The sequence below is a fragment of the Microcoleus sp. BR0-C5 genome, assembly GCF_036705045.1.
GTDB lineage: Bacteria > Cyanobacteriota > Cyanobacteriia > Cyanobacteriales > Microcoleaceae > Microcoleus.
This window is the reverse complement of record NZ_JAUBTR010000020.1, coordinates 1-106,382: the sequence shown is the minus strand read 5'-3', so window position 1 is coordinate 106,382 and position 106,382 is coordinate 1. Positions and strand designations below refer to the sequence as shown.

Here is a 106,382-nt window from a genome sequence, read left to right as displayed (position 1 = left end):
ATAACTAGCGTAAGTATACCACAGTTAAAGAAAGCCGTCCTAGAAGGACGGGGCTTTAAACCCATTATTTTTGGTAAATTTATGTTGCGATCTGAGGCAAAATTGACAAATTCTCTGCTTTGGCACCAACGGGTGGGAACTCAACGAGACTGGATGTGGCGGGGCTGGCAAACTCGCTACACTTATTTGCGGCCCGATAGGGTACGAAATCAAGGCGCGCTGGAATTTCAAGATTCTGGGGCCAAACCAATGGCCCCGCGCGCATCGGGAACGCCGATTATTTTACTGCACGGGTTTGGAGCTTCGATCGGACACTGGCGACAAAATCTCGCCCAACTCGCCGAAAACCAAACCGTTTACGCCTTGGATTTGTTAGGGTTTGGCGCTTCCCAAAAAGCTCCGATCGACTACTCTGTGTCTTTGTGGGTCGATCAAGTTTATGATTTTTGGCTAACTTTTATCAGAGAGCCAGTAATATTGGCAGGAAACTCGATCGGCTCACTAATTTGTCTGGCCGTAGCGGCGGCTCACCCGGACATGGTGGCCGGCACGGTAATGATTAGCCTCCCAGACCCCTCTGTGCGAGCCGAGGCGGTGCCTGGATGGCTGCTTCCGGCGATCGAAGCGGTTGAAAGTTTGTTTGTTTCTCCGATCGTACTCCGGCCTCTGTTTTATTTTGCCCGCAAGCCTTCCTTTGTCCGTCGCTGGGTTGGCTTTGCCTACTCCAACCCCGAAGCTGTTACCGACGAATTAGTTGAAATTCTAGCAGGGCCAGCGGGCGATCGGGGAGCAGCCCGCGCCTTCTGCGCTTTATTTAAAGCTGTAGGTAGTTCAAAATTTTGCCCCAGTGTCAAGATTGTGATGCGACATTTAACAATCCCCATGCTGTTAATTTGGGGTAAACAAGACCGGATGATTCCCCCTCGGTTCGCCCGACCCCACCAATTTGTCGAATGCAATCCCAATTATGTAGAGCTAGTTGAATTAGACAATGCGGGCCACTGTCCCCAGGATGAATGCCCGGAACAAGTAAATCAAGCAATTTTGAACTGGATGAGCCGGAATTTTCCACCTATGGGCGAGAGCGAATTGCAGCACTGTTGATTAGACATGGGGCCGTGGATTTCTAAGGGAAAAAAATAACTTGCAGGTATCGATCCCGCTTAAAAATAAATTTGCTAGAACTCGATCGCATCGGTGGTATGGTATAGCAGATGTTGAAGGCTGTAGCGACGAAGCGGAGCGGGTAAAAAGAAGTCCTGCAAGAAGGCGTAATCGACCGCTTAGGTTTCCAAAATTAAGAACGTCCTCACCGTCAGGGCGGTTGCGATATTACAAAACTTCCCTATCTAGAGAGTCAGTCGATTTGAGGTTCGAGATTGACCACGAATTTCAAAGGTGGTACCCGCCACGTGATTTATCCGTGGAATCAATCCAAAATCTCAAATCTAAAATCCTCAAGAAAGAGCATTTATCCGTGGGGTCGCCTCTAAAATCTAAAATCTAAAATCTAAAATCGATTGACTCCCCAGCCGCTATCTAGAGGCTTGAACTAACCTAAACCACTTGTTTGCTGTGGACGACTCCTGCGGGAAAGTAAGTCTCCGTCTTTCTGTGATGTCCTGTATCTACTGTTATTGATGGCCCGTTTTTTTAGAAAGTCAGAGATTGACACAATCACCAAGATAGTGTATCTTCTCTAACTGGTAGTACACATCTAAGTTATGCAGTTAGTCGAAAGGCAAGTCATTAAACCAAATCACAGGTTTTACCCAGAAGCCGATCGCTTGTCTTTGCTGTCCCACAAACTTTACAACTGCGATAACTACTATATCTACGGTCAAAACTTTTTCTCTGGCCAACCAACCAATGCTCTGGCTGTCGATCGTGCACTCAAAAAGAGCCTAAAACACAAAGCATTGCCGGCCCAAGTAACACACAAAACTCTCCCGTTACTGCTGAAAACATGGACTAGCTATCATAATGTTAAATTGGCGGGCGCAATCACGATCGCCCCACTAAGTGTCAAGCAGCACCGAAAACCACTGATTAAAAAAATCCAGAAAAAAAGAGAGCAGGGGCGATATGTAGTTGTATTTAACTGTCAATCTCTTAGCAAAAAAGTAGCAAAAAAGCTTTTCCAAAAGAATATGTCAGTTGGTCAGGGACTAACATTTGGTGACCTTGAAAAGTTACCTAAATCTTGGAAATCCGGATTGTTGTCGAGGTAAGTTGTTAAGTTATTGAGGTAGTTTAGGAAAAGTTAGAACAAAACGCAAGTGTAAAGCGGATTATAACCCTGGCCGTAACGAGCTTCGCCAAAATTAAAGAGCTATGAAAGCCCTCCCTGGAAGAACGGTAAAATTCTACCTTCTAACTTGTACCTTCTAACTTGTACCTTCTAACTTCAAGAAACACCTTGTTTCTTGCTCCTAAAAATAAATACCTTCCCCTGTGTCCACAATCTTTCAGTCTGCTTATAACCGATCGCCCCCAAGTATACGGGAAAGTTCAAAAATGCCGGGATCTGGCATTTTGGAGCCTATTAACGCATAAAAAAGTCAATTTAGCCAACAACTGACGGCTCCAAGCCCCCGGTATGCTGGCGGCTAACTGCTGAAAGCCTCTGAGGGCAAGCAGCGCCCTTCCAGCTTTTGGCAGTAACGCAAACGAGGAAAAAACTGTCGTGAAATTCCACTGGCTACTACCGAGTTTCTTAAGTGTATTTTTGCTCGCCGGAGCCGCCGAAGCAGCTAGACTGCAATCTTGGCGCTTTGATGCTTCAGAGAACCGGCTTTACATTACAACAGACGGGGGAGTACAACCCAAGGCTCAACTGATTTTCAACCCGATGCGGTTGGTAATCGACTTGCCGGGGACGAGTCTGGGGCGTCCCTCGGTCAGCAAACCGCTCTCAGGGGCGATCGAATCGGTGCGGGTAGGGCAGTTTGACAACGATACGACCAGAATTGTGGTCGAGATCAGAGACGGGTTTACTATAGACCCCGATCAAGTAAAATTCCGGGGTATTTCTCCGAGCGAGTGGACAGTGGATTTGCCAACGCCGGTGCGGGGAGAAACTCAAAATCCGATTTCAGAGCCAGGGGGAGAAAGGTTATCGGTTGAACCTTCAGCATCCCAAGCCCAGTCGGCCGAGGCGACTGTAGTTCAGAACGTTCAGGTGACGGCGGACGGTTTTTTAGTCCGCACTGCGGGCGGTCGCCCCCAAATTAATTTTCAACAAAGTCGGGCCGGGGACATCGCCACCCTCGATATTGAAGGAGCTAGTTTAGCTCCGAGCCTAAGCAGCCAACAGCCTCAAACGAACGGTAAGCACGGGGTTGACAAGATTGAAGTCCGGCAACTGCCAACAGACCCGCCCGTTACCCGCGTGACTTTGCGGATGAAGAGTCCTAATACTCAGTGGCGAGCGTCTGTGAGCAATTTGGGCGGGGTTGTGCTATTGCCTGGAAGTGTAAGACAGCCCTCGGTTCCCCGCAGCCTGACTGTAGCTCCTCCGGCGAGACAATCTCAAGGAAATTTAGCGAGAGTTCAGTCAATTGATTTAGCCAGTAACGGCACGCAACTGGTGGTCAGAACTGACCGCCAAGTCTCCTATACCAGCGGGTGGGATCAGGGGTCGAGAGCTTACTGGATTAGGATCGCCTCTAGTGTCCTGACGGGCGAAATTCCTCAGCTCGATGCCAACAGTCCTGTATCATTTAGTGCCAGCCAAGAAGATGCGGAGACTGTGGTGGTTTGGGTGCAGCCACGATCGGGGGTAGAGGTAGGCAGGGTGACGAGACCCAACCCGCAGTTGCTGTCTTTGCAGTTGCGATCAAATGCTAGCGCGCAGCCTTTGACTCGCACTCCCAATTTGCAGCCTTTGCCGAGAAGGACTTTCGGAACCGATGAGTTGCCCCAAGCTTCAAACCGCCGCGCGGTAGTAGCCATCGATCCTGGTCACGGTGGCCGCGATCCGGGGGCAGTCGGGATTCAGGGCATTCAGGAAAAGGAGATTGTTTTGGATATCTCGCTTCAGGTGGCGAGGCTGCTGGAACAGCAAGGGGTGCAGGCGGTGATGACTCGGACTGACGACAGGGAAATCGACCTGGAACCCCGAGTTTCTTTGGCAGAACGGGTGAATGCTAATTTGTTTGTGAGCATTCACGCTAATGCGATTAATATGAGTCGGCCGGATATTAGCGGGATTGAGACTTATTATTTCGAGAACGGGCAAGATTTGGCCCGGGTGATTCACGGCAGTATTTTGCAGGGGACAGGGGCGACTGACCGCCGGGTGCGGCAGGCGAGATTTTATGTTTTGAGGAAGACTTCTATGCCTTCTGTTTTGCTGGAGGTGGGTTTTGTCACGGGTGCTGAGGATGCTGCTAGGCTGTCTGACCCAGCTTACCGCAGTCAAATGGCGGCTTCGATCGCTCGCGGCATTTTACTTTATCTTCAACAAAGATAATGGTAATTGGGCATCGGCCAAACAGGGCATCGGCCAAACAGGGCATCGGCCAAACAGGACAACTGCCAACTGCCAACTGCCAACAGACAACAGACAACTAACTATTAACAAATGACAACAGACTCTGGACAACAAAGAATCGGTATTTTTGACAGCGGCGTGGGCGGTTTGACTGTTTTGACCCAGTTGTACCAACAATTGCCCAACGAATCGATACTTTATTTTGGAGATACGGCGAGGCTGCCTTACGGCACTCGCACCCCGTCAGAAATTGTGGAGTTTGTCCGCGAAATTATGGCCTGGTTGGTGGAACAGGATGTGAAAATGGTCATTATGGCCTGCAACACCAGTTCTGCTTTGGCGATGGAGATGGTGCAGGCTGAATTTGATATCCCGGTGCTGGGAGTAATTCTGCCGGGGGCGCAGGCTGCTGTGCAGCAAGGCAAGCGGATCGGGGTCATCGCGACTCCTGCTACGGCTGCTAGCAATGCTTATCGAAATGCGATTTTGGAGATGGACGATTCTTGCCTGGTGTGGCAGGTTAGCTGTCCGGCTTTTGTGCCGCTGGTGGAGCAAAACCGAATTCACGATCCTTATACTTGTGAGGTGGCTAGGGAATATTTGGCTCCTTTGATTCAGCAGCGCATCGATACGCTGATTTACGGCTGCACTCATTATCCGCTGTTGGCTCCTGTGGTTCGATCGCTTTTGCCTGCTGGGGTGACATTGATCGATCCTGCGGTACGGGTGGTGGCGGCTGCAGCCAGAGAATTGGAGCTTTTGGGGCTGCGGAATCCTGGTACTGCGCTGCCGACTCGTTTTTGCGTGAGCGGCCCCCCGCAGCAGTTTGCCCAGTTGTCGGTGCAGTGGCTCGGTTGTACTCCTGCTGTTGAGAAAATATCCCTGCCGACAGTTGTACGTAGCGAACCGGGGCGTAAGCCATCGCCCGTATCGCTGGAATCTGCCGAATAAGCCGGAAAATTTATAGGTTAATCAAACCCCCCAAAACTCAGGTAAAGCTGGTTCTGGGGGGTTTAATTATTGCGATGTAACCTAGCAATTACACATCAATAGGTAATATTATTGAACAAAAGCTTTGATGAACAATGCAAATAATGTCCTATACGTGCTGGAGCTCTTCAGCCTTGAACCATGTCACCCTATGTATCACAAGCAGTTTTACTTGTAGACGGCTATAACATAATTGGACTTTGGCCTCGACTCCGAGAGAAGCGCGATCGCGACGAACTCGAAACAGCTCGCCGCGAGTTGATTGAGGTTTTAGTTAACTACAGCGCCGTTCAAGATTTTGAGGCCAGGCTGGTGTTTGACGCGCACTATCGAGATACTCCCGGCGTTAAAGAAATTATTACTAAAAATTTATCGGTGCACTACACTGACTTCGGTCAGACAGCAGATACTTATATTGAAAAATCTTGTGCTAATTTGCGGTATGAGTTGCGATCGGTCAAAGGCAAAGGCCGCATGATTGTCGCCACCTCAGACCGAGCGCAGCAATTGACCGTAGTTGGCTACGGTGCCGAATGGATGTCCGCCGAACAACTAGCGGCTGACGTAGAATCCACTGCCCGCCGCAGCGAGCGCCAGCACAAATCCCGCAAACACAACTCCAGTCGTTTTCTCGCCAATTCCCTCGATCCCGAATCCCAGCAGCGTCTCGCCAAGTTGAGAATGGGGCTGCATTAGCTGCTGAAACCCGCTCGCTGTCTGACAAAAAAAAAGTTTATCAAAGGCCTTGCCAAATCGAGTAAGTTCAGCTATTGTTAGTAAATGTGGGTAACAAAAACCCCCAATCCTCGGTAGCTCAGTGGCAGAGCGGTCGGCTGTAATGAATGCAAGCCTTTGGCATCAACCAAAAGCCCTAGTGACATAGCAGCTCTATCCGGTAACGGATACTGAAAAATCGGGTGAATTCAAGGAAACCGCAGCACTTCGGGTGGCGGCAATCTTGAGCCAAGTCTGGCGAAAGGCAGCGGTTACGATCGCAAGTAGCCGGAAAGGTGCAGAGACTAGAGATGAGGAGCCTAACCAATAAATCTCATAGCGCCCGACATCCGACGACAAATCACAAACATGATTTGTAGGGATGATGAAATAGTCCGCCCCCTTCGGAAACGTTGGGATAAGTGTAACCGATTGGTCGTAGGTTCAAATCCTACCCGGGGAGTTAGTAAAAGTCTGAAGTTGGAATTTTCCAGCTTCAGACTTTTTGTTTTTATTTTCCGATATGTTTTTCTATAATGTAGATGCAAACACTTTACCTGTATCATGAGCTATCGCGACATCATCACCATAGAGCCGGATAAGCGTGGTGGCAAGCCCTGCATTCGTCGGATGCGAATTACGGTTTACGACGTTCTTGGCTGGCTGGCTTCTGGAATGTCTATTACTGAGATTATTGACGACTTCCCAGAACTAACAGAAACAGACATTAGAGCCTGTCTAGAGTTTGTAGCCGATCGCGATCATCGTTTAGTTGCTTCGGTGAGTGCGGCTTGAAACTACTATTCGATCAAAATCTGAGCCGAAAATTAGTTACTTGCTTGGCTGATATTTTCCCTAATCCTAGCCATGTTCAGTTTCATCAGCTAGCAGAGAAAACAGATACAGAAGTCTGGGATTTCGCGAAGTTGAACGATTTCTGTATTGTGACTCAAGATGCAGACTTTACGGAAAGAAGTCGGCTGTATAGTTCTCCACCGAAAGTAGTGTGGTTAAGATGTGGAAACGCACCCACCAATCAAGTCGAAACTCTGATCCGCTCTGGACAAGAAGCGATTCAAGAGCTTTTAAGTAATTCTAGCATTCACTGCTTAGAGCTTCATTGATTCAAGAGTAGTCCTGCTTACGCTGTAACTATCTCAGGCTTGATATCAGGTGATGCGGGCTCGAAGTGCAACACCATGATTTTCTCTCTTGGCAGTCCGAGAGATTCATAAGTGCGTCCGTTGCGATCGCTAAATTCAATCTCAAACGCTGCACCATCAGCCAACAGTTCAACCATTGTCCCAACTTGTCCGCACCGCAGGTTGTATTCAGGAATGTCAACAGTTAAGGCAACAACATCTAGTAATTTGACTGTATTCTTTGCCACTCTTATCACCTCCAGGCACTATACAGCGGGTGCGGAATGTGGATTATATAACAAGTCAATGATAATCTACCACTGTTTGCCCAGCATCTTCTAGCGATACCAATTGTTAATTAGCTAGCCCAACGATCTCTTCAATTAAATCGAATACAACTTTAAACTGAACAAAATCTTCGATAGTGCCGTTTGTACATAACCATTCACACACATTTCGCTTCTCAGACTTATTTATTTCACAAATCTCTGGCTGGATCTCTGGTAGTCCACGAACAGTTTTTTCCACTTTGGGTGTTATATCAAAAAACTGAGGATGTGATTCTCGAAGCTCCTTAATTCTCTTTGCTGGGATTAAGTTTTCAATCCCTTTTGAGATCGGACTATTAGAAACTGTGGGTATAACACGTTTCTTAACCATATCCTTGTCAGAGGGTTGCTTCTTTGTATCACAATCGTATATTAGACCAATGATTTTTGGCAAAGCTATCGCTAGCCTATTATTATTGAAGGATTTCCAAATATTGTCTAGATTGCCATAGCCGTCACCATCACACAAAATAATCTGGTCTAAAATCGATTGTTTACCAAGAAGCAAAGCAGCTTTATTTAAATATTTAATATCATAGTCGCCCTCAACAAAAATAACGGGTTTTAGGGCTTGGTCTACCTCAGATTCAATTTGTCGAAATATATCTGATTTCTTATAATAATCAAAAGCAGATTGAAATTCCTCAAATTCCTCAATACCAATCTTCAACCCTGCTGGAACAGACAAAATTTCAAATCCACTCTCGCCAAATTTTGTTTTCATTCCTAACAAAAACAATGGTGAGTGAGTAGTGAGAATAAACTGAACTTTTGGAAACATATTAATGACTGTTGGTAACAGATTGCACTGTAAGTCAGCGTGCAAATGTGCATCAACTTCGTCAATAATAACTACTCCACTCACATCTTCTAATTTTTCAAATGGTGTACCAGACATATCAAAGTCTCGTAAAATCGATAAGACAATGTTGAGAATTGATGTTTGACCTGTCGAGAGCTGAAAAATATTGTGGATGAATTCCGTCTCATTATCCTTCATTATAGATATAGTGCGATTCTGCCGTGGCCCGATTCCAAAGCGAATATTATCCTCTGTTCTAAAAATTAGTTTAATAAGCTGTGTGGTGGCCTCCCAAATATTGGTAGAACTTCCTCTATACGACAATATTTGAGGCATTATGGGAAATATTTGGCTAGGATCGTACTGGACGGGGAACGGTGATATTTTTCGATCGTAAATCTCTCTATCTAAAAGAATATCCATAAGCCAATTTTTAGATACAGTGAGCGGCGATTGCTGAATTATCCAGCGATTTGAGACTCTGTTTATCATTTTACGCTCGACAAACTCCGCTGTCGCATTAAGATTTTGCTCATTTAACCATGCCGGTTGCTCAAAGCGATTTGCTGGAAAGTATAATACGCAATTACTTCTGAATTGTTTGGATACTTCTACTGGATTATTAATAAAATTTGTGTTAAAAATTGATGCTTCCTGCAAAGGAATATCCCAAAATGAACTATCGATTTCGGGAGCGCCAAAGTTTTTCACATAATCTTCTCGTGAGCAAGCAAGCTGCCACTCATAGCAACTAAAATCAGGCCCTAAGTTCACCCTTGCATAACAGTACGTCGATCCATTTCTTATGTACTGAGTGCTGCGAAGCTTATAGACTTTACCTTCTTGTACCTCTGCATCATCAAAAGCAACCTGCTGTGCAGCCATTAGAGCATTCAACAAGTAGGAAAGAATAATACTCTTACCAGAGCCGTTTGTGCCAACTAAAATAAGCGGTTTAGGATTTTCATCATTGGTAAATGCAAAATCATAGTTAATTTTTTCAATGGGACCCACGTTTCTCAGACTAATGTGCTTAAAGTACATGAGATTAGATTCACTAGAGACAAAAGATTCGTTTGCTGAATTTGCAGTTGATACTAACTAAATATCGAGTTTTGTCCGCACCCGTTTATTCTTCGTAAGGTGCGTCATAAACGAGATTTTCTAGTTGCGTCAAGTATCTGGCTAACGCACCCTACCGAATACTACCGAATACTAAACATCGCGTTCTGTCCGCACCCATTTAGTTTGCCGCTTCAGGAGAAAACCTAGATACAAAGGGATTTTCCAGAGGATGTAAAAAGGTACAGATAAAAGAGTTGAGCCAGAAATATCGGCACGCCCGAATTTTGCCCAAGCGCTGACAATTGAAACTAAAATCAGCAATCCTTGTACTGCTAACAAGACGGCGGGAATTGAGGATGTTCCCAAAATTGCTCCTAGTAAAGAGGCGGCAAAAGCAGCTAGCCAGATAGCAACTAAAAGCGACAGGGGAGGGACGGATAAGTCGAGGGCGATCGCCAATAAGTCAAAACGTTTTTGCTCGACTGAAGCTGCTGTCAGCCGGGGAGTTTGAGTTAACAATGTCTGTATGTGACCGTGTTCCCATCGGGTTCTTTGAGTTTTAGCTACTGCTTGCTGCTGTGGCAAACACCCGGTGACGTTTGCTTCGGGGCAGAATACTGTGGGATGTCCGGCGATCGCCAAATCCAAACTCATCTGCATATCTTCAACAATATTGCTGCTAGCTAGGGAAACCGATCGAATTATCGACCAGGGAAAAGCCATGCCAGTACCGGTTAGTAATGATGGGAATCCTAACTGTTTTAAGCCGCTGGGACGGACTAAGTTTTTCACAAGAAATGCTAAAGCAGAAATGGAATCTTTGGGAGTAGGATTTGGTGGCTGTTCCATTAAATAAGTCGCTTGTACGGGTCTTTGTTCAGCAACTGCAACCCTGGCTAATTTTTCTATAGAGTCTGGCTGACAGATGCAGTCTGCGTCAACCATGATGACTACTTCGGGGGGGTCTGATTCGATCGACTGCAAGCCAAAATCCAGTGCGTATCCTTTGCCCTTGCGTTGTGTGTCTTGGCGCTCGATCGCACTTGCACCGCAGTTACGGGCGATTTCTGCCGTAGCGTCCGTGCAGTTGTCAGCAATCACTAAGAGGCGGTCTTGAGGTGTTAGCTGTGGCAATATGGTGGAGATGGTGGCGGCAATTCCTGCAGCTTCGTTGTAAGCGGGAATTAAAACTGCTACTTTGGGGCGGGGCGCTTTAGTTTCCGCTGTCTCGCCCTCGCCGGACAAGAAAGCTGCACTGCATTCTAGAAATAGAACTGCAACGGGAATTAGAAGGATCAGGGCGATCGCCAATAGCACAACATCAATCAATAGGAACATTAGCTGATTAATTTCCACAATTCTAGTACCTTAATTTAATTTTATTTGTTGCGTTCATTGAGTGTATTTAATCTTATTGCATCTTTGTTAACTCACTGCGCCACGCTATCTAAAGTATGATTATATCATGCCCGCCAACAATCACCCTTCTCACATTTGTTGTGAGAACTTAAGTCCTCCTAAAAATATTAGGACTAGCCTCCTCACTAAAAATTAATTTGATTGCGGTTGTGCGGTTTCCAGTAAGATCATATCATGTCAATTCTGACAATGTTAAGTCACTCAATTTAATTAAACGTCAAACAAGCCCAGACTGGAGAAACCCGGTTTCAAAAAGAAACCAGGTTTCTGGGTGTTCTATTTTTAATCAGCTAAACACTTAGTCGATGTTTAACATCAAATCCGGTTGCATCGGAATCATAAAATCGAGTCAACAATCAACACTCAATCCTTCAGTTTTTTAACACCGAGTCAACAGTCAACAGTCAACAGTCAACAGTCAATAGTCAACAATCATTTCGCTCCTGCAACCGGAATTGATATAACTCATTCATCCCCTGTGGGTGGGCACTCAGGAAGTAATCTCCCAACTCAAAACTATGTTCAAGCTACGCTGCATCGCGGATAGCAACAGGTTCAGATTTTTTGGTGGTGAACTGTGCGGGGGGTGCAAATTCTCTGAGATATCTCGATATCGATCGCAAATATCCCACTTCTGCTTGAATCAAATCCAGGGTAGAAAGACTCTCAACTAAGTCATCAAACTCATCTGCCGTAACTTCAGCACTGTGCAAGACTTCTTGGTTAAGCCGCCCGCAAATTCCTTGCAGGAGGAGTTCGATAATCTCGCTATAGTCAGCGATTTCCGTTCCGTAACCTTGCAATTTCTTCGGATTGATTCCCCACTGCAAAATCTTCAACAAGTCTTCAGGCGCACTCCACGCAAAAGAGGAAGCAATGACTTCTTTTTCCGCTGCGACAAGAGCGTGCTTGATTTGCACTTCGGGGAAATCTGGATCGATGATTAAGCTTTCCAGCTTTGAAACTTGTTTATCTAAGACGGGCAAAGAAAAAGGAGCTAATTCTACACTCACCATGTCGCCAGCATCGTTAACACTTCTAAAAGGATCTTCCAAGACATTAATTAGGAGGTGAATGTCTGTAGGCTTTTTCCAGTCAAATTGTCCCAGGAAAAACGGTTCTTCGTATCCCGGCAAAAGTCCTTGAAAATAAATCGGCAGATTTTTGCCTGATTCAAGAATTTTATAAAGAGCTACTTCCAAGGTTTCTGTCGGCCAACCGAGATTACTTACTGCGACAAACTTCAGTTTGCCGGGAACGGACACAACCAAAGAATTCAGCAATAAATGTACGGCTTCGACCAGATTTTGAGCAGTTACGTAACGGTGGGGAGCGTGAACGTTGACAGTTTTACCTTGCTCTACTTTTTTGGACATTTGCTCGCAGAACAAGCTATTTTCCAACATATGGGTAAAGCGAACCATCCCGTAAGTGACATCTCCTTCTTGAGCTGCTTTAGCAAATTGCCATTCGGCAAACTTTTTCGAGGCGGCGTAAACTTCGGTTGTAAAATATCGAGATGTTTTGCCTGTAGAAGAGAAGATGCAATGTTCTACGCCGTATTCTTCGCAGAGTTGGATGATGTGTTTACATCCTAACAGGCTGGTTGTAACTGTTTCTCGGATTTTGATTTCAGCTAGTCCGGGTTGGCGTTGGGCTGCTAGGTGAAAAACAATTGCTGGTTTTTCTACCTCAAATATGTGTTTGAGCGCGTCGAGGTTGCGAATGTCGGCGGCATAGAAAGTTACAGCACCTTCTCTGGTAAAAAGCGGGAGATTTTCTTCGGGGTTGTGACATCGGGCGTTGTCTGCGGAAATGATTTTAGTTGCGCCTAATTCGAGGAGTTTTTGGATTAAGAAACGACCGACACATCCTTCCCCACCGGTGATGAGGATGGTTTTTCCTTTGATTTGGCTGCTGACTGTGGATGCGTATAGGTGAATAGTGCGATCGCGCACGTCGCTAAAAGGTTCGCTTTCTAATTGTCCGTCGGCTTGATAGGCTCTGATTAGCTGCGCGGTGAGAATTTGTAAGGCCGCGAGGATTTCAGAATCTTGGGGCTCCGGGGAACCGGGGGGAACTAGCTGCTGGATGCGCTCAATTATTTCCGCTTTGCTGGCACCTTCAAACACTTCTTTTTGGTTAAATGCACTCTTCACTTTTTTGCTCCTTTAAATTCTAGAAATACCGTTGCTGATAAGCGCGTTGTTAAACAAATTTTCGAGGGACAGAATCTTTAAAAGTCTGCTTGGTTTTAGGATTGTTTCGACGGAAAGCTACTTAATTGGAAAAACACGCGATCGGCTCTGCGTGTAGTTTTATTAAGCGCTTTTTTAACCTGCTTACTTCTGCGAGCGGCAAATATCGGCAAAGTCCGAATGTTCTCTGTCCAAAATTGGTCACTACAACTATATACTTAAATTGCTGAGTGTTGGCAATACTCCGAACCTATCTTTACTATTTCTTTGCAATAACCTGCGAGTTTTCACGTAATTTTAAAGTTTATGTAAAGTAGGATCTACGTTTAAAAAACTTAACAATACACTCTACCTTGATTATAGCATTTTACTTTGTAAGTAAAATGTATTTTGGGTTACTAAACATAGTTGAAGTTTAAGTAAAAATACGCACAAACGCCTTAAGCAAATATTTCTATCTGCTGAAAATCTTGTTACTTGAGGGGTGGGGTAGTCCTGCTGTGCCTACCCCTGTATGTGTGCTGCTACTACGCGCGAACGGTGCGTTCTTTTTTGCTGCCTTCAAAGCCGCGAGCGTCGGCAACATCGTAGCCTCCTGTCCGCAAGCGACGGTCTAAATCGCTGGCCTCGGGAGAAATTTTTGCTGCTTCTTCGATCGTCACTCTGCCTTCAAGCACCAGTTTGTAAAGACCCTGGTTGATAATCTGCATTCCTTCGTAAGTATCATGTTCCATTAATCGGAAAGCTTCATCATCAGCACCTTTCATCAAGTAATCGTGCATTGCAGGTGTATTCACCAAAATATCGTGAACTGCTACCCGACGGTTGTCAACTGTTGGCAGCAAAAGTTGGGCAATTACCGCTACTAAAGAATCGCAAATTTGAATCCGCATCGCCTGTTGTTCCTCGGGCGGGTAGAGGTTCAACAACCGATTAAGAGCGTTAATGGCGCTGCGAGTGTGGAGAGTTCCCAATACTAAGTGACCAGTTTGAGCTGCTTGCAACGCTGTATTGATTGTAACGCGATCGCGCATTTCCCCGATCAGAATTACATCTGGATCTTCCCGCAAAACAGCCCGCAAAGCCTGCTGAAACTCGTGGGTATGCAAGCCGACTTCCCGCTGGCTGACCAAGCATTTTTTAGAGGGGTGAATGAATTCGATCGGGTCTTCAATTGTAACTACGTGCTTTTGCTCCATCTGGTTGAGGTGGTCGATCATCGCAGCTACGGTTGTCGATTTCCCCGAACCGGTAGGCCCTGTAACCAATATTAATCCCTGCGATCGCAAAATGATGTTTTTGAAAACTTCTGGCAACCTCAAGGAATCGATAGTAGGTATTTCCAAACTAATCAACCGCAATACTAGGGCACCGCCGCTGAGGGAATCAAAACAGTTTAGCCGACACCGCACGAAGCCAGGGTAAAAAATTGCTGAGTCTAATTCCTTGGTAGTTGCAAACTGTTTTCGCTGTTCGGGGGTGAGAATTTCGGCTAGGTAATTTTCAAAAATTTCTGGGGTTACTTTGGGGTGGTTAGTTGCTACTTGCATCACGCCCCGAATCCGAAATCGAGGTACTTGGCCGACTCGAATGTGAATGTCGGAAGCGCTCGCTGCATGGGCATCTCTGACCATTTGTTCGATCGTACTGACGGGTGTCTCGACAGGCCGCTGCTGGGCTGCAGGGGGCGCACTCGGCGCAGGTGCAGGAGGTGGCGGGGGAGTTGCAGCCAAGGGCGGCGGCGGCGGCGGTGTTCGTCGGCGGGCTTGAGCCTCTGGTTGAAGGGGTGTAGGATTGTTTAATGGGTTCATTTTTTGGTCTCCAGTCAATCGATTTTAGATTTTAGATTTTAGATTTTAGATTTACTCGACAGATTAATCTGGGAGCTTGAACTAAGCTCTAAAATTGGGGTATCTCCACAAAGCGAGTGTTGGGGCTTGTATCCGTTGTTGGGCGCGGTCAATGTATTAATTGCGAAAAAGTACCCGATTTCTAATCTTATCGCTCGCAGCTAATTCGGTGTTAAATGCTGAGAATAATTTACAATTAGGCTTGATGGGGCGATCGAGTAATTAACAATTTCAACTCCTATGAACATCGGTCACAAAATCGCCGACTGGCTCGAAAATCGCGCTGTTACCCCTGCCTACGCGGGTTGGCTGCTGTCGGGGATGACGGTTTTCTTTTTTGGGTCAGCGACTAATACAATGTCTGGGTGGCTGTACGTGCTCAGCGGTGGGGGTTTGGCGCTGTTGGGAGTAGCCGCGGTTTTGCCGGGAAAATCGCTCCGTTCCTTGGAAGTCCGTCGCCGCCCGATCGAACCGGTGAGTGCGGGGGATCAAATCACCGTCGAACTAGAAATCGAAAATCGCGCCCGCCAACCTAAGACTCTGTTGCAAGTGATAGACATCTTGCCGTTTGTATTGGGAGAACCGGTTGTCCGCCCGATCGAAGTCATAGAGCCTAACAGTATATACAGGGATACATATTATCTAGAAGTCCGGCAGCGCGGCGTCTATCGGTGGCAAGAGGTAAACTTGAGGACGGCGGCACCTTTAGGGTTGTTTTGGTGCCGACGCAGCCGCCCAGTCAAAGCGGTGGCGGTTGTGTATCCACAAGTTTTGCCGTTGAGCACTTGTCCTTTGATCGATCGCATCGGTCAGGAAGACAGCCCGCAATTTTACAATCGCAGTCGATCGCAAACTGCTACCGAAGGCCTCACCCGCAACCTGAGACCTTACCGCCACGGAGACCCCACCCGCCTGATTCACTGGCGCACCAGCGCCCGCTACGGAGAACTGCGGGTAAGAGAGTTAGAAGTTGCAGCCGGCGGTCAAGAAATTATTATTGCTCTCGACAGCGCTGCGGCGTGGCAGCCAGAAGAATTTGAACGAGCCGTGACAGTAGCTGCGTCTCTTTACTTCTATGCTAGCAAGCGCCTGTTAAACGTCAAACTTTGGACTGCCGGGACTGGACTCGTATCGGGGAACCGGGTAGTTTTGGAAACTTTAGCGGCGGTTAATGCTGGGGAAGATGCGATCGATAATCGGTCGAAACTGCCGATAATTTGGTTGACTCAAAACTCTGCAAGTTTAAGCACTCTTTCCCCTGGCAGCCGCTGGGTGCTCTGGCCGTTGGCAACTGCTGAAACCGGCGACAAAACGTTAGTCAAACAGGATTTACCTGGTTTGAAAATTCGCTCTGACCGACCGTTAGAACTTCAGTTACAAGATACTCTGGAAAGAGCGATTAATTATTAAGTAAGATAGACCACGAAAAAAACTGTGAAAGAGCGATTAGTTATGAAGATTGACTTGATTAATCTAAAATATCAAGAAACATGATAAACTACAGGAGTGTAATTGATAAAGTTAAGGGTCTTACATGGTCGGGCAATTGCTTGGCAAGTCAAGAGCAGCTTAGATTACTGTGACTCCGGTCATAAACATCATATCTCAGTCACCAAACAGGAGAAAAAATGACTTTCTGGGAGAAATTAAAGCAGAACGTATCACAAATCAATGATTCTCTGCAAACCAATATTTCCAAGTTTAAAAATAATGATTTTGCTGATGCCTCAATGGCAATATGTGCATTGATTGCTGCTGCTGATGGCACTATCAATACCGAGGAAAGACAAAAAACGGCGGCTCTAATAATTTCCAATGAAACACTCCAAATTTTTCCGGCGTCGGAGTTGAAGCAAAAATTTGATTTTTATTGTGAGAAGCTCTCACAGGACTTCGATTTTGGTAAAATTGAGGCTATCCAAGCGATAGGGAAACTTAATAAAAAACTAGACCAAGGTCGTGCCGTCATCCAAATTGGCATTATTATCGGTGGTGCGGATGGTAATTTTGACAAAGATGAAAAGAAGGTTGTCAAAGAAGCTTGCCATGCTGTAGGCATTAATCCAGGGGAATTCGATCTCTAAATTCAGCTATTTTATGGTTGGTTCTAGCCAATCAATTATTCAAGGCTTTATATCTGCGAATAGCATTGTTCATTGAGTTTATTTGCTCTGCGTGAAATGAGGGAGGCATTAAGCTATGAACAGTATGAACGAGTCCATTGTGCATGACATCGGTCGGAAGTGCAGAATGATCGAGTCCTAGTGTATGTCCTATTTCATGGGCAATGGTATTTGCAATTAAGTTAGATAGTTGATTGAGACTAAGGCTGGCATTGTAAGAAGCATAGAATACTTGATCAATCCGAATAATCGCCCGATCTGTAACCATTCCCGATTTGAAGCTAGCCACGCCGAGATAGTCAACCGGCTGGCTATCCACGAATATATAAACATGGGTAAAATCTTCCCCCCACTCTTGGCGATCGGGGGGATCGGAGGTCAAAAATACCTTGACGCTTCTAAATGCGCCGTAGAGTTTGGAGAAAGCGTCCATCAGTAAGGAAAATATCGCTTCTTTATTTTCGGGTGCGACATCCATTCCTGATACATCTACCCAAATACAACGGCGAAAATCGCTATCATTATCAATTAGAACTCTTCCACAGGAAGGGCAAAACTCCCACTGAGGCTGGATACGGGAACGACAGCCGTGACAGCGGAGTTTGGGGGTTCTAGTCAGGTTTAGCCGTTGAGAGAGGGGGAGTTTTAGCTTGCGATTGTGTTTGGTTAGGTCTAGGCGATCGTACAGAGACATTGACTGATTGTAGGAATTTTTTATCGTAATATTCTTGTTAATTTGAGCTAATTTCAGCTAGGGCTATGGGTAGAGTTGATAGTTGCCACAGTCTGCAACAAAATGCTCCGATTTCCCTATTTTAATATTCCTTTCAATCTTGCCTGCTTAATCCAAGCGGGAAATTCATTGAGCAGTCTTTCATACAATTGTTCATCAGTGATTTTTCGCAAATCGTCTAAATGAAAAAAGTTAGCGTTATCAACCAGCCTGCCACCCATACTGTCTAGTCTTTCCAGAATTCCATAGTTAAAACCAGCCAATCCAACAAATTGCCAAAATATCGGATATTTTGCAGCTTCAACTATAGATTTTTTAATTTCTTGCTCATTAGTAACACCTCCATCACTGAGGAAAACAATAAATGTAGGCAGTTTACTAGCCTTTTCCTGAGTATACTTCTTTATGACATCTTGTATTGCCAAACTTTCATTGTTTCCCCCACCTAATTCCAGCATCAGAGAAGGCATTTTAAAAACAAGTAAAGCTCTCTTCATTTCGCCGGCTTCTTTTGTGATATAGCCATCAACATTTGTCTCCGTCACCGAGCTTGTTCTTTTGAATGTTGAACCAAAAAACCAAACATCTAATGTAGCATCATCATCTAGTCTGCTAGCTACTGGAACTATTCTTTCAAGGAACGCTTGCACTGCACCAGAACTATATTGATGGCTCATAGAGCCAGAAATATCCAAAACCAAAGCGACTCTTGCTAGGATACCCTCAATCCCTTTCTTTTTAAGACAAATATCTACTTTTGCTTTTAAAAGGATTATATCTGCTTTTTTTGTAATATCAATAGGTTGCTGTTTGGTCTCTTTTTCAGGTTCAGGAGTTAAGACAGGCTTGTCTACTTTCTTCTCTTCCTGTTTAGTATCAACAAAATACCGATCTACAAAACTTTGCAAGCCGGCATTATAGCCTTCTCCTACTGCTTGAAATCTCCATGCCAAATCTTTTCTATACAATCTGCCAAACTCCAAAGCTGTCTCTTGAGAAAAAGCTTCTTTTAAATCGTACCGAGCTAACTCTATTCCTGTCTCTTGGTTGTAAAGCCTGATAAACGCATTTTTAACTTGGCTGAAATTTTGATTTTTTTCCAGCCCTTCGTGAATAGTGACAACAAAAACTATTTGCTCAATAGCAATCTTGACTTTTGTCAAATCTACGTAGATCGTCTCATCATCATCTTCGCCTTGCCCAGTTCTGTTATCTCCTGAATGTCTTAAAGAACCATCCAGTGATTTCAGATTATTATAGAATACAAAGTATTTTTCATGAATTATTTTGCCGGCAGCGCCTAACATAAACACAGAAGCATCAATATCATAGCTCTGACCAACCTGGCTCACCTCCCAACCTAAGCCAATCGCCACCTGTTTTAAATCGGGAGCAGCTTTAGAAAGACTTAATCTTTCACCTTTGGTTAATTGGATTCCCATTCTATTGGTTTTCCTTCAATGTAAATTCGGCTGATTAGCTATTCTCAACAAAAAAAGGTTTCGATCGTTGTAGCCCACTTCGGATTCCAGGAAGTAAGGAGCATCTATGTACCGAAGGAGTTGTTAAGCATAGGTTTTCACAAGTTCCTGTAACCCATTAACCTTAACACCGTTACCGATAGCCGCCATTTTCCACTCATCATTATGCTTGTAGATTTCTGCCATGAGCATCCCCGTCATGCCTTTGTATTCAGAACCTGATAGGTTATATTTTGCGAGTTCTTGATTATTAGACGTATTAACCAAACGCACAAACGCATTTTGAACTTGTCCGAAGTCTTGTTTACGTGCCATGCAATCGTAAATGTTAACTGTGAAAACCAGTTTGACAATTTGCGAGGGAATTCGAGATAAATCGACGAGAATTTGCTCGTCATCTCCCTCTCCCGCTCCAGTCAGATTATCACCTAGATGCGTAATAGCTCCTGAACGGTGGGAGAGATTGCCAAAATAAACGATATTGGTCATATCATTCACTTTGTCATTTCGATCTAAACAAATCACTGAGGCATCCAAGTCATAATCTGGAGCACTGCTAAAAGCCCCAAACAAACCCCCACCTGAGCGTTTCGCCACATCCCAGCCTAATCCGCAGATCAGTTTTGTTAGCCCTGGCGCTTCTTTGGAAAGCGAGATGCGCTGTCCTTTTTGTAGGTTAATTCCCATGTGTTTTACCTTTTAGCTATAGCGATCGAGTAATGCTTGCAAACCACCTTGATAGCCGGCTCCCACTGCATTGAGACGCCACTCACCGTCTTTCCGGTAAAGTTCAGCCATGATCAGTGCTGTCTCTATGGAATAATCTTCTACAAGGTCATAGCGAACAGCTTCCTGTTGTGTTTGGGCATTAACGATCCGCACGAAGGCATTTTGCACCTGACCAAAATTTTGACGGCGTTGCTGTGCTTCATGGATGGTTACAGTTACAAGAATTTTTTGGACATCATTAGGCACTTTTTTGAGGTTGATTTTGATAACTTCATCATCCCCCTCGCCGGCCCCCGTGAGATTATCTCCCATGTGCTGCACGGATTTGTCTGGATCGGGACTTGTGAGATTGTTATAAAAAATGAAGTGATTGTCAGAAATTAATTTTTCATTCGCACCTAAGAGGAACAATGATGAGTCTAGGTCAAAGTCAGAACCCGTGTCTGTAGCTTTAACGTCCCATCCCAGTCCTATGAATACTTCTGAGAGACCGGGTGAAACTTTCTCAAGCGATACCCGTTGTCCTTTGGTCAGAGATACGGCCATGATTCAATCTTCCTCTTTATTAGAAGTGGTTATGGAGGGAGGCGCGGACTGGAAAACTTTATTAAGTTTTTGCTGGAAATAGTTGTAGAATTTTTAATCTTAAATAAAAGAATATTAGCTAACTGTGCCGATGTCAATAGGGATTACAACTCTTAATTATTTTTTGGGTGTGAGTACAAAGCAATCATGCCCTGCCTCCCACAGTTGTGTAATCTCAGCTTGGGTTATTGTGCTTGTGTATTTTGACAAACTCTCGGAACTTGACCGTGTTTTGTGATGCAAGTGACCATTACCCGGCCGTTTCCACAAGGCTCTCCGCTTGGAAGTCTCGTGTGTTGCAACACACGAGACTTGTGGCGTCGATGGTGTTGCGATGGATTCCGAACTCTTGAGCGGCTTCGATTTCTTCATGCCATTTAACTCGATCGCTGGGATGACCTGATGAAGGAGGTATAAATGTACAGTTTGGGCCCAAAAGTCGGCGCGATCGCTCTGCAAAACTTGCCACTAATTGTAGTCTATTTTCTAACCGACGAAAGCGGTTGCTATAGTTTAATTTAAATGCCGATCGGCTCGAATCGAACTCTTTGCCGGACAATAAAATCTCAATCCCTATCACTCTGTAGTGTCGGGGAGAATTTCGACTACATACTCCGGTACATATTCTGGTCGATTCTCTGGCCGATTCGGGGGCAAATTCTTGGGCAAATTCTCCGGTGGATGTTCGAGTCTGACTCGCCGGATCGGGAGATTTGCAATCAGTGCTGTGGCCCGCTGGTCGCTCTCCAGCGAGAACTCAGACCCGGTGGTATCGATTTCCACGTAGCGAGACACCACCTCTAGAATTTCTCGGCGCATCGACTCAACCATTTCTGGGCTGAGTTCTGAGCGATCGTGGGCTAGAACCAGTTTGAGGCGCCGTTTTACCTCGTCGCGGCTGTTGTCAGGGGTGCGCGGGAAAAGTCGTTCGAGAAGTGTGTGTATCATGGGTCAGGCTGATTTGTCAAGGGTTAGGCATAGAAAACGTTATACGATTTTCGATTTTCGATTGGGGAATCACTCATTCCCTAATGGTTTAAAGTTGACCTACAGTTTCATTCTTTTTGGGAACTGGTGTCACTGGGGGAAAATTTGGGCTAGTTTTTTTGATGAAGTCGCTGCTGTTAAAGATCGATCGCCCATATTGCAGCACATCACATAATTTTAGTATTTAAGAACTTGCGGAGGCGAGTAAAGAAGTTTTCTCGATGGGGATTGAGATCTAGAAAATCAACTTTTTCGCCTTCTAAGCGGCGGGCAATATTGTCGAAGGCAGTTCCAGCTAAAGAGGCCGTTTCCGACAATACTAATGGTTCGCCTCGGTTGGTGGAAACGATGACGCGCTCGTCGTCGGGAACCACGCCTAACAGCGGAATGGCAAGGATTTCCCGCACGTCTTGTACCGACATCATATCATTTGCCAGCACCATTGCGGGTCTGATCCGGTTAACGATCAGGTTGATTTTCTTGACATTGTTGGCTTCCAGCAGGCCGATGACTCGATCGGCATCCCGGACAGCAGCGATTTCGGGAGTGGTAACAATTATCCCTTCTTGAGCCGGGGCGATCGCATTTTGAAAGCCTTGTTCAATTCCAGCAGGAGAGTCGATCAAAATATAGTCGTATTTTGGTCCCAACATCCCCACAAGCTGCTTCATTTGCTCGGCGCTGATGGCATCTTTCATCCGAGTTTGGGCCGCCGGCAACAGCACCAAGCGCGGCTGCCGCTTATCTTTCACCAAAGCTTGCTCTAATCGGCACTCTCCAGCGAGAACTTCTAATGCCGTGTAAACAATGCGATTTTCTAAGCCCAGCAGCAAGTCTAAATTTCTGAGACCGAAATCGGCATCAATTACGGCAACGTTGCGTCCCCGCTTAGCTAAAGCCATGCCGAGATTGGCTGTGGAGGTGGTTTTTCCTACCCCGCCTTTCCCTGATGTAACAACAATAATGCGAGCCATAAGCGATTTTAGATTTATTGGGAATTGGTGATTGGGAATTAGTAATTGGTAATTGGTAATTGGCAATTGATAATTGGTTTTATTGTTGGTTTATATTTAGCAATTATTCTTTAGTAATTTGACAGCAATCTGTTATTCAGTGAATTAACTAAACACTCACAACTCTCCTTGTAATACTAATTATATATGAATTTGCACTTAATTTTGAAATTGTCCTTTAGTAGCTGATTTAGCCAAGGGAAAAATTATCAAGTGCAGACTTAAAGAGAAATAGTATTACCAATTACTCATTACTAATTCCTAATTACTCATTACCAATTACCCCTTACCCATTATCGATTACTCATTACCCCCGACTAACTGCGATTTGTCAAAATCAGAGGCTCTACCGATCCGAATCCCTTGGGGCGTCACATAGGCGACTTCCGGGAAAAACTGAGCCGGTGAGGTTTCTGGGCCTCTGGCAACATACTTAGCAATCCTAATCACCATCGGTTCCATCTGCAAGGTCATAATCACGCTTTTGGTATTGCCAGCGGCACCGGCGTGCACGACTCCCCGCAAACGGCCCCAAACTAGGATATCGCCTCCGGCGATGACTGAGCCGCCGGGATTTACGTCTCCCAAAAGTACGACGGTGCCCGGATGGCGAATTTCTACGCCCGATCGCACTGTCATCTGCAAATATAAAGGTTCCGCCAGCGATTGCGGTTTTTCGGCAGTGGCTTTATTCAGGGAAGAAACCGGAGGCTGCTGTTCTACACAATAGCCTGCTGTAGCTGCGGCAACGGCGGTTTGGCGGCGACTGGTGTGGACTCGTTTGAGTTGCAGTTCCACTTCCGAGAGGGCATCGGCGATTTCTTGTAGTTGGCGGATATCTAACAGTCGATCGTTCGCCATCAATTGTACTTCGGCATTTGCCTGCCAAAAGCGTTCTCCTGCGTTCAGTCTGACTTTTAGCTGCTGCCAAAGTTCAGTCCAAGTCGAGGCGGAGGCTGTTGCGGGTTCGCTGTTGGTTTCTGGGGGGAGTAGCAACAGTAGCTGTCCATCTTCGGTTTTGAGTCTGACTTGCAGCTCCAAGCTGACTTCGGGTGTTGATTGAGGGGCGGCAGCGGCTCCGGCGGTGGCATCGGGTGTCATGGACAGGTCTGAGTTCAGGTAGGGACAGGTTAACATCAATATTAGCCTGAGTCGTCTTTTGGCTCAGCATTTGGGGGGAAAGTCTTGTTTTTTTATTTTTAACGCTAGTTATGGCAATTCTATTTCGTTTGTGAACAAGATTTTGTTTTAATGAACCGCAGAGGGCGCAGAGGGCACAGAGAAAGAGAATTAAGAGAGGAGAGAAAGAGAGAATGAGAGAAGTTCACAAATTTGGTATCGATTGTGGACGAGATTTTGTTTTAATGAACCGCAGAGGGCGCAGAGAACACAGAGAAAGAGAATTAAGAGAGGAGAGAAAGAGAGAATTTGACAAGTTTGGCATCGATTGTTATACAGGCAGATAAGATGCAGAGAAAAATGGTTTTGAATTCACTAGCGCTTACTAATTATTAATTTTAAATTACGTTATGCAGCAAATAGAACGTTATCGCGGCAGTCTTCTCGGTTTAGCAGTGGGCGATGCTCTCGGCACAACTTTAGAGTTCCATCGCCCCGGAACCTTTGCGCCTATTAACGATATGGTTGGCGGCGGCCCGTTTCGACTGCAACCGGGCGAGTGGACGGACGATACTTCGATGGCACTTTGTTTGGCTGAAAGTTTGATTGAGAAACAAGGTTTCGATCCTGTCCATCAGTTAGAAATTTATGTGCGGTGGTGGCGAGAGGGACATTTGAGCAGCACTGGTGTATGTTTTGATATTGGCAATACGGTGCGACAAGCACTTTGGCAGTTTAAAAATACAGGAAAACCTTTCTGTGGTTCTACCGATGCTCAGACTGCTGGAAACGGTTCGATTATGCGCTTGGCTCCCGTGCCTTTGTTTTATGCTAAAAATCCTTTTGAAGTAATAGAAAAATCTGGAGAAAGTTCTCGAACTACTCACGGTGCTGCTACTTGTGTGGATGCTTGCCGTTATTTGGGCGCTTTAATTGCGGGGGCTGTGAATGGAGTTGCTAAAGATGTGTTGCTTTCGGAAAGATATTGTCAAATTTCTGGATATTGGGCAGCAAATCCGCTGGTAGCAGAGATTGATGAGATTGCGGCGGGTTCTTTTAAATTGCGACAACCTCCTGAAATTAAAGGTACGGGTTATGTTGTCAAGTCTTTGGAGGCGGCACTTTGGGCGTTTTACAACAGTTCTTCTTTTGCCGAAGGCTGTTTGTTGGCTGTGAATTTGGGCGACGACGCGGATACAACAGGTGCGGTTTACGGACAGTTGGCGGGGGCTTTTTACGGAGAATCTGGTATACCGGAAAAATGGATCTCGCAATTAGTCGATCACACTTTAATTGCATCTTTTGGCGATCGGCTTTTCTCTTTATCTAGTTAAAATCGATGTTTTAAATCAAGGGTGACAATTCCCAGGCATAACATAAATAATTGTAGGGGCGGGTTCACCGAAATATATGACACCCACCGACAAATCAGATAAACCCGCCCCCTCCCATTCAGAAACTAGCAACTTGAGTTAATATAGATAAATTTACATAAACATTTCTGGTTGAAGGTTAATACAATGGTACTCGAAGCCCCGTCTATCAAAGCCAAACTAACCGTCACCTGGGAACCCCTACCAGCTAACTTCGTATTACCCGACGATCCGGTGGAAAATATTCAACAACCTTCTCTCGCCGCTGGTCTCACCGATGCACTGGGAGCCGCAGGATGTATCCAGCCAGAAATGCTGATGGCCTCTAATTTGGGGTTAGTCGCCACAGTCAATAAAAAGATTGTTGTCAAAGCTCCAGACTGGTTTTATGTACCCCAAGTGCATCCTCTAGCAGAGGGGGTAATTCGCCGTAGTTATACTCCTCATACTGATGGTGCTAATGTGGCGATCGTGATGGAGTTTCTCTCGGAAGCAGAGGGAGGAGAACTATCGGTCAGAGCAACTCCGCCCTATGGTAAACTCCACTTTTACGAACAGATTCTTCAAATACCTACTTATGTCACTTATGACCCCTACGAAGGTATTTTAGAAGTGCGCTATTTGCAAGATGGGCGGTATGTTTTACATTCAGCCAATGAGCAGGGGCGGGTGTGGATTCCACAACTGGAACTATATCTGGGGATTTGGTCGGGGGAAAGGTTGGGACAAACCATGAACTGGCTGCGCTGGTGGGATGAGGGAGGTAATTTGTTGCTGTGGAGTTCAGAACAAGCTGACCAAGAAAGACAAAGGGCTGATCAAGAAAGGCAAAGGGCTGAGCAGGAAAGCCAAAGGGCTGACCAAGAAAGGCAAAGGGCTGAACGATTGGCGGCTAAGTTGCGCGAATTGGGAGTTGATCCAGATTGAACGCTGATTGAAAGCTAATTTGCGATCGCCCTGAATACACAGGACTTACCCAACTATCTACCAGAATAGGCGCAACCACAGGCAGATTGCCCCTACAAAACGCTATATTTTGTTGTTCGTAAGTCCTGAATCGAAAATCAAAAATCGAAGAACCCTTGACGTGTGTAGCAATTCGTGATTTTTTTATCCGCGTTTATCGGGATATAAAAAATATTTATGAATAAATCTTAAGTTTTAATTAAATTTAGTATTATAATTTTGGTAACTTCCAACTAAGTATTTATTCTCACTATGATAGCGGATCAATTTCCTTGGCTGACCGCAATTGTCATCCTACCCCTCGTAGCTTCCCTCGCCATCCCTTTTCTGCCCGATACAGACGGCAAAACCGTGCGCTGGTATGCCCTAGGCGTAGGTATTGCAGATTTTGTATTAATGTGCTGGGTGTTTTGGACTCATTACGATCCGAGCATCTCTACTTTCCAAATCGTCGAGCAATATCCCTGGATACCTTCTTTAGGCCTCAACTGGTCTGTTTCCGTTGACGGACTGTCTGTTCCGTTGGTACTGTTGGCGGGATTGGTGACGACGCTATCAATCTTTGCAGCCTGGGAAGTTGATCGCAAGCCACGACTCTTCTACTTCCTGATGCTGGTGATGTACTCCGCACAAATAGGAGTTTTCGTCGCCCAAGACATCATGCTGCTGTTCATTGTCTGGGAACTAGAACTAATTCCGGTGTACCTGTTAATCTCGATTTGGGGCGGACAAAACCGTCGCTATGCAGCTACCAAATTCTTGATTTACACCGCAGGCGCTTCCATCTTTATTTTGATAGCTGCCTTGGCAATGGCATTCTACGGCGGAGGCACTCCCACCTTCGACATGGTAGAACTAGGCTTGAAGGACTACCCACTGGGTTTAGAATTATTCCTTTATGCGGGATTGCTGATTGCCTTCGGTGTGAAACTGGCGATTTTCCCCTTCCACACTTGGCTACCTGATGCCCACGGTGAAGCATCTTCTCCAGTATCGATGATTCTGGCCGGTGTATTGCTGAAAATGGGCGGATACGGACTGATTCGCCTGAATTTGGAACTTCTTCCCCAAGCACACGTTTACTTTGCACCGATTATGGCGGTGCTCGGCGTGGTCAACATTATCTACGGCGCGCTGAATTCCTTCGGTCAATCGAACATGAAGCGCCGCTTAGCGAATTCGTCGATTTCTCACATGGGATTTGTATTGTTGGGTATTGCTTCCTTCACGGATTTGGGAATCAACGGGGCGCTGTTGCAAATGATTTCCCACGGTTTAATCGCCTCAGTATTGTTTTTCCTGGCTGGCGTTACTTACGATCGCACCCATACAATGATCATGGACGAGATGGGCGAGATTGGGAAAGTCATGCCGAAAGTGTTTGCTTTGTTTACCGCAGGCGCTATGGCATCTTTGGCACTCCCCGGAATGAGCGGTTTTGCTAGCGAATTGTCAGTGTTTGTGGGCGTCGCCACTAGCGATATGTACAGCGGTTCTTTCCGCGCGGTGACAGTGTTCCTGGCGGCAGTGGGACTGATTTTGACGCCGATTTATTTGCTCTCGATGCTGCGACAGTTATTTTACAACTGTGGGAGACTAGCTGCTTGCGACCTTGAGGATCTAAATTTGCAGAATCAGAGAAACAATCTGGATGAAGCGGTTTGTTTTGGTAATAGTTGCGTTTTGCCTGGTGATGCACCGTTTATTGATGCTAAACCTCGGGAAGTGGCGATCGCATTTTGCTTTTTGATACCGATTGTCGGCATTGGTTTTTATCCCAACATGGCGATGCAAGTCTACGATGCCAAGACTGTCGCAGTCAACGCAGAAGTCCGCCAATCTTACATCCAAATTGCTCAACAAAATCCTCGGATTTATGCGAATCAACTTTTGGTTCCCAAAATTGCCCAAGCTCAAAAATCGCCTGCTTTGGACAAAATTACAGGGTCTGAATCTGCATCGGTTTTTGGCATTGTCAAATAATTTTATCGAATTCTGTTTTTGTTGAAGATTGGGCGATCGCTTTTGTCAAAGGGCGATCGCTTTTTTGTTAGCCCTGAATTTCTGAAATAATCTGCGCCAGATTCTCCCTAGCATATCCCACCTCAAGAATGGATTTATCATCGAGATCAGAGGCTACTTTATTCAAGATATTTAGCGGTTCTTCCAAGCCTGTCGTCTTCACAAACAACACTTGCAACCGAGTTTTTACTAATGCTAAAATAGAGCGACTTAGCTCGCCTTTATCCCCTTTCCGTTTAGCAATATTCATGCTCAATTTGTGAGTTTTCAACAGCCCCATTCTTTCTATTCCTTGCGTCTTAACCGTCTCCAAAACCTCCGCTCGAATCTGATCGACTAATCGGTCGGTCACATATTGCACGATCAAAGGCTGAAGCATAAAAACAGTTTCCCCGCCCTCACTAATTTTGTCAATCAGCGAGCGACGACCCAGAGAATCGAGATTTTTTAGCAAATCCGAAAGCGATGAATTGACCAACATCTGCTCTCGCAAAGTCGCCAGGGAAATCGGGATTTGAGCAATAGCAATCCAGTAGGCAATCTCTTGTTCAGAACTCGACATTCGATCGAACTGCTGCGCGAGCAAATTGCTGATATGTTCTTCAATAAATAAAGCCGTAGCTTCCAAAAGCTTTAAAACATTCCCCTCAAAAAACTCGTTAATTGTTGTGGCTACAATCTTTAATGCTAACAGATTGCCTCCGTACCGGGATAACAAGATTTCCAACTCTCGATCTTGAGGCGACAAACCTTTTTCTTGGAAAATTTCCCGCGCTATTTCCTCGGAAATAGCAGGTTTTAAAGACCGCACTTTTTCTCCCGCCAGCAAAGCCAGTTCCGTAGGCTCTTCCGAACTAACTAGCAGTAAACAGCTATTGTGATTGACCTCACCGAGCCGCACGATTAAATCTCGATATCCTTCGTAGTCTTCCCGGTAGTGCCCCGCTAATTCTTCGGGTCTGAGAACCGCTTCAAAATCATCTAAAATTACCAGACAGCGGTGTTTCCGCAGATACTCGACCAAGCGGGAAATTTGGCCGCTGAGGTCGATCCTCTTCGTTGGCGTAGCCCCCGTAGGGGCGGGTTCCGCTAACGGCACATCGGGTTTTTGTTGGTTAGAAAAAAGTTGAATTAAGCTCCCTAGGAAGTCGGATGGTGCGGGTGCCGATCGCAGCGATCGCCAAATCACAAAATCAAACTCATTCTGTACCTGTTTTGCCAAATGCACCGACAGAGTTGTTTTGCCGCTACCAGCCAAACCCAGCAGCGCTACCAGGCGACAATTATCTGATACAATCCACTGCTTTAAAATAGTTAATTCTTCAGTCCGTCCGTAAAAAACCGAAACATCCGGTGCTTGGCCCCAATCTTCCTGTCGATGTCCAATCGCCATCTTCAATAGAGAGCCTTTACCTCCACTAAAATCGCTCGTTCCCTGATCGATGTGGTATGAAAACAGCAACTGATGCCTCAATTCCGAAAGCTTTCCAGGGCCGTTCCCCCCGATCTGAAACTTTTTGTAAACTTCGCCGAGTCTTTTGCGAACGGCGATGTCGCTAATGCCAAGCTTGGTGGCGATCGTCGCTGTAGATTGACCGTCGAGAGCCATAAACACAGTTTCTAACTCGGCATCTGTGACACCGCGCTGTTTGGCGATCGTTTGCACAAAGTTTTGAGGAATCGGAGTAGTCAAGGTAGGAATCTCGTCTATACTAAAAATCTATCTTCTATTATATTGTGTGAGTTCTCGCGGGCGAGCAATTGAATCGAATCTACCAACGTTCAGCTTGCTTTTTGTTGTTTGGGCAGTTTTAGATATTTATACCCAATTATCGATTGTGATACCAGTTTAAAAAATACACCTCTAGGCCCGTACTCCAAACCAATACACAATCAGTCATTCCCAATTCTTCAATTCTTCAATTCTTCAATTCTTTAATTATTTAATCAAAGATGGTATGAGGAACGGGGAGTTTATCGCCCTAAATTATTGCTGTCTCCTCACCCGTAAAACCTATTGTATAGTGGAGGCGCGGCGCTTAATTTATAGCACCAAACCATAAATCTCCAACCGCACCACAACCCACAGCCAATCAAAAACCGGGTCAACTTACAATTTTTGAAAGCAGCCCTATATCAGCCAAAACTTGTCGCACTAGCGCCGTATTCTTGGGCCGGAAGCAGTCGCCAACTCCCATCGCCCATAAGTTCCAAAACCTGCTGGTGATATTTCACTAAACTCAATCGGTGGCCCACACTCACAAACGTAGTTTTAGTGGCTTGCAACTGCTCATATAAATATTGCTCGTTCTTCAAATCCAAAGCACTTGTCGCCTCATCCACAATAGCGTATCTCGGTTCTGTCAATAACAATCTAGCAAAAGCTAAACGTTGCTGTTCTCCCAGCGACAAAATCTCCGCCCAATCTAAATTCGCATCAAAACCGCCCAATCTGTCCGGCAAATCTGCTAAGTTTACTGATGCCAAAACGCGGCGCAATTTTTCCTCATCAACCTCGCTGCTGCTGTTGGGATAGAGAAGTTGCGATCGCAAACTACCCAAAATCATATAAGGACGCTGTGGCAAAAACAGCATTTCCCCCAATTCCGGCCGCGCCAAACGACCTGTTCCCGATTCCCACAAACCCGCAATTGCCCGCAGCAAAGAACTCTTCCCAGCACCGCTTTGCCCGACAATTAACAGTCCTTCACCGGGCTGCACTGCTACCGACAAATCGCTAATTAAAGTCTTTTGATGGTGCGGAGTATCTAAAGTAACGTGTTCCAGTGTCAATTGCGAACTTATAACTGTATCGATTGTTCTGAGGTCGAGTTTAACAGCACTTTTTTCCTCTCTTAAAGACTCATTAAACGTGGCTAAACGATTAATCCCCGCTGCAAATAAACTCAAGTTTTCAATCCTATATACAACCAGAGAAAAAGCCTCAGAAACCTGACGAAAAGCAAATTCAGCTTGAGTAATATCGCCGTATCTGATCTCACCTGCAAAATATATAGAAGCCAGGAACAAAGAGGGAATAATATAAGTTGCATATCTATAGCCCACTCTAAAATATCCCAGATTTCGCTGCCAACCAATTAGGAAATTAAAGTTCCGAACTGCTTCTAAAAATCGGTGTTTCACCTGAACAGATTCCTGTGCTTCTCCCCGGTAAAAAGCAATTGATTCTGCATTGTCCCGAATGTGAACCAAGCCATAGCGAAAGTCAGCCTCTTTGGAGAGCTGATTGAAGTTCAGAAATATCAACCTTTTGCCAAAAAATACCATGACTGTCGTGCCAAAGACAGCATAAATAATTAGTCCGATCGAAAGACCTTTGGAAATAGACCACAGAATCCCTGTAAAAGAAATAATATCGATCACTGCCCCCAATATCAGCAGCAAAAACTCTAAACTTGTGCTAGTGAAAGATTTGATATCTTCAGCAATCCGCTGGTCGGGATTGTCGATTTCCTTCTGAAAATTGATTTCGTAATAAGCGCGGTTTTGAAAATAACTACCCAGGAAACTATCAGTCATCCACTCTCGCCAGTACAATCCCAGTTTATCTTGGGTATAGCCGTAAATAACAACTATCGGGGTACCGATAATAAAAACTCCAGCATAAACCCACATAAACCGCCAAAAAGTAATCTGATCTTTTTCAGCCAGGGCGGTCGTGAAAAAATTACTAATATAGCTAATGACTACGTTAATTCCGCTAACAGAAAGTGACAAAAATAGCAGCAGAGCTAACATTATCCACTGCTTCCAGCGCGGTATCAACTTGCTTCTGAAAAAGACAAAAGCAGCCAGCGGGAGGATTAGCATTAAACCAACGATCGCAATTGTCGGTGAGTAGATAATTCCTTTGATCAAAGTAGCTAAGCCAGCCGCAACCCCGTTAAAAGCCTCTGGAAATAAGACTTGAGTACCCAAACATACAGCGCTGACGAGCATAAACATCGCAGCGAAGAGAAATATCAACAACAGCGCTACTAATCCTAAAAATATTCTGCCACCCCCAGGCTCTAAAGGATAAAAGTAAGGTTGAGCGATCGCAATAAATCTCTGCCACAACTGACGGTCAAATCGATTCATCTTTGCTGTTTACAAAACTACTTTGACTGTTCTAACATATCAAGTCTTGTGACAAACTGCAGCAGTAATTTATGTCCGACTTTCGCGAAAAAATTTGTCTCACCCACAGACGGAAACTTGTTTTCCGACTTAACTGGTGGAGAGAAAAAAATTGGGAGCTTAGTTCAAGCTCTTAGATTCATCTGTTGAATCAATTCTTTAATCTCAAATCTCAAATCGCTCTAGCTGGAAGAAGTTGCGCTATCGCCGGCCAAGTCCGACTGCAATTCGCTCCTATAAAATCTTTGGCTAATCCCTAAAATTACTTGTTTCATTAGCCAATACAAAACAGCAATTACTACAAAAGTGACAGCCATTACTAAAACCGGACGCTTGCCAATCAAATCGTTCATTACGCTGTTAACCAGCGCATCGGGGTTAGTCAGAATGTCCCAAGTGTTGAAGCGGATAAATCGCCCTAAATAAATGCCGATCGCCGAAAGTGCGTGTATAGTTATCTCCGTTACCAGGATAAATCTACTCAAACCCTGTTGCTTCAAATAGTAACCCAAATTCATCACCGACAGCACGTAAGCCCCAAACCCGATCAGCATAAACGTCAGATACTGCGGGATCAAAGCTAGAGTCACAATCCACACCGAGTTCCCCTCTTTAATCTGCTCGATCAGGTGAATGATATCAGTTAAAACGTAGGGTGCATTGGGTAAAAATGCGATAAACCAGAAAAAACCGCCCCACCACCGGAGAGAGCGAACTCCGCGCTGCCGCAGTACCCAGATGTCTACAGCCATCAGTGCCAGTGTAATCGCGATCGCCCCCAAAACGTAAGTTTTGCCCACATCTTGCACAATATGCTTCAGATAGCCTAAAACATGGCGCGTACTGGGCAAAAAAGTAGCGCCCAGGAGAAAGGCCGTACCCCACAGCAGCCAGCGCGATCGGGGTTTGCGGAACAGCCAAAAACTCAGGCCCAGCGGTACTAAAGCCAAAAACAAATTCCAAGACATCCACCGGACATTGTGTCCCATTGCTTGCAGCGCTTCCAGGATTAATCCTATCATGTCAATTTTTATACAATTAAAGGTTTGATGCAGCACTGCTTCCTTAGAAGCTTCAATCTATTTTAGTCGTTAACTTGTAGGGTGCGTCAGCTTATGACTCCACGCCCGCGCCTGAAAATCAGGAACTGCTAATACTTGTAGGGTGCGTCAGCTTATGACTTTACGCCCGCGCCTGAAAATCTAAAATCGACTGACCCACCCTACAACTGTGGAGTGAAATCTAAAATCTAAAATCTAAAATCTAAAATCGATTGGTGCACTTTACTATTTATACACTTTGTCGATCGGAATCTCAATCTTAAAAGTTGTTCCGCATCCTATGGAAGAAATGCACTCAATCTTACCCTTGTGCTTTTCCACCACAATCGAGTGCGCGATAGACATTCCCAACCCCGTACCCTTCCCCACAGCTTTCGTAGTAAAAAACGGGTTAAAAATTCGATCCACTATCCCCTGCGGAATGCCCGTACCATTGTCCGAAATTTCCACTATCACAGTGTTCTGGGGCGTTACACCAGTGCAAATAGAAATCCGGCCACTCGTATCTGCTTCCCGAACGGATAACTTTTGATATTGTTCTTCAATAGCATCAATTGCATTAGCAATAATATTCATAAACACCTGATTCAGTTGGCTCGCATAGCACTCCACCAGCGGCAGTTTCCCGAACTCCTTAATTACTTCAATTTCCGGGCGGCTGTCCCGACTCTTCAAGCGGTGCTGCAAAATTAACAAAGTGCTCTCAATTCCCGCGTGAATATCGATCGGCTTCATTGCGGATTCGTCCAACCGCGAGAAATTTCTGAGGGACAACACAATTTGCCGGATGCGCTCGGTTCCTACCTGCATCGAACCGACAACTTTTCTTAAATCCTCCGCCATGAAGTCCAAATCTATCTCTTGAATGCGATCGACAATTTTTGAATTAGGTTCGGGATACTCATCTTCGTAAAGAGTCACCAGATCTAGCAACTGTTTTGTATACTGGTTGAGATAATCAATGTTAGCGTGAATGAAGTTAACGGGATTATTAATTTCGTGAGCTATCCCGGCAACTAATTGCCCCAAGGAAGACATTTTTTCTGTTTGAATGAGTTGAGTTTGAGTAGAGCGCAATGACCGCAGAGCTGACTCTAAATCTCTGGCTTTTTCTCTTTCTCGTTCCTCGCTTTGCCGCAGTGCTTCCTCTGCTTGCTTGCGAGTCGTAATATCCTGGGAAACTCCAATTATTACCTTAGCCTGACCCTCCGCATTCCTACTAAAAATAGTATCCCGGCTTTGCAGCCACAACAATTGACCGTATGCTCCCCGTACCCGGTACTCAATTTCCCTAGTTTCGCCATCTTCAACTTCTGCAAAGCTCGCGTGATGTTCCACAATTTTAGGCAAATCTTCGGGGTAGATTAACTGAGGCATGAGTGACGAATCCATCCCTGTAATTTCGTCGCTGGTATAGCCCAAAAGCGCGAACATTGAAGTATTAGTGTAGATATTTCGCTGTTCTTCCAAGTCGTAGAGATACAAAATACCGGGAGTAGCATCGGCTACTTTTTTAATGAACTGCTGGCTTTCTTGCAAAGCTAACTCAGCTTGCTTGCGATCGGTAATATCAATTGCTATGCCGTCCCAAAGAATATCGCCGTTTTCTTTAGCTTCAGGACGCGAATTTATCTGAAACCAACGAATGTTGCCGGAAGGTAGCACCATCCGTCCTTCCCACTGCCAAGGTTGCAGAGTTAGGGCGGAAATAGCACCAGATTCCTCATAATTTGGGCTGTCTTCGGGATGAATCAAATCTGTTACCAAAGCCGCATTTTTCAAAACATCTTCTGGTTCTAACTCAAAAAGTTCTCGGCAAGCAGCACTTATGTAAGGAAAACAGAAAGAGCCATCTGGACACAACAAAAATTGATAAATGATTCCCGGCAAATTAGCAGACAGCTTTTGGAATCTTGCCTCGCTTTCCCGCAGTGCTTCCTCTGCTTGTTTTCGCTCCGTAATGTCAGTAATTGAACCAACCATGCGGACTGCTTTTCCAGATGCGTCCCACAAAGCTTGCCCCCGACTCAATATCCATTTGTAAGCCCTGTTGTAGCACCACAAGCGGTATTCGGTGATGTAATGCGGCGTTTTTCTCTCCAAGTGTTCTTGAAGAAGTTGCTGAGCAATCGCTAAATCATCGGGATGTAAACTCGTATTCCATGTGTTATTATAATCGCTAATGTCACTATCTTCGTAACCAGTGATTTCCTTAAAGCGATCGGAGACAAAAAGTTCCCCTGTTTGCAAGTTCCAGTCCCAAATGCCGTCATTGTTGCCTTTGAGTGCTAACTGCCAGCGTTCTTCAGTTTGCATCAATTGAGCAGTTCTCTGTTTGACTCTATTTTCTAGTTCTTGATTGAGCTGTTTGAGACTTTCTTCGGCCTGGTTGCGTTCGATCGCAATTCCTGCTAAACTTCTGCTCGCCTCTATCAATTGCATCTCAAAAAAATGGGGCTGGCGCGGTTGAGAATAATATATTCCAAAAGTTCCCAAAACTTGACCCTGAGATGAGAAAATAGGAGTAGACAAGCAAGCTCTCAGTCCAAAACTTAAGGCTAAATCTCGAAAATTTTCCCACAAAGGATCGCTGGCAATATCTGTAACGATCACCTGTTGGCGACTAAAGGCAGCAGTGCCGCAGGAACCGACATCCGGGCCGATGGCTATGCCATGAATAGCAGCGTTGTAACTGTCGGGCAAACTGGGCGCGGCTCCGTGCAGCAAATGTTTGCCGTCTGGAGCTAGAAGCAATATCGAACCGATGACATCTCTAGATTGCTGCTCGATAATTTCAACTAAAGTATTTAAAGTATCGCCCAGAGAAGTACCCTTAGCAATCATTTCTAAAATTTGTTTTTGACCGGTTAACCAATTTTCTGCTTGCTTGCGCTCCGTAATGTCGCGAGCCACCCACAGAACAGTATTCTTTTTCATGGGCGAAATTGTAGCTGCAAACCACTTTTGTACGCTAGCAATTTCTAGGTGATACTCAAAAGTACAGGTTTGATTTGTAGCGAGAGCTAGGCAAATTTGCTCCACAAAAAAAGTTTTCTTTTCTGTGTCGAATAAATCGTTAATTTTTTTACCTACAAATTCTGCCGTCGGCTTGTACAATAATTGGGGATTGGTCGGCGCAACTTTCAGGAACCGTCCCTCAATATCGAGCTCGAAAATTACGTCGTTCATGGCAGCGAACAAAGCTCGAAGTTCCGATTCAGAAGCTTGCAGGGCGATTTCAGCTTGTTTGCGCTCGCTAATATCCGTCCCGATACAAAGCAGTCCAGCCACATTACCCTTCGCATCTAGTAAAGGTTTATTTGTCCACGCTATCCACACCCTTTCTCCATTGCTGCGGATGTTTTCATTTTCGTTTTGGAAGTATTTTTGTGGCTGTGCCAAACAGTCTCGAATCTTTGTCGCGAGGTCACTTTCAAATAAATCTGTTTTCGGTATAATTGTGCCGATCGCACTTTTGCCGATGATTTCTGCTTCTGAATACCCAAAAAAAGTTTCAGCACACTCGTTAAAAAAAGTAATCTTCCCTTCACTGTCTAACTGCACAATCATGCTGTTAGAATTCTCAACTAATTGCCGATACTTAGCTTCGCTGGAACGCAGTTTCGCACGGCCATACACCCAGCTAAAAACCGCCACCCCGGTGAAAACAGCCAGCAAGCCGCCTCCAAAGAGCAGCCACCCCCGAAACGGTGAATTCGCACGCCATCCCCCCGCCGGAATTGCGGCCAACTGCCAGGAAGCGTTGGGCAAAGTTACTTCCAGCACCACGGGATTCTGCTCAAAAATTGACCCGTCACCGAAAAACACAGGGCCGGAGGCTCCCGAACCGTCTTTGCCCCGCAGAGCGTATTGCAGCTTCGCTGAGGAGTCGTTGAGTCCTGCTTCCTCAATGAGGGTATTTTTGTCGATGATCAGGCCTGTCAAGCCCCAGTAAACTCCTGTTTCTGCCTCGGCACCGGAGGGTGTGAGAAAAATCGGCGATCTGCTGATGAACGTCTCGTCCCCCTCCAATAATTTCACGGGCCCGGCAAGCACAGTTTTTCTGGTTTGGATGACCTCTTTGACCATTTGCCTCTGTTCGGGTAGCGTCGTCAAGTCAACCCCGATCACCGCTTCATTTCCCTCCCGTGGATAAATGTAAGCGACCGTCGTGCCTTTAACTAAAGTTATGGCCCGAATGCCCGGTTGCTGTGCCACCAGAATTCTCGCCGTCGCTGTAAACTCGGCTTCGGTGATGTTTGGGTTATTGGAAAGGTAAGCCCCCAAACCCCGCATCAAAAACAGGCGGGAATTCAAAGAGCCTTCCAGCTTAGAACGGACTGTGCTGAGCCGATCGAGGGTGGTACCGCGGTTGTAGTGAAAAAACCGCCGCTGTTCTGAGCGATCTAAAATGCCAACTCCGACCAAAATTGCTATTGATGCTGAAATTGCTGCTAAATACGGTGAAATTTGGAATTTTTTCACCTTAAAGTATTCCATCTGCCGGCGGTTAAGGTATATTTTTTAGATATTTAGATAGATTTAGTTTAGTTTGATTTCTCTAAGCAAATGCAAGATTTTCGGCATACCGGGCGTTTCGCAAGCGGGCGCGAGTTTGTTGTATTTTAGGACGCCCGCCGAAAATCGCCGACTTTCGGCAAGCGTCTAATCATCAATTTTCTGCACCAAGTTTTAAATTTACAATCGACTGACCGAAAGTAATGTGGTCATAAGCCCCCGGATTCATTCCTTCGCAGGCTCAGGACGGATCAATCTAAAATCTACAATCTACAATCTAAAATTGGTTGACTCGCCATTTATCGGGTAGGGTGCGCGCTGCAGCACCAGAGCGGTGGGGGAACGCGCACCCGAAAGACGGGAGTTATTAGCTAAAATAAGGTTAGCAATAATTTTTTTCAGCGCTACGCCGAATCATTCATAGGGGCAATTTGATGCAAGAACAGTTGATGGAAGCGATCGCACCTTACCGCGATCGCGTGGATTATCTAGAAGTTCGCCTCGAACAAAGTGAGTCAACTGCGATTAGTTTTCGCGGCCCTCAGTTAGATGCTGTCAACCGCAGTTTTAGTCTCGCCGGCGGCATCCGCGCCTGTCACAAAGGCGGCTGGAGTTTTGTAACTTTTAACGGTTTAGCTGAGTTAAAAAACCGCATTGAAGAAGCTGTAGTCCAGTCTCGTTTGGTTGGTAGCGAAAAAACTCTACTAGCAGATGTTACTCCGATTCAAGATTATGTAGCGGTGGAATTGGGCCGCGACCCGCGCTCTATTACTCTAGCCGAAAAGCGGAAACTGCTCGAATCTTACAACCAGTTGCTGTTAGATTATGACCCGCGAATTCAGACGACAATGGCAGGTTATAGCGACAGATTTGGGATTACTTATTTTGTGAATTCTCAAGGTACTTGCATCGCTCAAGAGCGCTTGGACGTGACCGGGCGTTTCGGAGCGATCGCCCGTGGGGAGGGTGGTGTCGTCCGCCAAGGGTTTGAGTCGATTCACTCGCGATCGGATTACGATGTCTTGACAAATATTGAAGATCGTGTTAAAAGTGCTGCCGTTCGAGCAGTGGGCCAATTAGAGGCCAAATCGGTGAAAGGCGGTCAGTATCCGGTGATTTTAGACCCTTATTTGTCGGGGGTTTTTATTCACGAAGCTTTCGGGCATTTGTCGGAAGCAGATGGTATTTACGAAAACCCGAAAATGCAGGAATTGTTGACTTTGGGCAAGCCGGTGGCGATCGAACAATTGAATGTAATTGACGACGCAACTGTGCCGGGATTGCCGGGAACTTTGAAATACGACGACGAAGGCGTGCCTGCTCAGTGCAAGCATTTAATTAAAAATGGAGTTTTAGCCGCTCGGATGCACAATCGCGAGACTGCGGGCAAAATGGGCGAAAGTCCGACTGGAAATGCCCGGGCTCTGAGCGCTACTTTTATGCCTTTGGTGCGGATGACTAATACTGCGATCGAGTCTGGTGAAAATTCTTTTGACGAAATGGTTGCGGACATTGACGAAGGAGTCTATGCAGTGCGGATGTTGGGAGGACAAACCAACGGCGAAATGTTTACCTTTGCGGCGGCTCAAGGGTTCATGATTCGCGACGGCAAATTGGCCGAACCGGTGAGCGATGTCACTTTAAGCGGCAATGTATTTCAGACTTTAAAGGATATTGAGTCTATAGGGAACGACTCGGTTTATGCTTACGGCGGTTGCGGTAAAGGCGGCCAGAGTGGCTTGCCGGTAAGTGTCGGCGGCCCCCATTTGCGGATTAAAAATGTTGTAGTCGGAGGAAGGTAATCATTAGTCATTAGTCATTAGTCATTAGCTATTAGTTCAATACTTACGCAACTGGTTAAGGTGAGGGCGTGATCACGCCCTCACCTTAAGTGGTTTGGGGTGATGACAAGCTGACAACCGACTTAAAATCCAATACGGTTCACTTAACACTATTTATACCCCGGAGATCCCCCTCGCATACCCCCTACTCCCCCTGGTTGTAGGGGAGTAGGGGTTGACTTTGAGGGCATTCTTGTCCCCCCTTAGTAGGGGCGGTGCGACCCCTACTCCCCGTGCCCGCCCTTGGTTAGGGGGGATCTGTCTTAAGTGAACCGTATTGACTTAAAATCTGGTATTTACTTTCACTCCCGCTGAGTGCGATGCCGCAGGCTACCGATACCAAAGGTGTAAATTTCCACACATCAATTCCCACAACTAATAAGCTTGACTTGTACCGATTTCGCGTTCTTTTAGCCAATTTTATTGGGAGCATCTCATATTTGTAAAAACACTTCTTCTGGCTCGTGCTTTCTTCCTTCTGACTCTTTCCTTTTGGCTCCTGGCTCCTAGCTACTAACTCCAATTTCTAGCTTAGCTGCAAAACTGAGATGATCCCATTTTATTCCCCTTAAGTTTCCTTCCTCTCTACCCGATTATTCTGCCTAATGGGAATCTCAATCACAAATTCTGCACCCCGCTCTATTGGCTGTGATAAACACTTCAAATCTCCGCCGTGCTTCTCCACCACAATCTGATAGCTAATAGATAATCCCAAACCAGTGCCTTGACCCACAGGTTTAGTTGTGAAGAAAGGACTAAATAGATGAGATCTTACCTCGCTTGTTATCCCCAGCCCATTGTCTTTAACACTGATTCTTACCCAATCGTGATTCAGCATAGCAGTACGAATCGTAATCGTACTAGGCTCGTTTTTAATTTGTTCAGGGGTGCGTTTTTTGTCATAGTAATTCAACGCATCAATCGCATTGCTCAGCAAATTCATAAATACCTGATTCAACTGACCGACATAACATTCTACTTGTGGCAAATCTCCGTATTCTTGAATAATTTGAATAGGTGGACAATCAGGCTTAGGCTTGAGCCGACTCTGCAAAATGACTATACTGCTGTCGATTCCTTCGTGAATATTAACGGGTTTCATCTCAGCTTCGTCAAGGCGAGAGAAGTTCCGCAACGTCAGCACAATCTGACGGATACGTTCAGCCCCTACTTTCATCGAAGATAGCATTTTAGGCAGATCTTCTCTGATAAATTCTAGCTCTATGTTGTTAACTAAATCTTCGATTTCAGGGTGATTATGGGCATCGTGCTGTTCGTAAAGGTTGATTAAATCCAATAGCTTCTGACAATACTCATTGACATAAGTTAAATTGCCATAGATAAAATTAACGGGATTATTAATTTCGTGGGCAACACCAGCCACTAACTGTCCTAAGCTAGACATTTTCTCAGTCTGAATAAGCTGAGCTTGGGTGCGCTGTAAATTTTGCATTGCGAGTTCTAGTTGGATAGCTTTTTCTCGCTCTCGCACTTCTGATTGCCGCAATTTCTCCTCTCTTTCTTGGCGCGAGCGTTCGTTTTCTTTGAGTTCTTGCACGTGCTGCAATGTTTTGTTAATAGTAATTTCTAAATCCTGAAAATCTATAGGCTTAGTCAAAAAATCAAAGGCCCCACCATTCATTGCCTTTCTAATATTTCCCAAGTCGCCATAAGCAGATATAACTACTGTTTTGACCAGAGTAACTAGGTCGTTAAGTTTTGCTAGCAAAGCCATGCCATCCATGACTGGCATATTAATATCTGTCAGTACAATATCTATATCCGGCTCCTCTCGCAACTTTGAAAGCGCTTCTACGCCATTATGTGCAAAAAAAACTTCGTATTCTCCTGTGCGGATCTTTTTTCTAAATTTCTGGGAAATTAAACATTCTAAATCTGGCTCGTCATCTACAAAAAGTATTTTTGCTGGCATATTATGCTCTCAGTTGCTAGTATAAGGAATCAATAAGAGAGGATGATGATAAAAGTAGCAATTAGCAATTATGTTGCATTGTGAATTGACTCCAAATTGATTATTTTATTTTTAAGAACCTCAAAATTAACAGGTTTAGTAATATAGTCATCAGCTCCATAATCTATTGCGACTTGGTAATTTGTCTCATCTCCATAAGCGGTTATCATGAAAAATTTTAGATCGGGAAACTTTTGTTTGGTAACTCGGAGCAGTTCTAGCCCCGTCATTCCGGGCATATTAATATCCGACAAAATTAAGATAAAAGAGGCTTTTTGGGGGCTTTCTAAATATTCTAACGCAGTCTTTGCTGAGAGTGCAAAATGAAAGTCTATTTGCCCTGCTTTGATTTCTTTTCTAAATTTTTGTTTAAACAAGCACTGAATATCTGCCTCATCGTCTACAACCATTACTTTCATTTTTTTAACTCCTTAAATTCTGTTATTTTTTTGGCAATGTAATTATAAACTCTGTGTAATTTCCTACTTCTGTTTCAACTTTAATTTCTCCGCGATGCTGCTGGATGATAATATCATGACTGATAGATAGACCTAGACCAGTACCTTCCCCCGCTGGCTTTGTAGTGAAAAAGGGATTGAAAATTTTATCAAGTACCTCTGGCGTAATACCTGGGCCATTATCGCGAATGTGGATTTCAATCCGACCGTCCAGATTTTGAGTTTTCACGTCAAGTAGCGGTGAAAATCTTTCCCCTATTTCTTGTTTCTCTTTATAAAGTGCATAACAAGCATTACTAATAATGTTAAGAAAAACCCTACCTATGTCTTGTGGCACGACCTCTACTTCGCCAATGTCATTGTCATAGTCCGTTTCTATGGTAATGTTAAAAGCATCTTCCTTGGCTCGTATCCCGTGATAAGCTAGATTGATATATTCGGCCAATAAACTATTTATATCCGTAGCTTCCCAATGGCCGCTTTGTCCTCTCGAATGCAAAAGCATATTGCCAACGATTTTGTCTGCTCTTTGACCATGTTGATTAATTTTTTTAAGATTTTCTTTGAGATCGGTTAATATCTCTGCAATATATTCATTAGTTTCGGGTTCTAATCGTTCTCCTTGATTTGCCAGTTCTTCAAACAGTTCTTCGGTTAATTCAGCAGAAACTTCTGAAAAATTGTTGACAAAGTTTAAGGGATTTCTGATTTCGTGGGCAATTCCTGCTGTTAAACTGCCCAGAGAAGCGAGTTTTTCTTGGACGATAATCTGATTTTGCATCGCTCTGAGATTTTCTTCGATCCGCTGGCGCTCTTGAATTTCATTTTGCAATTGTTCCACAGTATGGGTGAGTTCAGATGTCCGCTCCTCGACTTTGATTTCTAGTTCCTCATTAGCTTTTTGCAGGGCTTCCTGGGCTTCCTTGCGATCGGTGATATCGCGGACGATCGCCACATATTGTTGCAGATCCTGATTGGAAAGGGAAGCGTCTTGGGAAAATCGATCGGAGATGGCCACTTCCAGAATGCGCGAGCTACCATCGGACAATTTGAAAGTTTGTTCGCTACGACTGAGCCACTGCTCTGGCTGAATCCCTAATCCGGGTAGTAATTTGTTTAGGTGAGACCCAATTAGCCCACGAGCCTTTATTCCAAAGACGCTTTCAGCAGCGGGATTAGTCTGACGAATGACACCATTTTCATCCAGCACCACAATAGCATCTAGGGCAATGGTAAATAGCTGTTCTGCGCCCTCTCGTGCCTCGTCCATTGAGACGACTTGCGGTAAACTCGTCCAACAAGCAACGGCCACCCCAATAAAAGCAACTGTCACGAGTAGCACTACCAATAAATTCAAGCCAACAGTAGAGTTAGCATATAATTTGGAGCCAAAAATCCAGCCGACAGCGACGGCGCTGACAATCAGCAAGATCAAAATTACAACCTGAAACGCCACAAAATCTGGCATTTTGCTCTTGCTTCTGTTGCGGTAAAGCCGAATCCACCACGAGGGATGGAAAGGGGCAAAAGCAATGCGACTCATCCCTGCATCCACTGCTAAAACGGCAAGAGGAAATAACAACCCAATGATAAAGTCTTGCCAACCCCAAGCCAAGCCTCCGACTACTAGAACCACCGCATCTACTACGAAAAAGCCCAGCGACCACCAAGGCCACCGAACTTCTGGCTGATCCCGCCGCAGCCACAGTGAGAGATGGAACATCATCAGGCAGACAACTAAGCCAACATTAGTAATCGCCACAAGCCGAGGTACATTTCCCCAAGCTAGACAGATTAAACTGAGAACCAAAATAAAGACCAGCCCAAATCCAAAGACACCCCGTCGGGATACAACTGCGAATGTTGGCGAAATATGCCCATCTACGGCAAGTTGATACAGCATCCGGGGGCAGTTGGAAACTATGGTCGCGCAACTCAGAAGACAGCTTGCGACTACCAGAAAGGTGACAAGGGTGGGCACCCAGGGCCCCCATAATACCTGACAGGCAGCTAATACATTCAAGAATACGTCATCTTTCAGACCAGGAGCAGTAGCCAAGCGCATCAGTACCCAAGAACCTCCCAAAATAACAGGCAGCATCCCCAGTGCGGAAATTTTGAGAAACTGCAAGGTTTTAGTAGGGTTGCGGCTATCGGCTACGAAACTGGCGGCGGAGTCACAGCAGTAGAAGATGTATGTACCAAAGTAAAACCACTTAGCCCAGTCAATAAAGGTGAATTCCGGCCAAATGGCGGGGAAAAAGCCGGGACTGTTTGGGGAAAAAGCTAACCAGATTAGACCATGAATGGAAAAAACGGATAATACGCCGACTGTCGGCAACACAAAAAAGGCGAGCAGAATACTTAAGGCGCGGGTGCCGCTGAATGTCAAAATGAAGGGTAGGAGCGTGAAGGTAATATTTAGTAAGGCTTCAGGACAGCTAAGACCTAAACTATTGAGGTTGACTTTGATTAGTTGGGTCAGTACGATCGCAGAAATTGGCAATGTTGCTACCCAGCTTAAAAAGTATCCGATCGCCACATAGCTTCCCAGACCTGGATAATTTTTCAGTAGTCGCGCGGTATAGTTGGGCGTTCCCCCAGCCATGTCTGGGAAATACTCGCCGATGCGTTTTACCTGTAGGTTCAACATCATACCCATGATGATACCCGGCAACCAGATCAAGATGGCGCTAGGGCCCATGCTTGCCTGGATGACTGTGGCGATGGTAAACCAATTAGCGTGACCGGTGAGACCAAAGCCTGATGTTTCGACGGCACTCAGGCTTCGGGGTAGGCGCATGAGCGATCGTCTATTCAGATTTTCTCTTATCGAAGGCTGAGTTGGTTCTGAGTGGTAGCCGTTTTCTGGCTGGTGTCGGATGTCTGTCGCCATCAATTTTACCTATTATTTTTTGGATGTTGCAGTTGCTACCCGATGTTCAGCTTTATAGATCTAAAAATTTTTTTGTTAAGTATTGTTCCTAGTCTTAAATTTTGGCAAAGCAGCCTTTCCCAGTCAACCAGGAAAATCTATCTCAATCCATCTTCAATATTACATTTTATTTCTGACTTCTGACTTTTGCAAATTTCGCGTTCGTTTAGCCAGACCGTTGAGGCTTCGGCTAAGTCGTTGGGTGTTTAGGGAATTCAGGGATTACATAGAAATTGGCTAGAACTTACGCAACTGTAACATCTCCGTGTACCAGCCCCATAAAATTAGACAATAAATATCGGAAACTCGGCAATTTTTAGTTGCTAAATTAAATATTTTGATAGTAGCCATTGTTTGATTTTATATACTGTTTGACGATTTTTATCCGCTAAAGTTTTGACAGCCAACCCCACACAAATTAAGGGCAAGCAATAGGATTTATTAGAATTATAGCTGGACGGCACTGGCAATATTCTCTCCCGGTTAGTTACTTGATTTCCCTAGAAAATTGCTCAAGTTTCCAACGAATAGCAAACAGTTTTTGTAGGTAATTTGTGCTGGATTTAGTGCGGTAGTTTGTTGCGACTGTCAACTTGTGAGTGATCCGGACTGGTTAAAGTGAGGGGGTGATCACACCCTCACCATGTGCCAGTGGCGTAAGTCCTGTAGTTATTGGTAGGGTGTGCCTCGGCGCAGTTTACAACTACAGATAGTGTAAAAATATAAGCAATGCAGTATAATTCCTGTTCTCCCTTCTTTCCTCTTCCTTCTGACTTAATAACTTACGCAAAAAATGGTTCACTGCGCTATTTGTAGAGTCTCTGTGCGCCGAGGCGCACCCTACAGATAAAGTTTGGGCGTCCAGGAATGTTCCCTCTTCCTTCTTTTTTCTTCGGTCTCAATAAAAAACCCCGGTTTCTTCAAGAAACCGGGGTTTTTTCTACCAACTAAGAGAGGAGTCAAAACTTAACAGGTAGTGGTTGCCGGAATTCTGCATTTCTCGCACAACCCTCTAAACCAAACTACGGGCAAATTCTAGTTGCAACTTCTTTAAAGCTGTCTCATTTCCTCTTCAAGCACCCGAACCAAATCTTGGTTCCCACTGGATCTCGCTACTTCTATGCGGTGCATCAGTTGCTTGTGAATGTTAGCGCGGTGGGTTTCTGCTACTTTTTTTACGTTTTGACGATTTGTGTTCATGGTGGACGTTCCTTATATTAAATTTGGTGTACCTGCTACTTCTCTAATATAGCGCTAAATTCCAAAAAGTATCTAAATTTACAAAAAATTTACAGTTGTTGACCGATCGACCAAACTACTGTATAAGATTGGGCATAAGTCAATAGCGATATCTTGACAATCAAAAAAAAGGCAGAACGCTAGAGCAGTAGAAGGCCGAAAGCTAGAGCAGCAGAAGCCTAGAGCAGCAGAAGGCAGAAAGCAGAAGTAAAAATTCTCCCCATCTCACAACCTTGACTCAAAGGGTAAGTTACTTATGACGTACCCAACATTTACTCCAAACTCAAAACTTGCTTCAGCGCCTCTACCAACTGCTGAAGGTGTGCGAGCTCGTGAGTTGCCATTAGCGAAATCCGAATTCGACTCACGCTTACAGTCGGAGGCCGAATCGCCGGAGCAAAAATACCCATCTCCTTGAGTTTGCTGCCGACTGTTAAAGCGGAGGCTGCATCTTTTAACGGAAGAGTGAAAATTGGGGAGAGGGAATTACTAATTGGTAATTGGTAATTGGTAATCGCGCAATATTTGAAAGTTTCGATATTTTGTCGCAACCGAACTCGGCGTTCTGGTTCTTGCTGTACAATCCTCACAGCTTCCAAAGCAGCCGCGGCATCAGCAGGCGTCAATGCTGTAGTATAAATCCAACTCGCAGCTCGATTACGCAGAAAATCAATTAAAGCAGCAGAGCCCGCAACGTAACCACCTAAACTTCCCAAAGCTTTGCTGAGTGTCCCCACTTGAATCAGGGGTGTTCCCGTACACCCGAAATGTTCTGCACAACCGGCACCGCTAGCACCGAAAACTCCCGTAGCATGAGCTTCATCTACTAATACCATGCAGTTAAAGGTTTCGGCCACAGCTAACAACTGTGGTAGCGGACACAAGTCCCCATCCATGCTAAAGACGCTATCGGTAATAATTAAACACTTGCGATACCTTGCGCGATTTTGCTCTAGCTTGGCTTTTAAATCCTCAAGATTGCAGTGACTGTACTCTAGGGCTGTTGCACCGCTGAGTGTGGCTCCGTTTTTCAGGCTCGAATGGTTGTACTTGTCAGATAATATCAAATCGCGCTTGCCGACAACGGATGCGATCGCCCCTAAATTCGCCAAATATCCCGAACTGAATACTAAAGCATCTTCAGTTTGTTTTAAATTAGCAATAGCTTGTTCTAGCTGTCGGTGCAAATCGCGGTGTCCGCTGACCAACCTCGAACCCGTCGCACCCGTACCAAATTCCTTAGTTGCAGCTATAGCAGCTTCAATTAACCTGTCATCGCCCGCAAGTCCCAGATAATCGTTGCTGGCAAAGTTAATCAGGCTGTGGCCTGCTAACTTTACCACAGGCCCAGGGGAACTTTCGATCGATTGTGGCGATCGATACCAATCGGCACGGCGAACTGTGTCCAGGGCCTTCTCTATCCAAGCGTAAGGGTCTGCGTTCATATTGGAAAGCGATCGGGTAATACGTTATATTAGCTGGTGATAAGTTCCTCCCCATCACAGAAGCATATGCCACTCACTAAAAAATACAGATTAGTCACCCGCAGCGATTTTGACGGTCTTGTCTGTGCCGTTTTGCTCAAAGAACTCGATATGATCGACGAGATTAAATTCGTGCATCCTAAAGATATGCAGGATGGGAAAATCGAAATAACAAATAACGATATTAGCACCAATTTACCCTATGTTGAGGGAGTTCATCTAGCTTTCGATCACCATTTCAGCGAAACTCTTAGACACGAGAAAATCAAAATTAACCACATCATCGATCCCTATGCAGCTTCTGCTGCTAGGGTATTGTACAAATATTATGGAGGCCAAGCAAAGTTTCCTGATATTTCTGAGGCGATGATGACGGCCGTTGACAAATCAGATTCCGCTCAATTTTCCCAAGAAGAGGTTTTGCAGCCGCAAGAATGGGTGCTGTTAAACTTCATAATGGACGCCCGAACGGGGTTGGGAAGGTTTAAAGAATTTACCGTTTCCAATTATCAGTTAATGATGCAGTTAATCGATTACTGCAAATATCATACCATCGACCAAATATTGCAGCTTCCTGATGTAAAGGAAAGAGTAGACCTCTACTTCGAGCAAGAAGAAAAATTTAAAGAGCAAATACAGCGCTGCGCCAAAGTTTATAATAATTTAGTTGTTTTGGATTTGCGTAACGAAGAGGTGATTTATGCAGGGAATCGTTTTGTAATATACGCTTTGTTCCCTGAGTGCAATGTATCGATTCACGTACTTTGGGGACTGAAACAACAAAATACTGTTTTCGCAGTTGGCAAGTCAATCTTTAACAAAACTTCTACAACTAATATTGGGGAGTTAATGTTAAGATATGGCGGTGGTGGCCACCAGAATGCCGGAACTTGTCAGATTGAGAACGATAAAGCTAGTCAAGTTTTGAAAGAGTTAATTGCCCAGATAGAGCAAAATGGTTAAATTGGCTTTATCTTTTTTGCAGTCAGGACTTGAGTCTTTAGATTATTTATTTTAATTTTCAGCACTAAAGTCCTTACTACAAATGGGGATTTTTAGGACTGAAGTCCTTACTGCAAACGGGAGTTTAGTTCTCAAGGTTTTGAGCTGGCGGGTTCTGAACATTGAGATTTTCTGAACTGTTGCCTTTGACGGGTGGCAAATGGTCTACCAAACCCATATCAAAAGCGATATCCGGCAACTCATCAGCGTTATATTTTCCTGGCTCAAACAAGCGCCCGGGAGTAAAACAAGGCTGTTTCAATCGTACCACCTCCCCGGGTGAAAACATTCCCCTAAACATTTTGCGTTCGAGTCCCATAATTTCTGCTCCTAAAACAACTTTCGCATTAATCTTAGCAAGTTTTGAGCGACAGCTTCCCAATTAAATAAATCCGCCGTCTCTCTAGCTTTTTGACCTACCCGAAAACGCATCGGGTCTTCAACAATTTTTCGCAACTGTTCGCGAACAGACTGAATATTTGGCTCGGCCCAATGAGGAGAATTTCGGATTTTTAGATACTCAGTATCGTAACACTTTCCTACGGGAATTAGATCGTAAGCAATGGGATAGCAGTTATCACTCTTGGCGTACTCAGTCGGGCCGCCGTACATAGTCATAGCGACGGGTAAACCTGCTGCAAAGGCATCCAAAATTTTAATTGCAAAACCCTCGCCGCGAAAGGGAGCTAAAAAAGCATCGGCTGACAAGTATAAATCAGCTAGTTCTGCTTTATTATAAAATTTACGGATTATCAAAATTTTTGCCTTTAACTTGCCGAGCTGCTTTTCGATATTGGCGAGATGTTCCACTATAACATCTGGATTATTGCCGCCATCTTTGATTATTAACTCGACGTTAGAATCATCTTTAAACTCTTCCCAAAAAGCTTGAATGGCCAGATCCGTGCCAAATCTATAGAAATCAAAAGAATTGGTCATGTGCAGAATATACTTTACATCTTTTTGGTTTTTTTGCTGCCTGGGCAAATAGAGTTGCGAGATTAAAGGATTGAAACCTAGAGGCATGACTGATACGTTGGTCGCCGGACATCCAGCTTTTATTAAAACGTTTTTAGAATATTGGCTGACGGCTAGTTTGTGAGATAAAGTGTTAACAGCATCGTAAATCCAGTAATCATAATCATCATGGTTTGTGGCGAATTCGTAATTGATAGCAAAAAGTTCTAAGTTGAGATGTCCGTTGAGTTCTTTTAAAAAATAAGGTTTCCAATAATGAGACCATTTGATATGAAATAAATCTGAGGGTGTGGTGTTCATCCACTTCTCTAGCAGGTCGTTTTCTTCTGCTGTGGAATGGCGGCTGAGAGGAGAGGCTATTGTTGAAGGTGCGACCGAAATAGGAATTCCCATTTGGTCTAAAGTTTTCGCCAGGGATAGGGTAATGTCGGTGAAGGAATTAAAGTGTTGAAAGGCAACGTTAAAGTGAACCATATTTATTGGTTATTAGTGCAGGGTAATCGCATCTAAGTTGGTATAAATTGTACTTGACAAATGACAGAAAATGCAGGGTCCAGAGGCAGGGCTGCGGTGGAGACGAGATCGGCGACCAACAAGCAGTTAAACTGGGAATGGACTCCCGGCAGGTATCCCTCACTCAGGCAGATGGAAAAAGGCTGCCGTCAAATCTACCGCTAACGGAACATTGTTGAACGTGCTATCAACCGACTCAAGCAATGGAGTCGGATCGCTATTCGATAGGAGAAGCTGCCTGCCAATTATACAGCCACGATCGCGATCGCCTGCATTCTGTTGTGGTTATAGTTTGAAAACACGCCCTAGGCAATAGTACGTGATGGAGATAAATCAACTAGGTGGAACCCCAGCGATCGTGCTTAGCTGGCTATCAGCATCACACTCAATTTTCATTCCTTAATTTACGAGCTGTGCTTGAATGATGCTGTAAAATGTTTAAAAAATTTCCCTCACCATTATACCTTAATTAATATGCGATCACCTGTAATATCTCTGAGTATTTTTTTATTATTTATATTCTGGGAGCGTTCAAATGGGCCAAATTTTCTGAAAAACTGGCATTTAAGATATTTACCGAAGGCAATGAATCGGTTGCTTTTGGTTGGTAATTTAAAGTTTGAGTAAAACCTTTTGCCATTGATAAGCTGTTGTGCATTTAATTTGTATGTTGAGGGCGGGCTTTCGGGCCCAACCCCTACTCCCCACAAGAGGAAAAATTTATTTTACTATGCAATTTAAATGCGGATTAGCTTAAGCTGTTGTGCATTTAAATTGTATATTTCGAGTCCCGATCAAAAATCGTCAAATCCTCTCCCCCTCTCCTCTTCTCCCCCTCTCCCTCTCTAATACCATAGGCAATCTAGATGCAACACAGCTTAGCACCCATAAAATACAATGGCTACATTGAAATTTATTCGGATTTAACTGTAGTATATTTGGGGTTCAAATTAAGATGCGTTTACCCTGGAGCGTAAAGCCAGGATTAGGCAGCAGTTAAATCTGTCTGCCTATCCTACTTGACTTTTGTGACATTTTCGTAACTTGTCACCAATGGGAAGACCCTGGTAATGAAGATTTGGAGGCTCTGCCTCCAAATTGTTTTCTCCTTTTAATCGAGGCTATGCCTCCTCCAAAATTCGCCCCCGGCAGAGCCTGGGAACGATTGAAATAGTCATTGGTTATGCGTTAATTGCTACTAACTAATAACTAATAACTAATAACTAATTAGCTTTTTTTTACAGCTTCTGGAACACTGAGAACATCGGCAGATACATCGACAGTAAAATCGAACCTACGATACCACCGACGACCACAATCATCAGAGGCTCTAGCATACTCGTAAGTCCTTTTACTGCTTCTTCCACTTCCGTTTCGTAGAAAGCGCCCACTTTCATCAGCATCTTGTCAAGTTCCCCTGTCTCCTCGCCAATTGCCATCATTTGAATGGCCAAAGACGGAAAAACAGCTTGTTCTTGCAAAGCAATACTGATCATGCCGCCGCTTTGAATTTCCTGTCTGGCATATTCGATCGCATTAGATATCGCTTGATTTCCAGCCACATCTCGCACAATTTCCAAAGAATTGAGAATCGGCACGCCCGATCGCGTCAGCGACCCAAAGATCACGCAAAACCGAGCCACAGCCGATTTTTCGATCAAATCTCCAAAAATCGGCAACTTCAGGGCAATCTTATCAATTTGTAGGTGACCCATTGGAGTTTTATAGTACATATCAAAGGCAATTTTGAGCGCTATAATCACCCCAATAACTGTTATCTGTTGGATCGGAGGCCAAGCCGTACAAAATGCACTAATTCCCAACATGATCAGCGTAAAAGTAGGTAACTCGGCACCAATATCCTTAAAGATTTTAGCGAAAGTTGGTAGCAAGAATATGGTCATTGCGAAAAAAATCACGATCGCAATAAACAACACAGTCTTCGGATAAGACATGGCAGAATTAATTTCAGCCTCCGTCTTGTGATTTTTTTCCATCATCACCGCCAGACGGTCTAGGGTTTCATCTAGCACCCCGCCAACTTCTCCTGCCGCCACCATACTGATAAACAGTTGGTCAAAAACATCAGGAAACTTAGCCATCGCCTCTGCCAAGTTTATCCCCTCCTGCACGTCAGCATTCATGCTTCTGAGCGCTCGCTTCAGCTTAGCATTAGAACACTGCTCGTGCAGCACAGAAAGGCATCTCACGATCGCCACCCCTGCATTAAACATAGCCGCAAACTGACGAGCAAAAATAGCCATATCCTTAACAGTAAGACTGGTAAGGTTATATTCAATTTGCTCCTGAATCTTACTGAAATCAAAGCCACCTTTCGGTTTTTGGCGGATAACGTTGGTAGCCACAGCTCACCTCTGAAAATTTATTAAAAGTTATGACTCATCAGTCATCAGTCATTAATTCAGCCTGCGAACTCCTGACTAATGACTGCTGACGGAATTAATGAGCTTTTACCGGGGCGCTACCAACAGGTGCCGGGCCGATCAAGCGTTCGAGTTCGTCAGCCTTAGAAGCCTTGGCCATTGCCGATTCCCAAGTGACTTTACCACTCTTGTAAAGTTCAGCGAGGGCCATTTCCATCGTCCTCATACCCAATTTTGCCCCCATTTGGATTTGAGAGTAAATCATAGGAGTTTTGCCCTCCCGGATCAAGTTAGCCATAGCTGGAGTATTTACCATGATTTCCATAGCGCAGCAGCGGCCGCCCCCAACTTTTATTACCAAATTTTGGCTGCAAATTCCCACCAAAGAGTTAGACACCTGGGCGCGAACTTGGGGTTGTTGAATTGGCGGGAACACGTCCAAAATCCGATCGATCGTTGCAGCCGCCGAATTAGTGTGTAGCGTTCCCATCACCATGTGACCCGTTTCTGCCGCCGAAATTGCCAGACCGATCGTTTCCAAGTCCCGCATTTCCCCCACGAGAATTACATCAGGATCTTCGCGCAAAGCAGCTTTCAGCGCATTAGCAAAGCTCTTAGTATCTTCGCCCTTTTGGCGCTGGTGAAACAAACTCTTGATATTAGGAAACACATATTCGATCGGATCTTCAACTGTTAGAATATGTTCCGCCCGCGTCCGGTTGACCAGATCCAACAACGCCGCCATCGTAGTAGTTTTCCCGGAACCCGTTTGTCCCGTCACCAACAGCATACCCCGGGGTCTTTCCGTCAGATCCCGCAAAATTTGCGGCACGCCTAAAGCATCTGCATTAGGAATCTTAGAAGCCAGAGCCCGCATACAAGCAGCCCAAGCACCCCGCTCCCGGTAGACATTGACGCGAAACCGAGCCAATCCCCGAACGCCGTAAGCGCAGTCGAGTTCCCACTCCATTTCCAACTGCTTGCGCTGCATATTGTTGAGCATTTGGAAAATTAGGATCTGCACTTCCTCAGCAGACAGAATGTCGCCGTATTGAGTCTGAGGAGTTAGTTTACCGCTGACTCGGAAGAATATAGGCGCGCCCGCTTGGATGTGTATGTCCGAACCCCCTTGCTCTACCAGGGACTCCAGTACGTCTTCAATCATCAGACCCATAGATACCTCTCCTCGATCGAATTGATAGTTATTGACCAATCTAGCTCAGTTAACAGTCAACAGTTAACTGCTGAATCAATCCAAAAAGCGTGGCGTCAAGCAGTACGGACAATCCAGCATCTCCGGCTTCAATTGCGCCTGACAAGTTTTGCAGGTAAGTCCCTGCTTGCTTTTTGCTTTCATTTCAGCCTCCAGCCCAGAGTCTGTAAACGTCACCCGCTCGACTTCTTCAAAAGTAGTCGCGCCTTCCCGCACCAATTGCAAGCTGTAAGCCAACAATGTTTTCATCCCTTCTTCTACGGCAGCTTCCTTAATTTGCTCTGTGGGAGCTCCTTGAGTGATCAGAGTTTGAAGCCGCTCAGTATTTTTCAGGAACTCGTAAACCCCTACCCGTCCTTTGTAGCCTATGCCGCCGCACTTCCGACAAAGTTGCTCGCGTTCTGCCAGTTCCTTCCTTTCCTCAAGCGGTATGGTGTTGGCTTTGTAAACAGTTAGATCAATTTCTTGAGAAGGCGACAGACCGTACTTGCCGAGTTCTGCAGCAGTAGGCTGGTAAGGAATGCAGCATTTGTCGCAAACGCGCCGCATCAGACGCTGAGCCAACACGCCCAACAGAGCGGCCGAAACCATGAACGGTTCTACGCCCATTTCTGCCAAACGCGCGACCGCCCCGGCCGCGTCGTTCGTGTGCAGCGTCGTCAGCACCAAGTGTCCCGTCAAAGCCGCTTCCAGAGCAGTTTTGGCTGTTTCCCTGTCCCGCGTTTCCCCCACCAGCATCACGTCAGGGTCTTGCCGCAAAAATGCCCGCAGAATGTTGGAAAAAGTCAAGTCTTTTTCCCGAATTACTTGACATTGGGTAATTCCTGGCAAAGCATATTCGATCGGGTCTTCCGCCGTACTGATATTAACCCCCGGATCGTTCCGTTCCGCCAGAATCGAGTACAGAGTAGTTGACTTGCCCGAACCCGTCGGCCCCGTCACCAAAATCAGTCCGAACGGACGGCTAGCACTCTCTCGCACTAAAGCCAGAGTTTCTTCGTCGGAGATTAACAAACCCAAACCCAACTGAGTGCTGGAACTGTCCAAAATCCGCAGCACGATTTTTTCGCCGTACCGCGAAGGCAAGCAGTTCACCCGGAAATCCACCGTGCGTCCCTCAAACACCCGGCGGATGCGGCCGTCTTGCGCTTGTCGGCGTTCGGCAATATCCATGTTGGAAATAATCTTGAAACGAGCAGTAATCGATGCGACTACCTGCTTGGGAAACCGGAAATACTCTTGCAGCACCCCGTCTTTCCGCATCCGAATCCGCATGAACTCTTCTTGAGGTTCTACGTGGATGTCAGACACCTTTTCCGACAAAGCTTTAGCCAAAATGATATTGACGGCCTTAATTACGGGTGCCGCCTCAGCATCGTCCAATGTGTTAGCGAGGTCTTCTTGATCGGCAGTATCCTCTTCTAGCGAGAGCTCGCCAAAATCTCCCTCCCCTAGATCCATCTTTCTCTGCTTTTCGATTTCAGCTTTTTTAGCTTCCCTCTTAACTTGTTCGTCTTGATAAGCAGAAGTAATGTCCTGATAGTCGTCTGGCGTAATCACCCGTCGCTGCAAAGCCAAGCCGTGAGGCTGTAAAATCCGCCGCAAATCTTCTATGGCGTTGAGGTTGTCGGGATCTACCATTGCCACTAAAACCGCCGCCGGCTCAGTTTCAGTCTTCGCTACTGGTAAAAACCGACCTTGGTGACAAATGTCGATCGAAATCTTCAACGCGTCGAGCATAACTCCGAGTTGCTCGTTAGACATTTCGCTCATCTCCGGGTCAAATGCTTCAACCCCGTAGACTATCTTCCGTTCAAACATCTGCTGCTTCTTGTAAAGTCGCAGCAATTCTGGGGGCAACGGCTGCCCGGTAAGTGCTTCTAATACCTCCGTCAAACGCTTGCCCGACTTCTGGCTTTCAATTTGAGCTTGCTTCACTTGCTCGCCGTTGACGTAACCCGACAGAATCATCTTGGTGAGAGCCGGAGGAAATTGGCTCACAGAAACTATGGATGTGGAGCGCAGCGGGGATGTGCTAGTCATAAAAAACACTCAATAGGTGGGAAACTCAGTCACAAAGAGTGCTGAGAGGAAAACCAACGCGGGGTTTTAACCCCCGTATTCTTTGCTTATGGATCAGCTATCATTTTCTTGCTCAATCCCTATCTCTCAAGTGTAAGCTCGCAGTCCCCTCTAAGCTTCGTCCACAAATTGACGAGATGTTGGAGGGATTTGCCGATCCTTGCAATCAAATCTTGTTCGTTGAGTGCTAGGTTGCTTACTTACCTGATTAACTTGCGGGATACTCTCGTTATAGCGTCAGGGCACATCACTTGGGGGTTCCCCGTACCGGGAGAGAAAAGCGGGGCGGGGTGTGTCCCCCTCCCAGGCTAATTCTATTTTCCCAAATTGTTTGCTCAAATTACAGCGCCCGTGGTGGCGCGGTTAGCTGTACTAAATTAAAGATGAGCTATGTTCTGTGATGATAGCTTTTACGAAAGCCTCGATCGCTCTTTTGAAATATATTTTGATTAATTATCTGCGAGCGGTCACTGCCCGATCGTCGGCTGCATGAGCCCCCAAGGCAAATTTTGAGCAACTCTAGTTTTGGCTCACTAAATATTACTTTGATTCTACCCTGATGTCCGAACCTTTGTGACCTAAGCTTGACGGTTCAAAAATCTTGGGAAGAGGCAAATTAGATATCAATCGTATTTACAGATGAGCACCTCAGCGAAACCAACTAATGTCTCTCATTTGGCTGGCCAAAATTCGAGACTTCAAGCGACTTCGGCGTTATTGAATCAGAAAAACCACAGCCCCAATTCGCATCAAGATTAACAACCTAGTATCTGAGTTACACAAGCACACAGCTAACTACTTAGTCACTCAATACAAATTTCTCTTTCTCCTGACTTGGGAAACTCAGCAAATGCTAAAAAATGCCAGTGTCAGCTTGCGACTAACACAGCCTGACCGACGATAACTTTAAGTTTCTCTCGTTTTAAGTAAAGATTGAAACATCAAGCCTCCTAAGTGGGAAATATTGTAGTAGACTTAACAGCCAAATATACTTATAAAAAGTGTTGTAAATGCGATCGGGTTAATTAAAAATCAGGCAACAACAAACGTTGGGTTTGCCCCATTAATGCCATAATATTATACCTAAATATTTAAACGGGGCTTTGAATATTTTATGGAAAGCTGTGAGGAATGTCTCCAGATCGGGCGAGACTTCCTCTTTTCACATTGTGCCATACACAGTAAATTCGAGTCCTCTAGATTTACCGGGTTAACTGTATCTGCTAGAATTGATAGGGTTCTGTCGCGCAGCTTTTATGATTGACGAGGAAAAACAGCAAGATCAAGATCCTAACTCAACTGGGGAAACCACCCCAGAGGGTTCCCCAATGGCAAGCGAAAATCCGGCGGCATCAGGAAACTCGAACGAATCGGCGGATTGGGAACTCGAACTGGCTCGAGCTTATCAAAGTGCTCAGGGCGATCGTACCCCAGCAAACGCATCGGGGCCTACCGTCACCGGCAGTTCAACCAACAGTCCGACTGCAGACGCGGCGGAGCCTTGGAAGAAGGAACTGGCCCAGGCAAACGATGAAAAAGAGGCTTTAAAAACTCAGTTGCAAGCCGCATCCGCTCAACTAGAAGAACTGAAAAATCAAAATCTCCGCCTAGCAGCAGATTTTGAGAACTTCCGCAGGCGTACCCAAAAGGAAAAAGAAGAGCTAGATTTACAGGCAAGGTGTCTCACCATTAAACCCCTGTTGCCGGTAATTGACAATTTCGAGCGCGCTCGATCGCACATCAAGCCGCAAACCGATGGCGAAATGAACATTCACAAAAGCTACCAAAGCGTTTACAAGCAAATGGTAGACGGCCTCAAGCAAATCGGGGTTTCTCCGATGCGCCCCGAAGGTGAACAGTTTGACCCCAACCTCCACGAAGCTCTGCTGAGCGAGCCAACTGACGAACACGAGGAAGGAACAATTATCCAAGAACTAGAACGCGGCTACATTCTGGGCGATCGCGTCTTGCGGCACGCCAAAGTGAAAGTTGCAGCGGCTGGGCTATCTGTGGTAGCCTCAGATGAAAATCCCGATAGTTCGGAAGGTTAATCGGGATACAAGCTACTGCATTCCTCCAAGTCACTGACCCCCGAATAGAATTCGGGGGTTCCCAGGTGGCAGACTCGCCAACTTCTTAATTAAAGATGACTAAAAGCAGGTCAGCGCTTTCTCCAAAAATTCTGAAAAATGTTTTTACCCGTCTTTAGATATTGCTTTAGGACATCAAGTTTATTTCCTACAAATCTGGTCGGGTGATGCTTGTTTGAACAAGCTGAGTCGTTTTTCCTCCCCCAACCTGTAGTTGGAGGTTTCCAAACATCCCACAAAGTTTTATGAGGCGCTATGGGAAAAATTATTGGAATTGACTTAGGCACAACTAACAGTTGCGTAGCTGTGTTAGAGGGTGGTAAACCCGTCGTGATCGCCAATTCCGAGGGTGGCCGCACAACTCCGAGTATAGTAGGATTCGGCAAGGCGGGCGATCGCTTAGTAGGTCAATTGGCCAAACGGCAAGCTGTAACTAATGCTGTAAATACTGTCTACAGTATCAAACGATTTATCGGACGGCGGTGGGACGACACGGAAGAAGAACGAGCACGGACTCCCTATACCTGCATAAAAGGCAAAGACGATACCGTTAACGTCCAAATTCGGAACAAGGTTCACACTCCCCAAGAAATCTCGGCAATGGTACTCCAAAAGCTCAAGCAAGATGCTGAAGCTTATTTGGGACAAACTGTTACCCAAGCCGTGATTACAGTGCCAGCCTACTTCACAGACGCCCAACGGCAAGCGACTAAAGACGCCGGTACAATCGCGGGCCTAGAAGTCCTGCGGATCGTCAACGAACCGACAGCGGCAGCCCTTTCCTACGGGCTGGACAAGCAAAATATAGAACAGAAAATCTTGGTCTTTGACCTGGGCGGCGGTACTTTCGACGTTTCGATCCTGCAACTGGGAGACGGAATTTTTGAAGTCAACGCTACCTCCGGTAACAACCATCTCGGAGGAGATGACTTTGACGACTGCATTGTCCAGTGGCTAGTAGAAGCTTTTCGGACTCAAGAAGGCAGTGACCTCTCACAAGACAAAATGGCCTTGCAGCGCCTCCGAGAAGCTGCCGAAAAAGCAAAAATCGAACTCTCAAACCGCGAATCCACCTCAATCAATTTGCCCTTCATCTCTTCTGACGAGAAAGGGCCGAAGCATTTGGAAATGGAACTCTCCAAAGCTCAGTTTGAAAAACTGGTGGCTCATTTGGTGCAAGCGACGATCGATCCGGTGACTCAAGCCCTCAAAGACGCAAGTTTGACCCCCAAAGACATAGACAGAATTATTTTAGTGGGAGGCTCAACCCGGATTCCGGCAGTTCAAAAGGCAATTAGCAAGTATTTTGGGGGCGTTTCTCCCGATAAATCCGTCAATCCCGACGAAGCTGTAGCGGTAGGCGCGGCAATTCAAGCCGGGGTGTTGGGCGGTGAAGTCAAAGACTTGCTGCTGCTCGATGTGACGCCGCTCTCCCTGGGGCTCGAAACCTTGGGCGGGGTGTTCACCAAAGTAATCGAGCGCAATACCACTATTCCTACCAGCCGATCGCAAATGTACAGCACGGCTGCAGACGGGCAAACCTCGGTAGAAATTCACGTGCTCCAAGGCGAGCGGGCATTGGTTAAAGACAATAAAAGTCTCGGCAAGTTCCTGCTCAAAGGCATTCCCCCAGCCCCCCGTGGCGTACCTCAAATCGAAGTTACCTTTGAAATAGATGCCAACGGGATTCTCAAAGTGGCTGCTGAAGACAAGGGAACCGGAAAAGAACAAAGCATCCAAATTTCCAATACAGGGGGATTGAGCGAAACCGAAGTCGAGCGGATGCGACAAGAAGCCGAACTTTACGCCGACGAGGACATCAAGCGCGCTCTACTCGTCGAACTCAAAAATCAAGCTGACTCCCTCGTCTATAATTGTGGTGTAACTTTAAAAACCAACGCGCAACTGCTGAGTGACGAGCTCAAGGCCGAAGCGGAAACAGCCGCAGCAGCCTTGCGGGCAGCGATGACTAACCCTGACATCACAGTCGAGGAACTCACGCCCGCAATCGAATCTTTCAAGCAACTGCTATACTCGCTGGGGACAGCAGTCTACGACCAAGCCCGCAGCGGGGTAGCCCCGTCAGGAGCTGTTGTTGAAAGCGAGATGATGTCAGAAGTAGAATCATCAGAACCAGAAGATGTTCAAGCGGACGACGACAGCATTTTGCTGAAAGAAGAGCTGCTGGTGGCGCCCCAAGCTCCGCCGGAACCAAAGCCGGAACCAAAGCTCGAATCAAAGCCGGAACCAAAGCCGGAATCAAAGCCGGAACCAAAGCCGGAATCAAAGCCGGAGCGACAGTCAAAACGACAGTCAAATCCACAGTCAAATCCACAGTCAAATCCACAGTCAAAACAAAAACAGAAGGTTCCCGAACCTGAAGTTGATGATATGAATCCTTTCCTTTAAAACTGAAAAGCTAAAAATTAAAAGTTAAAAATTAATAATGAGAATTTTTGATTTTTAATCTGTAATTTCAGGAAAGGTCGCCCGTTTCTTTTTCGTACACTTTTTGTTATTTACCTCCAGGCAAGCAGCTCTATGGCCGGTGATTACTATGAAATATTAGGCGTTTCTCGCAGCGCAGACAAAGAAGAAATTAAGCGTGCTTACCGCCGCCTAGCTCGCAAGTACCATCCAGATGTCAACAAAGAATCCGGTGCCGAGGAGCGGTTTAAAGAAATTAACCGCGCCTACGAGGTACTCTCAGAACCCGAAACCCGCGCCCGTTTCGACCGTTTCGGCGAAGCAGGCGTCAGCGGTGCAGGCGCACCTGGGTTCCAAGACTTTGGTGACAGCTTTGCCGATATTTTTGAAAGCTTCTTTCAGGGCTTTCAGGGAGGCGTCGGTGGCCAACAACAGCAAGGTCGCAGGCGCAGCGGGCCGGTGCGCGGAGACGATTTGCGCCTCGATTTGCGGCTGGATTTTCGGGAAGCAGTGTTTGGTGGGGAAAAAGAACTCCGCATCAAGCATCTAGAAACCTGCGAAACTTGCACCGGGACTGGCGCGAAACCGGGAACCCGACCCCAAACTTGCTCGACTTGTACCGGTAGCGGTCAAGTCCGACGCGCTACCCGCACTCCTTTCGGCAGCTTTACTCAAGTTTCAGTTTGCCCCACTTGCAACGGTACCGGGCAAGTGATTGAGGATAAGTGCGAAACTTGCGGCGGCCGGGGCCAGAAAGAAGTGATGAAAAAGCTGAAAATCACCATTCCGGCTGGGGTTGACAACGGTACTCGCTTACGCGTTTCCAATGAAGGGGATGCCGGCAAACTGGGCGGGCCGCCCGGAGATCTGTACGTGTTCTTGGCGGTGAATGAAGACCCGCTATTTAAGCGGGACGGCACTAACGTTAGCTCGGAAGTTAAGATTAGTTATTTGCAAGCAATTTTGGGGTGCCGGTTGGAAGTGGAAACCGTAGACGGGCCGACGGAATTGTTGATTCCTAGCGGAACTCAGGCGAATACTGTTCTGACTCTTGAGAAAAAAGGGGTGCCTCGGTTGGGAAATCCAGTCAGTCGTGGCGATCATTTGATTACGGTGTCTATTGACATTCCGACTAAGGTGACGGCTGAGGAACGGGAGTTGCTGATGCAGCTTGCTAAACTGAAGGGCGATCGTACTGGTAAAGGCGGTTTGGAAGGATTTTTGGGCAATTTGTTTCAGAAATAAGCAAAATTTGACACCCATGGGTGTCAAATTTTCCTCTTTGAGGATTCCCCGGCAATTTGTTTTAGTATCTGTCAAAAAATTGTTTGCAATTGCTCACAAAAATCTCAGGTGGGACGGTTTCTAGGCATTCGGTTTCAGCAGCGCTCAAAAAAGTGAGCGCAATTGCGCTCATTTTTTTGAGAAAGAATAATAGTCTGTGTCCAATTGGACACAAAATTTTAGATTTTCCAGTTTCCAGGCAACTTGTTTAAAAAACTAAGGCTTTCAGGATTAGAGATTGCCAAAAACATTATGAATTCAACATCGAAAATAGAAAGTCCCAAATCCCCAGATGCCAAAATCGATCTGCGTGGTACTCCGTGTCCTCTGAATTTTGTCCGCACTAAACTGCGCTTGGAGCAAATGGCACCGGGTGCTGTTTTGGAGGTGTGGCTGGATGCTGGGGAGCCGATCGAACAAGTGCCCGATAGTCTCAAAATGGAAGGCTACCAGATTCTGGAAACGGAATTTGTCGCGGATGAGCCGGAGTCGGGCTTTTTTTCCATGAAAGTGCAGCGCCCAGAAGACAAGGAAGCAGGATGAGCCTGAATTCACCCTCGATCGTGGGTACTGTAATTGCTGTTCAGGCTAACTTCTACCAAGTGAGGTTAGATCCCGAAGTCTCCATTGACGGGAAAAATGCTCCCCTCGCGGATTCTCCGACTCTCCTGTGCACTCGTCGCACTCGACTCAAAAAAATTGGCCAACAGGTGATGGTGGGCGATCGCGTGGTGGTAGACGAACCGGACTGGACTGAGCGCCGGGGTGTAGTTTCTGAAGTCTTCCCGCGCCAAACAGAACTCAACCGCCCGCCTGTAGCTAATGCCGATCGCATTCTCCTCGTTTTTGCCCTCGCCGAACCCGACTTAGACCCCGCATCATTAACTCGGTTTTTAGTCAAGGCAGAATCTACAGGTTTAGAGGTGAGTTTGTGCCTGAACAAATGCGATTTGGTCACACCCCAGGAGTTGGAACGTTGGCGCGATCGGCTTTCAGGCTGGGGCTACGAACCAATGTTTATTAGCGTCCGCAGCGGTGCAGGAGTTCAGGAAGCCCCCGCTAATGGTCAAAATGAAGTTTCTGCCTCGGAACTGCCTTTCCATGACTTAGTGGAGAAAATAGAACAATCTCTGCTGAGTTCTGAGGATAACCCCGAAGTTTCCAATTCGGTCAAGCCGTTAGATCCGTTAAACCCCGTAGATAGCCCTTTGCCGAACTTGCTTCTAGACCACCTGCAAGGGAAAATAACGGTAATTTGTGGCCCTTCTGGGGTTGGCAAGTCCAGCTTGATCAACCAATTGATCCCGGCGCTGAATCTGCGAGTGAACGCTGTTTCCGGTAAACTCGGCCGCGGGCGCCACACGACTCGCCACGTCGAACTATTTGAACTGCCCGGCGGCGGACTTTTGGCCGATACTCCGGGCTTTAATCAGCCGGCTCTCGAATGCGATCCCTCAGAGTTAGCTGAATATTTCCCAGAAGCGCGCCAGAGGCTGGCTTTGGGTAGCTGCCAGTTTAGCGACTGTTCGCACCGAGACGAGCCTAACTGTGTGGTGCGGGGCGGTTGGGAGCGCTACGAGTATTACTTGCAGTTTCTCGAAGAGGCGATCGTCCGCCAGCAACAAGAGCAAAACTCTAGTAGCGCCGAATCGAGTTTGAAGCAGCAAACCAAGTCGGATGGTACGCAGCATTACGAACCAAAGCTGCAAACTAAAAAATATCGCCGCTCTTCCCGCCGCCTTCAACACCAGTCACTCCAAGATATGTGTCAAGACTTAGAGGAATTGTGAGGAAGTCGCCGCCCATCGCCCGTAGGCACTAGAAAACAGTACCAAGACTTACCCAGAAACCGGGTTTCCTCGACGAAAATACTTGGTTGCACCCCAAGGCCCCGTTCGGAAAACAGGCGTTCTTTAGTCGCGAGTGGGTAAGTCCTGAGTACATTAATAGCTAAAATTAAATGGCCTTAGATTTGTTAAAAAAAGTAGAACAGAAGCAAAAGTTAGCGGGTACTGCAGGAGCAAAAATATTGTGAATATTCAAGAACTGTTTCAAAAAGGCGGCCCCGCCATGTGGCCCCTGTTGCTGTTATCGATTCTATCTTTGAGTACCATTATCGAGCGCTTGTGGTTTTGGGCGAGCCTCCTGAGCAAAGAAAAGCAAATAGTTAACCGCATTCTGGAAGCGGCTCGCAGCGATTGGGGGGTGGCTAACGAGATGGCCAGACAAGCTAACCGGCAGCCGATCGGGCGATTTCTTTCTGCACCCCTGCGGCTCTACAATCCCGAACCAGATTTGTTTCGACTCGCACTCGAAGCAGCAGCCGATGAAGAGTTGGCTTCGATGCGGCGCGGTGACAAAATCTTAGAAGCTACGATCGCTCTGGCGCCTTTGCTGGGCTTGCTGGGAACAGTTTTGGGCTTGATTAACTCGCTCAGTTCCATCCGTCTGGGCGACATCGGCACGGCGGCAACAACTGGCGTAACTTTGGGGATTAGCGAGGCGCTGATCACGACTGCTAGTGGGATGGTAGTAGCAATTTTTACCTTGGTGTTTTATCGGATATTTCAAGCTTTTTTGTTCAACCAGGCAAAAATATTTCGCAAAGCGGGAAATGAACTGGAATTGCTTTACAGGCAATACTGGCCTGCTGCTAATGCTAAGGGTCGAGCACCCGGTGCAGAATACAGCAATTCTTCTTTTGGTTCCGATGGTTTGAACAGGCGTTCTCTCAATTCTCAAGAACCGGGAGAACGGAATAGGGAGCCGAAATTGAAAGGTTCCGATCCGGCTGAAGATTCACCTTCTAATAATTAAAACTCCTGAGAACTGATGAAGATTAATCTAGATACTCCTGCTGAAGAGGCTCGGATTGAACTGGTGCCTTTAATTGACGTGATCTTTTGCATTCTGACGTTTTTTCTCCTGGCGGCTTTGCAACTGACTCGCCAGCAAGCCATTAATGTCGATTTGCCTAAAGCGAAGACTGGACAAACGCAGATGCGAGAGATGCTGATTGTCAGCATTGATGATTTCGGGCAAACTTATATCGACCAATTGCCTGTTAATTACCAACAGCTCGATCGAGTTTTAAAGAGTTTTCAAAGCCAAAACCCTGCGGGGTTGATGGTGCTGTACGCTCCTCAAAATGCGAGATATGCCAAAGTTGTCGAGGTTTTAGACAAATTGAGAGAGGTAGGGGGCGATAGAGTTGCCCTGGCAACTCTTCCTAGTTCGGCTCCCTCCCCATTGCCTAATCCCTCGCTTCCCAATTCTGGCATTCCTGCGGCACCTGCGATCGGCAATTCCGGTCAACCTCTGCCGTCTCCGGTGCCTCCGGGGCAGCAACAGTTCAACCCCAATCAGTTTCAATCGCCTCTCCCCGCTCCCGGTCAGCAGCAGTTCAATCCCAATCAGTTTCAATCTCCTCTCCCCGCTCCACAGCAGCCTAGTAACTTCGGGGCAAATCAGGGCATTCCTCCTGTTTCGCCTGCACCCGCTGCTCCCAATTTCCGACCCGGAGTCGCCACTCCACCGCAGGATGGCGGGCCCTCAAATTAGTCAGAAGGAAGAAGGGAGAAGGAAGAAGGAAGAAGGAAGAAGGAAGAAGGAAGAAGGAAGAAGGGAGAACAAAGAAATAGAAATTCTCCCCATCTCCCCATCTGCCCCTCTCCCTATCTTCCGCTCTCCTCATCTTCCACTCTCCTCATCTCCTCATCTCCCCCTCTCCCCCTCTCCCCATCTCCTCATCTCCCCATCTCCCCCTCTCCTCATCTCCCCCTCTCCCCATCTCCCCCTCTTCTCCTCTCCCCTTCTCCCCCTCGCGGAGATTCTCTCCGCCGGATTTGGTATAAAGGGCTTCAATTCTTTTGGTTCGTACTGAGCCTTTTTTCTCTTGACAAGTAGATAGACTTGTATATGCCTGCGGAAGGAACTTTTGCAGACCTCTCGCCATCTCTATCGCTAAGTAAGCTATTTCTTAGGATATAGGGTAATTTTGTCAAATGATTGTTACCTTTTGTAATATAGACTAAAGCCAGATGGGCCATCGGGCATCCCGAAACCAACGGTCGATCGCTGAAACAACTTACAAATCTGGTTAATCCAGGTGTTCACTTTTAAGTCACCTTTACTTACAGAGGAGTCAAAGTCATGAGCCAACCAGCAGAATTGTCTTTGGAACAGCAATTTAGCCTGTGTTCCTTCAAAACACAGGTAAGTGACATGAGCCGTGAACAAGCTCAGGAGTTTTTGGTCAAGCTTTACGAGCAAATGATGCTACGAGAAACCATGTACCGCCATTTTCTGAAACACCATTGGGGTTTAGAACCTAACCCAGGCGTTGAGTAACCAAGAGTCGCAGTCGGCGACCTCCGTCTCTTACTCTCTTCCCTCAGGCGGAAAGGAGTTGGGGGTGATGGGGCGTCACTCGAAGGCAGAAGGTAGAAGGCATCTGTACAGACGTGAGGAAAATTTGACAATTCCTTTGTGGATTTCACTGAATGTGGAAGTCGAGGTAAGCAGTTTGTCGATCGACACCACCGGAAAGCGCAAAGATAATTTATCGCGCCTCGACTCGAAAATTGGATAACTCTTAATAAAAAAGGTTAATTTTTTAACCACTTAAAATTTTTAACAAATTCTATATATTTGTGTTTATTTGCAGCGGATGAGGTTTGACAATAATGGCGATAGTCGGACATCTGAGCGGGATCTCCGACTAGCAAAACCTTTAGTTTTCACATCAATCCCTAGAACTGGCAACTGTGGACTCTAGAAAGAGTTATTCCGGCTGACGTTCCAGAGTCGCCTCCATTGTACTCGTCAAGTAATGACCAGACATGATGCCACTAGATTGGTAGTAGCGGTTGTCATCAACCCGGTGAAGGGTATCAAAACCCGTCCTCCGCTGGCGTTCATCTCCCAAAACCCAATAACGCTGGACGATCGACTGGGGAGCAATCCAACCTTCGCCCTCGACGCGGGCGAGTTCGCTGTGTTGGAGTACAAAAGTATACTGCCGTTCATCGCTGTTGAGGTGTCCTCGGTACTGCAAAATAATCTCTTCGCGATCGCCTCCAGGAAATACGAGCTTGGTCACCATACTGAACCAATCTGTTCGGTTCCAGCTCACTAAAGTTTTGCCTTTAACCGTAATTGGCACGCCATTGCGCTCAATCCAGCTTCCTTCGAGCGTCCATTGGCCAGATTCCATTAAAAACGTGTGAGCCACAGTGCTGTTCCTATGCTTTTCCTGCTGGCTACAATGCTGGTGCAACAACGCACAGCCGTTGTCCCTCAGACTCTATGCTATCACGCCCAACTGTGCCAACAAGAGTTAATTTCTCCTAAAAGTACCGATGTCCGGGCACCAGTAACTTGAGGCAGATTGCCGGGAATGCCCCGAACCCGCCATGCGGCTAAAACCGCGAAAGCGATCGCCTCTTTAAAATCTACATTCAAGCCTGCCTCAGAAGTAGTCAACACTTGCACTGGATGCAATTGAGATTGCAATCGGCGTTTTAAGTAGAGATTGTGGCTGCCGCCCCCGCATAGTAAAACTCGATCAGGCATAGCCGGTAAAAAAGTTTGGTAACTGTGAACGATCGAGGCAACAGTCAGTTCTGTCAGAGTAGCCAGCACGTCAGCAGGACTGAGGTTGTAACCTTCGGCCTCGACCAAACACCTGTCAAAATAGTCTACACCAAATAGCTCTCGCCCCGTTGATTTCGGAGGTGGTTGGCGGAAGAACTCTGATGCGAGCCAATCCTCGACTAAAGATTGACAGGGAGTGCCCGATGCCGCCCAAGCTCCACCTTCGTCGATCGTCTTAGTGCCGCCTGAGAAGTGCTGTACTGCCAAATCTAACAGGGAATTCGCCGGGCCTGTATCCCAGCCCGATATGCCCTCCCCAAGACTGAAAATCTCAGACTCGTCATTTTTTCCCCCTTTTCCCCTGGCCGGAAGATAGGTAACATTGCCAATTCCCCCTAGATTTTGGATGCAGAGGCTGATGTTGGGTTCCGCCAGCAGGCAGGCATCAACTATTGACACTAAGGGTGCTCCTTGACCCCCGGCAGCAATGTCTGCCGATCGAAAGTTACTCACCGTAGTAATTCCTGTCAATTCCGCAATTAGCGCGCCCCGCCCGAGTTGCAAGCTGTAGCCCATTAACGCACCGGCGCTGTCTTTCTGGGCTTTCCCTGCAGGTCGGTGGTAGACGGTTTGACCGTGAGAGCCGATTAATTCTGCTTTATCATATTCTGCTTGAATTGTCAAGGCAGCCGTGGCAAATTCTTGGGCGATGGCATCATCTAATTGGGCTAGTTCAGCCATTGACAAAGCTGAGCCACTGCAAACCGAGAGAATTTGCGATCGCAAATTAGCAGGATAAGGGAAAGTGTTGCCGGCCACCAATTGCACTTTCAAGTCTGTTTGGGAACCGACCACATCCACCAAAGCAGCATCAATGCCATCCACCGACGTGCCGCTGATCAAACCGATAACGCGGGTCATTCAATTTTAGATTTTAGATTTTAGATTTTTCGATTTTAGATAGTCGGGTGTGATCGGGCGATCGAATATTATTTGAGGTCGATCGTTACGATCACCACAGTAATATTATCGCGTCCACCTTTATCCTTCGCTGCTTGAATTAAAGCATTTGCAGCGCCCTCGCAGGCGCGAATCGACTTCAGAGGCGAAGCTATCAAAGGATCGGAAAGTTCTTCAGTCAAGCCATCGCTGCAGAGCAGCAAGCGATCCCCAGGCTGCACGTCCACCGGCAAAATATCTATCTCCCGCAAATCATCGCGGCCCAAACACTGGGACAAAACGTGACGCCAAGGATGACTGCGAGCTTGGTCAGGAGTTAGGGCCTTTCTTTTCACAGCCTGAGCCACCCAAGTCTGGTCTTCAGTAATCTGTTCCAAGCGAGAGCCGTGCAGTCGGTACAAGCGAGAGTCCCCGATATTAGCGCACCAGGGTCGGCCCTCATCCCTAAACATTAGAACCACAGCCGTAGTTCCCATATCAGCACGCTCAGGGTGGTCGAGCTGATCCGTCAAAATTGCTTGATTGGCAATTAAAAAAGCCTTTTCCAACAACACCGGAGAATCCTCTGGCCCTTCCCAATGTTCGAGCAAATAAGATTGAATCGCCTGAGTCGCAATCCGGCTGGCTTCTTGACCTCCGGCGTGTCCTCCCATTCCATCGGCCACTATGAAAAATCGCCCGTCAGAGTCTATGTAGTACGAATCCTGATTTACGGAACGAACTAGCCCTGTGTCTGTCTTACCTGCGAAAGAGCGTTTCATAGATTGGGTGATTGGACTCATCGAACTTGAAAGCTTGATTTAATGGGGTGCAATTTTTTATTCCAAAACTTAAATTGCGAACGGGCTTGAAATTCTGCAGCCCGCGAGCGCGAGTTTTGGAAAAATTGCACTTCCTTGACCTGCTACACAAAACTTGGCTAAACTTATTTAAGTCTCACCATTCAATCAGAATTACTTCTGAAGGGTCTGCTTCCTGTTTCATCCAAGGGAGTCGGCTCGCAACTTGTCCACAGGCGTTAATTCGGGCGGAGCAACGCCCTAATTTAATTAATCTTAGTTGAAGCTTTTAGCCATGAGTCATCCACTATTTTCAACCAATTTAACGAAACGTGGACTCCCGTTCGACCTTGTAACAGGCTGGTCAGTTTTGACTTGCACGCTCGGTTTACAAACCAGATAATTAAGCCTTTTTTAGGCATTTGTGTAATCATACGGCCCAGAATGTTAATCAGTCAAGTTAAGTATCAATACTCCCGACAGTTTTTGGAACGAGACTACAAGCTTACGCGGCGCAAGGATCATAAATAAAGTCCAATTAAATGCAACGAGCGGGGTGGATCTGACATTGATTTAATTATCCACAGGGGCTGCGAAGTCCTACAGAATAAGCCATTGGGCCATATGAAAACTGTCCGGACTATTGAAGTATGACCAACTTTTGTAAACTTTTGGGCAATTTAGTCCATCTCATATTGTAGATCGTATGATGGTAATCCCATCTTAAAATTTCGGTAAGTAAATCCAGTAAATTCAGCAGCACCTGCAAAAAAAACTGGATTTATACCCAAAATCAGAGGTTTTGCTGGCGATAAACCTAGGCAGCAACCGGGTTTTTCGCATTAAAGGGCGTAAGTGTCGTAAATTGCAGCAATCTGTGTTCAGCCAGCCAAAACTTAACATTCGATGTCAAATTTTGGCTGGCGAGAAATCTCAAACCTGAAATTTCAAATCCCAAATTGCCCCATTATGACATCCTGTCTAAACGATCGATCCGCTTGAACAAACGCAGCATAGCAAACCCTGCACCCGCCGCCAGCACTGCCACAGCGACAGCCGGCCAGACTTGATTGCTGACAAACAAAATTGTCGCCGACAAAGTAAAAGCACTCATCAGCAAAGCATAATTCGTGCCCATTTGAGCACTGCTCATGCGGCGGAGCAAACGCTCTGTTTCGGCAGAACGGACGCGAATCCGCAAATCTCCCTGTTCGAGTTTATCAATAGTCTCCTCAATCCGGCGGGGCAAACCCAAAGCACTCGAACTCACCTGAGCCGCCTGACGGCCGATTTCGTTAAAAATGCTGCTACTGGTATCATGGCCATTTCCATTAGTCATAAGCTGCATGGCAAAAGGTTGTGCCACCTCCATAAAGTTGAACTCGGGATCTAAACCTCGGCCCACCCCTTCGATGGTGGAAAAAGCTCGCATTACAAAAGTAAAAGTAGCTGGGAAGCGAAAAGGTTGATTGTAGGCAATATCGTAAAGGTCGTCGGTAATCGCGCTCACAGACTGATTTTCAAAAGGCTTGTCCATGAAGTTATCCAGCATATACTGGATGCTGCGGCGCACCGGACTCATATCACCCGTAGGCACCAAAGCTCCCAAATTGATCAGAGAATCCATAATCCGCTGTCCATCCTTGGAAGCAATGCCGTAGAGCGTCTCCATCAGTCCTTCGCGGACGTTGGACTGGATTTGTCCCATCATGCCAAAATCGTAGAAAATCAGACAACCGTCAGCACTAACAGCGATGTTGCCGGGGTGTGGGTCAGCGTGGAAAAAGCCGTCGTTGAGCAACTGTCGCAAATAAGCTTTTGCGCCCAACTGAGCGATTAATTTACGGTCGATACCGGCCGCTTCCAAAGCTTCGTAGTGGCTGATTTTTATCCCTGGCAGGTATTCCAAAGTCAGCACTCGCGGAGCCGCATACCGCCAATAAACCCTCGGCACCCGCACCCAGTCACAGTTGCTAAAATTGCGGCGAAAAGTATCAGCATTGCGGCCTTCATGGAGATAGTCAATTTCCAGCCACAGAATGCGACAGCATTCCTCATAAATCCCCATCCAATCTCGGCCGCGGCCCCACTTAGGATGGTTTTGAAAATAGCGGGCAATTCCCTTAAGAATTTGCAAATCGATCTCGAACAGCTTCCGCAGTCCAGGTCGCTGCACCTTGACGACCACTTCCGGGCCCGAATGCAGTTGAGCTTTGTGTACCTGACCCAGACTGGCAGCGGCCAGGGGCACTGGATCAAAGCTGCGGTAGAGTTCTTGAACTGTCTTGCCCAAATCTTGCTCGACAATTACCTCCAACTGCTCGTAGCTGAAAGCAGGCACTTTATCTTGCAGCTTAGAAAGTTCCTCGACAAACTCTGCGGGGAACAAATCGGCGCGGGTAGAAAATAACTGCCCCACTTTAATGAAAGTTGGCCCCAAATCCAAGAGTGTTTCTCGAACCCAGATAGCTTGAAAGCGGCGTCTGGCAACTTTCTTTTCTTCAGTCACGCCTCCCCAGTAGCTCCAATTTTTGCTGTCGAGCCAGAGGGAAGCCAGCCAGAGTAAGACAAAAGCCCAAATGTCGAAGAAGCGCCGCTTCCGGGAGTATTTTTCGCGATTCCAGCGATAAGCTTTACTTTTGTAAGATTTACCAGAAGCAGTTTTTGGCTCATCGCCTTCGCCAGTGAGCTTGGGGGAGCGCTGGCGATTAACAGAGTCATCAAGGAGAGCAGACACTTGGGTTCCCAAATTGCTTATTTTATGTTGTTGCTTTGATTGAAAGTAGGAGCGCAGGAGCGCAAAGCAGTGCGCTCACGTAGTAAATAATAGTTGTGGTCGAATTGATCGCTAGGGCAAACTGCTGCGGTAGCGCTGCAATTCCGATCGCACCAGAGCCACTTCGGCGCGCAGCTCGTCAATAGTCGCTTGCAAATCAGCGGGATGGATGTCTTGAATAGTGGTCGTGCTTGCAGTGCCTGTTCTGGTCTGCATCGCCTCATCCGAAGCTCGATTTGCCCGTTCCACAACTCGATCGGTGAACTGCCGCAGGCGTTCTCTTTGTTCTGCGTCAAATTTGCCGAGTTCAGAGAAAGCGTTGGTTGCTGCGCTTTCTAATTGCTCGTACAGTGCTTCGGCAAGTGCTCTGCCTACAAAAAAAGCATGAACTGGGGGTTTACTCATAAAAAATCTCTGTGCGCTTCCGCAACAAATTATAACTTGCTTGTCCCCGATGATGCTTGCTCCCAAAGGAAGGAATTTTGGGGGAATTGACACTCCCTCCCCGAGTGTCGGAGATGGGATTCTTGAGATTTAGAACAGTCTGACGCGCCACGGCTTAGCCCAAAAGCCTCGCTGACACTGGCTCAAGTTCGAGGTTGGGGTTGCTTTGTACCAAAATGTTTGCAGCTTGGCAGTATTAATACGCGACTTAACAGAACCTCCGCGCCGCGCACATATTCTAACATAATTTAAATCAAAATAGGAAACCGTCCTGCATTTTTTGGCGGCCATTTGGATTGCAGAGGGAATAGGAAATATTCGATCAACTCTGACGGCGACTGTTGGGATTTTCAGATTCGACGGATGTTTTTGGAAGATAGTCCTTGGCTAGGTAGGGCCTTATTATCTCAACTACTGAGCGGATATTTGCTGACTCCTAAAACCAAGTATTTGTCCGCACTTTGAACCAACAAAAACCATACTAATTTGTCGCAGGTTCGGGAAAAGGCACTGTGGGATCGGCCACAGGGGGTGGTGAATCAGGTGCGATCAAACTCTCTGAATTGTTGCCACTGGGGCTTGGTATCGCAGGCTCAGGGGATCGCTCGATCGGCGACGCTATTACTGGCGACGGGGATTCCGACGGCGGCAGGGTTTCAGCGCTAGCACTCTCAGGGGCAGGCGGGGCGGGTGCGGCGGGCGGTTCTGGTGGCAGGGGCGCAACTTCCGGTACCGATGCGGCTTCTGGTTGGGGCTCTGGCTCGATTTCGGTTTGAAGCTCTGGAATGGGGGACTCAGAAGGCTCCTCGGCGGGTTCGGGCGTCTGGGATGGCTCCGGTTGGGCTTCGGGCTCTGGGGCGGGAGTTTCCTGGTTTGGGGACTCAGAGGGTTCGGCGCTAGTTTCTGAGGGCTCGATTTGTTCGGGAATGTTGCTGGTGTCTAAGGGGGGTTTGGGGAGCTTGTTGAGTTCGATCGGGTAGAGAGGGCTGCTTTCGACAGAGGGCTGCCCGAACATCGGCCCTGACAAATCGCGGGATTTGAGCAAATCTTCGAGAGATGGGAAGGATTCAATTTTGGGACGATTGCTGAGACTGGTGCTGTTGTAGTGCCATGCTAGGTCAAAACCCATCCAGCCTGCAATTGCAGCCGTTACGACAAACGCCAGAAAAGTCAACTGCGGCGGGGGAGGTGCGGGCAATCGCAGACTTTGCTTGCCTTTTCTTTTTACTGATACTCGCTCGGTTTCTTGCAGCATGGTGAGCCAATTTTCCACTGTCTGAGGGCGGTTGTGGGGGTCGATTTCGAGTCCCTGAAGGATGGCTCGCTCGATTCGGGGGCTGAGGTTGGGCTGAAATTGCCGTAACTCAGTCAGGGGAATACGATCGCGCAGGGGTGCTGCTACGGGCGCCACGCCGGAGAGTAAGTAGTAGAGGGTGGCTGCGATCGCGTAGATGTCAGTGGCCGGTGTACATTTACCGTCATAGAGGTATTGTTCGATCGGCGCGTACCCAGGGGAGAGCCAGTTAGTGTGGGTTTGTTTGGTGCCGGCGGTAAAGCCGCGGGGAATTCCGAAATCTATTAACATTACTACGTGAGAATCAGCTCGCCGGATAATATTTTCTGGCTTGATATCTCCGTGCAGCAATCCGCTGTGATGAACTGTACTTACGGCTGAGGCTATTTGCCGAATATAGTGCAGGGCCTGGGCTTCTGGCAGTGGCTGATCGGTTTCCACTATTTGGGCGAGAGTTTGGCCCGGAATGTAGTCCATTGCAATAAAAGACTGTCCGGCTTCTTCAAAAAAGTCGATTACCCTGACTATGTTGGGATGCTGACACCGCGATCGGCGTTGGGCTTCGGCAATAAACTGCTGCTGAAATTGGGCAGATTCTGGGTGTTGGCGCAGACTTTCGTTGAGGGTTTTGAGTACGACGGTTTGGTTTAAATGGGTGTGGATAGCTCGGTAAGTGATGCCGAACCCTCCTATGCCTAAAGTCGCGTTAATTGTGTATTTGCCCTGTTGCAGGACTGTTGCTGGCGCTAAGTTCATCTTCAGTTGATGCCGTTTCCCAAACTATGCTACCGCCTTTGGGTTATTTCGCAGAGTTAGGGGTGAGGTTTGATCGATCGGCGCCCTAGTTTGAGCTTTAGCTCTGCTATATCTTTAATCTTGGCATCCCCACGTCATTTTATCTGTAGTAGCTATTGTGAAACTTAACGCTCCGGCTTTCCAATAATAAAAATCCCGCTCTTGTGGAACGGGAAAGCCATCAGGGTGCATCTATAATATCTGACTCTAACTTATGGGGGGTACAACCCCTCATTGCTTTAACAAGTCTTTAAAATTAGCCGATTTTTGTAAATATTTAGGTTTTATGTTGACTTATGAGCAATCTTATGATTTATAAGATTGCCGGATGGCGAGCTTGAGCTTGGGGTATTGACACACTCAGGTCTGAAGAGACGCTCGATTCTTGAATAGACTAGGGGAGAAAGCAATTCTTGCAATCTGGCTGCGATCGCTTCAGTTGAGGCGAACTGGTACATTCCGATGGCGAATACGATCTGGATGTATAATACATCGTTTTCCCCTGTTGCTCCCAGAGTCAATCGATTTTAGATTATAGATTAAAGAATTGAAGCATTGACTTGCGCGAGATAAATACGTTCGGCAAGTTTCATCGGATACAGGTTTTTTATTTCTGGGTCCTGAGTCTGCTTTCGGAATGAATCACGTGGCGGGTATCCTGGATGCTTGATTGTCACACCTTACAGACCTGATTACCTTTTTGGCTCAGATGAAGTTCAGGCGAGCGGCATAAAATGAGAAAGAGGCATCGTATCGGGCTTAATCTTGAGATTGCACATGGCTCAAACCTTGTAAATAAAAAGGCTGTAAGCATTCTCCAGACATTTGTAGCCCATAGCCATCAATGCTTCAATCGCTGTTCGCGTTACACAGCAAGGCCAGGAGGCAAGCTCAAGTTCTGCGAAGGGGGGAACTTGAGCTTAAGTTGTCACAAAGGGGGTATTCCTAGTAACGAGAAGCGATCGATTAGCAATGAGCAAATTAGTAATTACTTATTCTTTGGTTTGAAAATGTCTGTTAAACAATCACATTACGAGACTTTACTAGCAGAGTACAGCGAATCTTCTGCCGCGATCGCCCTGCTGAAAAAATATCGGGTTTACATGGAAATGATTCCGAGTATCCGCCGCGCCCATGAGAGTTTAATCACAATTCCTTTGCCAATTGCCCGCTTGCGAGACGGGGTTTCTTATGCCGGAAGCAGCGGCACTAGCATATCGCCGGGACAGGCAGTTTGTTTGCCGTGCGATTTGGCGATTTTGATGTGCGATCCTGAATGGAAAGTTAAAATTGGAGTGGAAATTTTGATTTTCATTCATCGTCCGGGCGAAGAGTTTTCTGAGTTGCTCGGCCGCTGGCGACAGTCTCAGGTTTGGCTGGATAAAGGTTACGAATGGGTGATGCCGCACCGCTACAGACATATTTACAGCGATGAAGCTGAGGCTGTTCATCCGCTATTTGTTTTGTTTGAGGAAACGCCGGAACTGATTCAACGGGGTTTGATGGCGGCTGGTTTGCCGTTTGTGGTGGAAAGTTTCGACTCCTCGATTGAGGAAGTAGAGGAGGAAGAGTTTCTCGGTAGCGGGGAACTGGGAAGTATTGGTGAAGAGAGTTTTGATTTGTAGGGTGGGTGCGCCTATAGCCATCCTATTGCTTGAACTAAAGTAGATTTTTTTTAACAAACCGCAGAGGGCGCAGAGGGCGTAGAGAAAGAGAAAAGAGAGAAATATTGATGTTTTTGAATCCCGAATCGGGTTGTTATATGCAGATATTCAAAAATATTTGGGGTGAGGAAAGGAATGTTTATGCTCCCCCTAGATTCAGGCAGGGCGGTTTCATTCTCACCAAAAACATGAATTTTGACTCTTGTAGTGCTACCCCTACTCCCCGTGCCTACCCTCCCCATCCACGATTTGCTCGTGTTTCAGAGATTGGGGCAGCCACTCTTTGCTGCCCCTACAAGAGAATGAAACAGCCCTGCTAGATTCAGGGAGTAACTCTAAAATCTACAATCTAAAATCGAATGACCCATCTAGCTGGGCCGGAAATGTTAGCTTTCATCCTGGCTGCGTCGCCTAATGTAAAGGTGTGGGTTGAGATTTTACCCTCCAGCATGATATCATCAGCCTGTTCTATTTGGTTTGTTAATTAGATTGGCTTTTAAGAGATAATTTACTAAATTAACTGCCGACAACGCAGAAACTACAGAGGGGAGAGAAAGAGCAAAGTAGAAATTTATTGATATGAGTATAATTTTCTATTAAACTGGAGCTATTGAAATGAGATTGTTAAAACCCTGGCGTTTATTTTTATTAAGTATAGTTTTTGGGATGGCTGTAATATTATCAAATTGCGGCCCTCCTTCAAACACGGTTAGCAATAATTCTCCAATTCCGACAACTCCTGCTGCGGTTCCGGCTGGGGCTTTAGTTTACGGTGCAGGCGGGCCGCCGATAAATCTGGAACCGGGAAATATTACTGATGGTAATTCGGTGATTGTTATCGACCAAATTTACAATCGCTTGACTGATTTCAAACCGGGAACTGTGGAACTTGAGCCGAGTCTCGCTACTGAATGGTCAAGTTCTAAAGATGGTAAAACTTGGACTTTTAAGTTGCGTTCTGGGGTAAAGTTTCACGACGGTACGGATTTTGACGCGGAAGCTGTTAAGTTTAATGTGGATCGCTGGTGGGATGCAAACAATCCTAACGGTTTTCGAGAAGCGGGCAAGAATTATTCGATTTGGAAAAATTTATTTGGCGGGTTTAAGGGAGAAAAAGATTCTTTAGTAAAAGATGTGGCGGTTGTTGATAAGTCTACAATTAAATTTGTTTTGAATCGACCTTTTGCGGCTTTTCCGTCGGCGATTGGGTCTGGTTATTTCGGGATGGCGAGTCCGGCGGCGGTGAAAAAAGCGGGTGCTAAGTACGGCACTCCGGGGTCGCTGGCGGTGGGTACGGGGCCTTTTGTGTTTCAGGAATGGCGATCGGGCGATCGCATTGTTTTGGAGAAAAATCCGAATTATTGGAAAACAGGCACGCCAAAAGTCAATCAATTGGTAATTCGTTTTGTTGATGATCCGGCGGCGAGACTGGCTCAGTTGCGAGCAGGACAACTTGATTTTACGGTGGATTTAACGCCGGATCAACTGAAAGAAGTTCAGGGAGATTCTAATTTAGAAGCTGTTGTGCGACCTTCTTTTAATGTCGGTTATTTAGGGTTAAATCCGAGTTACGAACCTTTGTCGAAACCGGAAGTCAGGCGGGCGATCGCCCAAACAATTAACAAGCAAGCAATTGTCAAAGCTTTCTGGGGAGAACTCGGAAAACATGATTCGCAATTTATCCCGCCTGCGCTGAATTGGGCGGCGTCCGATCGAGTTAAAGATTATGAATTTAACCCGCAGCAAGCTAAAGCAATGCTCGCGAAAGCCGGTTATCCGAACGGTTTTGATTTGGATTTGTGGTATATGCCCGTCAGCCGTCCGTATTTTCCGACGCCGAAGCCGATTGCTGAGGCTTTGGCGGCGGATTTGAGCGCGATCGGGATTCGGGTAAAATTGCTGACAAAGGATTGGTCTGCTTATTTAGCCGATCGGCTAAAACCTCCCGGCTTTCAATCTTTTATGATGGGTTGGACGGGAGATTATGGCGATCCAGACAATTTTTATTATCCTCACTTTGGGCCTGGTTCCACGGGGGATTTGGGAAATTGGAAAAATCCCAAAGTTTTGGAACTTTTGGATAAAGCGAGGGCGAGTGGAGATAAAGCAGCTAGAGGGAAAATTTATGCGGAAGTTAGCGAGATTCTGCATGGGGAGGCTGTCCGTTTGCCGATCGTACATTCGCAGCCGCTTTTAGGCAAACGCAAGAATATTCAAGGTTGGATTCCGAGTCCTTTGGGGTCGGAGTCTTTTGAGGAAGTGAGCAAAAATTGAGAGTTTAGATCGAGACACCTCTCCTCGGTTATCATACTTTGCATGAATTTACCTTAACAAACTGTATGGAGAGCAATCAGCAACCTGCAAATCATCAGCCACAAATTATTTTGATTACCGGGAACATGGCTGCCGGAAAATCAAGTGTGGCCCAATCACTTGCCGAACGGTTGCCCAAAAGTGTCCACCTTCGCGGCGATATCTTTCGTCGCATGATTGTGAATGGACAGGCCCAAATGGCGTTAAATTTGTCAGCAGAGGCATATCAGCAGCTTCAACTGCGGTATCACCTGGCAGCAATGGCAGCGCGACACTATCTCCAGGCTGGTTTTACGGTCGTTTATCAAGACATTATCATTGGTTCGGCACTGGCTGAGGTACTTGCCACTTTCCACGATGTGCCGTTGTCCGCGATCGTTCTGTGTCCGAAGGCAGAAGTTGTAGCTGCACGGGATGCAGCAAGATCGAAGACCGGATATGCCAACGAAACAATGGTTTATGCCTTCGATCGCATTCTCCGTAGCGAAACTCCTCGCCTTGGCTACTGGCTGGATTCAACCAATCTAACGGTAGAAGAAACGGTCGATCGGATTTTGGCAAATTTGCAAGGTGAATGAGATCGACTGATGTTTCAATATATCGTTAAACGTTTGCTGGGACTATTGCCAGTTCTTTTCGGAATCACTCTGCTAGTATTTACTTTTTTGCATTTGATACCGGGAGACCCAGCTACAGTGCTTTTGGGAGAACGGGGAACTCCCGAACAGGTGGAAGTTTTGAGAGCAAGGTTGGGTCTTAATCAGCCTTTACCTTTGCAATATTTAGCTTTTTTATGGAGTTTGCTGCGCTTTGATTTGGGAAATAGCATTATTAGCGGTATTCCGATAATTGATGAAATTAGAAGTCGCTGGCCTGCTACTTTTGAACTGTCTGTGGTGGCGATGTTGGTGGCACTTTTTATCGGAATTCCGGCGGGAATTTTGGCTGCTGTTCGGAAAAATAGCTGGCTGGACAATCTCGCGATGAGTGGTTCGTTAATTGGCGTATCTTTACCAGTGTATTGGTTGGGGTTGATTTTGATTTATTTGTTTGCTGTTTATCTGAAATGGCTGCCTCCTAGCGGGCGGATTAGTGTAGATTTGGGGTTTGGTTTTAAGTCGATTACGGGTGTTTATGTTGTGGATGCTTTGTTGAGGTGGGATTTGGCGGCTTTGCGGGATGCGATCGCCCATTTAATCCTGCCAGCCTTGACTTTAGGAACTATTCCCCTGGCTATTATCGCTCGCATCACTCGTTCTGCGATGCTGGAAGTGCTTTCGCAAGATTACATCCGCACTGCGAGGGCTAAGGGATTGCCGGAATATTGGGTGATTTTGAAACACGCTTTGAAAAATGCGTTTTTGCCGATCGTTACAACTATAGGTTTGCAGTTCGGCACTCTTTTAGGCGGCGCTATTCTGACGGAAACTATTTTCTCGTGGCCGGGAATTGGTTCTTGGATTTACACGGGTATTCTGACGCGGGATTACCCAATTGTCCAAGGAGGAGTAATTTTTGTGGCTGTAACTTTTGTGCTGATTAATCTGGCGGTTGATATTTCCTATGCTTTTTTCGATCCGAGAATTCAGTACCGTTAATTAAAAGGGGAGTTCAACAGAAAATGCTTGTTTAACGTCCGGACGTAGCAGGTAGTAAATGCTAGCCACTGCAAAACCCAGGGTTAAAAAATTAACGGCTGCACCTGCGCTGCCCAACATTTTAGCAATTTGTGCGAGGGTGGCGATGACATGGATAATTAATGTTCCCGTCCAAGCCCATTTTTTGAGTTGAAACAAACCCCATGTTAAGATTAAGGAAATAATTCCGATAATTAGAGCGATCGTCGCAAAAATTGCAATAAAGCCGCCGATTACAGTGCCAACTCTCGCCCCGCCGACAGCCGCACCAAGACCGCCAAAAATGCCTGCAAAAAGTAAGATGAACAAGCCGTCAAGCAGGCTGAATACGCCGCTAATTAGCTGCAAGATTGCCAGAACTGTAACGCTTTGAGGACGATTCATTGTTTTGATTTTCCATTCTTAACGGATTTGAAAAATATTTTAACCTGTTGTGGGTACAGGGCTGATATATATTCAGGGCTGACGCACCGCTACCCGTGAAACCTGGTTTCTGCGCGGATTCTTCGCCGACAAACCTGTTATTTCTGACAGCAGCCGGGTTTATGAGAGTAAGCGTCTTAATATTGTGCCGTTACCAGCTTCGCACTGCTAGATGCGATCGCAGCGATGGGATCGCGAGTCCGCAATGACCGAGTGACGGTCGATCGCCCGCTATTATATCCCGCTGCGATCGCTGGCGAGAAGCGCGATCCTAGATCCCAAAAATAATATTTTTTACTAAAATATATTTTTATTTGCCAGCAGCCGGGAGCGATTCTGTTTAGACCCACATCTTTGGCATGAAAAAACTTAATATTTTTTAATAAATTGCAAAGATTAGCTATAATTGTTTACAGGTGCTGGTTGGGGAACTTTTTATAAATCACCCGATCGGATGAGTCTGAAAGACGATGCCAAGCATCAGCAAAAATTTTACCTTTAAGGTAATCCTGAGATTAAATTAGGTGAGTCGGTATGATCGTTAGCCCTAAAAAGGAAGCTGCTCAGGTCAAGGTGGAAGATACTCAGATTGTAGACACCAAGGCCACAGAGACTAAAATTGCAGATAACAAAACCGCCCAAAAGCAGTCTCCGAAGAAACCCGCGCGCAAACCGCAGCGCTGGGCGATTGGGTTGCTTGCAGCCGGGTTGCTAGCTGTACCGACCACTATATATGTAGCAAAAAGTCGATCGCAGCCGAAAGTAGATGCGATCGCCACTATGACAGTGCCGGTGGAAGCGCAAAACCTCACGGTGCGGATCACGTCGAGCGGCACGGTGCAGCCCGTACAGCGCGTGAATCTCAGCCCCAAAGGCTCCGGGCGCATAGCAGAATTATTTGTCGAACAGGGCGATCAAGTCGAAGCAGGACAAATCGTGGCCCGCATGGAAAGCCGCGATGTAGAAGCTCAACTAGCTCAAGCCAAGGCCCGCGAAGCCAGCGTGCGAGCCAAACTCGCCAAAATCGAAGCAGGAAATCGATCGGAAGACATCGCCAGCGCCCGAGCGCGCTTAGAGCAAGCCGAGGCCAGTCTCGCGCAAGTCCAAGCCGGTAGCCGCGTTGAAGAAGTTGCAGGAGCCAGAGCCCGCTTGCAGCAAACTCAAGCTGGTTTACAGCGACTGCGAGCCGGCAGCCGCGTTGAAGAAGTCAGCCAAGGGCGAGCTCGTTTAGCCCAAGCTCAAGCTCGTTTAGCAGACGCTCAAACCGGCAGTGTCAAACAAGAAATTGCCCAAGCACAAACGCAAATTGACTCGAGTAAAGCCCAAGCCGAACTAACAGCTCAACGGGTAGAACGCAATCGGCCGCTAGTTGAAGAAGGTGCTCTGGCTAAAGATAAACTGGATGAATTAATTAAAGAAAATCGTACTGCCCAAGCTAAATTAATAGAATCTCAAAGACGCTTGCAACAACTGCAAGAAAGTCGGGAGTCGCAAATTCAGCAACTGCAAGCTGCTGTGCAAGTAGAGCAGCAAGCATTGAACCAATTGCAAAACGGCACGCGATCGGAAGAAATTGCCCAAGCCGAAGCAGAAGTTGCCGAAGCAAAAAGCAAATTAGCGCAGCTAGAAAACGGCAACCGTCCAGAAGAAATCGCCAAAGCCGAAGCAGCAGTTGCTGAAGCAAAAAGCCAATTGGCGGCACAAGAAAACGGTTCTCGCCCGGAAGAAATAGCTCAAGCTCAAGCTGAATTAGCCGAAGCTCAAGCTCAAGTCCGCTTTCAAGAAGTGCAGTTAGAAGATACGAAAGTTCGCGCTCCTTTTGCTGGAATTATTACCCAAAGATACGCCATTCAAGGAGCTTTTGTAACTCCCGCAACTTCTGCCTCGGAAGCTACTTCGGCAACTTCGACATCGATTGTCGCTCTAGCTAGAGATGTGGAGGTTTTGGCGAAAGTCCCGGAGGCAGATATCAGTCAAATTAAACCGGGTCAAGTAGTTGAAATAGTGGCTGATGCTTATCCCGATAAAGTGTTTAAAGGTCGCGTTAAATTAATTGCACCGGAAGCTGTTAAGGAACGGGATGTGACGCTATTTCAAGTGCGAGTTGCCATTGATACGGGAAAAGAGTCGCTGCAATCGGGAATGAATGTTGATTTGAGATTTGTTGGTCAAAAGCTGAGCAATGCTTTAGTTGTGCCGACGGTGGCAATTGTGACTAATAAAGGTCAAACTGGTGTGCTGGTTCCTGATGAAAAACAACAACCGAAGTTTAAGCCTGTTACCGTTGGATCGACTATTGGCAACAAGATTCAGATTTTAGAGGGTGCAAAAGTGGGCGATCGCGTTTTTACCGAACTTCCTCAAGGTAAAAAATTAGAGGATATTATCAAGAATCAGAAATAGGGCATGGGGCAGAGGGCCGAGGGTATTACGAATTGTGAATGGCAAATTGGTTGTTTATTATTTGTTATTTCATGATTGCTCCTTTTTCCCTCTTCCCTCTTCCTTCTTCCCTCTTCCTTCTTCCTTCTTCCTTCTTCCTTCTAAAAATTATGGATATTGTTGAAAGCGTCAAAATGGCTGTCACAACTTTGATGGCAAACAAGCTTCGCAGCACCTTGACGATGTTAGGAATTATCATCGGGAATGCTTCTGTCATTTCGATGATCGGTATCGGCGAAGGAGCTCAAACATTTATTGCGGGACAAGTTAACTCTCTGGGATCAAACTTGCTATTTATTATTCCCGGCAGTCCTGAAGCGCAAACCCGCCCGGTGATTCCGCCCCAGACTTTAGTAGTGGAAGATGCAGAGGCGATCGCATCTCAAGTTCCTTCTGTCCAAGAAGTCGCACCAACTCTCAATGATAGTCAACTCGTTACCTACCGCAACAAAAATGTCTCATCTTCTATTGTTGGAACTACGCCAGAGTTTCTGACAGTCAGAAGCTTTGATGTTGCCCAAGGTCGATTTTTAAACAAATTAGATTTAGAAAGACAAGAAAATGTGGTTGCTTTAGGATCGGAAGCAGCCGAACAATTGTTTGGCAATACACAGCCAATTGGTCAATACATTCGCATCAAAAACTCGACTTTTCAAGTGATTGGTGTCATGCAGGCCAAAGGCTCAAGTTTTGGCGACAATCAAGATATGAATGTTTATTTGCCGCTGACAACAATGGCAAACCGAATTGTTGGTCGCTCGTCTCCCTACGGTACAAAAGTAACATTTATTTCGGTTGCTATTAAAGATGAAAGTATGATGAAAGCAGCCCAATTTCAAATAGAAAATCTGCTCAGATTGCGTCATAAAATTACTAAAGAAGATGATTTTACTGTTCGCAACCAGAAAGATTTAATGAATACTTTGGGCAGTATTACTGGTGCTTTGACGTTGATGTTGGCTTTCGTGGCGGCAATTTCGCTGTTTGTGGGCGGCATCGGGATTATGAATATCATGCTGGTTTCTGTTACCGAACGCACGAAGGAAATTGGGCTGAGAAAGGCGATCGGAGCTTCTCAGCAAGATATCTTAATTCAGTTTATGATCGAGTCTGTGATTTTGTCAGCGGCAGGCGGGGCGATCGGCACTGGATTCGGTATCGGTGGCGTGCTTTTAGTAGCTGCTTTTACTCCCCTGCAAGCTAGTGTTTCCCCAGTGGCGATCGCACTTGCAGTCGGTGTTTCCGGCAGTATCGGCTTATTTTTCGGCATCGTACCTGCAAAACAAGCTGCTAAACTCGACCCGATCGTCGCATTGAGAAGTGCTTAATTAGTTTGTTGACTGTTGACTGTTGACTGTTGACTGTTGACTGTTGACTGTTGACTGTTCACGGTTGACTGTTGACTGTTGACTGTTCGCGGTTGACTGTTGACTGTTCACGGTTGACTGTTGACTGTTATAAAAATAACTCATAACTAATAACTCATAACAAAGTATGAATTTTATTGAAAGTGTCAAAATGGCAGGTCAAACACTGCTAGCAAATAAAACTCGCAGCAGTTTAACAATGATCGGGATGATTGTCGGCAATGCCTCAGTAATTGCAATGATTGGAATTGGAGAAGGAGCTCAAAAATTTGTAGCAGGACAAGTTCAATCCCTCGGTACAAACGTATTAATCGTGAGGCCGGGAGTTCCCAACGCTAGGCGAAGTACCATCTCAAGTGCGCCTCAAACACTGATAGTAGAAGATGCTAAGGCGATCGCAACTCAAGTCCCATCCGTTCAAGGCGTGTCAGCAGAACTTAACAGTTCAGAGATTGTTCGCTACAGCAACAAAAATGTTTCTGCTCTAATTTTCGGCACGATTCCCGAATTTCTCACAGTCAGAAGCTTTGAAATGGCAAAAGGGCGGTTTTTGACCGAACTAGATGTTAAGCAAAGTAACCAAGTTGTGGTTCTCGGTTCAGAATTGGCCGAGAAACTTTTTGGCAATACAAATCCCTTGGGCGAACAGGTGCGTATCCAAAATGTCAGCGTCAAAGTAATTGGAGTATTGGCGCCCAAAGGCACATCTTTTGGTACGAATTTTGATAATTCCGCCGCTGTGCCGATCACCACAATGGCCAACCGCATTGTCGGGCGGAAATCTCCCTACGGTTTAGCTGTCACGTCGATATTTATTTCGATTAAAGATGAATCGCAAATGGACGCGGCTCAATTTCAGGTAGAAAACTTGCTCAGACTGCGGCACAAAGTTACCACCGAAGATGACTTTACAGTCAGAAATCAGAAAGATTTAATGGCAAGAATGGGGGCAATTTCCGGCGCTTTGACTCTTATGTTAACTGCTGTTGCCAGCATTTCCCTGTTGGTAGGCGGCATTGGGATTATGAACATTATGCTTGTATCCGTCAGCGAGCGAACTCAAGAAATCGGGCTCAGAAAGGCGATCGGCGCATCCCAACAAGATATCTTGTTTCAATTTATTGTCGAAGCTGTAATTTTATCCGCTGCCGGAGGGATAGTCGGTACTTGCGTAGGTGTCGGCGGTATCTTGCTTGTAGGTAATTTGACGCCCTTGCAAGCTGGTATTTCGCCCGTGGCGATCGGCCTTGCTGTCAGTGTATCCGGTGCAGTCGGCCTGTTCTTCGGCGTTGTCCCCGCCCGCCAAGCAGCCAAACTAGACCCGATCGCCGCCTTAAGAAGTGCTTAATAAATTAATCACAACCCCAGGATACTTAAGTATATTGATATCCAAGTATATACTTAATGTTACACATTAATTCTAACAACCATGACAGATATGTTTAAATATTAAAAAAACCAGTGGAATTTTAAACATTGGACAAATATAATGTATTTTACACGACAAATAAAGTCTGAAACTTTATAAAAGAAGTTAAATATTAAAGATTCAATAAAGTTAATGTCAGGGTATTTACGTATTAAGAGGAAAGGCTAAGATTAAATCAGCAAACAAGCTAAGCATCTACACGTAGTATAAATTTTTGCAATTTCCTCAAACTACCTAATAGATAAAGATGGCCTCCCTCGCCCCTACTGATAACTTTGACTTTCTCGAAGGAACCACCCAACCAGACACGTTTAACGGATTGGATGGCAACGATATAATTTACGCCAACAGCGGAGACGACTCTCTCGAAGGCGATGCAGGCAAAGACAAAATCTGCGGCGACCAAGGTAACGATACGATTTTTGGTGGTGCAGACGACGACATCCTCTGGGGAGGCAAAGGCAGCGACCTCATTAGTGGCGATGGCGGCAACGATCTAATCTATGCGGGCGCCGGTAGCGATACGGTGAGCGGCGGCACAGGCGATGATATATTTGCCATTGCTAAAGGCAGCGGTGGCCCAACTGTAGCTGCCACCGACTACATCGCCGACTTCGGCAACGGCAATGACAAAATTCGATTGCTAGACGGCCTCACCTTTGAAGATTTAAACATCCAGCAAGGCACCGGAGTCAACAGCAACAGCACCGTAATTCAAGACAAACTCACGGGCGAGTATTTAGCAGTCTTGCCGGGAGTCAACAGCAACACAATCAACCGCGACCAATTCACAAATCAGCTATCGGGAAACCCTGTCATTGAGTGGAACGGAGTAATGCTGAATGCAGTGCGGACATCCAACACCCCGCCTCCCCTCGCCTCCCGCAACATGGCAATGGTTCACGCAGCCATTTACGATGCTGTTAACTCGATCAGCAAAAAATACAGCCCTTACCAGGTCAACATAGATGCACCAGCAGGCACATCAGCAGAAGCCGCGACAGCAGCAGCCGCCCACCGCGTCTTACTCAGCCTCTACCCAGCGCAAGCAGCCACATTCAACGAAGTATACGCATCGTCTTTAGCTAAAATTACCGACGGCAAAGCCAAACAAGACGGGATTGCCCTGGGACAGCAAGTTGCCGACCAAATTATCAGTTCGCGGAGTACAGACGGCATCACGAAAGTAGTGCAGTACACCCCCAAAACCGACCCCGGTAGTTGGGTGCCGACTCCCCCCGCTTTTGCTGCAGGGCTAGCGCCACAGTGGGCCGAAGTTACTCCCTTTGCCATGACTAGCGGTTCTCAGTTCCGCCCGCCCGGCCCGCCCGCCCTTGACAGCGCGAAGTACGCAGAGGAAGTTAACTACGTCAAAGAAATCGGCAAAAGTGACAGCCTCACACGCACCCCAGACCAAACTGTCATCGCCAAATTCTGGGCCAACGGCGCTGGGACGTTTACGCCTCCGGGTCACTGGAACCAAATCGCCGAAGAAGCAGCGACTCTCACGGGCCAATCCTTAGAAGATAGCGCCCGCTTGTTCGCCCTGCTGAATATTTCTCTGGCCGATGCAGCTATTAGCTGCTGGGATGCCAAGTACCAGTACAATTTATGGCGGCCGGTGACAGCTATCCGCCAAGCTGACACAGACAACAATCCCGAAACGACAGCCGACCCCCTGTGGACTCCGCTGCTAACTACTCCGCCGTTCCCTGAGTACACGTCGGGCCACAGCACCTTTAGCGGTGCCGCAGATCCTGTTATGAGTTCTGTATTTGGTTCGGATTACGGCTTTGCCGATCGGGGAGACAGGAGTGTCAACACTTTGCGAACCTACCAGAACTTCAGCGAAGCTGCCGATGAATCGGGCATGAGTCGCCTTTACGGAGGCATTCATTTCATGAGTGCTAACGTAAATGGCTTGAGTGCGGGTAGAAATGTGGGGAACTATGTTGTCCAGAATTTCTTAAAGGCTTAGGAAAGCTTTTTTGTGGGGTGGGGGTGGGTTTACGAGATTGCTGAGATGTTGCACCATTTTCAATAATCTTTTTAGGAACAGGCATCTTGCCTGTTCCACAAGAAATCAACTCTTTGTGGAACAGGCATCTTGCCTGTTACTAATTTCAATAATCGTTTTAGGAACAGGCGAGATGCCTGTTCCACAAGAAATCAACTCTTTGTGGAATGGGCCGAAGAGCCCGTTCCTAATTAGTCGAGCAATTCCACAGTGCCGAGATACCCGTCTACTCGGACTTTTTGACCGTCTCGCAAGCGAGTTGTAGCTTCAGAAATATTCATAACGGCGGGAATTTTGTACTCGCGAGCGATAATTGCTCCGTGAGATAGTTGGCCGCCAACTTCAGCGATAATTGCTGTTGCTCCTAATAGCAGCGGTGCCCAACCTGCATCGGTGTAAGGAACTACTGCGATCGCATTTTCTCCTAAATCTGTGCTCGCGGTGCGGCAAATCTTGACAAAGCCTTCGACACGACCGATACTTGCGGGAATTCCCTGCATGATATTAGTTGCAGATGTTGCAAGTTCGATCGACCTTGTCTGAGAATTTGGCAGCAAATTGCCGTAGACGACAGGGGGAATCGGACGATCGCGATCGGCTAACAGGCGATCGCGCCTTTGGCTAATTGTATCCTGAAAAGAAACACTCGCGCCGCTGCGAATCCACTGCTGAATTTCCCCAAATTCCAGATAAAAAATATCCCCGCTTTCCTGAAACACCTGCATTGCCAATCCGCAAGCTTCAATCTCCAAAAAAGTCCAGCGTAGATGAGCCAACAACCGCGCGTAAATTTCGCTAATTTCGTTTTTGACAAGCGCTCTTTCTTGACATTTATCTAATCGCCACTTCTGCGAAAAAGTCAATCCTATTTCATGCTTTTCAACTAAATTAGTTTCGGCTTTTTGAGCCATATTTATTAGCAACTTTTGATAAATTTCTGGTTGTTCTCGCCAAGTAGGAACAGCAATATCCGTTCCCACCTCGCTCAAATATCCGTAAATATTAAGCCACTTTTCAAAATCTGCTTGTAAAGCCGGAGTTTCCGCAAATGTCTGTGCTAAATGTGCGACTGAAACAGTTTCGTCAGGCTGCGAAACAGCAGCTTGCCGCAATTTATGAGCCAACTGCTGTAAAGCTCGCACCGAAGCAATTTCAGGAGCGCTGTCATTAGCCAGCCAGTCATCATTAACGCGAAAAATTGCCTTGCGAATAGCCAGCCCGATCGGCCCTAATATATTGTAGTAAGTAATCGGTTTCAGCCACTCCTGAATTTGCTCCGCTCTCTCCAACAATTCCGTTAAATATTGATAATTGGGCATTGGGAATTGGGCATTGGGCGTTAATATTTCTTCTTCCCTCTTCCCTCTTCCCTCTTCCTTCTTCCTTCTTCCCTCTTCCTTCTTCCCTCTTCCGACTTCCATCGGACTGACATCCGTTACATCCGTTACAGAATCCGTTGCCGAACTTCCCTCTTCCTTCTCCAAACTTTGCAGTGCCGGGAGGAAAATAGAAGTACGATCGCCCTTAAATTCTGCATTCAGCGCCCTTTCTCGCTGCACCAGACGCCACAAACCAGGCAAATTCGGCAAAATCTTCCCCAAAGGCGGCTTGCCCATTTTTTGCCCTCTGAGCAAAAATTCCAAACCCTGCTCCGGCAATCCCATCATCCGAAAAATTTCGCCCAACAAAGTCGCATTAAAATAGGCGTGAGAACCCAGCAAAGTTGCCGTTTCATTAAAGTTTAAGCCGATCGCGCGATCGCCCAAAACCACCTGAAAAATCTCTCCCCAAACCTCGCAAGTCAGCGGTCGATTAATCGACCAAGTTAGGGGGCGAATTGCACCCGGAATCACTTCTGCTGCAATAGTGCGCGTCCAAAACGGCTGCAAATTTGTAATCGGCCGGCTTTGCAAAATCCAAACTTTTTCCCCGTCCCAACTCCACTCAATATCCTGCGGGATTCCGTGAAAAAAAGCTTCTATAGCTTGCGCTTGTTTGACTAATTCTGCTATAATTTGTTTATTAATAATTGAATTAGTTTCAAGTGCGCTTAATTGTTTTTCTAAAATTTCAGGTGCACTAAAATCAATTTCCCAATGAACCGGAGTAACTTGTCCGCCGACAACCGATTCAGCACCTCCCGGCAGAGCTTCAATAATAATTTGGGAACCGCCATCTAAAGGATTGCGACTGAACATGACTCCCGCAATTTGGCTGTCAATGTAAGGCTGAATCAATACAGCCATTTGGGTATCGGGCAATTGTCCTTGGCGGCGGTAAGCCAAAGCTTCAGCCGTCCAATAAGACTGGCGGCAGCGATTAATGCCGTCGATTAATTCTGCTTCTGTGAAAACAGGGCCAATAGTTTGATATTGTCCGGCGGCAGAACTCGTATCGCCATCTTCTCCCGCAGCAGAAGAACGCACAATCATTCGATTTTGGATTTTGGATTTTAGATTTTCGATTAAAGAATTAGGAATTGACAATTCCTCACTATTTCCTCGATGCCCAATGCCCGATGCCCGATGCCCGATGCCCGCTTCTTGTGATAATATCCAACCAGAAGGTACATTAAAACCTGCGCGTTTGAGTTGAGACAATTTAGCAGCTTTATCACCGCAGATTGCAGCATCTAACGAGTCATCAAGAGAAAACAATTGATCTGATTTAGATAAAGCCATATCATCACCTTGACTGAAATTAATTGCTGCTAACAACAAAGCTAATCCTGCTGCTGCTAAAAATTCGGGCATTGATTGTCGCCACACCCAAACCCAAATTGGCGTGCACAGACACCCGCAACGGGAAGCAAAGAGTCTCGCCCGATCGCCCTCACCCCACCACCGCTGTGCCAAACCCCACACCAGCAGCCCCCAAATGCCCGATGATACAGCCACCGGGGGCGAAAATACCAAAAGACCCCAAACAGCGTTGGTCACGCCTCCACCTCGGGCTATCGCATATCTGCCCGCAACTAGAGGAATTAACAGGGCGATCGCGATCGCAGGTGCATCCGGGAAGCAAAATCGCCCCGCCAAAACCGGCACAATACCTCTGGCAATTTCCGCCAACACCGCAGCAATTCCCGCTAGTTTCCCCCCGTGAATGAAAGCAGCAGACACACCCACATTCCCCGTGCCCAGCGCCCTCAAATCTCGGCGGCTAAACACTCGCACCGCCCATCCCGTTAGCGGTAAAGCACCCAGACTGAAACTAGCAGCCAACAGCAATGCTATTGTCCCCAACGGCATAAAATCTGCTCTCCTATTTTCACGCTCTAAACATTATGACGGCAATTATGTCAATTTTTCTGTCTTCCGATATATCAACCAGACGGCATTAACACTTAAGATAATGTAAAAGTAGAGTAGATAAGGATTTAACTATCATGACAGATGTCAGCTTGACGACCCCAATAGCAGTTCTTGTCGCTGGCTTTATTGCCGCAGTTACGATCGGCTCGATCGCCTGGTATAACTCCAAGCGTCCCCCCGGTTGGGAATCCAAAGAACGCCCTGATTTTGTACCGAAAGTTGATAAAGACGATTTGATTGCTGATGTTTCTGACTCGAAACGTAAATAAAACAAAGTTTCTTTAGAGGAATAAAAGCAGGACTTGTGCATTATTAATGAGAAAAATCGGTCATTACCAGTTGTCATTGCTAGCCAGAGCGCGGCAATTTCAAGGGTTCACCTTTCCATTTTTGGCGCAAGTCCTATAAATCTCAAATCCCCAATCTAAAATCTACAATAAGGTGCGCCCCTAAGCACCCTACATATACAGGACTAAGGCTAAAAAGTAGTTTTAGACGATACATATAGCGTAAGGTGCGTCCAGCGCACCTAGAGATTCTCCGTTCAAGACAGATATAGAATTTCTGCCTAAATCTTGTGAATATAGTGTAGGGACTATTCAGAGAAAGCCCCTACAAATCGGAGATACCGCGTAGGCTCTGCTAGCTTATTTTTGCAGCGGATTGAGTTTCGTAACCGAACTTTCCTTGGCATCTTCAGCGCTATCTTTGAGGAAACCAGAAGCATCCTTAAAGGCGGCGCCTACTCTCTCTAAAATATTGGCATCGGGATCGCTGCGATCGAATACGGGTTGAGCCTTAGCCGGCTGTCCGTCTGGCGCTTCTAACAAAGTTTTATCTCCGCCGAGTTCGAGGTCGAACTTGTCAGTTTCCATCGGTGCAGAACCCGGATAAAGCAGCTTTGAGGAATTAGAGTCAGCGGTAGTCGAGGCCAGGAGACGATCGGCTACGATCAACAAATCAGCCCGGTTCTTTTCTGCTTGAGCAGGCGACTGATTTACTTTAGGATCGGTGGATGTTTTATAATTCGTGTATCCATCACCGCCACCCTTGTGAGGGTTATTCATTCCTCCAGCTTGAACGGGAGGATTCTCAGGCCGAGCACCTCGAACATCGCCCGCATTGCAAGCGGTGCTGGTAAACAGCAGCACACCCGCCATAAATACAGTCAAAAATTGACCGATACGCAGTCTTTTAAAAAAAGCAGTTACAGTGTTCACAAAAATTTTCCGATTTTTTACTACTACTGGTTAAGAGTAAAAGTAAACTCCCCATGCCTGCCTCTAACGGCGGTGATATTTTGGTGCGGGTTGGTATCGACTTTTTTATAACTTTAGAGAGATTTCATAAACGGCGGAGATTTTTCCAAAGCAAAGCATAATGGTAGGGTGCGCCAGTTCCAATAGTTGCTGGAATTGAAGAGCTTTTTTGTTTCTGACACACCCTACAAGCTCCTAATTAGGGAATTTTTCGACTTTCGCTTCAGCTTGCAAAGTCAGCAAACCAGCTTCCACATTTAGCTGCTGAATTCGCAGGGACATTCCCTCAAGTTCAAAATTTCGCAAGTTTAAAACTTCACCAGCTTTGTCCGCCAAAGCTTCAGTTAAGTCCGGCGAAAATTCCTTGTTTTCGGGATACTCGACATCCTGAAGAGAAATTGCCCAACCGCCCGCTGCGATCTCAGGTTTTGCTGTAAAATAAATTTTTTCATTTGAGGCAGTTTCCTGCACCAATACCTCAGCATTTAAAGCGATTTTTCCGTCTAGCAATTGGCACTCAATAGTTTTAACGTCTATTGTCTGCTGTTGTCCGTCAACAGTAACTTTTAAGTTTTTCAGTTTCCTGCTGATGTATTCGGAATTAAAAGCGCGGTTGATATCGCTTTCTGTTAAAACTGCGCGCGCCCCACCGAAGGCAGGCCCGTTCAGTTCAATTTTGCCAAACATAGCGGTGAGGGGATTGACTGCAATATCCTTGACGTGAATTTGCAAATCTTCCACGCGCAAATCTTGTTGCATTACCAACCCTGTGCCCTCAACGGCAACGGCCTCTACTGAACCCTGGGCTAGCTGGATCGGATCGGTGTTGACTGTGACAGACAAAGTTTCGGATTCGTCTAATTTGCTAGCAATAGCAATCTCTGCCACTTTGTCGATCGCCTTTTCCCCTAAACTTCTATTTTGTTGAAGCACGCTCAGAATTCCTAATAATATTGTTTAAAAATAGTAGTTAATACTTAATAAACTTAGCGTCTTCCTCTCGGCAGGTTTCTCGTCTGAAAAAAACTTAGCCAAAGACAGAGGGTTTCCAGCAAATTGCTAAAATTAATCAGGTACTCTTCGGCGCACTCTACATTGACAATCAAGCATCCAGGATACCCGCCACGTGATTCATCCGTCCAGAAATAAAAAACCTGTATCCGATAAAGGATCCCCCGAATTGATCTCGCGCAAGTCAATGCTTCAATTCTTTAATCTAAAATCTAAAATCTAAAATCGATTGACTCGGTGGCGAAGCGGTGAAAAATCAAAAACTTGGATTTTTGCCAAAAGTCTTTTCGAGAAGTTCGATCGCCCGGTACAATTAAGTTAAGAGCCGGCACCGCCATTTGCAATGAATCCAGAATCAACTCTCGCTAGACTACAAGCTACACTTCCCGACGGAAAACTGCCTTCTAGCTACGGGGTATACTTCAAAAACACCCTAGTAGCCCTATGTCACGCCCTAGAAGACCACATTTTGCAAACCAGTGGCGAGGACAAGAGCGAACTCCAACCCTTAGTTTTGGTAACGTTTCAGCAGGGAAAATGGTATTTACAGGAAGCAGATCGCTACCTAGATATTGCTAATGCCTCTCGGCGCGTTGTCATCGGTGCAGTAGCCGACAGCGGTTTTGCTACCCACAAAACCGGGCAATTAGAAAATGTATCTTTAATAAATCTCGATGAGAATGACCCCATAATCGAAGAATGGAATTTAATCATCCTCGCCCCGACATACAAAGCAATGGTGCTTTGCCGCGAACTTTCAGCCCAGGAATACTTGCCAGAAGGCAAGCCTGAAGTAGATACAGAACGAAAGTTCTACGGTTTGTGGTCGTTTGACCAGTCTTTGGTGTCGGCTGCGGCAGAAATTTTTATAGAACAGACGCGACATTACAACTCTCCTCTGGCAGACACTTTGCTGGAAATGCACCACGAAATCCTGGCAACCATTGGCCCGCCCTTGGCCGACATTAGTGGCGTGGTATCGCGGATAGTCACTTACCTGCAAAGTTCTCAGCAGCAAATGGTAGCAATTAACCGCCAAACCCGCGAGTTGTGGGAATTGGAAGGTCAAGCTTTGCGCGTCAGCCGCAATTTGAACGCTAACAAACTTCAAGCTTTTCTGCGGATGGCCCAGCGCGTGGACGAACGCGATACCTCCAATCCTACAGCGTCTTTGCAGGTGGCGGCTTTGTCGGAAACTTTGGGTCAACTGCTGGATTTGCCGGCTTTGCAGTTGCGGAGGCTGCGGCTGGCTGGATTGCTATTTCGAGTCGGCTTAGTTTCTGCCCCGAATGAGGTGTTCGATCGCACTCCCGATGCTTTTGACCAAGCAACTTTCTCATTTTGGCGCGATCGCAGTTTCATTGGTTCCCAACTGCTGCAAGCAATGCCCGAATTAGCACCTGTGGCGGAAATAGTCAAGCACCAACTCGAATATTGGGACGGCAGTGGCAGGCCAGAGGGTTTGCGAGCCGAAACCATACCCGTTGCTTCGCGGATTTTGGGCTTGGTCGCTGATTTTCAAGAATTGAGTCAACCGCGTGGCGATCGTCCCGCTTTGAGTTTGAGCGAAGCTTTGGAAGAGTGCCGGGAACTGTCGGGCACTCGCTTCGATCCGGCTTTGGTGGAAACTCTGGGCAACGTCGTCAGGCTGGCAGAAATGGGTTTGATGGAGTTACCAACTCGCCCTAGCCAACTGCCTAACGTGTGGTTGGAGGATTTGGGCGATCGAACGACCGCGACCGCTCCGGCATTATAAAATAACTGGATTGTTGACTGTTGACTGTTGACTGTTGACTGTTGACTGTTGACTGTTGACTGTTAACCAACAACTGACAACCAACAACTGACAACTGACTAATGACTAATGACCTCGAAGCCATACGCAAAGGCAAAATTCTGATGTTGGCCGGCACTGATTTAGCCGGCAAAGACTTAGCGGGAGCCGATCTCGCCGGTGCTAACTTGTCTCAAGCAAACTTGAGTGGAGCTAATCTCGCAGGCGCTAACTTGCAGCGGGCCGTATTGCGAGCCAACCTCCGAGGTGCTGACTTGAGTGGCGCCAACCTGCGAGGGGCAGATTTTCGGAATGCCGATTTGCGGGGAGCTTCCTTCGCTAACGCTTTAGTCCGCGACGCAAGTTTTGGGGGTGCTTTTTTGACGGGGGCATCCATCGGCAATTTGGATTTGAGCGGTGTCGATTTGCGGGGCGCCGATTTGCGGGGCGCTGCTTTGGCTAGGGCAATTTTGCTTGGTGCCGATTTGAGCCATGCCAATTTATCCGGCGCTGATTTGTCGGGGGCTGACTTGGAAGAAGCGATCCTGAATGGAGCCGTATTGCGCGGCGCTAACCTGACGGGGGCTAATTTGCTTTGCGCCATGATCGAACAAACCCTTTGGGATGGAGCGTTGCTCGATCGCGCCTGTCTCCAAGGCACCCCCCTGAGCCTTTAAATTTCAACAATGTTGTTTTGAAGACAGACAAAAAACAAGATCTGCTTATGATGTGAATAAGCACAAGCGATTTTTACATTTCTTAATATAGGGTTATAATGGCGACTGTAGATGAGCAAACGAATAAATGGTAGCAGCTTTGTTTAGCGGTACATCCTTTCAAGGTCAAAGTGGCGATCGCCTTGTTAGTAAAGTAGCAGGAGCTGCGATCGCAGCCTTATTCAAGCGTTCTGAAAAGGCCGAGGCCAACATCCGAGTCGAACCAGTAGCCAAACTCTTGCAGGGAAGCATCGACGGTTTCGACTTCGTTGGCAAAGGTATGTTGATGTACAACGGCCTTCGCATAGAAGTGATGGAACTCTATCTGCAAGCACTCTCCATTGATTTTGGGGCGATTTTTGCAGGTCAAGTGAAATTACGGCAGCCTACCCAGGCAAATATGCGAGTAGTCTTAAGTCGATCGGATTTAACCACCTCATTCAATACACCTTTTGTAGTTGAAAAACTCCAGAAGCTGAAGTACCAAGAGCAATCTCTGCACTTTCAAAACACTGAAGTCAGCTTCGGAACCGACAAATCAATTCGGCTTCAGTCCGAAATTACCGTAGGCGATGCCAGCGAACCGGTCAAAATAGATATTACAGCTCAATTGCAAGTAGAAGACCGGCGTAAAATCCAATTTGTCAGCGTTACTTACGGCGGTGACGGGCAAGCAGTAGACTTGGGTCAAGCTATAATTGCCCACGTAAATAACTTGCTAGACTTAGACAAATTTGCCTTAGAAGGCACTCAACTGCGAGTAGACCGCTGCCGAGTTCAGAATGACGAGCTGGTTTTCTACGGTTGGGCTGGTATCGAACAGTTCCCCAAAGGCAAGCGCTAAACCTCAGCAGGCTGAGGTTTGCCAAATGAAATTTGTTTGAGGAATTTTATAGCTTAACAACAAAACCCGCCCAGGCGGGTTTTGCTATTTTAGCGACAGTTTTTAAGCTGTGGCGCTGCTAGGGTAAGGTCGCGCTATAGCCTTATAGCCTTTGTGACAAAAATTGGGTACACCGAAACCGGTGTTGCCAAGCTTCTTAAGTGTGATTTCATACCTCATCTAGCCAAGAAATGCTATTTCCGGCGTATTTACAGAACTCAGTTGTCGCGCATTTAATTAACCCACTACTGCGTACTTAAACTCTTGTGGGGCCGCCACTCCTAGCCCACCATCAAGCTTAAATTTAAATGCAAAATAGTTGATTCACTGGGATTCTATTGTCGCCTCAAAATCAGCACTCAGGTTGATGCGATCGCACAACTTACCTTGATAAAGTTAGATTGTCCTCAACCCCGAAACCGGGTTTGAAGGACTAAATTCTCTGGTAAAGGGCGATCGCCAGGAGTTAAACAACCCGGTTGATGAAAGTCGCGAGGGCGTAAGTCCTGTGAGAAAATAAATAACCCCAAAAGAGGAAAAATGCTCGGAATTTATTTATTTTGTATCTACGTCGCAGTATTGTCCGTGTTTGCTGGCTCCAGCCCCCGCAGCCCCGAGAAATGGTGGGTAGAAATCGTCACAGATTTGCCCCGCTGTACCTACTATTTTGGCCCCTTCGACACCGACAAAGAAGCCTCCAGCAATATTCCGGGCTACATCGAAGACCTCGAAAGCGAGAAAGCGAAAAGAGTTAGCATCCGCATCAAACGCTGTCAGCCTTCGGAACTCACGATTTGCGACAGTGAATTCTCAGAGAGGATCGCGGCTTAAGAATTTTGATAGTCCAGACTCCAGAAACCGGGTTTTTTGACGAAAATACTCCATCTATCGCGAGGGGTATCGGTTAAACAGCCAGGTTTCTGAGCGTCAAGAGTGCGTAAGTTTTGTTTGAGTTTTCAATTACCTCAAGCCTCAACTAAAACAGAAGGAGTCCCCCGCTCTACCTGTACTCAGGTGAGCGGCGGGAGGAATTCGCCTGAGTGAAGAGATCCGCCCCCGAACGAAACCGACAATCTTCAGATATCGGAAAGTGAGGGGGCGGTCGATGAACGAACAAATTTCGCTCTACCTTTCACCATTCTAGCTTTCACGAGATACAATAATATCAGAGTACGCGCGTGATAATTCCCCAAGTAATTACCGCCAAGCTGAAACTAAACCTGACCACCGAGCAAAAAGCCTTGGTGTCTCAGACGGCTAGAGCTTACCGGGATGCCTTGAACTATACTTCACAAGTCGCTTTTGATGCGGGTAAAATCAGTAATGGCGCTAAGTTGCAGAAAGCTGTCTAAAACGAATTGCGAGTTCGGTTTGGGCTTGGAGCCCAAATGGCTTGCAATGTACCCAGACAAGTATCTGTCACTTATAAGACCCTTTGGTCTAAGGTAAAACAATCTAACGATGCTCTCGCCAAAGGTTACACAAAGAGGCGGTATAAAGGGCTCGATAAACCCCCTAAATATATTTCTCGAACCTGTACCCTAAATTATCAACGGGACTACTCTTTTAAGACCGAGCAGAAAGTGAGTATTATCACGCTACAAGGTCGGATAGTAGTCCCGTATGATGGATACAACAAGCATCTAGATTTAATTACCAATGGTTCTAAAATTGGAGCCGCTAAAATTGTCTATCAGCGTTCTTCTAAGGTCTACTACTTAATGGTAAGCATTGAAGTAGAAGTACCTGAAATTGATCCACTAAAAATAACAAGAGTTTCTGGTGTCGATGTGGGTATGCGCTACTTAGCGGTGGAAACAGACTTACAAAATAAGTCTAAATTCTACTCAGGGAAAGATGCTAGATACAAAGCCAACCGCTATCACAAAGCTAGACAGACTCTTCAGCGTAAAGACACTCGTTCGGCAAAGCGAAGACTAATCGCTTTATCTGGAAGAGAAAGACGGTTTATCGCTGATGTGAACCACCAAATCAGTAAGGAAATTGCCAAACCTAACAGCCTCATTGGATTAGAGAACTTGACCGGAATACGAGATAGAACTAAGTCTAAGTCTGGGAAGAAGGTGAGCAAAAAGAGACGTAGAGCTAATCGAAATAAAGCTAAATGGTCTTATGCCGAATTACACGGGTATAATATCGACTACAAAGCCAATCTAAATGGTTCGTTAGCAACTAAAGTTCCGGCTCATTACACATCGAAAAGTTGTCCTAAATGTGGACATACTTCGGATGCTAATAGACCAAACAAAGGACTATTGTTTCGATGCGAATGTTGTAGTCATGAGTTACACGCTGATTTGGTTGGTGCGCGAAATATTGCAATGAGAGCGTTGCTTGTCCGGCAAGACTGGATGAGCACGGGGAGCTTGTCAGCATCCCCTGATGTATCGAGCGGTGAAACCAAAGCCCAAATCCTGCAAAGGTTTTCGGAATTGCGGTGGAGTTCAGATACAAGCCCACATCTCCGGCGGTACTCCGCTTGATGCTGGGTAGTTGACCAATAATATTAAGCCTCATCTTGGCCTAGTCCTTATTCGGCGGACTTTGTATTTGTAGGGGTGGCTGAAAAGTCGGCATCATCTCCACCAAAATGCAGATTTTATCCAGCATTAACGACCAAAAATAATCGGGCTCAAATCAGCACTGAGGACGAGCCGATCGCTCCCGTTGCGTTGATAAATTGAGAAGAGTAAAAACTACTTAAGTATTCCCAGAGGTAAATATGTTTGAAATCTCTATGTTGGGTATGTTTTTCACGGCTTTTTGGCTACTAGCTCAACCTGCTAGCAGCACTAGACGCGACGAATGGTGGGTAGAAGTTGATACAGATTCGCCAAAGCGTACCTATTACTTTGGGCCCTATGACAGCAGAGAGGAAGCTTCTGACAGATCGACAGGCTACATCCGAGACCTGGAGAACAAAGGAGCTAAAAAAATTAGCATCAACATCAAACAAGGTAGTCAACCTACTCAGCTAAGAGCTAGCGAAGAGTCTTGAGAAGGTTGGAAAGTGCCAATTACGGCCGAAGAAAAGTTGACTTATTAACAGGGTATTTTTCAAATGAGACCGCGCTGGCATAAAGTAGGGACACAACAATGCTGTGTCCCGATGAAATAGTGAAGAAAGAATCTTATTTGCGTCCGAGAAATGCACCCTTTTTCAAAGCACCATCTGATTGAGATTACTGCGAGGATTAAAAGTGCGATTGGCTTTGATTTTTTCATAGCATTCGCGTTCTACACTGCTAATTTCTTTCGGTGGCACGATCGCAATTTTTACTAACAAATCAGTCCGCTCGTCTTTCTTGGGTTTCGGCCATCCTTTGCCCCGCAACCGCAAAGACTGACCCGAACGAATCCCGGCTGGAAATTTCACAGTGATCATACCTTCAGGCGCCGGCACTTCAATTGAACCTCCTAACACCGCTTCGTCGGGGGTTATCGGGACTTCGCAGACCAAATTCTCTCCCTCAAACTGGAAGAAAGCGTGAGGCAAAACTTCTAATTTTAGGTACAAATCTCCCTGTTGCTTCGTGTACGGGTCAACTTGACCTTTGCCTTTTATCCGAATTTTGCTGCCGGTTTTCACTCCTGCAGGAATCGAAACTTCCCCCGTGGCGACTCGCTTGGAAGTGCCCCGAAATGCTTCCCCCAGAGTCAGGGAAATGGCGACCTCGGTGTCCAGAGAGCTTCCTGCGGTGCGGTTTTCGTACCCCGCGAAATCTTCAAATCCGCCAAAACCGGTGGGCCCGCCGCTGGTGCTGCGGTAGTTGCTGTAATTCCACTTGGCGTTGCGGGCACTACCCGGACTACTACCTGCGCGACCTAACAAGGCATTGATAAATTCGTCAAAACTGCCGTACTCGCTGAAGTCAACCCCGCCAAAGTCTACATTCGTACTGCCCCCGCCCGGCCATCCGCCTGGAGTTGTGGCAGCTTGCTTCCAGTATTGACCGTATTGGTCGTATTTTTTGCGTTTTTCAGGGTCTGAGAGCACTTCGTAAGCTTCGTTTACTTCTTTAAAACGAGCTTCGGCTTCTTTGTTACCGGGGTTCATGTCCGGGTGATATTTGCGGGCTAGTTTGCGGAAAGTTTTTTTAATTTCGTCAGAACTGGAAGTTTTGTTGAGTCCCAAAATAGCGTAATAGTCTTTAAAATCTGTTGCAGCCATTAAGCAATCCCCTCTTTATTAGTTGTTATTTGTTAGTTGTTAGTTGTTAGAAAGAATAAATCCCAAATTAGCCGCAGGATGGCGCATTAGTATAATGCCAGGAACCGAAGTGCCTGCGGCATCTCATTCAAATTATAGGTTATCAAAGGTTTGGACTCGATCGAGTTCGGTTGTTGCTGGGCGTTCGATCGCAATTTCCGCACTCCGCTGCTGTTTAAGATTTTATAGCATTCGGCTCTCTCGTGCACAAGGGAGCCGGAGCAGCCACGTCTAGAAATGCTTTTGGCATTCGAAACCAAAAAAAATGCTTTCATCAATTAAGAACGTCCTTACCCTATAGGCCGTTGCTATACCTGTGAGCTTTGAGACGGTGAAACTCCTGCGGCGCAAACTTTTGGGCAGTTATGAGGCTTAGGGCTTTCGGGAGGCGGCAGCCCGATTGAGGTGAGGGGGGGAAAGCTGCAGCTGTGGCGGGCGCGAGACCAGGAGGGTTAACTGGCGCGGACGATCTTTTTTAGTCTTTTTTTCCGTGGCGCGGTGCGATGGCTACGCCCCGGCTTACGCCTACAAACTTCTCGATATGAGCTCGATACCCAATCTAAATCTTAGCAGGTTTTCATCAGCAATTTCCGGCCAATCTGGTGTCTAAATTGTGACTATATAATACCCTAAATTGCGCCGTTTTTCCACAAAATTTCTAGATATTTTTTATTAACCCCACACCCGTGCTATAAAATTTTATTTTTACAACCTCTGAATAGATTTAAAGCCAAGTAATATAACATAATTTCTCCGCTGTCTGTTAGCTACATCACACACTTTTATAAAACATTAAGATAGGATAGTATAGCGATAAGCTTTTAACGCTACGAGGGTGCTAACATTATGAATTATTTGCTAAGTTGGCCTTGCGGCTGCTGCGACGATTGGAAAGAGAGTTCCGAGAGTTCTGTTGTACTCAGAAACGGGCAGCGCATTTGTCAGTCGTGCTACCAGCGCAAATACAAGAATCAGAAGCTATTCGCCAGACGCAGGCGATCGGACATATCTGTCTCACGGCCGACAGTAACAGAGACGGTCGCTTATTAATAATGCGCGAGCCTTTGAATAAAGCCAAGTATTTCGACAACCTCGCATCAGCGGTGGGAATTAATAATCAACAAAAAAATAATGAATTTTGTCATCAGTCATCAGTCATCGGTCATTGGTAATCTGTCACTAATTTCATTATTTATCATCAGTCACTTGAAAAGCAGGTAACAGATTTTAACTTAAAAAACTAATGACTGACGACTAATGACTAATGACTAATAACTAAATGATAGTTCCATCAGGAATCGTGGCATTTTTCAGGACTACGATAATGCCGCTGCGGATGTAAAAACCTTGGTTTTCGCGGTTGGCTTCTTCCACTCGGTCTTTATTAATTAATTGAACATTGCGGCCGATGCGGGCATTTTTATCCACAATCGCGCGGCGAATTGTAGTATCTGCACCGATACCGAGGGCGACGCCGCCGCTGTCCAAACTCGAATGCCGTTCGGCGTCGGGTTCGTAGAAGTCAGCACCCAAGACCAGGGTGTCTTGAATCGTACATCCAGCTTCAATGCGCGATCGAACTCCCAACACAGAATGGTCGATCCGGCACTCTTTGAGAATGCAGCCTTCAGCAATAATCGATTCAGTCACGTGAGTATTTAAAAGCTTAGTCGGCGGCAAGAAACGCGGGCGAGTATAAATCGGCGCCTTTTCATCATAGAAACTGAAAGGCGGCTGAGGCTGTTTGGTCAGAGCCAAGTTAGCCTCGTAAAAAGCCTCAATGGTTCCGATATCTTCCCAGTAATCGTCAAACAAATAAGCTTGAACGTTGTGGTCTTTTGCAGAATTCGGAATTATCTCTTTACCAAAATCAGTTTGGTTGGGAGATTCTTTCAGGAGTTTAATCAGAACTTCTCTTTTGAAGACGTAAATCCCCATCGAAGCAATGTAAGGACTTTCCTGAGCCTGCTGCGCTGTCAGTCCCAGTGTAGTAGTATCCACCTGCATTTGTTTGAGCCCATCGCCTTTTGGCTTTTCGCTGAAAGAAACAATGCGGCCGGTGTCGTCGATTTTCATCAAACCAAAATCCGAGGCCCGCTTCTCGTCCATTGGCAAAACCGAGAGGGTTATATCCGCGTTGGTTTCGCGGTGTCTGTGCACAAACTTCTGGTAGTCCATGCGGTACAGGTGATCCCCCGAAAGAATCAAGTATTCATCAACGTCCCACTGTTCTAGCAGCGAGAGATATTGGCGAACTGCGTCGGCTGTCCCTTGAAACCAGTTGGGGTTTTCCTGAGTTTGCTGGGCGGCGAGCACCTCGACAAATCCCTCGGTGAAGCCGGAAAACTGGTAGGTGCGAGAGATGTGACGGTTGAGGGATGCCGAGTTGAATTGGGTGAGGACGTAGATTTTGACTATTTCCGAGTTTATGCAGTTGCTCACAGGAATATCGATGAGGCGATATTTGCCTGCGAGGGGAACTGCGGGTTTGGCTCGCAATTTGGTTAGGGGGTAAAGGCGGGTGCCTACACCGCCACCGAGGATGATGGCTAAAACTTTTTTCAAGGAACTTTCTCCCTAGGGTCGATTAACTCTCCAAGTACAGTGTCGGATGGTGAGGGCTTCTTGACAAGGGGGGGGAGCAAGGAAGTTTTGAGTTTTGAGTTATGAGTTGAGTCGCTTACCCACAAACCAGGTTGTTTAATCCAAATACTTCTTCAAACCCTCAATAAGAGTTAAAAAATCAGGTTTATGAGAGTTGGAGTGTGTCCGGGTCTGGACTTAGGAGTTTTGAGTTGTGAGTTAAAATACCCATCAATACCATATGGATATTTAAAAAATTTTTGAGTTGTGAGTTAAAATACCCTTCCATAAATAAGGGCAGTTTAACAAAAGAATAAGGTTCGGGGTTTTGGCTGTTAATTACAAGTTTTTTGGGTAAATTCCCCGTTTTGGCAATTTCTCGATCGACGCTCATGGCGCTATTGTTCTTTTTCAAGGCCGGTCTATCGCACCGCCACGCCCGCTGACAATCAAGCATCCAGGATACCCGCCACGTGATTCATCCGTCCAGAAATAAAAAACCTGTATCTGATGAAACTTGCCCCGCGAATTTCTCTCGCGCAAGTCAATGCTTCAATTCTTTAATCTAAAATCTAAAATCTAAAATCGATTGACGCTCTGTAGGGGATCAAAGTGCGATCGGGTTCTGCTTGAATTTGATCCGGTTCTTTTTGCTGGCGTTTGTGTTATCTGAGTTTGCCCGACTCCACAGCACTCAGGAAGCGCCGCCCGTCGGGACGATAAATTTCTAGGTAAAGTCAGTTTTCCATCTTAGATTGACTGCAAATTTGTGTAATATTTTACAATTTGTCGATCAACAAAAAGGGATAAAATGTCTATTCTCTACCAAAAGTTAGATCCCCTAGAAACCTCTGCTACTGTAGCCTAAGCCGTAAAAGCTAGAAAAAGTGTATGCAAATTCAAACGCCAGACTGGGTTAAAAACGCCGTATTCTACCAAATATTCCCCGATCGCTTCGCCAAAAGCAAACAGCCTCGCAAACGTATGCTGCAAAACTTCATGTGGGAAGAATGGCACGCAATCCCCACCCTGCAAGGCTACAAAGGCGGCGACTTGTGGGGCGTGATGGAACAGCTAGACTACTTGCAAGACTTAGGCATTAACGCAATTTACTTCACCCCCATATTTCAGTCGGCCAGCAATCACCGCTACCACACCCACGACTACTATCAAGTCGATCCGATGTTGGGCGGCAATCCAGCTTTTAAAGATCTTCTAGACGCCGCCCACGATCGCAATATCAAAGTTGTCCTCGACGGCGTATTCAACCACGCCAGCCGCGGCTTTTTCTTCTTCCACGACATCCTCGAAAACGGCCCGCATTCTCCTTGGGTAGATTGGTTTAAAATTGAAGGCTGGCCGCTATCGGCCTACGACGGCAATTTTCCTGCTAATTATGCCGGTTGGGACGGGAATAGAGCCCTTCCTGTATTCAATCACGAAAATCCAGAAGTGCGAGAATACATCATGGAAATCGCCGAATATTGGATTAAATTCGGCATTGATGGCTGGCGGCTGGACGTTCCTTTTGAAATTAAAACCCCGGGATTTTGGCAGGAATTTCGCGATCGAGTTAAGGCAGTTAACCCCGAAGCTTACATTGTGGGCGAAGTTTGGGAAGATGCGACAGAATGGCTTGACGGCACTCAATTTGACGGGGTAATGAATTATCTTTTTGCTGCACCGACTATTGCTTTTGCAGCGGGCGACAGGGTAGATTTAACTCAAATTGAAGGCCGTGCTTACCATCCCTATCCACCGCTTTTTGCTAAAGAGTACGGCGACAAAATTCAGCAGGTTTTGGAACTGTACCCGTGGCAGATACAGCTAACTCAACTTAATTTGTTGGCCAGTCACGATACTGCGAGGTTGTTAACCATTGCAGGAGGCGATAAAGCTAGTGTCGAACTCGCAACTTTGCTGCTGTTAACTTTTCCCGGAGCTCCTAGCCTTTACTACGGCGATGAAGTTGGCTTGCCCGGTGCTCTCGATCCCGATTCTCGCCGCAGTTTTCCCTTACAAGATCGCTGGGAACGTGATGTTTTAGATTATCACAAGCAGTTGATAGCTTTGCGGCACAAATACGCTGCCCTCCGCACTGGTTCGTACCAAGTTCTGTTTGCCGAGGGAACGGTTTACGTTTTTGCCAGAATTTTGGGGGATGAGGAAATAGTTGTTGCTGTCAATGTCGCGACAGAAGAAGCTAGTATTAGCTTTGAGCCTAATCTGAAATCTGCTCACGATAAATTGCTGTTTGGGAAAGGCGAGTTTGTTTGGAAAGGTGAAGGGGAAACTCGGCATTTAGAATTGATGCTGCCGGCGCGATCCGGATTGATTTTAGGTTGGGATAATTAGTTCAGCAATTACGCAAGTGTCACGATCCAATCGACTTGTAGGGTGCGTCAGACCGAGTTATGGACGGATGATCGATGGCTTGGGATCTGACCCACCTTACTAATTGTGACACTTGCGTAAGTTCTCTAGTTTAAAATGTAAGGTGCGCCCATAAGCACCCTACTAAATTTAGAGATGCCGCAAGTTTGATTATGCTGCAACCAATGCTGGTATTAGCACCGCATCAATGATATGGATGACGCCATTGTCGGCAAGAATATTGGAAGTGAGAACTTTAGCATCATTCACTTTAATGCCGTCTGAAGTATCAATTCCCACCACAGAACCTTCCACTGTTTCAGCAGAACTCAACTCAAGCAAGTTCTCAGTTAGTACCTCGCCAAACAGAATGTGATAAGTCAGAATTTTCTTGAGCTTGGGTATGTCTTCCAGCCAAGACGTAATAGTGTTCGTAGGAATTTTTGCAAATGCCTCGTCAGTGGGTGCTAAGGAATGAGAATTAAATAACATCAGCGATGTATAATAAATAAATGAGTGAATATGAAGAGGTGTATGTTTCGGTAGA

Annotated in this window: 85 protein-coding genes; 41 read left to right on the top strand and 44 right to left on the bottom strand. The window is 46.3% G+C overall.

From position 1 onward, the window contains the following. The first annotated feature begins 81 nt into the window (after window positions 1-81). The 7 genes from QUB08_RS12440 to QUB08_RS12410 all read left to right on the top strand — a co-directional run bounded on the left by QUB08_RS12440 (window position 82) and on the right by QUB08_RS12410 (window position 7,323). On the top strand, window positions 82-1,104 hold the full coding sequence (locus QUB08_RS12440; RefSeq protein ID WP_333224994.1) for an alpha/beta fold hydrolase: 1,023 nt from the start codon (window positions 82-84) through the stop codon (window positions 1,102-1,104). Between the two features lie 620 nt (window positions 1,105-1,724). Beyond that, entirely contained in the window at window positions 1,725-2,231 is a 507-nt protein-coding gene (locus QUB08_RS12435) for a hypothetical protein (RefSeq protein WP_333224992.1), read from the top strand. A 455-nt stretch (window positions 2,232-2,686) separates the two neighbouring features. Continuing rightward, window positions 2,687-4,474 carry an N-acetylmuramoyl-L-alanine amidase gene (locus QUB08_RS12430; protein WP_333224991.1) on the top strand — a complete coding sequence of 596 codons (1,788 nt, stop codon included), beginning with the start codon at window positions 2,687-2,689 and terminating at the stop codon, window positions 4,472-4,474. A gap of 111 nt (window positions 4,475-4,585) precedes the next feature. After that, on the top strand, window positions 4,586-5,446 hold the full coding sequence (gene murI / locus QUB08_RS12425) for a glutamate racemase (RefSeq protein WP_333224990.1): 861 nt from the start codon (window positions 4,586-4,588) through the stop codon (window positions 5,444-5,446). Window positions 5,447-5,626: 180 nt separating this feature from the next. After that, window positions 5,627-6,181: an NYN domain-containing protein gene (locus QUB08_RS12420; RefSeq protein ID WP_333140030.1), complete on the top strand. Its 555-nt coding sequence runs from the start codon at window positions 5,627-5,629 to the stop codon at window positions 6,179-6,181. A 582-nt stretch (window positions 6,182-6,763) separates the two neighbouring features. Then, on the top strand, window positions 6,764-6,994 hold the full coding sequence (locus QUB08_RS12415; RefSeq protein WP_333224989.1) for a DUF433 domain-containing protein: 231 nt from the start codon (window positions 6,764-6,766) through the stop codon (window positions 6,992-6,994). Beyond that, entirely contained in the window at window positions 6,991-7,323 is a 333-nt protein-coding gene (locus QUB08_RS12410) for a DUF5615 family PIN-like protein (RefSeq protein ID WP_333224988.1), read from the top strand. The genes QUB08_RS12415 and QUB08_RS12410 overlap by 4 nt, the downstream gene beginning before the upstream one ends. Window positions 7,324-7,340: 17 nt before the next feature. Here QUB08_RS12410 and QUB08_RS12405 read toward each other — a convergent pair whose 3' ends face one another. The 5 genes from QUB08_RS12405 to QUB08_RS12385 form a co-directional block, all read right to left on the bottom strand. Beyond that, window positions 7,341-7,589: a DUF4926 domain-containing protein gene (locus tag QUB08_RS12405; RefSeq protein ID WP_333224987.1), complete on the bottom strand. Its 249-nt coding sequence runs from the start codon at window positions 7,587-7,589 to the stop codon at window positions 7,341-7,343. Window positions 7,590-7,695: 106 nt separating this feature from the next. Then, window positions 7,696-9,486 (bottom strand): AAA family ATPase, encoded by a 1,791-nt coding sequence (locus QUB08_RS12400; RefSeq protein WP_333224986.1) that lies wholly within the window; start codon window positions 9,484-9,486, stop codon window positions 7,696-7,698. Window positions 9,487-9,687: 201 nt separating this feature from the next. Continuing rightward, the gene (locus tag QUB08_RS12395) at window positions 9,688-10,875 is read right to left on the bottom strand and encodes a glycosyltransferase family 2 protein (RefSeq protein WP_333224985.1); all 1,188 of its coding nucleotides are present in this window, start codon (window positions 10,873-10,875) and stop codon (window positions 9,688-9,690) included. Window positions 10,876-11,483: 608 nt separating this feature from the next. Further along, window positions 11,484-13,115 (bottom strand): polysaccharide biosynthesis protein, encoded by a 1,632-nt coding sequence (locus QUB08_RS12390; protein WP_333224984.1) that lies wholly within the window; start codon window positions 13,113-13,115, stop codon window positions 11,484-11,486. Between the two features lie 566 nt (window positions 13,116-13,681). Beyond that, window positions 13,682-14,965, bottom strand: coding sequence for a PilT/PilU family type 4a pilus ATPase (locus QUB08_RS12385; protein ID WP_333224983.1), 1,284 nt, complete (start codon window positions 14,963-14,965; stop codon window positions 13,682-13,684). 279 nt (window positions 14,966-15,244) lie between these two features. Here QUB08_RS12385 and QUB08_RS12380 point away from each other — a divergent pair, with 279 nt between their 5' ends. Together QUB08_RS12380 and QUB08_RS12375 are read left to right on the top strand one after the other, a co-directional pair. Continuing rightward, entirely contained in the window at window positions 15,245-16,414 is a 1,170-nt protein-coding gene (locus tag QUB08_RS12380) for a DUF58 domain-containing protein (RefSeq protein ID WP_333224982.1), read from the top strand. A 218-nt stretch (window positions 16,415-16,632) separates the two neighbouring features. Further along, window positions 16,633-17,088 carry a TerB family tellurite resistance protein gene (locus QUB08_RS12375; RefSeq protein WP_333224981.1) on the top strand — a complete coding sequence of 152 codons (456 nt, stop codon included), beginning with the start codon at window positions 16,633-16,635 and terminating at the stop codon, window positions 17,086-17,088. Between the two features lie 31 nt (window positions 17,089-17,119). On the opposite strand, the gene QUB08_RS12370 is transcribed toward QUB08_RS12375, so the two are convergent. The 8 genes from QUB08_RS12370 to minC form a co-directional block, all read right to left on the bottom strand. Further along, window positions 17,120-17,821: a zinc-dependent metalloprotease family protein gene (locus tag QUB08_RS12370; RefSeq protein WP_333224980.1), complete on the bottom strand. Its 702-nt coding sequence runs from the start codon at window positions 17,819-17,821 to the stop codon at window positions 17,120-17,122. Window positions 17,822-17,937: 116 nt separating this feature from the next. Next, window positions 17,938-19,302, bottom strand: coding sequence for a VWA domain-containing protein (locus QUB08_RS12365; RefSeq protein WP_333224979.1), 1,365 nt, complete (start codon window positions 19,300-19,302; stop codon window positions 17,938-17,940). A 123-nt stretch (window positions 19,303-19,425) separates the two neighbouring features. Next, complete coding sequence (locus QUB08_RS12360; protein WP_333224978.1) at window positions 19,426-20,028, bottom strand: TerD family protein; 603 nt, start codon at window positions 20,026-20,028, stop codon at window positions 19,426-19,428. 12 nt (window positions 20,029-20,040) lie between these two features. After that, entirely contained in the window at window positions 20,041-20,616 is a 576-nt protein-coding gene (locus QUB08_RS12355; RefSeq protein ID WP_333083448.1) for a TerD family protein, read from the bottom strand. A 289-nt stretch (window positions 20,617-20,905) separates the two neighbouring features. Further along, window positions 20,906-21,214, bottom strand: coding sequence for a hypothetical protein (locus QUB08_RS12350; RefSeq protein ID WP_333224977.1), 309 nt, complete (start codon window positions 21,212-21,214; stop codon window positions 20,906-20,908). A gap of 17 nt (window positions 21,215-21,231) precedes the next feature. After that, the gene (gene minE / locus QUB08_RS12345) at window positions 21,232-21,603 is read right to left on the bottom strand and encodes a cell division topological specificity factor MinE (protein ID WP_333141518.1); all 372 of its coding nucleotides are present in this window, start codon (window positions 21,601-21,603) and stop codon (window positions 21,232-21,234) included. 206 nt (window positions 21,604-21,809) lie between these two features. Beyond that, window positions 21,810-22,616 (bottom strand): septum site-determining protein MinD, encoded by an 807-nt coding sequence (gene minD, locus QUB08_RS12340; RefSeq protein ID WP_333224976.1) that lies wholly within the window; start codon window positions 22,614-22,616, stop codon window positions 21,810-21,812. Window positions 22,617-22,955: 339 nt separating this feature from the next. Then, complete coding sequence (gene minC / locus QUB08_RS12335; RefSeq protein ID WP_333224975.1) at window positions 22,956-23,756, bottom strand: septum site-determining protein MinC; 801 nt, start codon at window positions 23,754-23,756, stop codon at window positions 22,956-22,958. 428 nt (window positions 23,757-24,184) lie between these two features. Here minC and QUB08_RS12330 point away from each other — a divergent pair, with 428 nt between their 5' ends. From QUB08_RS12330 to QUB08_RS12320, 3 genes are all read left to right on the top strand, one after another. Next, the gene (locus tag QUB08_RS12330) at window positions 24,185-25,108 is read left to right on the top strand and encodes an ADP-ribosylglycohydrolase family protein (RefSeq protein WP_333224974.1); all 924 of its coding nucleotides are present in this window, start codon (window positions 24,185-24,187) and stop codon (window positions 25,106-25,108) included. Window positions 25,109-25,294: 186 nt separating this feature from the next. Beyond that, window positions 25,295-26,074 (top strand): Uma2 family endonuclease, encoded by a 780-nt coding sequence (locus tag QUB08_RS12325; RefSeq protein ID WP_333224973.1) that lies wholly within the window; start codon window positions 25,295-25,297, stop codon window positions 26,072-26,074. Window positions 26,075-26,365: 291 nt separating this feature from the next. Beyond that, window positions 26,366-28,096, top strand: a complete 1,731-nt coding sequence (locus QUB08_RS12320) for an NAD(P)H-quinone oxidoreductase subunit 4 (RefSeq protein WP_333108723.1) — start codon at window positions 26,366-26,368, stop codon at window positions 28,094-28,096. Window positions 28,097-28,163: 67 nt separating this feature from the next. Here QUB08_RS12320 and QUB08_RS12315 read toward each other — a convergent pair whose 3' ends face one another. From QUB08_RS12315 to QUB08_RS12300, 4 genes are all read right to left on the bottom strand, one after another. Continuing rightward, window positions 28,164-29,828 carry an NB-ARC domain-containing protein gene (locus QUB08_RS12315; RefSeq protein WP_333224972.1) on the bottom strand — a complete coding sequence of 555 codons (1,665 nt, stop codon included), beginning with the start codon at window positions 29,826-29,828 and terminating at the stop codon, window positions 28,164-28,166. A gap of 443 nt (window positions 29,829-30,271) precedes the next feature. Then, window positions 30,272-32,236 carry an ABC transporter ATP-binding protein/permease gene (locus QUB08_RS12310; protein ID WP_333224971.1) on the bottom strand — a complete coding sequence of 655 codons (1,965 nt, stop codon included), beginning with the start codon at window positions 32,234-32,236 and terminating at the stop codon, window positions 30,272-30,274. 221 nt (window positions 32,237-32,457) lie between these two features. Further along, window positions 32,458-33,297, bottom strand: coding sequence for a DUF1361 domain-containing protein (locus tag QUB08_RS12305; RefSeq protein ID WP_333224970.1), 840 nt, complete (start codon window positions 33,295-33,297; stop codon window positions 32,458-32,460). A 264-nt stretch (window positions 33,298-33,561) separates the two neighbouring features. Next, window positions 33,562-37,821, bottom strand: a complete 4,260-nt coding sequence (locus tag QUB08_RS12300; protein WP_333224969.1) for a PAS domain S-box protein — start codon at window positions 37,819-37,821, stop codon at window positions 33,562-33,564. 467 nt (window positions 37,822-38,288) lie between these two features. On the opposite strand from QUB08_RS12300, the gene QUB08_RS12295 reads away from it, so the two are divergent. After that, on the top strand, window positions 38,289-39,656 hold the full coding sequence (locus QUB08_RS12295; RefSeq protein ID WP_333224968.1) for a TldD/PmbA family protein: 1,368 nt from the start codon (window positions 38,289-38,291) through the stop codon (window positions 39,654-39,656). 607 nt (window positions 39,657-40,263) lie between these two features. On the opposite strand, the gene QUB08_RS12290 is transcribed toward QUB08_RS12295, so the two are convergent. The 5 genes from QUB08_RS12290 to bioF all read right to left on the bottom strand — a co-directional run bounded on the left by QUB08_RS12290 (window position 40,264) and on the right by bioF (window position 47,744). Beyond that, window positions 40,264-41,628, bottom strand: a complete 1,365-nt coding sequence (locus QUB08_RS12290) for an ATP-binding protein (RefSeq protein WP_333224967.1) — start codon at window positions 41,626-41,628, stop codon at window positions 40,264-40,266. A 68-nt stretch (window positions 41,629-41,696) separates the two neighbouring features. Beyond that, window positions 41,697-42,086 (bottom strand): response regulator, encoded by a 390-nt coding sequence (locus QUB08_RS12285; protein WP_333224966.1) that lies wholly within the window; start codon window positions 42,084-42,086, stop codon window positions 41,697-41,699. Window positions 42,087-42,108: 22 nt separating this feature from the next. Next, window positions 42,109-45,021 (bottom strand): ATP-binding protein, encoded by a 2,913-nt coding sequence (locus tag QUB08_RS12280; RefSeq protein ID WP_333224965.1) that lies wholly within the window; start codon window positions 45,019-45,021, stop codon window positions 42,109-42,111. 1,089 nt (window positions 45,022-46,110) lie between these two features. Continuing rightward, window positions 46,111-46,260 carry an arginine synthesis PII-interacting regulator PirA gene (gene pirA, locus QUB08_RS12275; protein WP_172185012.1) on the bottom strand — a complete coding sequence of 50 codons (150 nt, stop codon included), beginning with the start codon at window positions 46,258-46,260 and terminating at the stop codon, window positions 46,111-46,113. A gap of 311 nt (window positions 46,261-46,571) precedes the next feature. Next, a complete protein-coding gene (gene bioF, locus QUB08_RS12270; protein ID WP_333224964.1) occupies window positions 46,572-47,744 on the bottom strand; it encodes an 8-amino-7-oxononanoate synthase in 1,173 nt (390 codons plus the stop codon). A 66-nt stretch (window positions 47,745-47,810) separates the two neighbouring features. On the opposite strand from bioF, the gene QUB08_RS12265 reads away from it, so the two are divergent. Continuing rightward, window positions 47,811-48,746 carry an exopolyphosphatase gene (locus QUB08_RS12265; protein WP_333224963.1) on the top strand — a complete coding sequence of 312 codons (936 nt, stop codon included), beginning with the start codon at window positions 47,811-47,813 and terminating at the stop codon, window positions 48,744-48,746. 124 nt (window positions 48,747-48,870) lie between these two features. On the opposite strand, the gene QUB08_RS12260 is transcribed toward QUB08_RS12265, so the two are convergent. The 5 genes from QUB08_RS12260 to QUB08_RS12240 all read right to left on the bottom strand — a co-directional run bounded on the left by QUB08_RS12260 (window position 48,871) and on the right by QUB08_RS12240 (window position 55,916). After that, window positions 48,871-49,104 carry a hypothetical protein gene (locus QUB08_RS12260; RefSeq protein ID WP_333224962.1) on the bottom strand — a complete coding sequence of 78 codons (234 nt, stop codon included), beginning with the start codon at window positions 49,102-49,104 and terminating at the stop codon, window positions 48,871-48,873. Window positions 49,105-49,115: 11 nt separating this feature from the next. Continuing rightward, entirely contained in the window at window positions 49,116-50,237 is a 1,122-nt protein-coding gene (locus QUB08_RS12255) for a glycosyltransferase family 4 protein (protein WP_333224961.1), read from the bottom strand. A gap of 1,277 nt (window positions 50,238-51,514) precedes the next feature. Further along, a complete protein-coding gene (locus QUB08_RS12250; protein WP_333224960.1) occupies window positions 51,515-52,642 on the bottom strand; it encodes a type II secretion system F family protein in 1,128 nt (375 codons plus the stop codon). 94 nt (window positions 52,643-52,736) lie between these two features. Next, on the bottom strand, window positions 52,737-53,834 hold the full coding sequence (locus QUB08_RS12245; protein ID WP_333085111.1) for a type IV pilus twitching motility protein PilT: 1,098 nt from the start codon (window positions 53,832-53,834) through the stop codon (window positions 52,737-52,739). Window positions 53,835-53,909: 75 nt separating this feature from the next. Beyond that, the gene (locus QUB08_RS12240) at window positions 53,910-55,916 is read right to left on the bottom strand and encodes a GspE/PulE family protein (RefSeq protein WP_333224959.1); all 2,007 of its coding nucleotides are present in this window, start codon (window positions 55,914-55,916) and stop codon (window positions 53,910-53,912) included. Between the two features lie 1,295 nt (window positions 55,917-57,211). Here QUB08_RS12240 and grpE point away from each other — a divergent pair. The 7 genes from grpE (at window position 57,212) to QUB08_RS12205 (ending at window position 65,317) form a co-directional block, all read left to right on the top strand. After that, the gene (gene grpE, locus QUB08_RS12235) at window positions 57,212-58,006 is read left to right on the top strand and encodes a nucleotide exchange factor GrpE (protein ID WP_333064231.1); all 795 of its coding nucleotides are present in this window, start codon (window positions 57,212-57,214) and stop codon (window positions 58,004-58,006) included. Between the two features lie 294 nt (window positions 58,007-58,300). Continuing rightward, window positions 58,301-60,454, top strand: a complete 2,154-nt coding sequence (gene dnaK, locus QUB08_RS12230; protein ID WP_333224958.1) for a molecular chaperone DnaK — start codon at window positions 58,301-58,303, stop codon at window positions 60,452-60,454. 132 nt (window positions 60,455-60,586) lie between these two features. Beyond that, entirely contained in the window at window positions 60,587-61,717 is a 1,131-nt protein-coding gene (dnaJ, locus tag QUB08_RS12225; RefSeq protein ID WP_333224957.1) for a molecular chaperone DnaJ, read from the top strand. 291 nt (window positions 61,718-62,008) lie between these two features. Next, the gene (locus tag QUB08_RS12220) at window positions 62,009-62,299 is read left to right on the top strand and encodes a sulfurtransferase TusA family protein (protein WP_333224956.1); all 291 of its coding nucleotides are present in this window, start codon (window positions 62,009-62,011) and stop codon (window positions 62,297-62,299) included. Further along, on the top strand, window positions 62,296-63,546 hold the full coding sequence (rsgA, locus tag QUB08_RS12215; RefSeq protein ID WP_333224955.1) for a ribosome small subunit-dependent GTPase A: 1,251 nt from the start codon (window positions 62,296-62,298) through the stop codon (window positions 63,544-63,546). The genes QUB08_RS12220 and rsgA overlap by 4 nt, the downstream gene beginning before the upstream one ends. Window positions 63,547-63,787: 241 nt before the next feature. Further along, the gene (locus tag QUB08_RS12210) at window positions 63,788-64,573 is read left to right on the top strand and encodes a MotA/TolQ/ExbB proton channel family protein (RefSeq protein ID WP_333224954.1); all 786 of its coding nucleotides are present in this window, start codon (window positions 63,788-63,790) and stop codon (window positions 64,571-64,573) included. A gap of 15 nt (window positions 64,574-64,588) precedes the next feature. Then, on the top strand, window positions 64,589-65,317 hold the full coding sequence (locus QUB08_RS12205; RefSeq protein ID WP_333224953.1) for a biopolymer transporter ExbD: 729 nt from the start codon (window positions 64,589-64,591) through the stop codon (window positions 65,315-65,317). Window positions 65,318-65,462: 145 nt separating this feature from the next. Here QUB08_RS12205 and QUB08_RS12200 read toward each other — a convergent pair whose 3' ends face one another. Then, window positions 65,463-65,711 (bottom strand): hypothetical protein, encoded by a 249-nt coding sequence (locus QUB08_RS12200; protein WP_333224952.1) that lies wholly within the window; start codon window positions 65,709-65,711, stop codon window positions 65,463-65,465. A 197-nt stretch (window positions 65,712-65,908) separates the two neighbouring features. Here QUB08_RS12200 and QUB08_RS12195 point away from each other — a divergent pair, with 197 nt between their 5' ends. Together QUB08_RS12195 and QUB08_RS12190 are read left to right on the top strand one after the other, a co-directional pair. Next, on the top strand, window positions 65,909-66,106 hold the full coding sequence (locus tag QUB08_RS12195; RefSeq protein ID WP_006635253.1) for an NblA/ycf18 family protein: 198 nt from the start codon (window positions 65,909-65,911) through the stop codon (window positions 66,104-66,106). Window positions 66,107-66,173: 67 nt separating this feature from the next. Next, window positions 66,174-66,347 (top strand): hypothetical protein, encoded by a 174-nt coding sequence (locus QUB08_RS12190; RefSeq protein ID WP_333153496.1) that lies wholly within the window; start codon window positions 66,174-66,176, stop codon window positions 66,345-66,347. A gap of 192 nt (window positions 66,348-66,539) precedes the next feature. Here QUB08_RS12190 and QUB08_RS12185 read toward each other — a convergent pair whose 3' ends face one another. The 6 genes from QUB08_RS12185 to QUB08_RS12160 form a co-directional block, all read right to left on the bottom strand. After that, on the bottom strand, window positions 66,540-66,989 hold the full coding sequence (locus tag QUB08_RS12185) for a hypothetical protein (RefSeq protein WP_333042233.1): 450 nt from the start codon (window positions 66,987-66,989) through the stop codon (window positions 66,540-66,542). An 80-nt stretch (window positions 66,990-67,069) separates the two neighbouring features. Next, entirely contained in the window at window positions 67,070-68,272 is a 1,203-nt protein-coding gene (locus QUB08_RS12180) for an anhydro-N-acetylmuramic acid kinase (protein WP_333224951.1), read from the bottom strand. Window positions 68,273-68,340: 68 nt separating this feature from the next. Then, window positions 68,341-69,072, bottom strand: coding sequence for a PP2C family serine/threonine-protein phosphatase (locus QUB08_RS12175; protein ID WP_333224993.1), 732 nt, complete (start codon window positions 69,070-69,072; stop codon window positions 68,341-68,343). Between the two features lie 985 nt (window positions 69,073-70,057). Then, complete coding sequence (locus tag QUB08_RS12170; RefSeq protein ID WP_333224950.1) at window positions 70,058-71,827, bottom strand: AarF/ABC1/UbiB kinase family protein; 1,770 nt, start codon at window positions 71,825-71,827, stop codon at window positions 70,058-70,060. Between the two features lie 111 nt (window positions 71,828-71,938). Next, on the bottom strand, window positions 71,939-72,271 hold the full coding sequence (locus QUB08_RS12165) for a DUF6825 family protein (protein WP_190660406.1): 333 nt from the start codon (window positions 72,269-72,271) through the stop codon (window positions 71,939-71,941). A gap of 520 nt (window positions 72,272-72,791) precedes the next feature. Next, window positions 72,792-74,360, bottom strand: a complete 1,569-nt coding sequence (locus QUB08_RS12160; protein ID WP_333224949.1) for a protein kinase domain-containing protein — start codon at window positions 74,358-74,360, stop codon at window positions 72,792-72,794. A 1,049-nt stretch (window positions 74,361-75,409) separates the two neighbouring features. On the opposite strand from QUB08_RS12160, the gene QUB08_RS12155 reads away from it, so the two are divergent. From QUB08_RS12155 to QUB08_RS12140, 4 genes are all read left to right on the top strand, one after another. Next, window positions 75,410-76,024 carry a hypothetical protein gene (locus QUB08_RS12155; RefSeq protein ID WP_333224948.1) on the top strand — a complete coding sequence of 205 codons (615 nt, stop codon included), beginning with the start codon at window positions 75,410-75,412 and terminating at the stop codon, window positions 76,022-76,024. A 705-nt stretch (window positions 76,025-76,729) separates the two neighbouring features. Continuing rightward, complete coding sequence (locus QUB08_RS12150; protein ID WP_333224947.1) at window positions 76,730-78,337, top strand: ABC transporter substrate-binding protein; 1,608 nt, start codon at window positions 76,730-76,732, stop codon at window positions 78,335-78,337. 65 nt (window positions 78,338-78,402) lie between these two features. Further along, window positions 78,403-78,954: an AAA family ATPase gene (locus QUB08_RS12145; protein ID WP_333224946.1), complete on the top strand. Its 552-nt coding sequence runs from the start codon at window positions 78,403-78,405 to the stop codon at window positions 78,952-78,954. Between the two features lie 9 nt (window positions 78,955-78,963). Further along, on the top strand, window positions 78,964-79,974 hold the full coding sequence (locus QUB08_RS12140) for an ABC transporter permease (RefSeq protein ID WP_333224945.1): 1,011 nt from the start codon (window positions 78,964-78,966) through the stop codon (window positions 79,972-79,974). Here the strand turns inward: QUB08_RS12140 and QUB08_RS12135 are convergent, their stop codons facing one another. Then, a complete protein-coding gene (locus QUB08_RS12135) occupies window positions 79,975-80,397 on the bottom strand; it encodes a hypothetical protein (RefSeq protein ID WP_333224944.1) in 423 nt (140 codons plus the stop codon). A gap of 176 nt (window positions 80,398-80,573) precedes the next feature. After that, a complete protein-coding gene (locus QUB08_RS12130; RefSeq protein WP_333224943.1) occupies window positions 80,574-80,786 on the bottom strand; it encodes a hypothetical protein in 213 nt (70 codons plus the stop codon). A gap of 184 nt (window positions 80,787-80,970) precedes the next feature. Here QUB08_RS12130 and QUB08_RS12125 point away from each other — a divergent pair, with 184 nt between their 5' ends. Then, window positions 80,971-82,839, top strand: coding sequence for an efflux RND transporter periplasmic adaptor subunit (locus tag QUB08_RS12125; RefSeq protein ID WP_333224942.1), 1,869 nt, complete (start codon window positions 80,971-80,973; stop codon window positions 82,837-82,839). Window positions 82,840-82,903: 64 nt separating this feature from the next. On the opposite strand, the gene QUB08_RS12120 is transcribed toward QUB08_RS12125, so the two are convergent. Then, entirely contained in the window at window positions 82,904-83,077 is a 174-nt protein-coding gene (locus tag QUB08_RS12120) for a hypothetical protein (RefSeq protein WP_333224995.1), read from the bottom strand. Between QUB08_RS12120 and QUB08_RS12115 the strand changes: the two genes are divergently transcribed. The 3 genes from QUB08_RS12115 (at window position 83,013) to QUB08_RS12105 (ending at window position 87,652) form a co-directional block, all read left to right on the top strand. Continuing rightward, window positions 83,013-84,206: an ABC transporter permease gene (locus tag QUB08_RS12115; RefSeq protein ID WP_333224941.1), complete on the top strand. Its 1,194-nt coding sequence runs from the start codon at window positions 83,013-83,015 to the stop codon at window positions 84,204-84,206. The genes QUB08_RS12120 and QUB08_RS12115 overlap by 65 nt on opposite strands. A 166-nt stretch (window positions 84,207-84,372) precedes the next feature. Then, a complete protein-coding gene (locus QUB08_RS12110) occupies window positions 84,373-85,593 on the top strand; it encodes an ABC transporter permease (protein ID WP_333224940.1) in 1,221 nt (406 codons plus the stop codon). Between the two features lie 328 nt (window positions 85,594-85,921). Further along, complete coding sequence (locus QUB08_RS12105) at window positions 85,922-87,652, top strand: chemotaxis protein CheB (protein WP_333224939.1); 1,731 nt, start codon at window positions 85,922-85,924, stop codon at window positions 87,650-87,652. A 230-nt stretch (window positions 87,653-87,882) separates the two neighbouring features. Here QUB08_RS12105 and QUB08_RS12100 read toward each other — a convergent pair whose 3' ends face one another. Next, window positions 87,883-90,942, bottom strand: a complete 3,060-nt coding sequence (locus QUB08_RS12100; RefSeq protein WP_333224938.1) for a glycerol-3-phosphate acyltransferase — start codon at window positions 90,940-90,942, stop codon at window positions 87,883-87,885. 137 nt (window positions 90,943-91,079) lie between these two features. Between QUB08_RS12100 and psb35 the strand changes: the two genes are divergently transcribed. Further along, entirely contained in the window at window positions 91,080-91,274 is a 195-nt protein-coding gene (gene psb35 / locus QUB08_RS12095) for a photosystem II assembly protein Psb35 (RefSeq protein WP_333198959.1), read from the top strand. 378 nt (window positions 91,275-91,652) lie between these two features. Here the strand turns inward: psb35 and QUB08_RS12090 are convergent, their stop codons facing one another. Both QUB08_RS12090 and QUB08_RS12085 read right to left on the bottom strand, forming a co-directional pair. Next, the gene (locus tag QUB08_RS12090; RefSeq protein WP_333224937.1) at window positions 91,653-92,225 is read right to left on the bottom strand and encodes a DUF6658 family protein; all 573 of its coding nucleotides are present in this window, start codon (window positions 92,223-92,225) and stop codon (window positions 91,653-91,655) included. Between the two features lie 234 nt (window positions 92,226-92,459). Continuing rightward, window positions 92,460-93,197, bottom strand: a complete 738-nt coding sequence (locus QUB08_RS12085; protein ID WP_333224936.1) for a DUF2993 domain-containing protein — start codon at window positions 93,195-93,197, stop codon at window positions 92,460-92,462. Window positions 93,198-93,618: 421 nt separating this feature from the next. Here QUB08_RS12085 and QUB08_RS12080 point away from each other — a divergent pair, with 421 nt between their 5' ends. The 7 genes from QUB08_RS12080 (at window position 93,619) to QUB08_RS12050 (ending at window position 99,667) form a co-directional block, all read left to right on the top strand. Further along, the gene (locus QUB08_RS12080; RefSeq protein ID WP_333224935.1) at window positions 93,619-95,031 is read left to right on the top strand and encodes an HD domain-containing phosphohydrolase; all 1,413 of its coding nucleotides are present in this window, start codon (window positions 93,619-93,621) and stop codon (window positions 95,029-95,031) included. Between the two features lie 101 nt (window positions 95,032-95,132). Next, window positions 95,133-95,726 (top strand): pentapeptide repeat-containing protein, encoded by a 594-nt coding sequence (locus tag QUB08_RS12075; protein WP_333224934.1) that lies wholly within the window; start codon window positions 95,133-95,135, stop codon window positions 95,724-95,726. Between the two features lie 127 nt (window positions 95,727-95,853). Further along, complete coding sequence (locus QUB08_RS12070; protein WP_333070977.1) at window positions 95,854-96,609, top strand: DUF2993 domain-containing protein; 756 nt, start codon at window positions 95,854-95,856, stop codon at window positions 96,607-96,609. Between the two features lie 579 nt (window positions 96,610-97,188). Then, the gene (locus QUB08_RS12065; protein ID WP_333224933.1) at window positions 97,189-97,479 is read left to right on the top strand and encodes a DUF1816 domain-containing protein; all 291 of its coding nucleotides are present in this window, start codon (window positions 97,189-97,191) and stop codon (window positions 97,477-97,479) included. A 347-nt stretch (window positions 97,480-97,826) separates the two neighbouring features. Next, complete coding sequence (locus QUB08_RS12060; protein WP_333224932.1) at window positions 97,827-98,000, top strand: hypothetical protein; 174 nt, start codon at window positions 97,827-97,829, stop codon at window positions 97,998-98,000. A 36-nt stretch (window positions 98,001-98,036) separates the two neighbouring features. Then, the gene (locus QUB08_RS12055; protein WP_333224931.1) at window positions 98,037-99,152 is read left to right on the top strand and encodes a transposase; all 1,116 of its coding nucleotides are present in this window, start codon (window positions 98,037-98,039) and stop codon (window positions 99,150-99,152) included. A gap of 239 nt (window positions 99,153-99,391) precedes the next feature. Next, the gene (locus QUB08_RS12050; protein ID WP_333224930.1) at window positions 99,392-99,667 is read left to right on the top strand and encodes a DUF1816 domain-containing protein; all 276 of its coding nucleotides are present in this window, start codon (window positions 99,392-99,394) and stop codon (window positions 99,665-99,667) included. Between the two features lie 162 nt (window positions 99,668-99,829). Here the strand turns inward: QUB08_RS12050 and QUB08_RS12045 are convergent, their stop codons facing one another. Continuing rightward, window positions 99,830-100,840, bottom strand: coding sequence for a J domain-containing protein (locus QUB08_RS12045; protein WP_333224929.1), 1,011 nt, complete (start codon window positions 100,838-100,840; stop codon window positions 99,830-99,832). Window positions 100,841-101,817: 977 nt separating this feature from the next. Between QUB08_RS12045 and QUB08_RS12040 the strand changes: the two genes are divergently transcribed. Next, window positions 101,818-102,051, top strand: a complete 234-nt coding sequence (locus QUB08_RS12040; protein ID WP_333224928.1) for a hypothetical protein — start codon at window positions 101,818-101,820, stop codon at window positions 102,049-102,051. A 103-nt stretch (window positions 102,052-102,154) separates the two neighbouring features. Here QUB08_RS12040 and QUB08_RS12035 read toward each other — a convergent pair whose 3' ends face one another. Together QUB08_RS12035 and QUB08_RS12030 are read right to left on the bottom strand one after the other, a co-directional pair. Then, the gene (locus tag QUB08_RS12035) at window positions 102,155-103,444 is read right to left on the bottom strand and encodes a glucose-1-phosphate adenylyltransferase (protein WP_333157133.1); all 1,290 of its coding nucleotides are present in this window, start codon (window positions 103,442-103,444) and stop codon (window positions 102,155-102,157) included. Window positions 103,445-103,628: 184 nt separating this feature from the next. After that, window positions 103,629-103,877: a hypothetical protein gene (locus QUB08_RS12030; protein WP_333224927.1), complete on the bottom strand. Its 249-nt coding sequence runs from the start codon at window positions 103,875-103,877 to the stop codon at window positions 103,629-103,631. Window positions 103,878-104,353: 476 nt separating this feature from the next. Here QUB08_RS12030 and QUB08_RS12025 point away from each other — a divergent pair, with 476 nt between their 5' ends. Further along, window positions 104,354-105,817 (top strand): alpha-amylase family glycosyl hydrolase, encoded by a 1,464-nt coding sequence (locus QUB08_RS12025; protein WP_333224926.1) that lies wholly within the window; start codon window positions 104,354-104,356, stop codon window positions 105,815-105,817. Between the two features lie 189 nt (window positions 105,818-106,006). Here the strand turns inward: QUB08_RS12025 and QUB08_RS12020 are convergent. After that, the coding region (locus QUB08_RS12020; RefSeq protein WP_333224925.1) for a fasciclin domain-containing protein at window positions 106,007-106,382 on the bottom strand (376 nt) is incomplete at its 5' end.

Bases quoted from the DNA above. Each gene is read 5' to 3' on its own strand.
- QUB08_RS12385 (WP_333224983.1), bottom strand. From the start codon at position 14,965: ATGAACCCATTAAACAATCCTACACCCCTTCAACCAGAGGCTCAAGCC.
- QUB08_RS12245 (WP_333085111.1), bottom strand. From the start codon at position 53,834: ATGGGTCTGATGATTGAAGACGTACTGGAGTCCCTGGTAGAGCAAGGG.
- QUB08_RS12395 (WP_333224985.1), bottom strand. From the start codon at position 10,875: ATGTTCCTATTGATTGATGTTGTGCTATTGGCGATCGCCCTGATCCTT.
- psb35 (WP_333198959.1), top strand. From the start codon at position 91,080: ATGACAGATGTCAGCTTGACGACCCCAATAGCAGTTCTTGTCGCTGGC.
- QUB08_RS12125 (WP_333224942.1), top strand. From the start codon at position 80,971: ATGATCGTTAGCCCTAAAAAGGAAGCTGCTCAGGTCAAGGTGGAAGAT.
- QUB08_RS12110 (WP_333224940.1), top strand. From the start codon at position 84,373: ATGAATTTTATTGAAAGTGTCAAAATGGCAGGTCAAACACTGCTAGCA.
- QUB08_RS12190 (WP_333153496.1), top strand. From the start codon at position 66,174: ATGGGGCGTCACTCGAAGGCAGAAGGTAGAAGGCATCTGTACAGACGT.
- QUB08_RS12370 (WP_333224980.1), bottom strand. From the start codon at position 17,821: ATGTCTCTGTACGATCGCCTAGACCTAACCAAACACAATCGCAAGCTA.
- QUB08_RS12205 (WP_333224953.1), top strand. From the start codon at position 64,589: ATGAAGATTAATCTAGATACTCCTGCTGAAGAGGCTCGGATTGAACTG.
- QUB08_RS12075 (WP_333224934.1), top strand. From the start codon at position 95,133: ATGACTAATGACCTCGAAGCCATACGCAAAGGCAAAATTCTGATGTTG.
- QUB08_RS12360 (WP_333224978.1), bottom strand. From the start codon at position 20,028: ATGGGAATTAACCTACAAAAAGGACAGCGCATCTCGCTTTCCAAAGAA.
- QUB08_RS12240 (WP_333224959.1), bottom strand. From the start codon at position 55,916: ATGACTAGCACATCCCCGCTGCGCTCCACATCCATAGTTTCTGTGAGC.
- QUB08_RS12375 (WP_333224981.1), top strand. From the start codon at position 16,633: ATGACTTTCTGGGAGAAATTAAAGCAGAACGTATCACAAATCAATGAT.
- QUB08_RS12050 (WP_333224930.1), top strand. From the start codon at position 99,392: ATGTTTGAAATCTCTATGTTGGGTATGTTTTTCACGGCTTTTTGGCTA.
- QUB08_RS12320 (WP_333108723.1), top strand. From the start codon at position 26,366: ATGATAGCGGATCAATTTCCTTGGCTGACCGCAATTGTCATCCTACCC.
- QUB08_RS12135 (WP_333224944.1), bottom strand. From the start codon at position 80,397: ATGAATCGTCCTCAAAGCGTTACAGTTCTGGCAATCTTGCAGCTAATT.
- QUB08_RS12105 (WP_333224939.1), top strand. From the start codon at position 85,922: ATGGCCTCCCTCGCCCCTACTGATAACTTTGACTTTCTCGAAGGAACC.
- QUB08_RS12175 (WP_333224993.1), bottom strand. From the start codon at position 69,072: ATGAAACGCTCTTTCGCAGGTAAGACAGACACAGGGCTAGTTCGTTCC.
- QUB08_RS12265 (WP_333224963.1), top strand. From the start codon at position 47,811: ATGCCACTCACTAAAAAATACAGATTAGTCACCCGCAGCGATTTTGAC.
- murI (WP_333224990.1), top strand. From the start codon at position 4,586: ATGACAACAGACTCTGGACAACAAAGAATCGGTATTTTTGACAGCGGC.
- pirA (WP_172185012.1), bottom strand. From the start codon at position 46,260: ATGAACACAAATCGTCAAAACGTAAAAAAAGTAGCAGAAACCCACCGC.
- QUB08_RS12285 (WP_333224966.1), bottom strand. From the start codon at position 42,086: ATGAAAGTAATGGTTGTAGACGATGAGGCAGATATTCAGTGCTTGTTT.
- QUB08_RS12070 (WP_333070977.1), top strand. From the start codon at position 95,854: ATGGTAGCAGCTTTGTTTAGCGGTACATCCTTTCAAGGTCAAAGTGGC.
- QUB08_RS12120 (WP_333224995.1), bottom strand. From the start codon at position 83,077: ATGATAATTCCTAACATCGTCAAGGTGCTGCGAAGCTTGTTTGCCATC.
- QUB08_RS12365 (WP_333224979.1), bottom strand. From the start codon at position 19,302: ATGGGAATCCAATTAACCAAAGGTGAAAGATTAAGTCTTTCTAAAGCT.
- QUB08_RS12150 (WP_333224947.1), top strand. From the start codon at position 76,730: ATGGCTGTAATATTATCAAATTGCGGCCCTCCTTCAAACACGGTTAGC.
- QUB08_RS12440 (WP_333224994.1), top strand. From the start codon at position 82: ATGTTGCGATCTGAGGCAAAATTGACAAATTCTCTGCTTTGGCACCAA.
- QUB08_RS12290 (WP_333224967.1), bottom strand. From the start codon at position 41,628: ATGCCAGCAAAAATACTTTTTGTAGATGACGAGCCAGATTTAGAATGT.
- QUB08_RS12355 (WP_333083448.1), bottom strand. From the start codon at position 20,616: ATGGCCGTATCTCTGACCAAAGGACAACGGGTATCGCTTGAGAAAGTT.
- minD (WP_333224976.1), bottom strand. From the start codon at position 22,616: ATGGCTCGCATTATTGTTGTTACATCAGGGAAAGGCGGGGTAGGAAAA.
- QUB08_RS12180 (WP_333224951.1), bottom strand. From the start codon at position 68,272: ATGACCCGCGTTATCGGTTTGATCAGCGGCACGTCGGTGGATGGCATT.
- grpE (WP_333064231.1), top strand. From the start codon at position 57,212: ATGATTGACGAGGAAAAACAGCAAGATCAAGATCCTAACTCAACTGGG.
- QUB08_RS12100 (WP_333224938.1), bottom strand. From the start codon at position 90,942: ATGCCGTTGGGGACAATAGCATTGCTGTTGGCTGCTAGTTTCAGTCTG.
- QUB08_RS12195 (WP_006635253.1), top strand. From the start codon at position 65,909: ATGAGCCAACCAGCAGAATTGTCTTTGGAACAGCAATTTAGCCTGTGT.
- QUB08_RS12415 (WP_333224989.1), top strand. From the start codon at position 6,764: ATGAGCTATCGCGACATCATCACCATAGAGCCGGATAAGCGTGGTGGC.
- bioF (WP_333224964.1), bottom strand. From the start codon at position 47,744: ATGAACGCAGACCCTTACGCTTGGATAGAGAAGGCCCTGGACACAGTT.
- QUB08_RS12045 (WP_333224929.1), bottom strand. From the start codon at position 100,840: ATGGCTGCAACAGATTTTAAAGACTATTACGCTATTTTGGGACTCAAC.
- minE (WP_333141518.1), bottom strand. From the start codon at position 21,603: ATGATACACACACTTCTCGAACGACTTTTCCCGCGCACCCCTGACAAC.
- QUB08_RS12165 (WP_190660406.1), bottom strand. From the start codon at position 72,271: ATGAGTAAACCCCCAGTTCATGCTTTTTTTGTAGGCAGAGCACTTGCC.
- QUB08_RS12200 (WP_333224952.1), bottom strand. From the start codon at position 65,711: ATGGCGAGAGGTCTGCAAAAGTTCCTTCCGCAGGCATATACAAGTCTA.
- QUB08_RS12145 (WP_333224946.1), top strand. From the start codon at position 78,403: ATGGAGAGCAATCAGCAACCTGCAAATCATCAGCCACAAATTATTTTG.
- QUB08_RS12115 (WP_333224941.1), top strand. From the start codon at position 83,013: ATGGCTGTCACAACTTTGATGGCAAACAAGCTTCGCAGCACCTTGACG.
- QUB08_RS12025 (WP_333224926.1), top strand. From the start codon at position 104,354: ATGCAAATTCAAACGCCAGACTGGGTTAAAAACGCCGTATTCTACCAA.
- QUB08_RS12310 (WP_333224971.1), bottom strand. From the start codon at position 32,236: ATGAATCGATTTGACCGTCAGTTGTGGCAGAGATTTATTGCGATCGCT.
- QUB08_RS12155 (WP_333224948.1), top strand. From the start codon at position 75,410: ATGTCTGTTAAACAATCACATTACGAGACTTTACTAGCAGAGTACAGC.
- dnaJ (WP_333224957.1), top strand. From the start codon at position 60,587: ATGGCCGGTGATTACTATGAAATATTAGGCGTTTCTCGCAGCGCAGAC.
- QUB08_RS12260 (WP_333224962.1), bottom strand. From the start codon at position 49,104: ATGGGACTCGAACGCAAAATGTTTAGGGGAATGTTTTCACCCGGGGAG.
- QUB08_RS12220 (WP_333224956.1), top strand. From the start codon at position 62,009: ATGAATTCAACATCGAAAATAGAAAGTCCCAAATCCCCAGATGCCAAA.
- QUB08_RS12330 (WP_333224974.1), top strand. From the start codon at position 24,185: ATGCAGCAAATAGAACGTTATCGCGGCAGTCTTCTCGGTTTAGCAGTG.
- QUB08_RS12380 (WP_333224982.1), top strand. From the start codon at position 15,245: ATGAACATCGGTCACAAAATCGCCGACTGGCTCGAAAATCGCGCTGTT.
- QUB08_RS12065 (WP_333224933.1), top strand. From the start codon at position 97,189: ATGCTCGGAATTTATTTATTTTGTATCTACGTCGCAGTATTGTCCGTG.
- QUB08_RS12305 (WP_333224970.1), bottom strand. From the start codon at position 33,297: ATGATAGGATTAATCCTGGAAGCGCTGCAAGCAATGGGACACAATGTC.
- QUB08_RS12055 (WP_333224931.1), top strand. From the start codon at position 98,037: ATGGCTTGCAATGTACCCAGACAAGTATCTGTCACTTATAAGACCCTT.
- QUB08_RS12295 (WP_333224968.1), top strand. From the start codon at position 38,289: ATGCAAGAACAGTTGATGGAAGCGATCGCACCTTACCGCGATCGCGTG.
- QUB08_RS12160 (WP_333224949.1), bottom strand. From the start codon at position 74,360: ATGAACTTAGCGCCAGCAACAGTCCTGCAACAGGGCAAATACACAATT.
- QUB08_RS12325 (WP_333224973.1), top strand. From the start codon at position 25,295: ATGGTACTCGAAGCCCCGTCTATCAAAGCCAAACTAACCGTCACCTGG.
- minC (WP_333224975.1), bottom strand. From the start codon at position 23,756: ATGACACCCGATGCCACCGCCGGAGCCGCTGCCGCCCCTCAATCAACA.
- dnaK (WP_333224958.1), top strand. From the start codon at position 58,301: ATGGGAAAAATTATTGGAATTGACTTAGGCACAACTAACAGTTGCGTA.
- QUB08_RS12435 (WP_333224992.1), top strand. From the start codon at position 1,725: ATGCAGTTAGTCGAAAGGCAAGTCATTAAACCAAATCACAGGTTTTAC.
- QUB08_RS12080 (WP_333224935.1), top strand. From the start codon at position 93,619: ATGAATCCAGAATCAACTCTCGCTAGACTACAAGCTACACTTCCCGAC.
- rsgA (WP_333224955.1), top strand. From the start codon at position 62,296: ATGAGCCTGAATTCACCCTCGATCGTGGGTACTGTAATTGCTGTTCAG.
- QUB08_RS12280 (WP_333224965.1), bottom strand. From the start codon at position 45,021: ATGGCGACAGACATCCGACACCAGCCAGAAAACGGCTACCACTCAGAA.
- QUB08_RS12255 (WP_333224961.1), bottom strand. From the start codon at position 50,237: ATGGTTCACTTTAACGTTGCCTTTCAACACTTTAATTCCTTCACCGAC.
- QUB08_RS12140 (WP_333224945.1), top strand. From the start codon at position 78,964: ATGTTTCAATATATCGTTAAACGTTTGCTGGGACTATTGCCAGTTCTT.
- QUB08_RS12420 (WP_333140030.1), top strand. From the start codon at position 5,627: ATGTCACCCTATGTATCACAAGCAGTTTTACTTGTAGACGGCTATAAC.